This is a genomic window from Cellulosimicrobium sp. I38E (assembly GCF_001647255.1).
In the GTDB taxonomy this organism is placed as follows: Bacteria; Actinomycetota; Actinomycetes; order Actinomycetales; family Cellulomonadaceae; genus Cellulosimicrobium; species Cellulosimicrobium cellulans_E.
The window spans coordinates 1-89,424 of the sequence record NZ_LUAZ01000012.1; the positions used below are offsets into that span (position 1 = coordinate 1).

The window sequence follows — 89,424 nt, forward strand, 5'->3', positions numbered from 1 at the left end:
GCCGCGCACCCCGCCCGGCCCGCATCCGACACCGCCTCGTGAGCGCACCCCTGGCCGCAGGCGGCGTCGCGCTCGCCCTCGTCCTCACCGCGTGCTCCGGCGGCGGCGACGACGTCGCCGGCGAGCCCAGCACGCCGAGCGAGCCCGTCGAGCTGCGCATGACCGTCTGGACGGCCGACGAGACGCAGCTCGCGCAGTTCCAGGAGATCGCCGACGCGTACGTCGCGGAGAACCCCGACCTCGTCTCGGGCGTGACGTTCGAGACGATCCCGTTCGAGGACTACACGACGTCGCTCACCACGCAGCTCGCGGGCGGCAACGCCCCGGACCTCGCGTGGATCCTCGAGAGCTACGCGCCCGAGTTCGTCGCGAGCGGCGCGCTCGTGGACGTCGCCCCCAAGCTCCAGGAGACCGAGGGGTACGAGTACGACGACCTCCTGGACTCCTCGCTCGCGCTGTGGGAGCAGGACGGCGGGCTCTACGCCTACCCGTTCTCCAACTCGCCGTTCGCGATGTTCGTCAACACCGACCAGGTCGCCGCGGCGGGCCAGCCGAACCCGGCCGACCTCGTCGCGTCGGGAGACTGGACCTACGACCAGGCCCGCGACATCTCGGCGGCCGCCGCCGCGACGTCGGGCAAGCAGGGCCTCGTGGTGCGCGACTTCGACTTCAAGGTGTGGGAGAACCTGTCGACCGTCTGGGACGGCTGGGACGCGGCGCCGTGGAACGAGGACGGCACGCAGTGCACGTTCACCGACCCGGAGATGGTCGACGCGCTCACGTGGATCCACGACGCGACGTTCGTGGACAAGGCGATGCCCGGTCCGGGCACGACGGCCGACTTCTTCGCGGGCGACGCCGCGATGACGATCACGCAGATCAGCCGCGCGTCCGCGCTCGACGACTCGTTCGCGTGGGACGTCGTGCCGCTCCCGGCCGGTCCCGCGGGTCAGCAGAACGTCATCGGCCAGGCGGGCATCGGCGTCTTCGCGGCGGGCGAGCACCCGGACGTCGCCGCCGACTTCCTCGCGTGGTTCACCAACCCGGAGAACGCCGAGACGCTCGCCGCGTACTTCCCGCCGCCGCGCGAGTCGCTCCTGAACGCGGAGACGCTCGGCGCGGCGAACCCGAAGCTCAGCGAGACCCAGCTCCAGGCGGTCGTGGTCGACGGCATCCAGGGCGCGGTGACCAAGCCGTCGCACCAGAACTTCGCCAAGCTGCAGGACACGGTACGGGCCCAGCTCGACGCGCTGTGGACCGCGGACGCCGACGTCGAGGGCGTGCTCGTCGACACGTGCGCGGCGATCCAGCCTCTGCTCGGGGACTGAGCGTGGCGTCCTCCGCACTCGCACGACGGGACGCGGCCGTGGGGTACACCATGGTCGCGCCCGCCGTGCTCGGCGCGCTCGCGTTCGTCGTCGCACCGCTGGTCGCCGTGGTCTGGTACTCGCTGCACGAGTGGAACGTCCTCGCGAACACGTTCACGTTCGCGGGTGCCGACAACTACGAGCGCATGCTCTCCGACCCCGGCCTGCGCGACTCGCTGCTGGCGAGCCTGTGGTTCTCGGTCGGGCTCGTGGTCCTCAACATCTCGCTCGCCCTGCTGCTCGCGGTGCTGCTCAACCAGAAGCTCCCGGGCACCACGACGTTCCGGACGTTCTTCTTCTCACCGGTGGTCGTGTCGCTCGTCGCGTGGACGATCGTGTGGAGCTTCCTGCTCCAGGCCGACGGCGGGATCAACGGCTTCCTGTCGCTCCTCGGCGTCGAGGGCCCGAACTGGTTGCGGGGCGAGACGACTGCCATGATCTCGGTGATCGTCGTCCAGGTGTTCAAGAACGTCGGCCTCAACATGATCCTGTTCCTCGCGGCGCTGCAGGGGGTGCCGGAGGAGGTCCAGGAGGCCGCGCGCATCGACGGCGCGGGCGCGTGGCGGCGCTTCCGGTCGATCACGCTCCCGCTCATCAGCCCGACCCTCCTGCTCGTCTCGATCCTCACGATCGTCGGCTCGCTCGAGGTCTTCGCGCAGATCGCCGTGCTCACGGGCGGCGGGCCGGGCAACTCGACCACGGTGCTCGTCTACTACCTGTACCAGCAGGCGTTCCGCTTCAACGACTTCGGCTACGCGAGCGCGATCTCCGTCCTGCTGTTCGTCATCGTCCTCGTCCTGACACTCGTGCAGTGGCAGACGCGCAAGAGGTGGGTCTTCCATGAAGTCTGACGTGATGCCCGGCCCGGCCACGCTCCCGGGTGCGGAGGGCGACGCGGCCCGGCCCGCGGCGTCGGGCAGGGGCGGCGAGGGCCCGGACGGGCCGCGGCCCGCGCCCGCGCGCCGTGACCGCGCCGCGCGCTCGCGGCGCCGGTGGGGACGCTGGGCGCTCGTGGCGCTGCTCGTCGTGCTCAGCGTGCCCTTCGTGTTCCCCACGTGGTGGATGGCGACGTCGAGCCTCAAGCCCATGAGCGAGATCCTGCGGGCCGTGCCGACGCTGTGGCCGCAGGACCCGTCGTTCGCGGCGTACGGGGAGGTGTTCCGGCTGCAGCCGTTCGCGCAGCAGTACTGGAACAGCCTCTACATCGCGGCGCTGGTGACCGTCGGGACGATCCTCGTGTCGTCGATGGCCGGGTACGCGTTCGCGCGCATCCGGTTCCCCGGGGCGAACGCGCTGTTCCTGCTCGTGCTCGTCGGGCTGCTCGTGCCGTCGGAGGTGACGATCGTCCCGCTGTTCCGGATGGTCAACTCGCTCGGTCTCATCGACACGCACTGGCCGCTCGTGGTCATCCCGATCCTCGGGGCGCCGAGCGTGCTCGCGACGTTCATCATGCGCCAGTTCTTCCTCGGCCTCCCGGGCGAGCTCGAGGAGGCGGGGCGCATGGACGGCCTCGGGCGGTGGGGGATCTTCTGGCGGATCGCGTTCCCGCTGTCGCGCTCGGCGATCTCGGCCGTCGCGATCTTCACGTTCCTCAAGTCGTGGAACCTGTACCTCGAGCCGATCGTGTACCTGTCCAGCAAGGACCGGTTCACGCTCCCGCAGGCGCTCACGCAGTACGTCGACGCCTACGGCGGCCCGATGTGGAACGTCCAGCTCGCGGCGACGACGCTCACGGTCCTGCCGGTCCTCGCGGTGTTCCTCGTCGCCCAGAAGCAGTTCGTCCAGGGCCTGGCCCACTCGGGCCTCAAGGGCTGACCGCCCGTCCCGTGAGTGCATGAAATAGTCGCGAGATCCTCCCGGATCGGCGACTATTTCCTGCACTCACGGGGGGCGGCCTAGGCTCGTGCGTGTGGCTCATCTTCTCGGCGCCGACGGCATCTCGCTGACCGTCGGCACCCGCACCCTGCTCGACGACGTCTCTCTCGGCCTCGACGACGGCGACCGCGTCGGCATCGTCGGCCCCAACGGCGCCGGCAAGTCGACGCTCCTGCGTCTCCTGGCGGGCACGCAGCAGCCCGACGGCGGCCGCGTCACCCGGGTGGGCGGGCTGCGGGTGGGGCTGCTCGACCAGCGCGACGACGTCGGCACCGGCGCGACGATCCGCGACCTCGTGCACGGCGACGCCGCGACGCACGCGTGGGCGTCGGACGCGAGCATCCGCACCGTGCACGCCGGCCTGCTGGCCGACCTCGACCTCGACGCCCCCGCGGACACGCTGTCCGGCGGGCAGCGGCGCCGCGTCGCGCTCGCGGCGCTGCTCGTCGCCGACCACGACGTGCTGTTCCTCGACGAGCCGACGAACCACCTCGACGTCGAGGGCGTCGCGTGGCTCGCCGCGCACCTGGGCGACCGGTTCGCGCGCCCGGGCGCGAAGGGTGCGCTCGTCGTGGTGACCCACGACCGCTGGTTCCTCGACGCCGTCTGCTCGCGCATGTGGGAGGTGCGCGGCGACGGCTCCGGCGCGGTCGAGGGGTACGAGGGCGGGTACGCCGCCTACGTGCTCGCGCGTGCCGAGCGCCAGCGCACCGCGGCCGTCGCCGCGGAGAAGCGCGACAACCTGCTGCGCAAGGAGCTCGCGTGGCTGCGCCGCGGGGCGCCCGCGCGCACGTCGAAGCCGAAGTTCCGGCTCGACGCCGCCGCGGCGCTCATCGCCGACGTGCCGCCCCCGCGCGACACGCTCGAGCTCACGCGCACGGCGACCAAGCGGCTCGGCAAGGACGTGCTCGACCTGGAGGACGTGAGCGTCGCGGTCCCGCGGCGCGGCGCGGCCGGCGAGGACGCGGGCGAGCGCGTGCTGCTCGACGACGTCACGTGGCGCCTCGGGCCCGGCGACCGGTACGGAGTCGTCGGGGTCAACGGCGCCGGTAAGACGACGCTGCTCGCCCTGCTCGCCGGGCGGCGCGAGCCCGACGCGGGCCGGGTCAAGCGCGGCAAGACGGTCCACGTCGCCGAGCTGTCCCAGGACGTCGGCGAGCTCGACGACATCGCCGGGTCGCGCGTCATCCAGGTGATCGAGGACGAGAAGCGGTCGGTCGTCGTGGACGGCAAGGAGCTCACCGCGTCCCAGCTCGTCGAGCGCCTCGGGTTCACGCGCGAGCGGTCGCAGACCCTCGTGCGCGACCTCTCGGGCGGCGAGCGGCGCCGCCTCCAGCTGCTGCGCCTCCTCGTCGCCGAGCCCAACGTGCTCCTGCTCGACGAGCCGACGAACGACCTCGACACCGACACGCTCGCCGCGCTCGAGGACCTGCTCGACGGCTGGCCCGGCACGCTCGTCGTCGTGTCGCACGACCGCTACCTGCTGGAGCGCGTCGCGGACCGCCAGGTCGCGCTGCTCGGCGACGGCAAGGTGCGCGACCTGCCGGGCGGCGTCGAGCAGTACCTGGAGCTCCGGCGCGCGGCGCTCGCGGGAGCGGGAGCGTCGTCGAGCGGCTTCGCGCCCGCGGCGGGATCGGGGGCCGACGGCGATGCGGAGGGCGCGTCGGACGCGGTCGCCCCGGCCGGGCCAAGCGCCGCCGAGGTGCGCGCCGCGAAGAAGGAGATCAACCGCATCGAGCGCCGGCTGTCGAAGATCGCCGAGGTCGAGGGTCGCCTGCACGAGAAGATCGCGGCGAACGCGACGGACTTCACCGCGGTCGCGGAGCTCGACGCCGAGCTGCGCACGCTCGCGGCCGAGAAGGACGAGCTGGAGGCGGCCTGGCTCGAGGCGGCCGAGGTCGCCGGGTGACCGCCTCCCCGCAGGGCGTGCGCGTCGGGGTCTCGGCACGCGGTGTCGAGGTCGACGACGGGCAGGGCGGCGTCCTCGCGCCCTGGACCGACGTGCACCGGGTGACCGCCTTCGCGCTCGACGCGGTGGCGAGCACGGTGCGTTACGTGTCGTTCGACCTCGTGAACGGGCACAGCGTCGAGGTGGACGACGCCGCGCCCGAGTGGGACGAGGTGGTCGCCGCGCTCCCGGACGTCGCGGAGCTCGCGGTGCCCGACCTGCCGGCAGCGCTGGGCGCGCTGTTGCCAGGCGGCGACGTGCTCGTCCTCGCGACGCCCGGCCGCCCGCGCTGACGCACGGAGCCGGCGGGTCCCGGAGCGGTGCTGTCCGGGTCAGCGGCGCAGGAAGCCCATGCGGTCGTCGGGGTCGACGCGTTCGAGGATCGCGCCCGCGATCTCGTCGAGCTGGCCGACCTGCTCGGGGCTGAGCGCGTCGATCACGTGGTCCCGGACGGTGGCGACGTGGCCCGGCGCCGTCGCGACGACCTTGGCCCACCCGGCGTCGGTCAGGTGCGCGTTGGTGGCGCGCCGGTCCTCGGGGCACGGGACGCGCTCGACGAGCCCGCGCTTCTCGAGCCGGGCCACGACGTGGGAGAGCCGGGGGAGCGTCGCGTTGGTGGCGCCTGCCAGGTCGGTCATGCGCAGCGTGCGGTCGCGGGCCTCGGAGAGCATGGCGAGCACGTAGTACTCGAAGTGGCTGAGGTCGGCGTCGCGCCGGAGCTGGGTGTCGAGGACGCCCGGCAGCAGCTCCACGACCGCCACGAGCCGCTTCCACGCGTCGAGCTGCTGGTCGTCGAGCCAGCGGGGTTCTGTCGTCATCGGGCCTCCTCCGGTGTGTCCATCGTAATAGTTGACGCTACAAGTTTAGCGTCGTATCGTGATGGTTGTAGCAACAACCAATAGCCGACCGGGCGGCCGGCGCAGGAAGGGAAGCCACCATGAGCAGCATCACCATCATCGGCGCGGGCAACATGGGCACCGCGATCGCCGGGCTCGCGCTCGCCGCGGGCAGCGAGGTGCAGGTCCTCACGCGCGAGGCGACCGACCTCGACCCTCGTGTCTCGGCAGGGACCGTCGGCGACGAGCTCAAGGGCGACGTCGTCGTCCTCGCCCTCCCGTACGGGGCCGTGGCGGAGGTCGTCGACCTCTACGCCGACCGCCTCGACGGCAAGGTCGTCGTCGACATCACCAACCCCCTCGACTTCGCGACCTTCGACTCCCTCGTCGTGCCCGACGGCTCGTCCGCCGCGGCGCAGGTCCAGCAGCGCGTGCCCGGCGCGCGCGTGCTCAAGGCGTTCAACACGAACTTCGCCGCGACCCTCGCCTCCGGGCAGGTCGGCCCGCTCCCGACGACGGTCCTCGTCGCGGGCGACGACGCGGACGCCAAGGCCGCGCTCGCCGGCGCCGTGTCCGGAGTGCGCGTGGTCGACGCGGGCTCGCTGAAGCGCGCGCACGAGCTCGAGGCCCTCGGCTTCCTCCAGCTCACCCTCGCCGCCGGCGAGAAGACGTCCTGGACGACGGGCTTCGCGCTCGCCGAGTGACGCGTCCTTGCTCCGTGCGACGGCGACCGGCCACCCTCGGGGTGACCGGCAGCCGTCGTGCGGCGGGGAGTCAGCCGCGGGCCTTCTCCAACGCCGCCCGCGCCGTCTCGCGCTCCGCCTTCTCCGCCTCGCGCAGCGCCTTCTCGAGCTCGCGCACCTTCTTCTGCGCCTCGCGGACACGGCGCTCGGCGTCGCGCCGCTTGAGCGTCGCCTTCTTCACCTTCGGGTCCTTGACGTGCACGGCCATCTCGACCGGGGCGACGGCGTCGAGCGGGTCGGTCTCCGCGCCGGTGCTGTGAGGGGCGCCCTCGTCGTCGGACCTGCCGTCCGAGGCGGAGGTGTCCCGTCCCGCCCCCGGAGCACCGGCGGCCCGCGCGTCGACGTACACCGCGATCCCGTCGAGGACGCGCTCGAGACCCCAGGCGGTGTCGTCGATCTCGCCCTCCTGCGCGTACGTCCCCGCCTCCACGAGCGGGCGCAGGTAGGGGAAGCGCACCTCGTCGACGAGGTCGCGCAACGCTCCGGCCCAGCCGCCGCCCAGGACGGTCTCGTCGCCGCCGGCCGCGGTGACCGCGCGCGCCAGGTCCGTCTGGAGGCGGGCGGCGTTCCGCGCGTACCCGCTCACGAGCAGGATGACGGACATCTTCTCCTCGTCGTCGAGCGGCGTGGAGCGCAGGGCGCGCAGCCCGCTGTCCGCCCCGCGCAGGTTGTTGGGCGTGAGGGGCGCGCCGGTCACCGGGATGTCGAGGAACCACGGGTGGGACGCGAACACCGCCATGGTGAACTGCGCCCACTCGCGCAGCTCCGCGCGCCAGTCGGCGGGCTCGTGCGCCGGCGGGTACTCGACGTCGAGCGCGGCCTCCTGCATGAGGAGCAGCAGGTCGTCCTTGCTCGTCACGTACCGGTAGAGCGACATCGTCGTGAAGCCGAGGCTCTGCGCGACCTTCGCCATCGAGACCGCCGCGAGCCCGTCGGCGTCGGCGATCTCGATCGCCGCCTCGACGATCCGCTCGATGCTCAGCTCGCGCTTGGGCGCGCGCTCGGGACGTTCGGCGACGCCCCACGCGAGCGCGAGCCGGGGCGGGAGGTCGGGTGCGTCCGTCATGCCCACATCATCCCCGAGGTCGTGCGCCGAGCGCGGTCCCGTGTCCGGCCGAGCGTGCGGCCGTCGCCCGCCCTGGGCTCAGGACGGGCGACGGCCGCACGCTCGTCGACGGGGGTCAGCGGGCGGTCCGCCGGCGGTAGAGCACGGAGCCGGCGGCGCAGCTCACGACGAGGAAGCCCACGAGCCACGCGACGGCCGTGAGGGCCGTCGTCGCGTCGGGCGCCCCGGCGAGGAGCCCGCGGAACGTCTCGATGATCGGCGTGAACGGCTGGTTCTCGGCGAACCCGTGCAGCCACGACGGCATGGTGTCGATCGGGACGAACCCCGAGCTGAGGTAGGGCACGAAGAGGAAGATGAAGTTCACCGACTGGGACGCCTCGACGCTCAGGACCAGCCCGAGCGCGACGCTGACCCACGTGAACGTGAGCACCGCGAGGACGGCGAACGCGACGAGCCCGAGCCAGTCGCCGAGGCCGGCGTCGGGCCGGAAGCCGAGAGCGAGCGCGACGCCCACGACGACGACGGCGGACGCGAGGTTCCGCACCACGCTCGCCACGACGTGGCCCCACAGGGCGGACGGGCCGAAGATCGGGAGCGTCTTGAACCGGTCGATCGTCCCCGACGTCATGTCCTGCGCGACCCCCACCGCGGCCGTGGCCGAGCCGAACCCGAGGCACATGACGAGCACGCCCGGCACGACGTAGTCGATGTAGTCGTCCCCGCCGATCGCGCCGCCGAAGATGACGACGAACACGAGCATGATCATCACGGGCAGCACGAACGCGGTGATGAGCCCGTCGACGCTACGGAGCTGGCGGCGCGTCTCGCGCGCGACCATCGTGCGCACGTCGCGCGCGGCCGTCGCGGGCGTCTGCCGGGCCCGCGCGGCGTCGCGCGGCGGGCGCGCCGGGGAGGTCGTGAGCGTGGGCGTGGTGGCGCTCATCGGGCGCCCTCCTTCCGGGTCAGCGCGAGGAAGACGTCGTCGAGCGTGGGCTTGACGACGCTGACCCCGACGACGGCGAGGTCGTGGGAGTCGGCGGCCGCGAGCACGTCGCGGATCGTGCGGACGGGGTCGTCGCTCGGCGCGGTGAGAGACAGGTCCTTGTCGTCCGTGGTCGTGCGGGCGAGCCCCAGCGTCGGCGCGAGCCCGACGGCGGCCGCGAGGCTCGCGGGGTCGTCGAACGCGACGCGCACGTGGTCGCCCGCGACGAGCGCCTTGAGCTCGGCCGCCGTACCGCGCGCGGCGACGCGGCCGTCGTGCAGGACGGCGATCGTGTCGGCGAGGCGGTCGGCCTCCTCCAGGTACTGGGTCGTCAGCAGGACCGTCGTCCCGTCGGCGGCCAGGCCCCGCACCACGTCCCAGAGCTGGGCGCGCGACGCCGGGTCGAGCCCCGTCGTCGGCTCGTCGAGGACGAGGACCGCGGGGTCGGCGACCAGGCTGATCGCGAGGTCGAGGCGGCGACGCATGCCGCCCGAGAAGGTCCCGACGCGGCGGTCGGCGGCGTCGACGAGGTCGAAGCGGGCGAGGAGCTCGTCCGCGCGTCGACGCACCGTGCGCCGGGGGAGATGGGCGAGCTCGCCCATCATGACGAGGTTCTCGCGGCCCGTCTGGAACTCGTCCACCGACGCGTACTGGCCCGTGAGCGCGATCGTCTCGCGCACCCGCGCCGCGTCGTGCACGACGTCCGCCCCCGCGACGCGGGCCGTGCCGCCGTCGGGCCGCACGAGGGTCGTGAGGATGTTGACGGTCGTGGTCTTGCCGGCGCCGTTGGGTCCGAGCAGCGCGAAGATCTCGCCGCGGCGCACGGTCAGGTCGACGCCGCGCAGCACGGCGTGGTCGCCGTAGGACTTCTCGAGCCCCTGCACGGCGATCATCGGTTCGGTCATCGCCTTCTCCTTCGTCGGTTCCGTGCCGTGTGCGGCGCACACGAGCGTGTATGGCGTAAACAACGTGTACACCATAAACAGCCAGGCGTGGACGGTCAAGGGTCGAGCGCCGCCGAGGTAGAGCCCTGGTCGCGCGAGGTAGAGCCGAGGTCCCGCGAGGTAGAGGCGTGGTTCCGCGAATAGGGCGTGGTCGCGGCCGGGGTCCGCTATCCCGTGCGGTGGCGGGGAGGGCCGGTGAGAGCGAGCCCGATCGCGGTCATCACGACGAGGGCCCCGAGCACGACGGCGACCGGCGTCGTCCACGTGCCCGTCGCCGTCTGGAGCGCGCCGGCGACGGTCGGCGCGACCGCCGCGAGGCAGTACCCCACGGACTGCACGGTCGCCGACGCCTGGCGGCCGCGGCGGACGGTCGGGAAGCGCTGCGCGACGAGCGTGAAGATGACGACGAAGTTCGCCGCCTGCGCCACGCCGGCCGCCGACGCCCAGACCGCCCACAGGTCAGGCGCGACGAGCAGCCCGACGGGCAGCGTGAGCCACAGGACGGCGATGCCCACGAAGCTCTGGCGCATCGAGAACCGCCGCGCCGCCAGCGGCACGGCGAGCCCGCCGACGATCGCGAACCCCTGGAACAGCGACGCCGCCCCGCCCGACGCCGACCGCGGGATCCCGGCCAGGTCCTCCAGGATGAGCGGCAGCCAGGCCGTGAGCGCGTAGAAGCTCGACGACTGGAGCGCGAACATCGCGCACAGCCACCACGTGAACGGCGTCGCCAGGACGTGGCGCTCGCGGGAAGCGGCGGGGTCGGTGCCGGTGACGCCCTCCGCCGCCGCGGCGGCGAGGTCGCCGGGGGCGGGGGAGGCGTCCTCGTCCGAGCCGCCGGCGTCGGCCGGCGCGTGCCCTGCCCCGTCGGCGGCCGCCGTCGTGCCCGACGCCGTCCCGCTCGTCCGGCCCGTCGTCGTCCGTCCCGTCCGGCTCGCCTCGCGCGGGACGGCGCGGAGCCACCACACGAGCGCGACCACCGCGAGGACGGACCAGGAGGCCAGCGCCCAGCGCCACCCGACGGCGTCGGCCAGGGGAGCGGTGAGCGCCGTGGTCGCGACGGTCCCCACGTTGATCGCGGCCGTGTACAGGCCCGTCACCGTCGCGACGTGCCCGGGGAAGTCGCGCTGCGCGATCATCGGGACGGCGAGGTTGGCCGTCGTGATGCCGAGCCCGAGCAGCACCGTCCCGGCGAACGTGCCCGCGGCGCCGAGGGCGGCGAGGTCGGCCGAGCGCAGCAGGGTGCCGGCGAGGATCAGCGCGAGGGCGACGGCGATCGCCGTGCGCAGCGACGACCGCCCCAGCAGCCCCGCGACCGCGGGCGTCGCCACGGCGAAGCAGAGCACGGGGATGCCCGTGAGCAGGCCCGCGGCCGCCGCCGTGAGGTGCAGGTCCGCCGCGACGTCCGCGACGACCGGGGGCAGCGCCGTGAGCGGCGCGCGCAGGTTGACCGCGACGAGCAGCACCGCGACGAGCAGCACGCCGTCGATCCCGCCCCGGAAGGTGCTCGGGCGGGGCGGCCGGGACGGCGGCATCGGGCGGTGACCTCCGGGTGCGGGCGCGTGCGACGCCGCCGGCCGGTCAGCCGGGCCGTCGGTCAGTCGTCGAACTGTCCTACGACTGTACGCAGGAGCGCCGCGAGCGCAGGGCGGCCGCCCGGCTCGAGCGCGTCGAGGATGCGGGCCTCCACCGCGAGCAGGTCGGTCATCGCCGTGTCGACGCGCTCCAGGCCCTCGGCCGTGAGCTCGACGAGCACGCCGCGACGGTCGTCGGGGGAACGGCGGCGTACGACGAGCCCCCGCTCCTCCAGCCGGTCGATGCGGTTCGTCATGGTCCCGCTCGTCACGAGCGTCTGCGTCACGAGGGCGCCGGGGGACAGGCGGTACGGCTCGCCGGCCCGCCGCAGCGCGGACAGGACGTCGAACTCCCAGGTCTCCAGGTGCCCCCGCGCGAACGCCGTGCGGCGCGCACGGTCGAGGTGCCGCGCGAGGCGGTCCACGCGTGAGAAGACGGTGAGCGGCTCGACGTCGAGGTCGGGCCGCTCGCGCTGCCACGCCGCGACGATGCGGTCGACCTCGTCCTCGTGCTGCTGGTCCATGACGCGAGGGTACTCGACGTGTCTCGACATCAAGACTCTTGACGCCCGCCGCACATCCGGCCGAGAGCTCTACCTCGCGCGACCACGGCTACCTCGCGCGACCACGGCTACCTCGCGCGACCCCGGTTCTCTCTCGCGTGGCGCCGGGTCAGGCGGTGCGCAGGGCGTCCTTGAGCTTGACGCGGGCGCCGGTGCGCAGGACCGCGTTGGAGTAGATCTTCGCCGCGAGCCAGACGAGCACCGGGATGACGGCGAGGGAGAGGCCCAGGGCGAGCAGCGCCTCCCAGGTCTCGGCGCTGCCGAGCGCGATGCGCACGGGCATGAGGAGCGGCGAGCACAGCGGGACGTACGACAGCCACACGACGAGCGGGTTGTCCGGGGCCCACGGTGCGACGGAGACACCCACGATGTACGGCACGATCATGAGGAACGTGACGGGGGTCGTGACGGCGCCGACGTCCTCCTGGCGCGAGACGAGCGCGCCGAGGCCGGCCATCAGCAGCGCGTAGCTGACGAACCCGACGACGAACCAGACGAGAGCCCAGACGGCCGCGGCGCCGAGGTCGATCGTCGACGTGTCGACCAGACCGAGGCCGAGCGCGGTCCCGACGCCCGCGAGCACGACGAGCGCGACCTGTCCCAGTCCGACGAGGCCGATGCCGAGCACCTTCCCCGCCATGAGCTGCCACGGGCGGACCGTCGAGAGCAGCAGTTCGACGACCCTGCTCGTCTTCTCCTCCACGACGCCCTGGGCGATGAGCTGGCCGCTGATCATGATGGCCATGAAGAGCAGGATCCCGGTGACGAGCCCGGTGACGTAGCGCGTCGGGTCGAACTCGCTGGGCTCGCCGATCGTGCGGACGGTCGGCTCGGCCGTCGCGATGTCGCCCGCGACCTGCGCGGGGTCGCCGCCGAGGTCCGCGACGGCGTCGGACAGCGCGGTCTGCTGCGCGAGGGTCGTGAAGACGGCGGTCAGGCCGGACGAGAGCTCGGTGTCCACGACGACGGTCGGCGCGTCGGCCGTCCCGGTCACCAGCGCGTCGAGGTCGCCGTCGCGCACCTGGGCCTCGCCCGCAGCGTCGTCCGCGACGTCGACGGTCTCGACCTCGGTCCCGAGCGTGCTGCCCGTGGCCTCGATCGCCTCGGCGAGCGACGCGGTCTGCGGCGTGACGCCGACGCGCTCGGCGGTCGGCCCGGACGAGCTCGCGGCGTTGAGCACGACCCCGCCGAGCACGACCGCGCCGACGAGGATGACGGTCAGCCAGACGAACGACTTCGAGCGGAGCCGTGTCATGATCTCGCGGCCCGCGACGAGGCGGATCGCGCCCCAGGACGTCAACGAGGTCCCCGTGCTCATGCCCCCACCTCCACGGTCTCGGCGGCCTCGGCGGCCGGCTTCTCCTCGGCGCTCACGACGTCGCGGTACAGCTCGGTGAGGGACGGCCGCACGAGCGAGAACTCGTGCACCGGCCCGGCGGCGAGCGCCGCGCGCAGCACGGCCTGCTCGCGACCGCTGGTCCCGTCGACGGCTCCGTCGCCGGCGACCCCGGCGCCTGGGGTGAGCTCCACGACCGTGCGCGACCCCTCGAGGCTGACCGCCCGCGCGTCGGGCACGGCGCCGATCCAGCCCGCCCCGGGTGGCCCGTCCACGACCCATCTCTCCGTCTCGGTCCGGCGGAGCTCGTCGATCGTGCCGACCTCGACCATCGCACCGTCCTTGATGATCCCGACCCGGTCGCACAGGCGCTCCACGAGGTCGAGCTGGTGCGAGGAGAAGACGACGGGGACGCCCGCCTCGGCGCGGTCGCGCAGGACGCCGCTCATGACGTCGACGGCGACGGGGTCGAGCCCGCTGAACGGCTCGTCGAGCACGAGCAGCTCGGGGTCGTGGGTGAGCGCCGCGGCGAGCTGGACGCGTTGCTGGTTGCCGAGCGAGAGCTTCTGGACCTCGTCGCCGCGGCGCGCCTCGACGCCGAGCGTCGTGGTCCACCGCTCCATCGCGGCGGAGGCGTCAGCGGCGGACAGCCCGTGCAGCCGGGCGAGGTAGACGAGCTGCTCGCCCACCTTCATGCGCGGGTAGAGCCCGCGCTCCTCGGGCATGTACCCGATGCGGCGTCGCGCCGCGAGGTCGATCGGACGGCCGTCCCACCGCACCTCGCCGCCGTCGGCGGCGAGCACGCCGAGGACGATGCGCATGGTCGTGGTCTTGCCGGCCCCGTTGGAGCCGACGAAGCCGAAGATCTCCCCGGCGCGCACGTCGAACGACGTCCCGCGCAGGGCGCGCACGTCGCCGTAGGTCTTGGTCAGCGAGTCGATCTCGAGTGTCGCCATGCGCCCCACACAACCATGCGCCGGTGCGCAGGGCACGGGACAGATGTCACGTCCTGCCCGACCCTGGCGGCGGGGAGGATCGTCCTCCGACCGGGGCTCAGCCGCGGTGCTCGTCGCGCACCGGGGGCAGCGGAGAGCGCGCGGCGCGCACCGTGAGGCGGAGCATCGCGGCGGTCGCGTGGTCGACGTCGGCGACGTCGTCGCGCCGGACGGCGTCGAGCGCGACCCAGAGGAGCTCGCGCGCGAGCGCGGCCTCGTGCTCGTCGAGGCGGCCGGAGATCGACTCGACGGCGCTCATCGCGACGAGCACGCGCATGCCCGCCGACGTGGGCGGGGCGACGCGCACGCGCCGGATCTCGACGGCGTCGCGCAGGGCCCGGCGCTCGACGCGCGAGAGCCGGGGGCCGGCCACCCGCAGGAGCGCGTGCGTCAGGAGGGCGGCCGTGACACCGAGGACCGCGGCGACGACGACGAGGGCGACGGGCGCCAGGGCGTGCCCCACGAGCAGCGCGGCGAGCGCCGTCGCCACGCCCGCGACGAGCCCCAGGCGCACGTCGTCGACCGACGCGTGCCACTCGGCGTGGCGCCGCACCCGGTCGAGCTCGCGCGGCGTCAGGCCGGGGACGAGCACGTCGGTGCGCTGGACGATGCGGTCCGGCGCTCCGGCGACGGGGCCCTGGAGGCAGCGCGCCGTCGTCCAGGTCGAGTACCCCCAGACCGTGGGACGGATCTCGTCCCGGCGGTCCTCGTGCGTGCGGTCGGTGGACCGGTCGTGCCCGTGCATGAAGTGCCCCGCTTCGTCGGTCTCGTGCTTCCGCAAGGAGAGACGGGTCCGCCCTGGCCCCATGACGCGGATTCTGGGAAGTTTCCCGGGGCGACCGGTGGACGGACGCGTCAGGACGCCGTCACGACCTGGGCGTCGTGATGAGGTGCGGGCGCTTCTCCATGTCCGCGAGGCCGTTCCACGCGAGGTTGACGAGGTGCGCCGCGACCTCGGTCTTCTTGGGCGAGCGCGCGTCGAGCCAGTACTGCCCGGTGAGGGCGACCATGCCGACGAGCATCTGCGCGTAGATGGGCGCGACCTTGGGGTCGAGCCCGCGCGTGCGGAACTGGTTCGCCAGCAGGTGCTCCACCTGCGTCGCGACGTCGCCGATGAGGCTCGAGAACGTGCCGGTGGCCTGGGCGACGGGGGAGTCGCGCACGAGGATGCGGAACCCGTCCTCGGACGCCTCGATGTAGGACAGGAGTGCGAGCGCGGTGCGCTCGAGGAGGACCTTCGGGTGACCGCCCTCGTCGAGCGCTCCCGACAGCGCCGCGGTGAGCGCCTGCACCTCGCGGTCCACGACGACGGCGTAGATGCCCTCCTTGCCGCCGAAGTGCTCGTACACGACGGGCTTGGACACCTCGGCGCGCGCGGCGATCTCCTCGACGCTCGTGCCCTCGAACCCCTTCTCGGCGAACAGCCGCCGGCTGACCGCGAGCAGCTGCTCGCGCCGCTGGCTCGCGGTCATGCGGGATCGGGGGGTGCGTCTGGGCTCGGCCACGGGGTCCATCATGCCGTGCACCCGCCGCTGTGCCCCGCGTGCGCTCGCGCGCGGGTGTGGCGCAGACAACTGTCGCGGTGGGCGGAGACCAGGGTGCGGACGGGACGAGACGGGCACGACCGGCGTCGGGCACGGGGACCGACCTGGCAGACTGTTCCCGGACCCACCCCGCCCGCCGTGGCCCGGGAGACGTACCGGAGCACGGCGACGGGCAGGTGACGGGCACAGCCGTCGCCGGGTCCGATCCGCCTTGGTGTAATCGGCAGCACAAGGGTTTTTGGTGCCCTTGGTCCAGGTTCGAGTCCTGGGGGCGGAGCTCGTGCCACCGATCCCGAGGGGAACACCCATGGAAGCTCAGCAGGGAACCGACTCGACCGTCGCCCCCGCTGCCGTGATCGTCCTCGCCGCAGGCGAGGGCACGCGGATGAAGTCGTCCACCCCCAAGATGCTGCACACGCTCGCGGGCCGCAGCCTGCTCGGGCACGTGCTCGTCGCGGCGCGCTCGCTCGACCCGGCGCTGCTCGCCGTCGTCGTGCGGCACGAGCGCGACCGCGTCGCCGAGCACGCGGTGTCGGTCGACCCGGACGCCGTCGTCGTGGACCAGGACGAGATCCCCGGGACGGGACGGGCCGTGCAGTGCGCGCTCGCCGCGCTCGACGCGAAGGCCCACGCGCAGGCGCTCCTGCACGGCGTGCCCGACGGCGAGGAGGGGCGCGGTGCCGGCGACGGGCTCGAGGGGCCCGTGGTCGTGACCGCGGGCGACACCCCCCTGCTCGACGGCGGCACGCTGGGCCAGCTCCTCGCCGCGCACGTCGTGGACGGCAACGCGGTGACGATGCTGACGACGGAGCTCGAGGACGCGACGGGCTACGGGCGCGTCGTGCGCGACGGCTCGGGGGACGTGCAGCGCATCGTCGAGCACAAGGACGCGTCGGCCGACGAGCGCGCGATCCGTGAGATCAACGCGTCGATCTACGTGTTCGACGCCGCGGTCCTGCGCCGTGGGCTGGGCACGCTCGGCCGTGACAACGCGCAGGGCGAGGTGTACCTCACGGACGTCGTCGCGGCAGCGCGCGCCGAGGGCGGCACGGTCCGCGCGCTCGTCTCGGCGGACCCGACGATCGTCGAGGGCGTCAACGACCGCGTGCAGCTCGCGACGCTGCGCGCGGAGCTCAACCGCCGGATCCTCGAGGACTGGATGCGCGAGGGCGTGACCGTCGTCGACCCGGCCACCACGTGGGTCGACGTCGACGTCGAGCTCGCGCGTGACGTCACCCTGCTCCCGGGCACGCAGCTCCACGGCGCGACGGTCGTCGCCGAGGGCGCGACGATCGGTCCGGACACGACGCTCACGGACACCGAGGTCGGCGCCGGCGCGACGGTGACCCGCACGCACGGCAGCCTCGCGGTGCTGGGCGCGGGGACGTCCGTCGGGCCGTTCGCCTACCTGCGCCCGGGCACCGTGCTGGGCGCGAAGGGCAAGATCGGCACGTTCGTCGAGACGAAGAACGCGGAGATCGGCGAGGGTTCCAAGATCCCGCACCTGTCCTACGTGGGCGACGCGACGATCGGCGAGCACACGAACATCGGCGCCGCGTCGGTCACCGTCAACTACGACGGCGTCCACAAGCACCGCACGGTGATCGGGTCGCACGCGCGGACGGGCGCGGACAACATGTTCGTCGCCCCCGTGAGCGTCGGCGACGGTGCCTACACCGCGGCCGGCTCCGTCATCCGCCGCGACGTGCCCGCGGGCGCGCTCGGCGTGAGCGGCGGGCAGCAGCGCAACATCGAGGGCTGGGTCGAGCGTCGTCGCCCGGGCACGGCCGCGGCCGACGCCGCGGGCGCCGCGCGCGCGAGCGACCCCGAGGCCCCGCCGCTCGGCGCGCAGGCCCAGGCGCAGCTCGCGGACCAGAGCGCCGCGGCGACCGCCGAGCGCCCGACCCCGCCGCCGCCCGGCCCGGAGCTCGAGCACACGCTCGAGGCGCTGCGTGGCGGTCGCTCCGCGACCACGGCAGACTGACCGCGTCCGGCCGAGACCTCCTCAGACCCACCCCGCACCCGGAAACACCACCGAAGGAACCCACTGGTATGAGCAGCACGATCGCCGGAAACGGGGAGAAGTCCCTCGTCCTCGCCTCGGGGCGCGCGCACCCCGAGCTGGCCAACGACGTCGCGCGGGAGCTGGGCATCGACCTGCTGCCCACGACCGCGTACGACTTCGCGAACGGCGAGATCTACGTCCGGTTCGGCGAGTCGGTGCGCGGCGCCGACGTCTTCATCCTCCAGAGCCACACCGCGCCGATCAACCAGTGGATCATGGAGCAGCTGCTCATGGTCGACGCCGCGAAGCGCGCCTCGGCCCGCACCATCACGGTGGTCCAGCCGTTCTACGGCTACGCCCGCCAGGACAAGAAGCACCGTGGCCGCGAGCCGATCTCGGCCCGCCTCATGTCCGACCTGTTCACCGCCGCGGGCGCCGACCGCCTCATGAGCGTCGACCTGCACGCCGCGCAGACGCAGGGCTTCTTCGACGGCCCCGTCGACCACCTGTGGGCGATGCCGATCCTCACGGACTACGTCCGCACGCGCGTCGACACGTCGAACGTCACGGTCGTCTCGCCCGACGCCGGCCGCATCCGCGTCGCCGAGCAGTGGGCGGCGAAGCTCGGTGGCGGGCCGCTCGCGTTCGTGCACAAGACGCGCGACGTCACGCGCCCGAACCAGGCCGTTGCCAACCGCGTCGTCGGCGACGTCGAGGGCCGCGACTGCGTGCTCGTCGACGACCTCATCGACACCGGCGGCACGATCGCCGAGGCGGTGCGCGTCATCCTCGCCGCGGGTGCGCGGTCGGTCATCGTGGCCGCGACGCACGGCGTGCTGTCCGACCCGGCGGCGCAGCGCCTCTCGGAGTGCGGGGCCAGCGAGGTCGTCATCACGGACACGCTGCCCATCGCCGCGGAGAAGCAGTTCCCGCAGCTCACCGTGCTCTCCATCGCGCCGCTCGTGGCGCGCGCCATCCGCGAGGTGTTCGACGACGGGTCGGTCACCTCGCTCTTCGACGGCAACAGCTGACAGGAGGGGCCGTGGGCGGCTCGGGAGTGACGACCACCGGACAGGGGGCGGTGACCGCGGCGCCGGACGTCGCGGTCGTCGAGCTGGGCGCAGAGTCGAGCGCGCCCGGCGTCCAGGAGGCCCTCGACCGCGCGAACACGGGGCTCGCCGCGGCGCGCGACGCGCTCGTCGCGGCGGGCGTCGACGCCGCGGACGTGCGCACGTCGCAGACGTCGACGTGGACCGAGCAGCGCGACGACGGCCCGCGCACGACCGCGCGGCTCACGCTGCGCGCGACGGTGCGCGACGTCGCGGCGTGCGGGGAGATCGTCCGCGCCGCGCTCGACGCGGCCGGGCCCGTCGCGCGCCTCGACTCGACGAGCCTCGCCGTCGGCGACCCCGGCCCGCTCGCCGTGGCGGCGCGCGACGCCGCGTTCGCCGACGCGCGCTCGCGCGCCGAGCAGTACGCGCGGCTGGCCGGACGCTCGCTCGGCCCGGTCGTGGAGGTCCGCGAGGACGCGGGCGGGCCCGGTCCGATGCCGCGCCTCATGGCGGCCAAGGCGGCGAGCGACGCGCTCGTCGTCGAGCCCGGCACGCAGGAGGTCCGCGCGAGCGTGACGGTGCGCTGGGAGCTCGCGGACTGACGACCCGCTCCGCGCGACCGTGCGCGGCGCACGGCACGCTCGTGACAAAAGGCAGGGGTCCTGGGCCGAGGCGCGCCCTAGCGTGGTGGCCATGCTCATCCTCGAGGACTACCTGCTGCTCACGCTCGACGACGTGACCGGGAAGGCCGTCGTGGACGCCTCGTACCGCGAGCAGGTCGCCGCGGGCGCGCTCCTCGTCGAGCTGGCGCTCCTGGGTCGCGCCGACCTCGCGGGTGACGGCGACGGCGGGCGCGTCGGCCGGATCGTGGTGCGGGACCCGTCCCCGACGGGCAACGCGCTGCTCGACGAGGCTCTCGACGTCGTGCGGTCGCGCGAGGGGTCGACGCCCAAGGCGCTCGTGGCGCCCCTCGCGAAGCTCAAGCCGGCGTCCCGCGCGATCGGGTCGCTCGCCGAGCGCGGCGTCCTGCGCCGCGAGGAGGGGCGCGTGCTCGGGATCTTCCCCACCACGCGCTGGCCTGCCGCCGACACCCGGCACGAGGACGGCGTGCGCGCCGACCTGTGGCGCGTCCTGGTCGACGGCGGCGCGCCGGACCAGCGCACCGCCGCCCTGGTGGCGATCCTCGCCGCGACCGGGCAGGCGGGCCGCGTGCTGGCCGCGGGCGACGGCCGTGGAGCCCCGGCCGTCGCCGACGGCGGAGCCGACCTGTCCGGGTCGCGCCGTCGCGCCGTCGACGCGCGTGCGAAGGAGATCGCGCGGCAGAGCTGGGCGAGCGAGGCGGTGCGCGCCTACGTGGAGGAGGTCACCGCGGTGATCCTCGTCGGCGCCACGGTCGCGGCGACGGCCGCGGCGACGAGCTGACGACGGACGACCTGCGGGTTTCGCCCCACCGTCCCGCCCGGGTACAGTAGTCAGGTTGCCTCGGCGAGGGACGTCTGACGGCCGGCAGCGCTGGACCGGTGAGCACACCGGCGGCGCGGGACCGCGAGTGTCAGCCAGACCTGTTGGATCTCCGTTATCGACTGGGCGGTCGTCCTCCTGCGCGCCCGTCACACGTCCCGCGCCGACGCAGCCGCCCGTCCGGGTGGCCCTCTCAACCGTCCGGACAGCCGACCGCTCCCCACTGGTGGCCGGCCCGCAACGTTCTTCCAGGAGTGATCCACGTGTCTGAGATCAAGCTCGCCGCCGAGGCCCGCACCGAGTTCGGCAAGGGTGCCGCCCGCCGCGTCCGCCGTGCCGGCAAGATTCCCGCGGTCCTCTACGGCCACGGCACCGACCCTCTGCACGTGACCCTGCCGGGTCACGAGACGATGATGGCGCTCAAGCACTCGAACGCGCTGTTCTCGATCGAGCTCGACGGCAAGGCCCAGCTCGCGATCGCCAAGGACGTCCAGCGCGAGCCGGTCCGCAACGTCATCGAGCACGTCGACCTGCTCATCGTGAAGAAGGGCGAGAAGGTCGAGGTCGAGGTGCCGGTGCACGTCGTGGGCGAGTCGGTCCCCGGCACGATCCACCTGCTCGAGCAGCTCACCCTCGTCGTCGAGGCGGACGCGACGCGCCTGCCCGACGCGATCGAGGTCTCCGTCGAGGGTCTCGAGGCCGGCTCGGTCGTGTACGCGGGCGACGTCACGCTGCCGGAGGGCGTCACCCTCGTGACGGACGCCTCGGCCGACGTCCTCATCGTCAGCGAGCCCAAGGTCGAGGCCTCCGAGGACGAGGCCGCCGAGGAGGCCGCCCCCGCCGAGGCCGCGGCGGAGTGATCCTCCCCGTCGTCGGCTGACGCCACGACGACCCGCGTCGGACGCCCGGTACCGTGACGGTGCCGGGCGTCCGTGCGCCCGCACCACGACTGCACCACCACCCGCACCACCACCCGCACGACCTCCCACCGGCGCGCCGCCCGGGGCGGGACCCGGACGAAGGACGAGGGACGACATGACCGACCAGCCGTGGCTCGTCGTCGGGCTCGGCAACCCCGGGCCGACGTACGCGGGCAACCGCCACAACCTGGGCCACATGGTCCTCGACGTCCTCGCGGGGCGGGCCGCGGCCCGGTTCGCGCGCCACCCGCGGGCGCAGGCCGCCGTCGCCGAGGCCCGCATCGGGATGCTGCCCGGCGGGCGGCCCGGTCCGCGCGTCGTCCTGGCCAAGCCCACGACGTACATGAACGTCTCCGGCGGCCCGGTGTCCGGGCTCGCGAAGTACTACGGGATCGACCCGGACCACGTCGTCGTGGTCCACGACGAGGTCGACATCCCGTTCGGCGCGGTGAAGCTGAAGATCGGCGGCGGCGAGGGCGGCCACAACGGCCTGCGCGACATCACGAAGGCCCTCGGCACCAAGGACTACGTGCGGGTGCGGGCGGGGGTCGGACGTCCCCCGGGCCGGCAGGACACCGCCGACTTCGTGCTCAAGGACTTCAAGGGCCCCGAGGCCAAGGAGCTCCCGTTCCTGCTCGACGACGCCGCGGACGCCGTCGAGATGCTGCTCACCGACGGCCTGCTCGCCGCCCAGGGGAAGTACCACACGAAGGCGTAGCGCCGTCAGGCGCGTCAGGACGCCCGTTTTCACCCGGGTGAGGTCCCTTCGTCCCCCACCTCCGGCGGTCCCTCCGACCCTAGGCTGAATGCCTGCGTTCGCGAGGGAGGACCGATGACCCACGGTGTCGCGCTCGCGCACGACTACGCGACCCAGCGTGGCGGCGCGGAGCGGGTCGCGCTGCTGCTCGCCGACGCGTTCCCCGGCTCGCCGATGTACACGACGCTGTACGACCCGGTCGGCACGTTCCCCGAGTTCGGCTCCCTCGACCTGCGCACGTCCGCCCTCGACCGGGCGGGTCTCCTGCGGCGCCACCACCGGGTCGCGCTCCCGTTCCTGGCGCCCGCCGTCGACCGGCAGCGCGTCGAGGCGGACGTCCTGCTCGCGTCCTCCACGGGCTGGGCCCACGGTTACCGCGGGGCGGGACGCACCGTCGTCTACTGCCACGCGCCCGCCCGGTGGCTCTACCAGCGGGACCGGTACCTGGGGCCGGCGGACGGCTCTCTCGCGGACCGCGCCCGACGGCGGGCCGCGGCCACGGCGCTCGGCCTCCTCTCACCGGGCCTGCGCCGCTGGGACGGCGCCGCCGCGCGGCGCGCGAACGTCTACCTCGCCAACTCGACCGTGACGCAGCGCGCGATCCGGGACGCCTACGGCATCGAGGCGGAGGTGCTCGCGCCGCCGCCCGCGATGCTGCCCGACGGAGAGGAGCGCGCGGTCCCCGGCCTGGAGCCCGGCTTCCTCCTGTGCGTGGCGCGCCTGCTGCCCTACAAGAACGTCGACGCCGTCGTCGAGGCCGCGCTCGCGACCGGCCGAGAGCTCGTCGTCGTCGGCGACGGACCGGACCGAGCCCGGCTGGAGGCGCAGGCCGCTCGCGGGGGCGGGAGCGTGCGCCTGCTCGGGCGCGTCGACGACGCCACGCTGCGCTGGGTCTACGGGAACACGTCGGCCCTCGTCGCCGCGTCGTACGAGGACTACGGGCTGTCGCCGCTCGAGGCCGGGGCGTTCGGGCGTCCGAGCGTGGTGCTGCGCGACGGCGGCTACCTCGACACGGTGGCCGACGGCGTGAACGGCGTGTTCTTCGACGCGCCGCGGCCCGACCTCGTGGCCGCGGCCGTCGAGGCCGCAGCGGGACGCGCGTGGGATGATAACGCCGTGAGGCGACACGTCGCGGGCTTCGGTCGGGAGCGGTTCGTCGAGCGGCTGCACGACGTCGTGTCGGGACAGCTCGCCGGGACCTCGGCGCTCGGTGGGGGAGGGCAGGTCCGATGACGATCAGGGAGTTCCTCCGGACGGTCTGGCAGGGGCGGTACTACGTGCTCGTGGCCGTCCTGGTCGTCGTGGCGGGCGCCGCCTTCTACGTCCAGCGGCAGGACACGGTCTACGAGGCCACGGCCTCGGTGCAGGTGGTGGCGGCAGAGTCCGTCCCGGGCGCCAACCAGCAGGCCTCGTCGGTGACGGTGGACACCGACCCGGAGATCGTCCGGCTCCCGGCCGTCATGGAGGTCGCCGCGACGGAGCTCGGCGGGGTCGACCCTCGGTCGCTCGCGGGGGCGGTCCAGGGGTTCTACAACCCCGACACGCTGACCATGTCGGTCGTCGCGCGCGCGGGGACGCCCGAGGAGGCGACCGCACGCGCCAACACCGTGGCGCAGGCCTACATCGCGCACCTGCCGGCCGTGCTCGACGAGCAGGTGGCGGCGCTCGACGAGCGGCGCGAGGCCTTGCGGACCCAGCTCGACGCGATCCAGGGCGAGCTCGCCTCGGACCCGGACGACCCGCTCGCCCTCGCCGAGCGCGACACGATCGTCGAGCAGTACCAGTCGATCTCCGCCCTCCGCAGCACGTTCGAGTCGATCGTGAGCCCCGCGGTGCTCGTCGACCCGGCGACCGCGGCCGTCCCGCTCGGCATGCCCTCGTTGCTCGTGCTCGCACTGGCTGTCCTCACCGGCCTGCTCGCGGGCGTCGGCCTCGCGTTCGCGCGGCGCGGCTTCGACCTGCGGGTCCGGGGACCGGGGGAGGCCACGGCCCTCGCGGAGACCCCGGTGCTCGCCGAGCTGTACGACGTCCGCGGTGCCGACAAGGACTTCCGGAGGACGGGCAACCTGCCCGTCTCGAGCCGCCACGCCTCCCCGTTCACGGAGTCGGTGCGCGAGCTCCGGACCGCGGTGCGCGTCTCGCTCGGGGACGTCCCGCACGCCGTCGTCATGGTCACCGCCGCCGACCCGCACGCCCCGCGGGCGTTCATCACCGCGAACCTCGCGGCCTCGTTCGCGCTGAGCGGGCGTCCCACGATCGTCCTGTGCGGCGACCTCCGGCGCCCGCAGCTGGCGGAGCTGCTCCCGGCGCCGGCGGGGTGGGAGGGATCCTCCGCCGAGCTGCGGCCGACGCGCATCCCCAACCTGCGTCTCATGCCCGTGCAGGACGAGGAGATGGACCCCGCGGACTTCCTCGCCACCGCTCAGGTGCGTCGTCTGGTCGAGAGCCTCCAGGGCGAGGCGGCGATCGTCGTGGTCGACGCGCCGCCCGTCCTCGCGGCGGCCGACGCGACGATCCTCGGCGGGTACGCGAACGGCGTGGTCCTCGTCGCGTCCCTCGAGCGCACCGACCGGGCGGTGCTCCAGGAGGCCGCCGAGCGGCTGCGCATCAACCATGTGCCCCTCGTCGGCATCGCGCTCGCCGGGGTCAAGGGCGACCGGCGCATGCACTACGCCACCTCGTACGGGGCGGACGCCCCGGTCTTCGCCGCCGACGCGGACGCGGCGACCGACGCGCCCGTCGAGGCCGAGCGATCCACGGCCAGGGCCACGCGGGCGACGAGGTCGGAGCCCGACGTCCCCGCCGCCCAGGAGCCCCCCGCGACGGCCGAGCCGAGCGCAGGTCCGGAGGCGACGCCCTCGCCGTCGCCGTCGCCCTCGCCCTCGCCGTCGAGCGCTCCGTCGCCGCGCCGCCTCGAGCCGCGGTGGGCCAAGGTCCCGGCGTCCGAGGAGCCGGTGCCCGAGCAGCCCGAGGCCGTGGACGGCGAGCCCTCGGGGATCCGGCACCGACCCTTCCGATGGTGAGCGGTCGGGACCCGACCCGGCGGCTGCGCGTCCTGGCGCTCGACCACACCGCGGAGGCGGGCGGGGCCGAGCTCGCCCTGCTCCGGTTGTGCGACGCCGTGTCGGCCGACGTCGACGTGCGCGTCCTCCTGTTCGCCGACGGCCCGCTCGTCCCGGCGCTCGCCGCGCGCCGCGTGCCCGTGCGGGTCGCTCCGTTGGACCCCGCGCTGGCCCGCGCGTCGAGGGAGGAGATCGGCTCCGCCGGTCGGGGACACCTGCGTCGCGCGCGGGCGGCCCTGCGGTTCCAGCACGTGCTCTACCGCGAGATCCGGGCGGCCGACCCCGACGTCGTGCACACGAACTCCCTCAAGGCGGACCTCCTCGCCCTCCTGCCGGCCGTGCTCGCGCGGCGCCCGCTGGTCTGGCACGTCCACGACCGGGTCGCGGCCGACTACCTCCCGCGGTCCCTCGTGCTGCTGCTGCGTGCGCTGTCGTGGCTCCCCGCCGCGCTCGTGACGAACTCCGCCGCGACCGCGGCGACGCTCCCGCGCCCGTCGACCGTCGCCCGCCCCGGCCTCGACGCCCGCCAGGTGCGGGTGTCTCCCCGGCCCCGGCCCGACGGGGCGCCCGTCGTCGGCCTCGTCGGCCGGATCAGCCCGACCAAGGGCCAGCGCGAGCTCGTCCGCGCGGCCCCGCGCATCCTGCGGCGCCACCCCGGGGCGACCTTCCGGGTCGTGGGCGCGGCGACCTTCGGGGAGGACGACTACGAGGCCGCCGTGCGGGCAGAGGCCGTGAGCCTCGGTGTGTCGTCGCAGGTCCGGTGGGTCGGCGCGGTGCCGGACCCGACGGTCGAGCTCGACCGGCTGACCGTCCTCGTGCACGCCTCGCCCGTGCCCGAGCCGTTCGGCCAGGTCGTCGTCGAGGCGATGGCCCGTGGCGTGCCCGTGGTCGCCACGGACGCGGGCGGTGTGCCCGAGATCGTGGGCCGCGGGCGGGCCGCGACCGGGGTCCTCGTCCCGCCGGGTGACGTCGAGGCCCTGGCCGACGCCGTCCTGGACGTCGTCGACCGTCCGGACGAGGCCGAGGAGCGCGCGGCGAGAGCGTGGGCGGACGTGCGGGAGCGCTTCTCGGTGCGTGTGACGGCGGACGCGGTCACCGGGGTGTGGCGCCGCGTCGGGCGACGCGCGCGACGACGTCGGCCATGAGTGCGGCCTGGTGCCGCCACGTGGGCACCCCGGGCGGGGCGACCGCGGTCGTCGGGCCCTCGCGCAGCACCGTGCGAACACCCGCCGGGAAGCCGTCGCGGTCCGTCACCCGCACCTGGGGCCCGGCGAGGTCGCGGAACCCGGCCACCGGCGTCGAGACGACGGGACGACCGGCCGCGAGGTACTCGTAGGCCTTGATCGGGTCGAGGCTCTCCGTGAACGCCGACACGACGTGCGGGACGAGGAGCGCGTCCGCGTGCTGGAGGTAGGCGGGCACGGTCTCGTACGGACGGCTGCCCAGCACGACCACCCCCGCGCTTCCGAGGCGGTCGAGCGTCACCCGGTCGACGTCGACGACGGGGCCGACGAGGACCACGCGCGCCTCCCCGGCGAGCTCCCGCGCCGTGCGCTCGAGGAGGTCGAGGTCGAAGCGGTCGGGATGGACCGTCCCGAGGTAGAGCGCGACGGGGCCGGCCGGCAGGTCGACGGGGCGGTGCCGCGGCTCGCGGTAGCGGTCGAGGTCCACCCCGTTGGTGACGAGGACGACGTCGCGCCGGGCGCCCTTGCTCGTCGCCAGGCCGGGGGAGCAGACGACGACCTCGACGCAGCGGTCGAGCAGGAGCTCCTCGTCCGCCACGAGCCGGTCGTGCTCGTCCGGGGTGCGGTCGGCGGCGAGCCAGTCGTCCGTGACGTCGTACAGGGCGGGCCAGTCCGTCTGTACGAGCATGCGCGCGCCGGAGGGGTCGTTCACCCACAGGACGGGTGCGCGCATGCCGAGGCGGCGCACAGCCCGTTCCGTCGCCCGGGCGAGACGTTCGTCGACCCGGTGGTCCAGCCGGCGCGGGAGCGTCTTCGTGGGCTCGAACAGCGACAGCCTGCCCGGCGCCACGCCGTCGAGGGGCGGTCCGGCACGCAGCCCCCGGCCACGGCGCGGGCGGCGCTGCCGGCTCAGCTGGAACAGCGGGTCGGCCGCCGGCTCGACGAACAGCACGCGGAGCGCGGGATCCCCCCGGAGCAGCTCGGTGACGAGGTGCTGGTTGCGCCGCCACACGGTGTCCCAGGTCTCGAGCGAGACCACCACCAGGTCGGTCATGCGTCCAGCACCCGGCGGTAGGCCGCGGTCGTCCCGGCGAGCCAGGCGGCGGTGCTGAACTCCCCGGTCTGGCGCTCGCGCGCAGCGCGCGCGAGCGCGTCCCGTCGCGCCGAGGCGGCGGCGAGCGCGGCGAGCGCGGCACCCGCCGCGCCCGGGTCGAGCGGGTCGTAGAGCGCCGCGGGGTCGAGCCCGTCGAGGAGCTCGACGTGGCCTCCCGCGGACGCGGCCACCACGGGGAGACCGCTCGCCATGGCCTCGAGCACGCTGAGACCGAGCCCCTCGACGGGGCACGGCGCCAGGAGCAGGGACGCCCGGCGCATGAGCGCGTCGACGTCGTCGCGTCGCCCGAGGAACCGCACGTGCGCACCGATGCCCAGCGTCGCGGCGAGCGACTCCAGGCGTGCGCGCTGCGCGCCGTCGCCCGCCAGGTCGAGCCGCCATCCCGCGTCGCCCAGGCGCGCGGCGGCGAAGGCGCGGAGCGCGAGGTCCGTGCGCTTCTCCTCCTCGAGGCGCTGCGCCACCAGCACGACCGGCTCGCGCTCCGCAGCCGCAGGCGACGGGCCGCGGTCCTCCACCCCGGGGTGCACCACGGTGCAGGGGCCGTCGACGGCCTCGGCGACCGACCGGCTGATCGCGAGCTGGGCGACCACGGGACGTCGCGCGACCGCCGCGACGACCGGGCCCAGACGTCCGGTGCCGCGCGGGCGGGCGAAGTGGCGGGTGCTCACGACGGGGCCGACCCGGCGGCGCACGAGCGTCGCGAGGGACGCCGCGGTCTCGGCGGCCGTCATGTGCACGTGCACCACGTCCGCGCCGGGCGCGACGGCGAGGAGGGCGCGCACCACGTGCGCCGTCGTCGCCCCGGGGAGGATCCGGAGCGGGTGGGCAGTGCCCGTCGCCGCGCGCATCCGCGGGGTGTCGCCTCCCACGACGACGACCTCGTCGCCCTGGCCGGCCTGGGCGCGTGCCAAGGTCGCGACGTGGCGCTCGACACCGGCGAAGCCGTCGGACCGGACGGCGTGCACGATCCTCACGCGCGGACCCCCGCGGGTCGCCGGCCGCCACGGGTCCGCGCCGGGCGGGCGGGGAGCGTCTCCAGGATGTCGAGGTAGCGCCGGGCCACGATGGCCCACGAGTGCTCGAGCGCGACCGCCCGGGCGGCCTCCGCGAGCGCCGCCCGGTCGCGCCCGGCGAGGTCGCGCACCGCGGCGGCGACCTGCTCGGCGTCGCCCGCCACGACGTGGCCGGTGACGCCGTCGACCACGACGTCCGGGACGCAGCCGACCGGTGTGGCGACGACCGGGACGCCGGACGCGAGCGCCTCGAGCACCACGAGCCCGAACGACTCGTACGCGCTCGGCAGGACGAGGGCGTCGGCGGCCGCGAGGACCGGGCGCGGGTCCTCGAGCGCCCCGTGGAGGTGGACCCGTTCCCCGAGCCCCCGGCTCGCCACGTCGTCGCGCAGCGCGGCGACCATCGACGCGGTCCCGCCCACGACGGAGAGGTGCACGTCGTCGCCGAGCCGCGCGAGCGCGTCGAGGGCCACCGGCAGGCCCTTGCGCTCGTACTCGTGGCCGAGGAAGAGGAGGTGCGTCGTGGCGTCGGTCAGCCCGAGGCCGCGCCGTGCGTCGGCCCGCGCCTCCGCGGTCGGCGGCCTGTACCGGTCGACGTCCACGCCGTTGCCGATGACGACCGTGGGCGGCCGGAGCCGGGGGTAGGTGCGGCGCAGCGCGGCGTCGTCCGCGGCGACGAGGTCGACCACGAGGCGGTGCGTCCGGCCGGAGTAGCGCACCGTGTCGCGGGCCGCGACGAACACGTGCATGGGGTTGCGGAGCATCCGCAGCGCGAAGGCGCCGCGCGAGCGCATCGCGACCTGCACGATGCCGTGGTTGACGTAGACGTCGCCCGCGAGCGCGTCGTTGTGGCACACCCCGACGACGTCGCCCAGGCGCGCGAGACGCCGTCGGGCCAGGGTGGTGCCGACGGTCGAGAACCAGACGACCCGGGCGGCCAGCACGAGCCGGCCGCGCACGCCGCTCCCCGGCTCGCCGAGCCAGGACCCCATGGCGTCGTCCATCGTGAAGCGGGCGGTCTCGACGCCGAGGCGCCGCCACTCCTGCTCCAGGTGGTGGGCGACCGCGCCGACCCCGGTCCCGGGGCCGATGGTCGGGACGATCTGCACGATCCTCATCGGCGGACGGCCTCCATCTCGCGGACCGACGGCAGGGCCGCGTCGGGGTCGATCGTCGTGAGCCCGGAGCGGAAGGCCTCGCGCGAGCGGGCGTAGGCCTCGGCCCCGACGCACACCCCGACGACCGCGAACGGCAGGGTGACCACGATCGCGGACCAGAAGAGGTCGAACTGGCCCTGGACGAGTCGCGACAGGAGCACGGTGAGCGCGAGCGTGCCGAACCGCGGGTTCATGCGCCAGAGCACGACCATGCTGCCGAGGAACAGCACGACGAAGCCCACGAGCCCGACGACCCCCGCCGACGACAGGACCTCGAGCTCGGCGTTGGGTGGCTGGAAGCCGTACTGGGTGCGTCCGGCCGTCCACCAGCGCAGCCCCACCCCGAACCACGGGCTGCTGCGCCAGACCTCGAGGGCCTGCTGGTACCAGGTGAGGCGCTGGTTGGCCGAGTTGAACGGGTTGGCCTCGGAGAGCTGCTCCTGGACGGCGAGCCACACGAACCAGACGGCGGGTATCGCGGCGAGGAGGATGAGCTTGGAGCGCTTGCGGTCGGGGTCGGTCCGCAGCGTGATGACCATGACGCCGACGGCGAGCCCGACGAGCGCCTGCCGCGCCTGGGACGCGAGGACACCGACCGAGCACAGGACGAAGGACAGGTGGGCGAACCAGCGTGGCCAGCCCACCCACCAGGGCCGGGCGTAGCCGACCAGGGCCGCGATGCCGAGCACGCAGCCGACGAAGTTCTTGTGCATCCCGTACGGCCAGTTCAGGTACACGGGGCCGTCGTAGCCGGCGGCGAGGTTCTGGAGCGCGGCGACGCACGTGAGGACCGCGATGAGCAGGCACGGCACCATGAGCAGCGTGAGCCCCACGCGGGCGCGACCCGCGCGCCCCACGGCCCACCCCACGACGAGCGCGCCGCCCGTCGACAACCACGCGTGGAACCACTCGACCGTGTTGGCGAGGTAGGGGTTGGCGATCACCGTGAAGAGCGTGGAGACCTGGTAGACGGCGGTGAGCCACAGCAGGGAGCGCATCGGCGCCGAGAACGGCCGTGGCGCGAGCACGAGGGCCGCCCAGAAGGCGGCGAACACGGCGAGATCGCTCAGGGTGAGGTCCACGCCACCGCCACCGACGCGCTGGACGACGATCGTCGCGGGCATCGCCAGGACCGGCAGGGCGACCGGCTCGTACGCCGTCAGCCCGACGACGAGCACGACCGCGGCCCCCGCGAGCGCGTAGGGGGTGGAGGCCGGGAGGAGGTACCCGACGAGCGCGAGCCCTGCGGCGACGACGAGCGTCCCCGCGACCCACGCGAGCGGCCGGCGGATCACGTCGTGCTCGGCGTGCGGTAGCGGAGCTCCGCGGCGGCGGGGCCGCGCACGTGGAGCCGGAGCCGTCGCACGGCGCTCTGGCGTGCCTCGCCCCGCAGCAGGAGCGACCGGGCGGCGGAGCCGACCACCGCCCCCGCGCGGGCGACCTGCCAGGCGGCCGTGCCGTAGTGCTTGCGCTGGAAGTGCTCCTGGGACGCGTGGAAGTGGGTGTCGCGCCGGGCGGGGTCCGAGCTGGTGGCGCCGCCCAGGTGGACGGCGACGACGCCCGTGTCGACGACGTGGCGCCACCCGCGCCGGTTCGCGCGGTACGCCCAGTCGGTCTCCTCCGCGTACAGGAAGAAGCGCTCGTCGAACGCGCCGACGTCGGCGAGCGCGTCGGCGGACAGCAGGAGGACGGAGCCCACCACGAAGCCGCGGTCGGGCCGCGCCGCGCGCAGCCGCCCGAGGCCGACCGCGTCGACCCAGGTGGCGAGGGGCGACGGGTAGGGCCAGACGACGCGAGACGGGTTGCCCTCGCCGTCGACCTGGGAGGGCCCGACGCTGGCGGTCCGCGGCGCGGCGTGCAGCGTGCGCACGAGGTGGCGCACGTCGTCGAGCGAGATCTCGGCGTCCGGGTTGAGCAGAAGGACGTCACGCCCGGGCTCCTGCCGATGGGCGAGGGCGTGGTTGACGCCGGCCGCGAAGCCGCCGTTGCGCCCGGGGTCGAGGTAGCGGCCGCCCGCGCGCTCGACGATCTCGCGGATCCGCGGCTGCGACGAGTTGTCCACGACCGTGATCGGCACCGCGCCCGCGAGCGGTGCGAGGGCGCTCTCGACCAGCTCCGGCGCGCCGTACGCCACGAGGACCACCTCGGGGTCGTGGCGCGATGCGGCGCCGGCCCCCGACGACGCGGCCTCTCTGCCCGCGGCGATGGTCGCGTACAGGTCCCGGTAGCGCGTCGCGACGACCTCCCACGTGCACGCGGCGGCTCGGCGCAGGCCCGCCTCGCGCAGCGTGGCGGCGAGCGCGGGGTCGGTGACGACCCGCACGAGGGCGTCGCGCAGCGACCCCGGGTCGTCGGGCGGGACCAGCAGGCCCGCGTCCGCGACGACGTCGGGCAGCGCGCCCGTGCTGGTCGCCACGACCGGGACGCCGCACGCCATCGCCTCGACCGCGACGCGCCCGAACTGCTCGACCCAGCCGGGGGTCGCGCGCGACGGGACGGCCAGCACGTCGAGGCCGCGGTAGAAGTCGGCGAGACCGTCCTCGTCGAGCGACCCGACGAAGCGCACGCGGTCGCCGAGCCGGCGGGCGCGTGCGCGCAGCGCGTCGCGCTCGGGCCCGTCGCCTGCGACGCGCAGCTCCAGGCGGTCGTCCGCCGCCACGGCGTCGAGCAGCACGTCGACGCCCTTGTGCGGGGCGAGACGGCCCGCATACCCGACGACGGCCCGACCGGTGCGCGGCCCGCGTCCGGAGGAGGGACGGAAGATCTCCGGGTCGACGCCCAGCGGGATCGTCTCCACGACGCCCCGCGCACCCTTGCGGCGCACGACGCGACCCGCGTCGTCGTTGCACACCGACACCGCGGCTGCCCCGCGCAGGGTGCGCCGCTCGAACCACCGGAACGGCCAGGGGTACCGCTTGTCGAGGTTCTGCGCCGAGTACAGCACGTACGGCGCGGCGGGCCCCGGCGCGCGGCCGCGGACCTCGTCGACCGCCCGGCGCAGCCACCGCAGGGCCAGCACCTGCGCGGTCGCGAGCGCGAACGGCTCCTCGTGCAGGTCCAGGACGTCCCACCGCTCGCCGAGGAGGCGCCACAACGGGCGGGGGTCGTAGAGGAAGAGGGCCGGGTGCGTCCCGAGCGTCCCTGCGCCCGTGACGACCTCGCCCGGCAGCGGCTCGAGCGGGACGCGCACGCCGCCCTCGTCCCAGGCGCGGGCCGAGACGAGGTGCACGTCGACGCCGTCGCGGCGCAGCGCGCGCTCACGCTCGCGCCACGCCGTCACGACGGCGCTGTGGGAGACGCGCAGCACGCTCAGCGCGGGTCGTCCGTGCCTCTCCGGGCGGGGCAGGGTAGCGCTCACGCCGACGCTGCCGCCGTCAGCCGGCGTCCGGGACGCGCGTCGTCCGACGGCGTCCGAACTCCGTGTTGACGCCGACGGCGTTGGCGACGTCGCGCAGCACGGCACGCCACCGCGGCGCGACCCACGACGTCGTCACCGCCCCCCAGCACCGCGCGGACTCGACGAGCCCGAGCCGGCTGTGGTTCACCCCGGTGTAGAGGCCGATGTTCGTCCGGGTCTGCGCGAAGGACGCGGACGGCCGGGTCCCCGGGGCGAACCAGGTCGTGCTCGACACGCCGTTCACGGACACCTGAGCCTCGTGCCGCCGCTGCTGGAACAGCGGCTGAGGCTCGAGCGCCATGCGGCCGTGGCACAGGAGCTCGGTGACGAGCACCATGTCGTCGCCCAGGACGGAGGTGATGCCTCGCGTGCGGCGCAGGGTGTCCCGGCGGATGACGCCGTACATGACGTGCGAGGCCTGTGCGCGCAGGAAGTTGCGGACCCGCTCCGACGGCGAGGCGGCATCGAGGCCCATGGCGGAGTCCTGGAGCTCCTCCGTGACGTCCCCCTCGGCGTCGATGATCTGGGTGCGCGGGCAGGCGAAGACGTACCCGGGTCCGGCCGCCTCGAGCGTCTCGAGGCACCGTGAGGCGAACCCCGGGAGCTTGACGTCGTCGGCGGCCATCCAGCTGAAGTACTCCGTGGTCCCCAGATCGAGCACGTGCTGGTAGTTCCAGATCCCCCCGCGGTTCTCGTCGTAGCGGTGGTACTCGACGCGGTCGTCCTCGCGCGCGGCGGCGCGGCAGATCTCCTGCGTGCCGTCGGTGGATCCGTTGTCGGAGATGACGATGCGGATGTCCGCGAGATCCTGCTCCTGCAACGACCGCAGCGCGGTGGGAAGGTACTCTTCCCCGTCGTAGACGGGGACCCCGAAGGTCAGTCGTCCGGTCATCACACGATCTCCAGCTCGATCTTGTCCGCGACGAAACCCTCGGCGTAGCGCGTGCGGGCCTCGGCGCCGCGCAACCGCAGGATGCTGCGGAAGAACTCGTCGTCCCACCAGTCTCGTGTCCGTTGGCTCGGAAAGACACGGTCCAGGAGGGTGATCTTTCGGTCGACGACGGCCGGGTCCAGCGGCACGTACACGGTGGGCCGCGCGAGGTCGCCGTCCCACTTGGGGATCTCGTAGTGGAGGATCGTCGGCCCTCGCCACACGGTCGTGACGAGGCGGCCGAGCAGCGCGTGGTCCTGGTGGGCGTCGTCCGGTCGGGGGGCCAGCACGAGGTCGGGCACCGGATGGGCCTCCCGGAACGCGTGGAGCGCGTCCTTGACCGCCGACCAGTGCGCTGGCAGGCGCGCGTCGGGCAGCCCGACGAACGTCGGCCCGGAGCCGACGCCGAACGCCTGCGCGGCCGCCCGCGCCTCGGCCTCCCGGTCGTCCGTCCCGGTGAGGACGAGCGTGGCGATCTCGGCGCGGCCCGTCGCCGCGAGCGTCAGCAGCGTGCCGCCGCACCCGATCTCGATGTCGTCGGGGTGCGCCCCCAGGGCCAGGACGGTCACGCCGTCCGCGGGCGTACGGAACAGCATCAGGCAGCCACCGTCCTTCTCGTCCTGCGTGCCAGGAGCACGTCCTCGACCGCGGGCCACTGCGCGTCGAGCCGCTCGCGGGCGTCCGCCACGCCGCTCGCGATCCGTGCACGGATCTCGTCGTGCCGTCGCGCCTGGTCCTCCACCATCGCGACGACCTCGACGGGGTCGAACGTCTCGACGTCCCGGTGGGTGTCCTCGAGGCCGAGCTGGAGGAGCACCGCGCGGTGCTTCTCGCCGTAGCCGATCGACACGACCGGCGTCCCGGCGAGCAACGACATGATCACCGAGTGGTAGCGCGTGGCGACGGTGACGACCGCACGACCGGTCAGGGCCACGAGCTCCTCCGGCGTCCGGGCCTCCACGACCGCGACGTGCGGGGGCAGACCCTCGAGGGACCGGGCGAACCCGAGGTCCACGTCGTCACCGCCGACGAGCGTCACGTGCCACCCGGCCTCGTCGAGCAGGCGTACGAGGCGCAGCACGCGGGCACGGTACGCCGCCTCCGGGTCCGCGCCCTGGCTGTCGTCGCGGCCGCGGTAGGCCATGACACCGAGCACGAGCGAGCGCTCGGCGGCGGGCGGGGGCGCGGAGCGGAGGTCGAGGCCGAACGCGAGGTCGGTGGCGACGACGTCGTCCGGCGCGGCGGCGCCGATCGCGACCATGCTCGACCGCGAGGACTCGTCGCGGAAGGACCGGTACCGAGCGCTGCGGGCCGCGGACCGGACGAACGCCCGGGCGGTCGCCCGCGGCGACGTCTCGGCGCCGACGTCGAGCACGACGAACGGCCGTCGGCGCAGTCGCGTGGCGAGCGAGAGCGCCCAGATCTCGTACGGGACGCCCCACGCGCCCGAGCCCAGCCGCTCGAAGCACCCCGTCCCCGCGAGGACCACGGCGTCGAGGTCCCGCACCGTGCGGACGGCACCGACGAGCAGCCCGGCCCGGTCGCGCGCCGTCCCGACCAGGCGCCCCCAGCGGCCCGCCCGGGAGCGCTCGACGACGGGACCGAGGGCGACGGCCTCGACACCGTGCCTCGCTCGCGCCTCGTCGGGACGCTCGCACAGCACGACCGGGACGAGGGGGGCCGGGGCGAACCGCTGCAGGAGGGCCGACAGGGTCGCCTCGTTGCCGAAGTTCCCCGTGCCGAAGACGCCCCACAGCCCCACCCGCACGGTCGGTCCGTCGGTGCTCCTGGTCGCGGTCACGCGCGCTGCTTCCACAGTTCCCACGGGGCTTCGCCGGACACGCACAGCTCCTCGAGGTAGGCGCGCTCCTTGAGCGTGTCCATGCACGCCCAGAAGCCGTCGTACCGGTGGGCCGTGAAGCGGCCCTCGGCCGAGGCCTTCACGCAGCCGTCCATGACCAGGTCACCGCCCGGGGGGATGTAGTCGAAGATCTCCTGACGGAGCACGAAGAAGCCGCCGTTGATCCACATGTCCATCCCGGCGACCGCTTCGACGCCGCGCATCGTCTCGTCGGCGTCGATGTTGACGACGTGGAACGAGTCCTGGGGAGGAACCGCCAGCAGCGACCCGACGTGATCGGCGGGGAGCTTCGCGATCTGGTCGTTCATGTCGACGTCGGACACGCCGTCGCCGTAGTTCGCGAGGAAGATCTCGTCACCCTCGAGGTAGGGCCGGACCCGCCGCAGGCGTTCGCCGATCGCGGTCTCGCGACCTGTGTCGACGAACGTGATCGTCCAGTCGGAGATGTCCGAGCCCATGAGCTCGACGTGGTCACCGCCCTTGGACAGCACGAAGTCGTTGTAGGCCGTCTCCCGGTATGCGAGGAAGTAGTCCTTGACGGCCTTGGCCCCGTGCCCGAGGCACAGGATGAAGTCGGTGTGCCCGAAGTGCGCGTAGTAGCGCATGATGTGCCACAGGATCGGGCGGTCGCCGATCGTGGTCATCGGCTTCGGCGCCGAGTCGTTGTCGGCCCGGATGCGCATGCCGAGCCCTCCGCAGAACAGCACGACCTTCATGATGATGCTCCCAGCCGCCGCGGTGCGGCGAGGTCACGGATGGCCGGGGCGACCGGCCGTCCCTCCAGGAGGCCGTCCGTCGTCCCGACGGCGACGGCCTTGGCGTACACGGCGGCGGCCTCGGCGAACGCGGCCGCGGTCGCGTCGACGTCGTCGTCGGTGTGCGCCGCGGAGATGACGAGCGACTGCCCGAGCACCCCGCGGCGCATGAGCTCCTGCAGCAGGAGCGTGCGGTAGGCCTGCGAGGGTCTTCCCTCGGCGTCCTTGGAACCGAAGACGAGCGCGGACGGCCGTCCGAGGACCGGGATGTGGTCCGTCATGCCGGCCGCCGCGACGGCGTCGCGCACGGCGTCGCGCAGCCTCGACCCCTGCGACTCCATGATCCCGACGACGTCCCGCTCGCGGTACGCCTCGGCGACGGCGACGTACGCCGCCAGGCCGGTGGTCTCGGCGCCGTGGGTGGTGGAGAGCAGGAACACGCGCGACCGGTCTGTGCCCAGCCCTCCGAGCTCCATGATCTCGCGCCTGCCGGCGAGAGCCGAGACGCTGAAACCGTTGCCCAGGGCCTTGCCCCAGGTCGACAGGTCCGGCACGACCCCGTACACCGACTGCGCCCCGCCCGCGGCCCAGCGCATGCCCGTGATCATCTCGTCGAAGACGAGGACGAAGCCGTCCTCGTCGGCGAGCGAACGCAGCCCTTCGAGGAACCCGGGAGCCGGCTCCACCGTGCCCGTGGCCTGCTCGAGGACCACGGCCGCGATACGGCCCGGGTGCTCGTCCAGCAGGGCCTGCAGCGAGGAGAGGTCGTTGTACGCGAACGTCACCGTCAGGTCGCGGACCGCCTGCGGGATCCCGTTCGGCATCGCGGTCGTCGCCATGAACCAGTCGTCCACGGAGAAGAACGGCTGGGTGCGGCAGACCGCGACGAGGTCACGCCCGGTGTGGGCGCGCGCGAGCTTGACGGCTGCCGTGGTCACGTCGGAGCCGTTCTTCGCGAACTTCACCATCTCGGCCGTCGGCACCGTCTCGAGGAACGTCTCGGCGGCGCGCAGCTCCCAGACGCTCGGTCTGCTGAAGCCGGGGCCGTCGGCGGCGGCGGCGGACACGGCGCGCACGACCGGCTCGTACCCGTAGCCCAGCGTGACCGCCTTGGCGCCCATCCCGTACTCGACCAGCCAGTTGCCGTCGAGGTCCAGCACGCGCGCGCCCTCGCCACGGACGATCACGGGGGTCATGTACTCCGGGAACTGGTCGGACCCGCGCGCGTTCGTATGGGCACCGCCGGGGATCATGCGGTGCAGCTCCGCCTGCGCCGCGGTGGAGCGGTCAAATGTCCGCCGCGCAGTGGTGAAGAACTCATCGGCCATGCTGGCTCCCGGTGCTCGAGGCGACATTGTCGAATGGGGTCGAATTTCGCACCGCATGCCCTACGGTGTGCGTATGGACGGAGCATACTGGCGCGGAAGAACCGTGTTCGTGACAGGTCACACCGGCTTCAAGGGGGCCTGGTTGTGCGTCCTTCTCGAACATCTCGGGGCGCGGGTGCACGGGTATGCGCTCGAGACTCCTTCCACGTTCCTGTACCACCGTGCCGAGGTCGCCGACCTCATCGAGAGGGACGTGCGAGGGGACATCCGTGATACCGACGCCCTGACGCGTGCGCTGCGGGAGTCGGAGGCGGACGTCGTGCTCCACCTGGCCGCGCAGTCCGTGGTGCGCGACTCCTACAGCAACCCTCGCGAGACGTGGTCGTCGAACGTCGAGGGAACCTTCTCGGTGCTCGAGGCGGCACGCTCCGTCGACGCGGTGTCGCGGTGCGTCGTCGTGACGACCGACAAGGTCTACCGCAACGAGGAGTGGGAGTGGGGCTACCGCGAGACGGACCCGCTCGGAGGCGACGACCCCTACAGCGCGAGCAAGGCGTGCGCCGAGCTGGTGACCCATGCGATGGCCGTCTCCTTCCCGCGCCCGGGCTACGCGGTCGCCACCGCGAGGGCGGGGAACGTCATCGGTGGCGGGGACGCCACTCCGGACGCCCTGGTCCCCGAGCTGGTCGCGTCGTTCGCCGCGGGCCGGCCGGCACAGCTGCGCTATCCCCGTGCCGTCCGCCCGTGGCAGCACGTCCTGGAGCCGCTCAACGGCTACCTCACGCTCGCCGAGCGACTCTCCGCGGACCTCCACGACACCGCGTGGAACTTCGGTCCGCGTCCGGACGACCAGGTCGCGGTCGGCGAGTTCGCGACGCGGATGGCCGCGCGGTGGGACGGGAGCGCGACGTGGGCCGCGACGGGCGACCAGGGGCCTCATGAGGCGGGCCTCCTCGCGCTCGACTCCTCGCGGGCGCAGGCGCGCCTCGGGTGGTCGCCGGTGCTCGACATCGACGAGGCGATCGGCTTCACCACCGGCTGGGAGCGGGCCGTGCGCGGGGGCCTCGAGTCGCCCCGCGAGGCCACCCGACGACAGGTCGAAGAATTCACCCGACGAGCGACGAACCACGACGAAAAGGCGGGACGATGAACATCATCGAGACTTCTGTCGCGGGACTTCTGGTCCTGCAGCCAAACCCTCACCGTGACGAGCGCGGGTATTTCACCCGCACGCTGGACGTCGACATTCTTCGGGACGCCGGGATCGATCCGGCGTCGTTCAAGCAGGAGAACCAGTCGCGGTCGTACCAGGGCGTGGTGCGCGGCCTTCACGGCCGGTCGAACGCCGGTGAGGCCAAGCTGGTCCGCTGCGCCCACGGCGCGGTGCTGGACGTGGCGATCGACGCGCGACCCGGCTCGCCGACGTTCGGCAGGGTCGAGACCTTCCTCCTGGACGACCAGACCCATCGCCAGGTGTACATTCCTCGCGGCTTCCTCCACGGCTACCAGGCCCTCACTTCCGTGACCGACTTCTGCTACCGGATCGACGACTTCTACGGCCCCGACGAGGACGTCACGGTCGCGTTCGACGACCCCGACCTCGCGGTGCGGTGGCCCGCGCCGATCACCGTGGTGAGCGAGCGCGACCGCAGCGGCATGTCGTGGGTCGAGTACCAGCGCTCGCTCGGGGTCGGCTAGCCGGCGAGCGCTCGTCATCCCACGGGATCGACCTCGCGGGGGCTCGGGTCCATCACCACCCACCGCCCACCGTTCTGCTCGACCTCGGGCAGCGCCGCGCGGACCTCCGGCAGCAGGTCCGGGACGAACAGCAGGACCCGGTCCGGACGGGCGAGCGCGAGGTCCTGGGGAGAGGCGATCGGGATGCGGCTGCCGGGCATGCACCGCCCGTGCTTGCCGGTGGCCGCGTCCGCGACGACGACGACGTCCTCGGGCGTCACGTCGGCCGAGCACAGGAGCGCAGCCGTGCGCGACGCCGCGCCGTAGCCCGCCACACGCAGGCCGGCGGCGCGCGCCTCGTCGAGGTACGCCCGGATGCGCGCCGTCGTGGTCTCCAGCGCCTCGCCCAGCGTGGCCACGCGGAGGGGGTCGAGGACCCCCTCGGCCACCTCCTTCTCCACCACGCGCGTCACGTCGTCGCTCTGGCCGCCCCACCGGCTGCCCTGCCGCGCGAACGCGAGCAGCGTCGTCCCGTCCTGGTAGAGCGGGTACTCCCACGCGCCGACCGCCTCCAGCCCGACCTCCTGGGCCATGCGGACCAGGACGGGGGTCGAGTAGTAGGCGAAGTGTCCGTTCTTGGCCGCGTTCCACATGCCCGCCCGGACGATCGACGTGACGTTGTGGATCATCATGAGCAGGACGCCGTCCGGCGCGAGGTGGCCGACGCGCTCGAGCAGCGCGGCCTTCTGGTCCGCGTCGTGCATCATCCCGTGCACGTCCACGACCAGGTCCACCTCGCCGTCGTCGACGACGACCACGCCGCGCTCCGTGAGCTGCGTGGTCCACGAGCCCCCGTGCGGGCTCGGGTACTCCAGCGCCCGAGCACCCGGTGCCACGAACCCCGCGGTCGCCGCGTCGGCGACGCACTGCTCCGCCTGCCGCACGAGGGCGACGGGCTCGACACCGAGGACCTCCTCGGGAGTCGTCGGGTCGTCCTCGAGCTGCACGAGCCCGCTCACCGCGCTCTGCACGAGGCGGAGCCGGAAGACGGGGTCGGGGCGCGGGTCGTCGGGCAGGGGGAAGAGGTCCGACGGCGGCTGCTCGCCGAGGTCGAGGACGACGGTGCCGCCAGGGCGGCCGCTCCAGCGGTCGCGCCAGGTGGGAAGGGGATCGGGGAGGCTCATCACGGTCCTTCGCTCGAGTACGGGTGTGTCGGGTCAGAGGAGGTCGGCTATCGCCTCGTCGAGCTCCGCGCGGGCACGGTGCCAGGTGTGGTCGAGCGCGTGCGTGCGCGCGCTCTCCCGTGCGGTGCGCAGCGCTCGCTCGTCGTCGGCGAGGTGCTCGATCACCTCGGCCAGCGCCCGCTCGTCCCCCGGCGGGACGAGCACGCCGGCGTCGCCGACCTGCTCCGGGATGCCGCCGACGGCCGAGGCCACGAGCGCGGCACCGGAAGCCATGCCCTCGAGCACGGTCAGACCGCTCGGCTCGGCCCAGACCGACGGCACGACGACGACGTCGGCGCCACGGAGCAGACGCGGCAGGGTGTGCCGGTCCTGGAACGGGAGCACGTGCGCGCGCGGGCCGAGGGGGTCGAGCTCGTGCCGCAGCTCGCGCTCGAACGACGTCGGTGCTGCCGAGGGGTCGAAGCCCGCGGACCCGACGAAGGTCACCTCGACGTCCGTGCGACGCAGTCTCCGGACGGCCCGCGCCAGGACGTCGGGCCCCTTCTCCGGGACCGTCCGGCCCACGAACATCACCTGCAGACGATCACCGCGCCGCCACTCCGGGTCCGGGAAGAACACCTCGGTGTCGACGCCGTTGCGGACCACCGCGACACGTCCCAGCCCCGGAGGGAGCCGGTCCCGCAGCCGCTCGGCCAGCGTCGAGCTGACGGCGATCGTCCCGACGGACTTCCCGAGGGTGCGCCGTAGCTCGGCCCTCCCATAGCTGCGGAAGAGCTCGTTGTGCGCGTAGAGCACGACCTGGTGACGCCTCGTGTCGACCTCGGGGACGGCCTGCACCGCGTTGTGCGCGAGCATGACCGCGGACGGGAGGTCGTGCTGTGGTCCGAGCGCAGCACGGTAGGAGGCGCGGGCTCGGCGGCGCGGCAGCCCGACCAGCGCGCTCACGGCGTCGAGGTGCCGGTCGCGGCTGCCGGGCCGCCTCATGGGGTACTCGACGGAGCGGGCGCTCGCGTACCGGTCCGGGTACGTCCCGCGGGCGACGAGGACGACGTCCCCGCCGGCGCCGGCCGCCGAGAGGCCGTCGACCACCGTGGGCACGGCGGAACCCGTCCGGGGTGAGAAGTGGTCACCCGGGGTGATGACGTGGACCAGCTGGTGCGGCACGATGACCCTTCAGACCTCGCGCGGGACGTCCGCGGAGAACGGTCACGATCCTAGAGCCGGACACCGAGCGGAACGAGGGGCCGATGGGGGATTCACCCGGGCTAAAGAACCGGTGGAGACGCCCGTGGGTGATCGCCGCCGCAGCGGCCGTCGTCCTCGTCCTGGCGCTCGGTGCGACCGCGGGGACGGTGTGGTGGCGCCACGTGCACAGCGGGCAGGGCATGCTGATCCCCGAGGGTGCGTACACCGGCCCGGAGGACGTCCCGCCCCCTGGTGCGTCGTCCGAGGGCGCCATCGCTCCGGAGCACCGCTTCGTCGCCGCGGTGGACCCGTCCGGGCGCTTCTTCCTCGACCAGGCGGGCGACCCGATCCTCGTCCAGGGCGACTCCCCGTGGTCGCTCCTCACGGACGTCGCGCCCGACGACGCCGAGACCTACTTCCGCGTCCGCGCGGAGCAGGGCTTCAACGCGGCGATCGTGTCCCTGGTCGGCGCGGAGGCGAACGGTGCGCCCTCGGACGACGGCGCGACCTACGACGGCGTGCTCCCGTTCGGCGACGAGGGCGTCCTCGACTGGAACCCGCCCTACTGGGACCGGGCGCACGACTACCTCCGCATGGCGGCCGAGCGCGGCGTGACGGTGTTCCTCTACCCGATCGACGGCTGGACCGTCGGCCACGCGTTCAGCCCGCGCGACCAGGGGGAGTGCCGGGCGTTCGGCGAGCAGGTGGCGCTGTGGGCCCGCGACCTCCCGAACATCGTGTGGATGACGGGCGGTGACTACTTCCCGGTCACGAACGAGCCCGAGGAGGGGAGCGACGTCGACCGCTGCATGTCCGGGGCGCTCGACGGCATCCGCGCGACCGGCGACGACCGTCCGTTCTCGATCCAGCTCGGCTACCAGAAGTCGATCTCGTCGGACAACCCGTACTGGGCGGACCGGGTGGACTTCGATTTCGTCTACACCTACTACCCCACGTACCGCGCGGTGCGTGAGGCGTACGGCCGGCTCCCGGCCCGTCCTGCGCTCTTCGGCGAGGGGAACTACGACGGGCTGAACCTCCGGCCCGAGACGCCCGACACGACCGACGAGACGTTGCGTCGCCAGTACCTGTGGGCGGTGACCTCCGGTTCGCCGGGCGCGTTCTACGGGACGGCCGACTGGCGGTTCGAGGAGGGCTGGCCCGAGCGGCTGTCCCGACCGGGCACGACGCAGCTGTCCAGGCTGGCCGCGCTCGTCGCGAGCCTGCCGTGGTGGGAGCTCGTGCCCGACGTGGACGGGCGGCTCGTGACGGACGGCGCGGGTACCGAGGTGCAGGACGACACCCCCCTGGACGTGCTGGAGAGCGACTTCGCGACCGCCGCTCTCACGGCGGACGGCTCCACGGCTCTCGTGTACGTCCCGACGGCCCGGACGATCGGGCTCGACGTCGGCGCCGTCGCGCCGCAGGCCTCGGCGTACTGGGTCGACCCGGCGTCCGCGACCGCCGTCCCGACGGAGCTGTCGGCGTCGATGACGACGCCCGGCCGCAACTCGGCCGGCGCAGAGGACTGGCTCCTCGTCGTCACGACGGCGGAGCTCCCCGGCGTCTCCTGAGATCGGCTCGGACGGGCCGGCCCGGCACAGGTCCGGGTGAACTGTGGCCCAGAAGGTAGGTGGGCAGGGTACCCGGCCGAATAATGGGTCGCATGCTTCGCGGAGCCGGCCCCAGCGCGTCCGTCGTGGTCGCGACCTACAACCGTCCCGACCACGTCCGCACGTGCCTCGAGCACCTCGCGCGCCAGTCCGTCGCCCCCGAACGGACGATCGTCGTCGACGCGTCGCCCACCACGGCGACCCGCGACGTCGTGCAGGGCTTCCCGGGCGTGACGTACCTGCGCAACGACCGGGGGCCGGGGACGACGGCGACGTCGCGCGCCGTCGGTCTCGGTGAGGTGACGAGCGACGTCGTGGCGTTCCTCGACGACGACGCGTACGCCGCGGAGGACTGGTTGGAGCAGCTCGTCGCGCGCTACGAGGACCCGGGCGTGGGCGCGGTCGGTGGCCGCGCGCTCAACGGGCAGCCGGGGGAGGAGAGCGAGGGCGCGGACCGGGTGGGACTCCTGCTCGACGACGGCTCGCTGACCGGGTTCTTCGCGGCGGACCCGGGCGGGGACGTCGACGTCGACCACCTCCTGGGCGCGAACATGTCGATGCGCCGGGAGGCGCTCGAGTCGGTGGGCGGGATCGAGGACCACTACCCGGGGACGTGCCTGCGCGAGGAGACCGAGCCGGTGCTCCGGCTGCGCCTCGCCGGCTGGCGCGTCGTCTACACGCCGGACGCGGTCGTCGAGCACGTCGCGGGCCCCTACGCGAAGGGTCGTCGGTTCGACCTGCGCTACACCTACTACGCGCAGCGCAACCATGTGGTGCTGCTCGCGCGGACGGTCGGCGTGCGCGACGCGCGGTTCCGCCGCCACCTGCGCACGAGCGTCCGCCAGGCGGGCGACGAGCTCCGCTACGCGGGTCGCGCGGTGGGGCGGCTCCGGACGCGGGAGGGCTCGGCGGTGCGCGGCGTCGGGAACGGCATCCTGCGGTCCGTGACGACGCTCGCGGGAGCGGCCGGCGGGCTCGGCGCGACGGCGCTGCTGCAGGCGCGCGGCGAGACGGCGACGCCGGACGGCCCGCGATGAGGATCACCGCCTACGTCATGGCCGGGGACCCCGCCTGGGCCACGGAGAGCCTCGCGTCGTACTACGACCTGGTGGACCGCGTCGTGGTCAGCCACGACAGCGACGGCCTCTCGTGGGCGGGCCACCCGATGCCCGTCGAGGAGACGATCGAGCGGCTCCGCCGGGCGGACCCGGAGGGCAAGATCGAGCTCCTGCCGGGGCGATGGTCGGACCCCCGCAGGTTCGCGCTCGACCTCGACACGGAGCAGCGGCAGGCCGCGCTGGACCACGCGGGGAAGGACGCCGACTGGGTGCTCCAGCTCGACTCCGACGAGATCGCCCTCGCGCCCGACCGGCTGAGAGCCCTGGTGGAGACCGCGGACGCCACGGGCGCGGAGGCGCTCGACTACCCGCTGCGCCACGCCTACCAGCGGACGCTCGACGGGCGGCTGCTCGAGCTCGCGCGGCGCGACGGCGGGGTGCGCGCGTCGTACCCCGGGCCGGTCGCCGTGCGCGCGGGGACCGCCCTCGTCCACTGCCGGCAGACCCGGGCACGGACCTACCGCGTGGACCTCGCCCCGACCAACACCGACCCGGACCACCCGCACGACGCCGTCGTGGACGCCGTGGTCCGCGCCGACGAGGCGGTGCTGCACATGTCCTGGGTGCGGACCCGCGACCAGATGGTCCGCAAGTCGCGCCAGTCGGGGCACCACGAGGGCCGGGACTGGGACCGGTTGCTGCGCCAGTGGGAGTGGCGGGCGCGTCATCCGCGCCTCACCGTCCTCTCGCGCCCCCTCCGTCGGGGCAACCTCGACTGGCTCCGCCTCGCCGACTGGCCGGTGGGGGAGGGCTCCGGCGACTGGTACGGCGCCTGACGGACCGCGTCACCGGCCGAGGAGGTCGTGCAGCACGGCGAGCGTCCGCTCGGCGCTGTCCTCCCAGGTGAACCGCCCCGCCCGCGCGAGCGCCGCCGCCCGACGTCGTGCCAGCGCGTCGGGGTCGCTCGCGAGCGTGCAGAGGGCGTCGGCGACGTCGGTCGTCGTCGGCTCGCAGAGCAGTGCGGCGTCGCCGACGACCTCGGCGAGGCCCCCCAGCGGGACGGCCACGACCGCGCAGCCCGACGCCATGCACTCGAGGGCGGCGAGCGAGAAGGGCTCCGGCACCGTCGGCAGGGCGAGGCCGACGTCCGACCCCGCGAGGAGCGCCGGGACCTGGGCCGCGGGGACCGGGCCGAGGCGGCGGGCGCCGGCCGCACGGAGCGCGTCGTCGAGCCGCGCGACGTACGCCTCGACGTCGGGCGGGGACATCCCGAAGGTCTTCACGGCACCCGCGACGCTGAGCTCCACCGCCGCGCCCCGTGACCGGGCGAGCGCGACCGCCTCCGCCGCGAGGACCTGCCCCTTGTTCGGGTCGATCCGGCCGTGGATCACCACGCGCAGGCTCGGTCCCGGCTGCCACCGGTCGGGCGGGCGGAAGACGTCGTGGTCCAGGGCGTTGTGCACCACCGTGGTCCGTCCCTCCGGGACGCGGTGCTCGCGGACGGTCCACGCGCGGACGTGCTCGGACACGCCGACGATCGTGCCTCCGTGCGCCGCGAACGCCCGGACGTCCTCGCCGGACTGCGCCGCCAGGAGGTTGTGCAGCCACAGGACGGTGGGACGCCCGGACACCGCGACGAGGCGCGCGAGGCGGGCGTCGTTGTGCACGATCACGGCGTCTCCGGTGGATCGACGCACGACCTCGCGGCGGTAGGCCGCCCAGGCGTCGTTCTCTCGCGCCAGGGCGCGACGGACCCGCGCCGCGGCGCGCCGGGCCAGCGGTCGGTTCCCGGCCGACCAGAGCTCGCGCACCTCGCCCGCGGGGTGCGTCGGCACCCCGGCGCGCGGGCTCAGCACCTCGACCTGCGCGCCGCGATCCAGCAGGTGCCGGGTCAGGGCGTGCGCGACGGCGGAGACGGCGCCGGAGGCCGACGCGTACGGTTCGTCGGCGGGAAGCACCATGGAGACCCGCAGCGCCCTCACGGGCCGTGCACCCCGAGCCGTTCCCACGTCCGCGACCACGTGAACGTGGCGGCGCGCGCCCGGGCCGCGGCCCCGCGACGGTCCCGCTCGGTGGGGTCTCCGAGGAGCCGGCCGAGCGCGTCCGCCAGGTCGCGCGGCGACTCGCGGGGCACGAGGATCCCTGCCTCCCCGAGGACCTCGGGCGTACCGCCCGTCGCCGTCCCGACCGTCGCCAGCCCGGTCGCCATGCCCTCGAGCGTCGTGAGACCGAAGGGCTCGTCCCAGCGTGAGGGGACGACGTGGACGTCGGCGGCGCGCAGGCGCTGGGGGACGTCGTCCCGGGCGACGTGCCCGGGGTGGGCCACGGGCACGCCGCGCGCACGCAGAGCGTCGAGCAGACCACGGACCTCGCGCCCGAACGGTCCGCCGTCGTCGAAGCCCCAGTTCGTGTCGCCGAGGACCTGCACGCCGAAGGGCGTTCCCCGGGCGTCCAGCTCGAGGAGCGCATGCAGGAGCACGTCGGGACCCTTCTCGACCGCGAGGCGGCCCAGGAAGCCCACCACCGGCGGACCCGAGCGCGGGGTCGGGGCCGGGTGGAACCGGTCGAGGTCGATGCCGTTCCAGGCGGTGCGCACGGTGCGGGGGGTGAGGCCGTACACCTGCTCCACGGCGCGCGCGAGGTAGTCGCTGACGGCGACCGAGCGGACCCCGCTGCGTGCGTAGCCCCGCCGCCAGGGGTCGCGCGCGAGCTCGAGGTTGTGGAACCAGTGCACGACCCGGGCGGTCGGCATCGCGCGCCGCAGGTGCACCGCGACCTCGGGGTCGTTGTTGCACACCACGACCGTCCCCGGAGGAGCTCCGCGCAGCGCCCTCGAGACGGCGTCCGCGTACGCCGCCTGCGTGCGGTGCGCCCACCCGGTCACCCGACGCACGGCACGGTCCGTGCGCTCGCCGCCCGGTCGCCACGGCTCGCGGGTCCGGACGGTCGTGAGACGTGGCCAGTCGTAGGTGGGCGCCGGGGAGGGGCGCGTGACCACGAGCGGCTCGACGCCGGAGTCCCGCGCCGCGCGCGCGACCTCCCACAGGCACGTGGCGATCGCACCGCTGACCGTGGGGGTGAACGTCTCGCGGCTGTTGTTGACGAGCACGACTCGGGCGACGGTGGCCACGGCGTCAGATGAAGTCGGCGAACTGGCGCTCGAACCGCTGGAACCACAGGGCGCCCCCGAGGAACACCAGGACCGCGGCGCCGACGGCGGCCGCGACCTGCCAGCCGTCGGGCGCCGGCAGGCCGAGGAGCGACCAGCGGAAGAGCTCGAGGTACCAGGTGATCGGGTTGGCCTCGAAGAGCCACCGCAGGTTGTCCGGGACGGCCTCGAGCGAGTAGGCGACGGGCGAGGCGTAGAGCAGGATCTGCGTGAGCCACGGCAGGACGTAGGCGACGTCGCGGTACTTCACCATGAGCGCCGACGCGGCGAGGCCGAGCCCCGACGCGAACAGGACCAGCAGGAGCGCCCAGAGCGGGAGCAGGAGGACGGGCCACCCGGGGTTGATGCCGTTCACCACGAGCAGCACGGCGCCGAGGGCGAGCGCGACGACGAAGTCGAGCAGGACCGACAGCGACGTGGACAACGGGACGAGCATGCGGGGAAAGAAGACCTTGGAGACGAGCGCCTGGTTCCCGACCAGCGACGGCGCGGCGCGCGTCAGCACGTTGTTGAACAGGTTCCAGGCCAGCATGCTCATGTAGCTGAACAGGAAGTACGGGACCCCCTGGCTGGGCAGGTCGGCGACCTGCCCGAACACGATCGAGAAGATCCCGGCTGCGGCGAGCGGCTGCAGGACCACCCACAGCACGCCGATCGCGGTCTGGCGGTAGCGCAGCACCACGTCGCGCATCCCGAACCGGTACAGGACCTCGCGCGCCTCCCAGAGCTCGCGGACCGACGGCAGCGCGAAGCGGCCGGGCGGGGTGATCACGATCTGGCTCATGTCACTCCGCCTTGTAGGTGAAGTCGGCGAGCACGAGGCCCTTGGTGAGCGCCTCGTCCCCGGCGAGCTCCGGGTACGGGTTGTGGGGCAGCACCTCGAACGCGGTGGCGCCCTCCCACGCGTCGAGGATGCCGTTCTTGCACACGAAGACGTCGACCGTGTACCGGCCCGGCTTGAGCCACGGGGAGCGCAGGGTCATCGTGACCGTGTTGTCTCGCGCCGGGTCGTACCAGCCGCCCACGACCCGCGAGTCGCACTGTGCGACGACGCTCCCGTCGATGTTGTTCACGTGGCAGGAGACGAAGTACCGGCCGATCGAGCCCGGGCTCGCGCCGATCCGGATGACGACGTCCTTGTCGGCCTGCGGCTCGATCTGGTCCTCGCCCATCTCGACGGTGGTCGCACGGATCTCCCCGGTGCCCGGTCGCCGCTCGGGGTCCTTCTGCTCGAGCGCGAACTTGGCGAAGCTGCGCCGGTACAGCTCGAGGGCGCCCGGCACGTCTCCCTGGTAGGCCAGCCGGCCCCGGTCGAGGTAGAGCGCGGACGTGCACAACGCCGTGACGGTCTGCACCTGGTGGCTGACGAACAGGACGGTGCGGCCGTCCTTCGCCACGTCGCGCATCTTCTGGAGGGACTTGGCCTGGAACTCCGCGTCGCCGACGGCGAGGACCTCGTCGATCGCGAGGATCTCCGTCTCGAGGTGCGCCGCGACGGCGAACGCGAGCCGCACGTACATGCCCGACGAGTAGCGCTTGACCGGGGTGTCGAGGAACGTCTCCACCCCGGAGAAGTCGACGATCTCGTCGAACCGGCGGCGGATCTCGTGACGCGTCATGCCGAGGAGCGCCCCGTTGAGGAAGATGTTCTCGCGCCCGGTGAGCTCCGGGTGGAACCCCGTGCCCACCTCGAGGAGACTGCCGATCCGGCCGCCGAGCTCGATCCGGCCCCGCGTCGGCGCCGTGATGCGCGTGAGGATCTTCAGCAGCGTGGACTTGCCGGCCCCGTTGCGGCCGACGATCCCGACGGCCTCGCCCCACGGGACGTCGAACGACACGTCGTCGAGCGCGTCGAAGCTCGTGAACGTCGCGCGGCGCCGGGGGTGGCGCAGGCGCTGGACGATCGCCTCGGTCGCCCGGTTCGTCCGCTCGCCGGACGTGGCGATGCGATAGGTCTTGCCGAGGCCGGTGACCGTGATCGCAGGGGCGGGCGGGGTGCTCACGCGGCCACCCTAGGCCCCTGCTCCGGGGACCGGTACGTCCACGGGGGGTGAATCGGCAGGTCGGGTCCGAGGTCGGACGGCCCCGCAGGAGCGGTCGGCGTCACCCGGCCAGCACCTCCCGCCAGACGACGGCGTGCGCGGCGGCGGACGCGTCCCAGGTGAACCGCCGCGCCCGGGCCAGCCCGCGCTCGGTCCGCTCCCGGACGTCGCTCCCGCCGCCCAGGGCGTGCACCAGGCCGTCGGCGAGCCCGGCACCGTCGGGCTCGACGAGGATCCCGGCGTCCCCGCACACCTCGGGCAGGGAGGACCGCTCGGCGGCGACGACGGGAACGCCGACGGCCATCGCCTCGAGCGCGGGCAGGCCGAAGCCCTCGTAGAGCGAGGGCACGACGACGGCGCTCGCGCCCGCGACGAGACCCGGGACGAGCGCGTCGGGGACGAGCCCGACCCGTCGTGCGCCCTCCAGCGGCCCGAACAGACGGTCACGGCGCTCGGACGGAGGACCGCTGAGGACGAGCGTCACGTCGGGGTGCGCGGAGCGGACCGCGGGCCAGGCCGCAGCGAGCCCGTCGAGGTTCTTGCGCAGCGACGACCCGCCCGCGTGCAGCACGTAGGGCCCGTCGACGCCGAGCCCGCGGCGCTGCTCGGGCGTGAGCGGGCGCGCGTCGAAGAACCGGTCGTCGACGCCGTTGTGGACCACGTGGACGTGGTCGAGGCCCAGCCGCTCGGCGACGTCGTCGGCCGCGAACCGCGAGACCGAGATCACGGCCCGGGCGCGTCGCGTCTCCTGCGCGGCGAACGGCTCGGGCGGCGACTCGTCGGGGAACCGCCAGGCCACCGTGTCGTGCACCGTGACGATCTCGGGCACGCGCGCGGGGGGCAGCGACAGCCCCATGCGGTGCACGACGTCAGCGCGGGGGTACAGGGCGGCGCCGACGGCCCTGCGGACGCCGGCGGGCGCGTCGCGCAGCACCCAGTAGGGCAGGCGCGCCGTGCCGGGGAGCGGCGAGCGCAGCGAGCGGGTCACGGACCGCCGCACCGTCACGTCCGGGCCCAGCGCGCGCTCGGCGCGGGCCGAGACCTCCCGCTCGTAGACCTGCTGGCCCATGGGCACGCCGACGGCGACCGTCGCCAGGGTCAGTCGCGGCACGTCGTCCTCCGTCCTCGTCCGCGCCTCGCGCGGTCGCCCCATTGTCGGGGTCGGACCCGGCGGGGGACGAGGGGCGATGGACGGGTTCACCCGCTGGCGCCGCGCGCAGCCGCTGATTTCACCCGGGCCGCGCCCGGCGAGCGCCCCGCGAGCGCTTAGGGTTCCAAGCGCCCTGTCGGCACGGGCGTCGCCGTGAGGAAGGAGCCGCCGTGGTCTCGGTCGCGCTCGTGGCGAGCTCGTTCCTCCCCCGGGCAGGTGGGGTCGAGGAGCACGTGCTCCACGTGGCGCGACGGCTGCACGCGGACGGCCACCGCGTGGCCGTCTGGGCCGTGGACCAGGGGGACGAGGGCGTTCCCGCGGCGCTCGACGGGGTCGTGCCGGTCCGCTACCTCCCGACGCCGCTCCCCGCGCGGTCTGCCGCCTCCGTCGCGTCGTTCGCCCGGGCCGCGCCCGCCGCGTGGCGGGCGTGGCGCGCGGCGTACCGCGCCGACCGGCCGGACGTCCTCCACGTGCACTGCTACGGCCCGCAGGGCCCGTGGGCGCACGCGCTGTCGCGGCGGACCGGGACGCCCCTCGTGGTGACCGGGCACGGCGAGACGTTCATGGACGCGCACGACGCGTTCGGGTCCTCGGCACTCCTGCGCGGTGCCCTGAGGCGGTCGCTCGAGCACGCGAGCGCCGTCACCGCGTGCTCGCGCTACGCGCTCACGGACCTCGAGGACCGGTTCGGGCTCGCCCGGGGCCGGGGGGTCGTGGTGCCGAACGGCATCGACCTCGACGAGCCGGGCGGCCCGCGCCCGCCGTGGCTCCCCGACCGGTACGTCCTCGCCGTGGGGCGGGTCGTGCGGACCAAGGGCTTCGACCTGCTCGTGCGCGCGTTCGCCCGCGCCGGCCTCCCGCCCGACGTCCGGCTCGTGGTCGGCGGGGACGGGCCCGAGCTGGCGGAGCTGGGCGAGCTCGCCCGCCGCGAGGGCGTCGCGGACCGCGTCGTGCTGCCGGGTCGGCTGTCGCGACCGCAGGTGGTCGCCGCCGTCGGGAGCGCCCTCGCGCTCGTGGTGCCCAGCCGCGTCGAGGCGTTCGGGATCGTCGTGCTCGAGGGGTGGCGCGCGGGCGTCCCGGTCGTCGTCACGTCACGCGGTGGCACGCCGGAGTTCGTGGACGACGGCCGCACCGGTCTCCTGGTCGACCCCGAGGACACGGCGGCGCTCGGCCGGGCGGTCGAGCGGGTCGTCGACGACCGGAGGCTCGCGCAGGCGCTCGGCGACGCCGGACGGGCGCGCGCGGACGGGTTCTCGTGGGACCGGGTCGCCCGTCGGTACGCGGAGCTCTACCCGGGGCCCGCCGTGCCGCGACCGGCGTCGGGTGAACTTCCGCCGGAAGGTCGTCGCGGGGCCGGTGCGGCGGACTAGCCTGACGCCGTGACGAGCAGAGCCGCACGGGACGACGCCGAGCGCGAGCACGTGCGCCTGTACGGGCTGCACGTCGCGTCCGAGCTGCCGCTGCACCAGGACCGGCCCGCCGACCCCACCGAGCCCGTGGACGTCACTGTGCTGTGGGGCGATCCGGCGCGGGACGTGGACGAGCCGGAGGGCGCGCGCGTCCTGCTCGACTACGCCGACGGCGACAGGGCGTTCTACACGTTCTACGAGCTCCCGGCGGGGGACTACCTCCTGCGCTTCCACCGGACGTGCGACGTGCAGGTCAGCGCCGACCTCGCGACGGTGCGCGTGCACCTGCGCGACGGCGCCGACCCGGGGGTGGCGGCCATCCTCGTGACCGGTGCCGTGCTCTCGTTCCAGCTCTACCTGCGCGGCGTCGCGGTGCTCCACGGCAGCGCCGTCGACGTCGGCGGACGTGCCGTCGCCTTCGTCGGGGCGTCGGGCATGGGCAAGTCGACGATGGCGACGCTGCTGTGCGCGGCCGGCGGCGCGGTCATCACCGACGACGTGCTGCGCGTCGACCTCGACGGCCCGCCGTCGGTGCGCCTCGGGGCCAGCGAGCTCCGGCTGCGCAAGGGGGCGGACGTCCTGGTCGAGCGGTTCGCGGGGGACGACCCGGCCGTGCGGACGAGCGCCGACGCGCGGCAGGTCCTGCGCCTCGGCGGCGGGGCCGACGACGCGCTGCCGCTGGCGGCGATCGTCGTCCCCTGGCCCGACCGCGAGCACACCGAGCTCGAGGTGGAGCGGGTCGAGCCGACCGTGGCCGTGTTCGCGCTCATCACGTACGCACGCCTGCTCGGCTGGCAGGACAAGGCGGTCGTCGACCGCCACTTCGCCCAGGTGGCGCAGATCGCGCGCACCGTGCCCGTCTTCCGCGCGCGCGTGCCGTGGGGGCCGCCGTTCGCGCCGGACCTCGCCGAGGCCCTGCTCGCCGCGGTCGTGGACTGACCCCGGGCGTCGGTCAGCCCGTCGGTCGCTCCGCGTCGAGGTAGGCGCTCGCCTGGAGCGTGAACAGGTCCGCGTACAGCCCGCCGGCGGCCATGAGCTCGTCGTGCGTGCCGTGCTCGGCGACGAGCCCGCTCTCGAGGACGTAGATGTGGTCGGCCGAGCGCACGGTCGAGAACCGGTGGGAGATGAACACCGCCGACCGGCCGGAGAGGACGTCGCGGAGCGACTCGAAGATCTGGTGCTCGGCCCGCGGGTCGAGCGACGCCGTGGGCTCGTCGAGGATGATGAGCGGCGCGTCCCGGTAGAACGCTCGCGCGATCGCCACGCGCTGCCACTGCCCTCCCGAGAGGTCGCGCCCGTCGCGGAACAGGCGCGAGAGCATCGTGTCGTAGCCGTGGGGGAGCGCGGAGAGGAACCCGTCGGCGCCGGCGCGGGCCGCGGCGCTGCGGACGCGGTCGTCGTCGGTGGGGGCGTCGACGTCCCCGACGGTCACGTTGTCGCGCGCCGAGAACGCGTAGCGGACGAAGTCCTGGAAGATCGGCGCGACCCGCTCCCGCAGCGTCGCGCGGTCCAGGTCGCGCGTGTCGGTGCCGTCCCAGCGGACGGCGCCCGAGTCGGCGTCGTACAGACCCGCGAGGATCTTGGCGAGCGTCGTCTTGCCCGACCCGTTCTCGCCCACGAGCGCGACGACCTGCCCGCGGCGCACCGTCACGTCGACGCCGCGCAGCGCCGGCTCGTCGCTGCCGGGGTAGGTGAACGCCACGTCGCGCGCGGAGAGCTCGTCGAAGGCCTCGGGCACGGGACCGCCCGCCTCGAGCGCGTCCGCGGACGGTCCGAGATCCATGAACGCGTCGACGTCGTCGAGGAAGAGGCCCGCCTCGAAGATGGACTGGACCGACCCCAGCAGCGTCTGCACCTGCCCCTGCAGCATGCGGATCGCGACGATCGCCGCACCGGCCTGGGCGACCGTCATCACCCCTTGCGCGATGAGCCAGACGACCAGCAGGAGCGTCACGCCGACGACGACGGCGGACGCCAGGTTGCCCACGACGCTGAGGAGCGTGCGCCGACGCAGGTGCGCCGCGAGGTCCTTCTGGTAGCGCCCGTACAGCGCGTCGAACCGGTCGCGCAGCGCGCGACCCAGGCCGAACGCCCGGATCTCCTTGGCCTCGTTGCGACCCGTGAGGATGATCGAGAGGTATCCGCGCTCCCGGGCGGGGTACGTCTGGCGGACGGAGAAGTCGAACTCGAGGCGGCTCTCCTTCCGGTTCGTCAGGAGCAGGGGCAGGCCGCCGAGGACGAGCAGGACGAGCAGCGCAGGGTGGATGGCGACGAGCGTCGCCCCGACGCTCACGGTGACCGCCGCGCTCCCGAAGGCCCCGAGCAGCGCCTGGGTCACCTGGAGCGGTCGGCTCGCCGCGTTGGCGCTGACGCGCTGCAGCGAGTCGTAGAACGCCGGCGACTCGAACTGGCGCAGGCTCACCCGGGTCGCGACGGCGAGGACCTGCTGCCACGTGCGGCGTGCGACGGAGTCCGCGAGGAAGCGTCGCAGCGTCCCCTGGACGCTCCCGACGAGCGCTGCGCCCCCCATGAGCGCGGCCAGGGCCGCGACCGGCCCGACCAGCCCGCGCATGCTGCCCCCGTCGCCGAGCTCGACGACCGCGTTGAGGAACTGCTCGACGACGAGCACCTGGCCCGCGAGCAGGAGCGCCCCGACGAGCTGGAGCGCGGCGAGGGCCAGGAACAGCGTGCGCCCGGACTGCCACACGAGCGAGGTGCTCCGCGCCACGAGCGCCGCGCCCCGCCGGAACGACCGGCGCTGGTTGCGCTCGCGCACCCGCAGGTCGAGCGGGTCGACGAACGTCTCGCCCTCGCCGGCCATGGCAGTCCTCCTCGCCTCGCACGGTCGTGCCGACCGCCTCGCCAGTGTCTCAGCGCGCCGCGGGCGCGCGGGGCGTCGGGCCGGGTGAAACCTCGCCGTCGGCCCTCGCGGCGGCGTGACCGGCGGTACTCTCGCACACGCCGTCGGACCGCCGTGGTCGGGGCGGCACACGGCGAGGAGGCACGGGGTGACGGTGCGGGAGGACGCGCGGCTACGACCGCTCGCCGGTCTGCTGCTCGACGCCGTCCGTGGTGCCGCGGTGCCCGCGTGCCCGCCCGGGCTCCGCGGCGTCTCGCCGGCCGAGGTCGTCGCGGCGGGCCGCCTGCACCGGGTCACCCCCGCGGTGGAACGGGTCGCGCGCGCGTGGCCGGACGAGCCCGAGGGCTGGCGGCCCGCGCTCGAGCAGGCGAAGCACGACCAGCTCATGCGGCACCTGCGCGCCCTCGCCGACGTGCGCGCGGTGGGCGCGGTGCTGGACGCGGCCTCGGTCCCGTGGGTCGCGGTGAAGGGCCCGGTGCTGGCCGGCGCGATCTGGCCCGCGGTGAACATGCGCGAGTACTACGACGTCGACCTCGTCGTCGCGCCGGAGCGCTTCGAGGACTCGCTCGCCCTGCTCCAGGACCGGGGCGTGCGCCTCCTCGACCGCAACTGGCCCGCCCTGCGTCGCTCGGGCCGCGCGGAGCTCGCGATGGTCACCCCGGCGGGCACGCCGCTCGACCTGCACTGGCACGTGGCCGTCCCGGCCGACCTGCGGCGCGAGCTCCGGATCGACATGGCGGCGATGCTCGAGCGGCGTCGCCTCGTCGGGGTCGGCGGGCAGGACGTCCCGACGCTCGATCCCGTGGACACCGTGCTCCACCTCGCGTTCCACGCGGCCCAGTCGGGTGCCAACCGGCTGATGTGGCTCGCCGACGTGCGCTTCGCGCTCGACCACGGCCAGGTCGACGTCGCGGAGCTCGAGCGCCGGGCCCGCGCGTCCGGGACGTGGCTGGGCGTGCGCGCGGTGCTCGACCGGGCCGACCGGGTCCTCGGTCTCGCGCCGGACCAGGTGCCGCGGGGCGCGACGCCGGCGTGGCTCTGGCTCGCCCGGGCGCGGGACGCGCGCCGACCGTTCCCCGGGCTGCCGGGCGACCCGGCGCTGGGCGGCAACGAGTACTCGGCCGCGCGGCGCGGCGTCCTCGACAGCTCGCGCGTGCTCGTCCACCATCACCTCGCTGCGCGCCGCGAGGGCCGTCGTCATGACGCGGGCCTCGACGAGCGGCGTCCTCTCCAGGCCGACGTGCCCGACGCCCGGGCGCGCGCGTCGTACTTCGACGCGGTCGCGCGCGAGACCGCCGGCCATGCCGTTGAACGGTCGTCCAGGTCGAGTGGGTGAAATCCGGGGGACGTCCGGGTGGAAAACACCCGTGACCCCACTTCTCCTCGCCTGTTCCTCGGTACTTTTGGCGTGCCATGCGCGGCCGCGTGCGGCGTCGGAGTCGCCGTCGGGCGACGGAGAGAAAGGCGGGCGGACCGTGACGTATTCACCGCCCTCGATCACCACCGTGGGTACCGTCCGAGGCCTGACCCTCGGCTACCCGCAGAACTGCAAGTACGGCTACGGCAGCGACAACGCGATGCCCAACCAGGAGCCCGGCCTCGGCCAGGACCTCAGCGGCGACTGGAAGGACGGGTGCGGTCCTGGCGAGCCGCTCTCCTGACATGGCCCTCCCGGGTCGCGAGACCCGCGGGACGCCCTCCCCGGCAGAGCAGCCGGCGACCGTGGGCGTGACCCGTGTCGACGAGCTCGAGCTCGCGGCCGGGTGGGTCTTCGGTCGGACGCCCGCCCCTCCGGTCCCTCGGACCGGGGGGGCTCGCGTCGTGCTGGAGCAGGTCGTGCGCGAGTCCCTCGCGGTCGCGCCGACGTTCGTCGGCTTCTCCGGCGGGCGCGACTCCTCCCTCGTCCTCGCCGTCGCCGCGCACGTCGCCCGCCGCGACGGCCTCCCGCTCCCCGTCCCGCTGACGCTCACGTTCCCCGGTGTCGAGGGAGCCGACGAGAGCGAGTGGCAGGAGCTCGTCCTCGACCACCTCGGCCTGCCCGACCGCGTCGTCGTGCCGGTGCACGACGAGATGCGGCTGCTGGGCGACCTCGCCCGGTCGGGGCTCGAGCGACGGGGCCTGCTCTTCCCTGCCGTGGCCCAGGCCGACGCCGTCCGGCTGGTCCACGCGACCGGCGGGCACCTCCTCACCGGGGAGGGCGGCGACGACGTCCTCAACCGCCGGCGCGGCACGCCGCTGCACCTCCTGCGGCGCCGGCTCGCGACCCCGGCGCTGCCGTCGCGTCGCCTGCTCGCCGAGGCCGGCCGGGCGCTGCGGCCGGTCGCGACCCTCCCGCGCGACCGCTACCTCGGGGTGATGCCCCCCTGGTTGCGCGCCGACGCGGCCCGCGAGGCGGCACGACGGCTCGCCGCGGACGACGCCTCGCCGCTGCGGTGGGACCGCGGCGTGACGCGCCTCCTCGGCTCGCGCGCGACGCAGGTCGTGCTCGGCAACCTCGCGGCGGTCGCGCGCGAGCACGACGTCACCTACGTCCACCCGCTGCTCGACCCGCGGTTCGTCGGTGCGCTCGCCCACGACGGCGGCGCGTGGGGCTACGCCGGGCGCACCGACGTCCTGCGCCGGCTGGCGGGCGACCTCCTGCCGGACCCGGTCCTCGCGCGCACCTCCAAGGCCTGGTTCAACGCGACGCGGTGGGGGCCCGAGGAGCGCGAGGTCGCCCGACGCTGGGACGGCTCGGGCGTCGACCCGGAGCTGGTCGACCACGACGAGCTGCGCGCCGCCTGGGCCTCGCCGGTGCCTCCGGCCGCCGCCGAGCTGCTCCTCCACGCGGCGTGGCTCGGGACGCGGGGCGCGTGAGGTCACCCGGGTGAAATCGTCGGTGCGTCGAACTGGACGACCGTCCTGCGCCGTACGCTCGCCGTGCCGGACGCAACGCCGACGGCGACGTTGACGGCCGTCCGGTCGGTGATCGGGCGACGACGGTAATCCCGAGAGGAGGAAACATGTCATACGAAGCACCCAAGATCTCTCGCGTCGGTTCCGTGCGTGGTCTCACGCTCGGTCTCGACTCCTGGCAGGAGTGGGAGGACGAGGTCTACTTCTGGGGGCAGAAGATCCCGCTTCCTGGCACCGGCGAGGGCAACGACCTGAGCTGAACGCGCGGTGCTGTGCGGCGCGCGCCACGGCGGGTGCGCCGCACAGCACCTCACGACGACGGGGCATCACGTGGACGACATGACCGACACCTTCCTGCGGCTGACGCCGCTCGAGGTCGCGCTCTCGGCACCCGTCGGCGCGGTTGCCGAGGTGGTGCGCCCGCGACCGCTGGGGTCGGCGCGCGCCGCCCTGGAGCGGGCCGTCCTGCCGGCCGTGCGCTCCGGGCGCTGCCACGTCCTGTTCTCCGGTGGTCGCGACTCCTCCCTCGTCCTCGCCGTGGCGACGGCCGTCGCGCGGCGCGAGTCCTTGCCTTTGCCCGTCCCGGTCACGGCGGTCTACCCCGGACTGCCCGAGTCGGACGAGAGCGGCTGGCAGGAGCTCGTCCTCCGCCATCTCGGGCTCGGCCGCGGGATCGTCGTCGAGGTGCGCGACGAGCGCGGCCTTCTCGGCGAGGTCTCCGTCGCCTCGCTCGAGCGGCGTGGCCTCGTGTGGCCGGCGGCGGTGCAGAGCCAGCCGGTGCTCCTGGGGGACCTCCCCGAGGGTGCGCACGTCCTCACCGGCGAGGGCGGGGACGGCGTGGTCGCCGGGAGCAGGGGGACGCCGCTCCACCTGCTCGCCTCGTCGCGCCGCAGGCCGTCGCGCGACCTCGTGCGCGCCGCGCTCGGGGCGATCGAGCCCTCCTGGCTCGCCGTTCGGCGGCTGCGCCGCGGAGGCTCGCTCGACGGCGCCGCACCCTGGCTGACACCGCGCGCCCTGGACGTGCTCGTCCGCGAGACGGTCGCCGCGCGCGGACCTCTCCGCTGGGACGCCGCCAAGCGCGCGCTCCTCGAGCGCCGGAGCACGGTGCTCGCCCTGCACAACACCGCCGCGGGCGCCGCCGAGCGCGGCCTCACGCTCGTCCACCCCCTCGGCGACGCGGGATTCGTCGCGGCGCTCGCAGCCGACGGCGGCGCACGGGGCTTCCGGGGGCGTACCGACACGTTCCGCCGGCTCGCCTCGGACCTCCTGCCCGACGCGGTGCTGGCGCGCACGACCAAGGCGCGGTTCAACACGTCCCGGTGGGGCGACCGCGAGAGGGACTTCGCGCTCTCGTGGGACGGCTCGGGCGTGGACCCGAGCCTCGTCGACGCCGGACGACTGCGTCGCGAGTGGCTCGGCACGCCGCTGCCCGCGGCGCGGTTCCTGGTTCACGTCGCCTGGCTCGCGTCGGCGCCCCGCGCGACGAGGGCGGGAGCGTGAGCGTGCGGTCCGCGGTCGGGGCGTTCTGGCGTGGCGCCCGACGGCTCCCCCCGCGGCAGTGGCCGGGCGTCCTCCGGACCGTGGCCCTGGTGGCGTGCGTCGAGACCGGCTTGCGGACGGCGCGCCTCCCGCGCGTGGCCCGCTGGCTGGGAGTGCCTCTGGCGGAGGCGGGCCCCTGCGCCGGGTCCGGGACGCCGGGAGCGACGGGGAGCGAGCCGATGCCGCTCGAGCTCGCACCGCGCGAGCGCGCCGGGGTGCGTGACGCGCGCCGGGTCCTGTCCGTCCCGGGGGTCGACGGGACGTGTCTGCGTCAGGCGCTCGTCGTGGGGCACGTCCTGCGGCGGCGTGGGCCCCGCCTCGTGCTCGGGGTCGCGAAGCGTGACGGCACCGTGTCCGCCCACGCGTGGGTGGAGGTCCAGGGGTGGGTGGTCGACGACTTCCACCTGCACGCCGGACGACCCGCCGGCTTCGAGCGGCTGCCCGCGACGCCGGCCTGAGCGCGGACCGCGTCAGCGCAGGAGCTGGTGCGCGCCGAGCTCGTCGACGAAGGCCTGCGCGTCGCGGACCGCGTCGGCCCGGTCGATCGCGAACTCGGTCACCAGGGCGTCGGCCAGCTCGTCCAGGCTGTGGTCCTCGACGAGGAGCTTGGTGAGCAGAGCGCCGCTCGCGTTCGTCGTGAGGTAGACGGAGCGCTCGAGGTCGAGCAGCACGAGCTCGCCGTCGATCTCCTGCCACGTGACCCCGTCGGTGCGGATCTGCATGTCGTCCTCCGTCCGCCGGCGCGTCCGGCAAGCGACAGGCTAGCGGTGGGTTCGCGCGGAGGCACGGGTGAAACGAGCGGGCGGGGTGCGTCGCGACGGCACGTCGAACGCTGCCACGACGACGCCGGCGACCGTCGTGACGAGCAGCACCGACGCGACCGTGTCGGCCGGGCGGTGGGCGTGCCCGACGACGGAGACCGCGCACGCGATCACGACGGCGACGACCGCGAACGCCAAGGCGGCAGGTCGTGCCCGCGGCGGGCAGAGCAGCACCGCGGCGGCGGCGAGACCCACCGCCGCACTCACGTGGCCCGAGGGCAAGGTGTTGTACGCGTAGCCCAGGTCGCCGAGGTCGGGGCGCGTGAGGACCACGTCGCGCAGCCAGCCGGAGAGGACCAACGGCACGACGGCGACGAGCACGGCCGCGGCCACGTCTCGGAACCTCCTGCGCAGGAGGGCGTGCAGGCCCAGGCCGAGGCACCCGAGCGCGAGGACCGCCGGGAGTGCGGCGCGCGCCCAGGCCGCAGCCACGGCCAGGGAAAGGCTGTCGACCTGGAGCTCTGCGAGGGCGCGGACGTCAGCCTGCTGCCCGCCCGTCGTCCGCACCGCCACGACGTACACGACGCCGAAGGCGACGGCGGCCGTCGCCGCGCCCAGGGCTCCCACCCGACGCCGGTCGCTCACGAGCACCTCCGCACCGTGTCCGCCCGCGGTCGCGGGGTGCGTCGAGCGTACGGCGGCCGCCGACCCCGGAGAAGGGGCGCGACGGAGCCGACGGCGCGTCACCGGCACGACACCGAGGGCCGACCGTCAGCGGTCCGGCGTAGTCTGTGTGACGGCCTTGGTGCCGACAGCCCGGACGCGTCACCCACGACGTCTCTCCCGGGCCGTTCGTGCTGCCTCGTCGTGCCTGCCGCTCAGTCCTCGACCCGAGCCCCGCGCCTCGTGCGGGGCGCCGACGCTCTCGACCACCGTCTCGGAGGGACCCCCACCGCATGAACCTCACCGGCATCCTGCCCGCGCTGCTCGCCGACCCGGCCGCGACGGCGGCGGTCGAGCACGTGCGTGCCCGCGGCGAGGCGGACGTGGTCGGCCCGGCAGGCGCGCGTCCGCCGCTGCTCGCGGCGATGGCGGGTGCGCGCGCGACGGGTCCCGCGGACGAACCCGCGCCCGGCGGAGCGGCGACGGCGTGGGCGCCGGGCGCGCGCCCGCTCGTGGTCGTGACGGCGACCGGGCGCGACGCGGACGAGCTCGCGGCGAGCGTCCGGGCGTACCTGCCGGACGAGCTGGCCGACGTGGTCGCGGTGCTGCCGAGCTGGGAGACGCTGCCGCACGAGCGGCTGAGCCCGCGCGCTGACACGGTCGCCAAGCGCATCGCCGTGTTCCGCCGCCTCGCGCACCCGGACCCGGAGGTCGGGCCGTCGGGTCCCGTCCGCGTGCTCGTCATGCCGGTGCGCGCGCTCCTCCAGCCGGTCGTGGACGGGCTGGGCGAGCTCGAGCCGGTCGAGCTGCACGCCGGGTCGACGGCGGACCTGACCGACGTCGCGGAGCGGCTCGTCGCGGCCGCGTACACGCGCGTGGACATGGTCGAGCGCCGCGGCGAGTTCGCGGTGCGCGGCGGCATCCTCGACGTGTTCCCGCCCACCGAGGACCACCCGCTGCGCGTGGAGTTCTGGGGCGACGAGGTGTCGGAGATCCGCTGGTTCGCGGTCGCGGACCAGCGCAGCCTCGAGATCGCGGAGCACGGGCTGTGGGCGCCGCCGTGCCGCGAGATCCTGCTCACCGAGTCCGTGCGGGCGCGCGCGGCGGCGCTCGTCGAGCAGCTGCCGGGCGCGGTCGAGATGCTCGACAAGCTCGCCGCGGGTGTCGCGGTCGAGGGCATGGAGTCGCTCGCGCCGGTCCTCGTGGACCGCATGGTCCCGGTGCTCGAGCTCGTCCCCGACGACGCGCTCCTCGTGCTGGACGACGCCGAGCGCGTCCGGCGTCGCGCGCACGACCTCGTCGCGACGACGGAGGAGTTCCTCGCGGCGGCGTGGACGGGCGCGGTGGCGGGCGGGACGTCGCCCCTCGACCTCTCGGCGGCGTCGTTCGAGACCTTCGCGGAGGTGCGCGCGGTCGCCCAGCGCCGTGGCCTGGGCTGGTGGACGCTCTCGTCGTTCGCGCTCGACAACCCGGACCTCGACCTGCCGGCGGACGCGGCCACCGACGCCGGTGCGCGGGACGCAGGCGGCGCGGGCAGGTCGTCGGGCACGACGGCCGCGCACGTGGGCGAGAGCGCGGACGGCGTCCCGACCTTCACGATCGGCGCGCGTGACGTCGAGTCCTACCGCGGCGACGTCTCGCGCGCTCTCGACGACGTGCGCGGGCTCCAGCACGCGGGCTGGCGCCTCGTGCTCACGACCGAGGGCCACGGCCCGGCCAAGCGCATGGTCGAGCAGCTCGGCGCGGTCGACACGCCCGCGCGCCTCGTGCCGCGCCTCGACGACGAGCCCGAGGGCGGCATCGTCCTCGTCACCCCCGCCATGGTCGGCAAGGGCTTCGTCGCGCCGGGGCTGCGCCTCGCCGTCTTCTCCGAGGCCGACCTCACGGGCCGTGCGGGGACGAGCACGCGCGACATGCGCAAGATGCCGAGCCGGCGGCGCAACGTCGTCGACCCGCTCCAGCTCAAGGCAGGCGACTTCGTCGTGCACGAGCAGCACGGCGTGGGCCGGTTCGTCGAGCTCGTGCAGCGCACGCTCGGCACGGGCGGCAACGCCGCGACGCGCGAGTACCTCGTCATCGAGTACGCCAGCAGCAAGCGCGGCCAGCCCGGCGACCGGTTGTTCGTGCCCATGGACCAGCTCGACCAGGTCACCAAGTACACGGGCGGCGAGTCGCCGAGCCTCAACAAGATGGGCGGCGCGGACTGGGCGAAGACCAAGACCCGGGCGCGTAAGCACGTCAAGGAGATCGCGGGCGAGCTCATCCGCCTGTACTCGGCGCGCATGGCGACGCAGGGGCACGCGTTCGGCGCCGACACGCCGTGGCAGCGCGAGCTCGAGGACGCGTTCGCGTACGTCGAGACGCCGGACCAGCTCGCGACGATCGACGAGGTCAAGGCGGACATGGAGAAGACGGTCCCCATGGACCGGCTCGTGTGCGGCGACGTCGGCTACGGCAAGACGGAGATCGCGATCCGCGCGGCGTTCAAGGCCGTCCAGGACGGCAAGCAGGTCGCGGTCCTCGTGCCGACGACGCTCCTCGTCCAGCAGCACCTCGAGACGTTCTCCGAGCGGTACGCGGGCTTCCCCGTCACGGTGAAGGCGCTCTCGCGCTTCCAGACCCCCAAGGAGTCCGAGGAGGTCGTGGACGGGCTGCGCAAGGGCACCGTCGACGTCGTCATCGGCACTCACCGGCTCATCACGGGCAGCGTCCGGTTCAAGGACCTCGGCCTCGTCATCATCGACGAGGAGCAGCGGTTCGGCGTCGAGCACAAGGAGACGCTCAAGCAGCTGCGCACCAACGTGGACGTGCTCGCCATGTCCGCGACCCCGATCCCGCGCACGCTCGAGATGGCGGTCACCGGCATCCGTGAGATGTCGACGCTCGCGACGCCGCCCGAGGAGCGCCACCCCGTCCTCACCTACGTGGGCGCCTACGAGGAGAAGCAGATCGCGGCCGCGCTGCGCCGCGAGCTGCTGCGCGAGGGCCAGGTGTTCTACGTGCACAACAAGGTCGAGACGATCGAGCGCACGGCGACGAAGCTGCGCGAGCTGGTGCCCGAGGCACGCGTGGGCGTGGCCCACGGCAAGATGAACGAGCACCAGCTCGACCAGGTGATCCGGGCGTTCTGGGAGAAGGAGCTCGACGTCCTCGTCTGCACGACGATCATCGAGACCGGCCTGGACATCTCCAACGCGAACACGCTCATCCTCGAGCGCGCGGACATGCTCGGTCTGTCCCAGCTCCACCAGCTCCGGGGCCGCGTGGGCCGTGGCCGGGAGCGCGCGTACGCGTACTTCCTCTACCCGCCGGAGCGGCCCCTCACCGAGACGGCGCACGACCGCCTCGCGACCATCGCCGCGCACACCGACCTCGGCGCCGGCATGCAGGTCGCGATGAAGGACCTCGAGATCCGCGGCGCGGGCAACCTGCTCGGGGGCGAGCAGTCCGGGCACATCGCGGGCGTGGGGTTCGACCTCTACGTGCGGATGGTGGGGGAGGCCGTCGCGAACTACCGGGGCGACGGCCCCGAGGAGCAGCCCGAGGTCTCCATCGAGCTGCCGGTCGACGCGCACCTGCCCGAGTCGTACATCGCGACCGAGCGGCTGCGGCTCGAGGCGTACAAGAAGATCGCCGCCGCCACGGACGCGCCCGAGCTCGCCGAGGTGCGGGCGGAGCTCGTCGACCGGTACGGCGCGCTGCCGGACGTGGCGTCCGCGCTGTTCGACGTCGCGGACTTCCGCAACCACGCGCGCCGCGCGGGCCTCACGGACGTCACGGCGCAGGGCAAGTTCATCCGGTTCGCGCCGGTCGACCTCGCCGAGTCCGCGCAGCTCCGGCTCAAGCGCCTGTACCCGGGCACGCTCCTCAAGCCCGCGATCCGCGCGTTCCTCGTGCCGTACCCGACGACGGCGCGCATCGGCGGACGGCCGCTGCGCGGTGCCGAGGTGCTCACCTGGGCGCGCCAGCTCATCGACGCCGTGATCCTCGGCGAGGTGAGCGCGGCGGCGACCGTCGGGACGTCGGCGGCCGCCCGCTGACGCGTCAGCTCTTGCGACCGTCGAGGAAGTAGGCGATCGGGCCGACCCAGTTGACGAGCAGCGCGAGGCCCCACGCGAGCTTGGTGCCGTTGACCTGCTCGGCCGGGCGGCGCAGCAGGTCGCGGTACGCCGCGGCCGTGAGCGTGACCTGTGCCGCGCCCACGACCCCGACGGCGATCTTCTGACCCTTGGTCAGGTCCTTCCAGCGGCGCTTGGTCCCCATGTCGTCGTCTCCTCTCGTGGTGCGTACCGCTCGACGCTATGCCGTCCAGGCCCACGGTGCACGGCCCGCGGGCCGGCAGTGGTCGGTGGTGCACGAGCGGCGGGCTCGCGGCGAACGAGTGCGTCACGGGTCGTGACAGTGCGCACCGTGCTCTGTAAGGTTGCTGCAACATCCGGAAACTCTCTGCAACGCCGCTGAGTCCCGGACGCGCGCCCGACACCCCGGGGCGCAGGTCAGCACCGCGTGGCCCTCCCGCGCTCGATGCCGAGCGTGCCGTCGGCCGCAGCACCTCGAAGGAGCAGCAATGACGCGCACCACCGACCCCGCCGGTCCGCCGGCACCCACCCCGACGTCCGTCGCCGGTCACGGTCCCCGGCGAACGTCCCGGCGCACGAGCCGCCGGGACGGTCGCCTGCGGCGTCTCTTCGCGGCCGCGACGTCGGCCGCCCTCGCGCTCGGGGCGGCGCTCGCCGCCACGGTGCCGGTCCCCGCGCCCGCCGCGGCGGCACCGCCCGTGCCGACGCCCGTCGTCGACTCCCCGAACGGCCGGGGCGACGTGATCCTCAACCTCTTCCAGTGGACGTGGGACGCCGTGGCCGCCGAGTGCACCAGCACCATCGGCCCCGCCGGGTTCGGCTACGTCCAGGTCTCGCCGCCGCAGGAGCACATCCAGGGCACGGCCTGGTGGACCTCCTACCAGCCCGTCAGCTACAAGCTCGAGTCCAAGCTCGGCACCCGCGCCGAGTTCCAGCACATGGTGAGCACGTGCCGGGCGGCGGGCGTCGGCGTCGTCGTCGACGCGGTCGTCAACCACACCGCGGGCGCCGACACCGGCTCCGGGACCGGCACGGGCGGGACGAGCTACTCGGTGGACAGCTTCCCCGGCGTCCCGTACGGCGCGAACGACTTCAACGACTGCCGGTCGAACATCAGCAACTACGGCGACCGGTACAACGTCCAGAACTGCCGCCTCGTCTCGCTCCAGGACCTGCGGACGGGCTCCGACTACGTGCGCGGCAAGATCGCCGGCTACCTCAACGACCTGCTCTCCCTCGGCGTCGCCGGGTTCCGCATCGACGCCGCGAAGCACATCCCGGCCGCGGACCTCGCGGCGATCAAGGCGCGGCTCACGAACCCGAACGTCTTCTGGGTGCACGAGGTCATCGGCGCGAGCGGCGAGCCGATCCAGCCCTCGGAGTACCTCGGCTCCGGCGACTCGCACGAGTTCTTCTACGCGCGCGAGCTCAAGTCCCGGTTCGACGGCCAGATCAAGGACCTGCGCACCATCGGCGACAACAAGCTCCCCTCGGACCGCGCGGGCGTCTTCGTCGACAACCACGACACCGAGCGCAACGGCGAGACCATGAACTACAAGTGGGGCGCCAAGTACCGGCTCGCCAACGCGTTCATGCTCTCGTGGCCCTACGGCGCGCCCAGCGTCTACTCCGGCTACACGTGGGACAACAAGGACGCCGGCGCCCCCGGCGCGTCCGCGACGTCCGTCCCCGACGCGAGCTGCTCGAGCAGCGCCTGGGTCTGCACGCAGCGCTGGACCGAGATCGCGGGCATGGTCGGCTTCCACAACGCGGTCGCCGGGACCGCGGTGACGAACTGGTGGGACGACGGGAACAACCACGTCGCGTACGGCCGCGGCAGCAAGGGGTACGTGACGATCAACAACTCCGCGAACGCCGTCACGCGCACCTACCAGACGTCGCTCCCTGCGGGCACGTACTGCGACGTCGTCGCGTCGAAGGACTGCGCGAAGACGGTCACCGTCTCCGGCGCCGGCACCTTCACGGCGACGGTCCCGGCGTACGGGGCGCTGGCGCTGCACGTCGGCGCCGTGGACGACGGCGGCACCGGTGGCCCTGGTCCCGTCGACCCGAGCGGCACGACGACCGTCTACTACGCGACCGACAAGGGCTGGAACGCGTACCACGTCCACTACCGCGTCGGCACGGGTGCCTGGACCGCGGTGCCCGGCGTCGCGATGACCGCGGCCTGCACCGGCTGGGTCGCGAAGGAGATCGCCCTGCCGACCGGCGCGACCGGCGCCGCCGCGACCGTCACGGCGGCGTTCACGAACGGCTCGGGCTCCTGGGACAACAACGGCGGCAAGGACTATGCCCTGAGCGGTGCCGCCGTCGCGGTCTCGGACGGGACGGTCACGGCCGGCGACCCGTGCGAGGACGGCGGCGAGGGGCCCGGTCCCGTTGAGGGCCAGGGTGACGCGTCGTTCGCCGTGACGGCGACGACCGCGTGGGGGCAGAGCGTCTTCGTCGTGGGGAGCATCCCCGCGCTGGGGTCCTGGGCGCCCGCGAACGGCGTCGCGCTCTCGGCCGCCGGGTACCCCGTCTGGACCGCGACCCTCGACCTCCCGGCCGGAACGACGTTCCAGTACAAGTACGTCAAGCGCGACGGCGGGGGGAACGTCGTCTGGGAGAGCGGCGGCAACCGCAGCGCGACGGTCGGCCCGGACGGCTCGGTGACGCTGTCGGACACCTGGAGGTCGTGACCTCGCACTCCCGGCCCCGCCCCGGTCTCACTCAGACCGGGGCGGGGCCTTCTGCCGTGGTGGTGATGATCTGCTGCCGGCTCTCGCCCACCGCCGAGGTAGAACCGTGGTCGGCCGAGGTAGAGCCGTGGTCGGCCGGTCGAGATGGAGCTGCGATTCACCAGAGCTCACCTCAGGTGCCGGTCGGCATGGTCGGAGGAATGGCGGGAAATAGTTCAACCATTGTTCGAACCGGGCGGGTGCCCCTAGGGTGTGGCCGGGCGCGCCGGTGCGCCCGGGGGCGCGATGCGCCCCGCGCAGCCGATCGCAAGGGAGCGACGACGATGAGACGCACGTGGAGGACCGCCGTGGCGGGGGTGCTCGCCACCCTCGTGGCGGGAGGGGGAGCGAGCGCGGCAGTAGGGACGGATGTGCAGACGCCTGCCCAAGTCGATAACGATATCGATATCGTTCTGGAGAACGATTTCGAATCGCCGGGGACGGCGCCGTGGACAGCGCGCGGTCCCGTCACCGTCGCCCTGACCGACGCCGAGGCGCACGGCGGGTCGTCGAGCCTCGCGGTGACGGGTCGGACGGCGGACTGGCACGGCGTCGCGACCGACGCGCTCGCGCTGCTCCAGCCCGGCGTCGCGTACGAGGTCGAGGCGTGGGTCAAGCTCCCCGCGGGCACGACGGGTTCCTCCGGGGTCCACTTCACGGTGCAGGAGACGGGCGCGTCGGGGACGGCGTACACGTGGGTCGGCGGGGCCGTCGCGACGACGGCCGACGGCTGGGTGGAGATCGGCGGGACGTACACCCTGCCCGCCGGCCTCACGTCGGCGTCGCTCTACGTCGAGGCCGCGCCGGTCGCCGGCGCGCACCCGTCGTTCCTGCTCGACGACGTCCGCGTGGCGACCGTCGCGACCGACCCCGGCGACGTCGTGCCCGGGGGAGCGGTGAACCCCGTCCCGACGCCCGTGCGTCTCGCGGAGGGGACAGGCGACGTCGCGGCCCTGACGTTCGACGACGGCCCGAACCCCGGCACGACGCCCGCGCTCCTGGACTTCCTCGCCGAGCACGACCTGCACGCGGTGTTCTGCGTCATCGGCCAGAACGTCCAGGCGCCGGGCGGCGCCGAGCTCCTGCGCCGCATCGTCGACGAGGGGCACGTGCTGTGCAACCACTCGACGGGCTACGCCGACATGGGCGCGTGGTCGGCCGACCAGGTGCGCGCCGACCTTGTCGAGAACCTCGGCATCCTGCGCGACGCGCTGGGCGACCCCGAGTACCCGGTCCCGTTCTTCCGCGCGCCGAACGGCTCGTGGGGCGCGACCCCCGAGGTCGCCGTCGCGCTCGGCATGCAGCCGCTCGCCGTCGTCAACACGATCTCCGACTGGGAGACCCAGGACGTCGAGACGCTCACCGCGAACCTGCGCGCCGCGATGAGGCCCGGCGAGGTCGTGCTCGCGCACGACGGCGGCGGCGACCGCGCGGGCACGCTCGCGGCGGTCGAGACGGTCGTCGCCGAGCGGCTCGCGGCAGGCTGGGAGTTCACGTTCCCCGTCGGCACGCCGCCGCGCGGGGGCGAGGTGCTGCTGGAGACCGGCTTCGAGGACGGCCTCGGCGGCTGGGTGCCGCGCGCGGGCGACGCGACGACGCCGTCGCTCGACCTCACGGACGTGGCGCACGGCGGCGCGCAGGCCGCGGTCGTCTCCGGCCGCGACGGTCAGGGCGACGGCATCGGGCACGACGTGACCGGGCTGCTCGCCGTCGGCACGACGTACGAGCTCAGCGCGTGGGTGCGCTTCGCCGAGGGCCAGCCCGCGGACGACGTGTGGCTCAGCATCGCGCGCACGGTCGACGGGGCGACGTCGTACTCGACCCTCGCCCAGCTCGCGGGGATCACGAGCACGGGGTGGACGCAGATCACCGCGACGTTCCCCGGCGCCGCCGCGGACGAGGCGCTGCTCTACCTGGAGACGGACTACAACGGCGACAACACGAGCGACCTGCTCGTCGACGACGTCGTGCTGCGCGTGCCGCCGCCGCCCGCGGTCGAGGACCTCACGGGCATCAAGGAGACCGTCGACGTGCCGGTCGGCGTCGCGATCGACAGCCGGGAGACGTCCGGCGCGGCGTCCGAGCTGCTGCTGCGGCACTTCGACCAGGTCACGGCCGAGAACCACATGAAGCCCGAGGCCTGGTACGACGAGGACCGCACGTTCCGGACGCACCCCGAGGCGACCGCGCTCATGGACTACGCGGCCGCGCACGACCTGCGGGTCTACGGCCACGTGCTCGTGTGGCACTCGCAGACGCCGGCCTGGTTCTTCGAGGGCGCCGACGGCGCGCCCCTGACGACGTCGGAGGCGGACCGTCAGGTCCTGCGCGACCGCCTGCGGACGCACGTCTTCTCCGTCGCGCAGGCGCTCGCGGACGCCTACGGCCCGTTCGGCGGCGACAACCCGCTCACGGCGTTCGACGTGGTGAACGAGGTCGTGTCGGACGGCGCGGAGAACCCCGACGGCCTGCGCCGCTCGGAGTGGTTCCGGATCCTCGGCGAGGAGTACCTCGACCTCGCGTTCGCGTACGCCGACGAGGCGTTCAACGACGTCTACGCCGACCCGGCGGCGACGGAGCGCGGGGAGCGGCCGGTCGCGCTGTTCATCAACGACTACAACACCGAGCAGGGCGGCAAGCAGGACCGGTACCACGCGCTCGTCGAGCGGCTCCTCGCGCGCGGGGTGCCCGTCGACGGCGTGGGGCACCAGTTCCACGTGAGCCTCGCGATGCCGGTCTCCGCGCTCGACGGCGCGATCGAGCGGTTCGCCGACCTGCCCGTGACGCAGGCCGTCACCGAGCTCGACGTCACGACCGGGACCCCGGTCACCCAGGCGTCGCTCGTCGAGCAGGGGTACTACTACCGCGACGCGTTCCGCGTGTTCCGGGCGCACGCCGACGACCTGTACTCCGTCACCGTGTGGGGCCTCACCGACGGCCGGAGCTGGCGCGTCGACAGCGGCGCTCCGCTCGTCTTCGACGACGCGCTCAAGGCCAAGCCCGCGTACCACGGCGTGGTCGACGGCGAGCTCCCGGCCCGCCTGCGCACGGCCGACGTGTTCGCCGGCGACGTCCCGCTCGACGGCGACGCCACGGCGTCCCCCGACTGGCAGCGGCTCCCGCTGCACACGTTCGCCGCGCCGGGTGGGGGCGCCGGGGGAGAGGTCGGGTTCCAGCTCCGCTGGTCGCCCGACCACCTCACGGCGTTCGCGAGCGTTGACGACGCGACCGACGATGCCGCCGACGCCGTGACGTTCGCGCTCGACGGCACGGAGCACGCCGTCGGCCGTGACGGGACGACGAGCGCGGGGGTCTCCGCGGAGGTGACCGAGCGTGCGGGCGGGTACGACGTCGTCGCGCACCTCCCGCTCGACGCCGCCACCGCGGGCGACACGCTCGCGCTCGACGTGCGCGTCACGGACGCGGGGACCGACGGCGGCGCGATCTCCGCGTGGAACACGCCCGGCGCGACGGGCACGCTGCGCCTGCTCGAGGAGCTGTCGTACCTCGAGGTCGCGCACGCGTCGGCCGCGCCCGCGGTCGACGGCGAGGTCGACGCCGTGTGGGCGGAGGCGGGTGCTCCCGTGACGACCGCGAAGGAGGTCCAGGGGAGCGGCGGCGCGGTCGCGACCGTCCGCACCCTGTGGCGCGACCGGACGCTCTACGTGCTCGCCGAGGTCGCCGACCCCGTGGTGGACGTGAGCGGCTCCGACCCGTGGGTGCAGGACTCCGTCGAGGTCTACGTCGACGCGGGCAACGCCAAGAACGGCGCCTACCGGGACCTGGACACCCAGATCCGCGTGAGTGCCGAGAACGCCGTGTCGTTCGGCACGGGCGACGAGGCGGCGCAGCGGGCGCGCGTCACGAGCGCGACGACGCGCACGGCCGACGGGTACGTCGTCGAGCTCGCGGTCGACCTCTCCGACCAGGGCGGCGAGGGGACCTTCCACGGGCTCGACCTCCAGGTCAACGACGCGTCGGACGGCGCCCGCACGGCGATCCGCAACTGGGCGGACCCGTCCGGTGCGGGCTACCAGTCGACGGCCCGCTGGGGCGTCGCACGGCTCGTCGGCGCGGACGCCGCGCCCGAGGTCGCGCTCGACGTCGAGGCGTCGGCGCGCTGCCTCGCGGGCAAGGCCTACGTGGCCGTCCGGGCGACGAACCGCGAGGACGTGCCCGTCGACGTGACGCTCACGACCCCGTACGGGTCGCGGACGTTCACCGCCGTGGCACCGGGCGCGAACGCATACCAGTCGTTCGCGGTCCGCGCGACGTCGGTCCCGGCCGGTACGGCCACGGTCTCGGCCGTGCTCGACGGCGGCCGGGTCACCTCGACGCGCGACGTCGCCGTGGAGGCACGCACCTGCTGACGCGCCGAGCGGGTGGTCGTGGCCCGTCCGGACGTCCGGGCGGGCCACGACCGCAGGGTCGAGCGGGGGGCGACGGACGGGGATCACCGGCTTCGCCGAACCTACGATGAACCGGTGACCGCACCCGAGCCCTCGGCCCCTCATCCCGCGCCCGCGCACGACCCCGCGACCGACCCGCTGAGCGACGTCGTCGGCGTCATGGACCGGCTCTACTCCCCGGGCGGGTGCCCCTGGGACCGCGAGCAGACGCACGAGTCGCTCGTGCGCTACCTGCTTGAGGAGGCGCACGAGCTGGCCGACGCCATCGAGACCGGCGACCGCGCGGGGATGCGCGAGGAGCTCGGCGACCTGCTGCTCCAGGTCCTCTTCCATGCCCGCATCGCGAGCGAGGAGCCGGACCCGTTCACGGTCGACGACGTCGCGGCCGACCTCGCGGCGAAGCTCGTGCGACGCCATCCCCACGTGTTCGCCGACGCCGACGTGACCGACCTGCACCAGCAGTGGGACGCGATCAAGAAGGCCGAGAAGCAGCGCTCGTCCGTGCTCGAGGGGATCTCGCACACCCAGGGCGCGCTCGCCCGCGCGCAGAAGGTCCTCTCCCGGGCCGGTCGCGGCGGCCTCGGGGACGTCGTCGGGGAGGCGCTCGCGACGCCGTCGGGCGGCGCCCCGGGCGAGGTCGTCGGGGACGGCGAGGGCGCGTCGGCGGACGAGCGGCTGGGGCGCGAGCTCCTCGCCCTCGTGGCGCGCGCCGAGGCGGACGGGCTGGACGCCGAGGCGGCGCTGCGCGGCGAGCTGCGGCGCGTCGAGGCGCGGATCGTCGCGGCGGAGGCGCGGCCCGCGGGGGAGCCGGCCTGACCGGGACGTTCGTCCCGATCGTCGACGCGCAGGTCCCCGGCCCGTGGCCCACGGAGCGGACGCAGCGGCGCAGGTCACATCCGGGCACTAGGCTGTGGTCGTAAACCCACCACCGTCGCGGGCGCGCACGCGGCGTCCCGGGTTTCCCTGCCCGGGTCGGCCACACCCCATTCGATGCGCCCGCAGCCCTGCCCCGAAGGAGCACCTGTGGCCAGCATCGAAGCCGTTGGAGCGCGCGAGATCCTCGACTCCCGCGGAAACCCGACCGTCGAGGTCGAGGTCGTCCTGGACGACGGGACGTTCGCCCGCGCCGGAGTGCCGTCGGGCGCGTCGACCGGTGCGTTCGAGGCCGTCGAGCGTCGTGACGGCGACAAGTCCCGCTACCTGGGCAAGGGCGTCGAGGGCGCGGTCAACGCCGTGATCGACGACATCGCCCCGGAGCTCATCGGCTTCGAGGCCGAGGACCAGCGCCTCATCGACGCCGCCCTCATCGACCTGGACGGCACCCCGAACAAGGGCAAGCTCGGCGCGAACGCGATCCTCGGCGTCTCGCTCGCCGTCGCGAAGGCCGCCGCGAAGAGCGCGGGCCTCGACCTGTACCGCTACGTCGGCGGCCCGAACGCGCACGTCCTGCCCGTGCCGATGATGAACATCCTCAACGGCGGGTCGCACGCGGACTCGAACGTCGACATCCAGGAGTTCATGGTCGCCCCGATCGGCGCGTCCTCGTTCCGCGAGGCGCTGCGCACCGGCGCCGAGGTCTACCACTCCCTGAAGTCCGTGCTCAAGGGCAAGGGCCTCGCGACGGGCCTCGGCGACGAGGGCGGCTTCGCGCCGAACCTGCCGAGCAACCGCGACGCGCTCGACCTGATCCTCGTCGCGATCGAGCAGGCCGGGTTCGTCCCCGGCAAGGACGTGGGCCTGGCGCTCGACGTCGCCGCGACCGAGTTCTTCAAGGACGGCGCCTACCAGTTCGAGGGCAAGGCGACGAGCTCGGACGACATCATCGCGTACTACGAGCAGCTCGTGCGCGACTACCCGCTGGTCTCCATCGAGGACCCGCTGTCCGAGGACGAGTGGGGCGCCTGGTCGCAGCTCGTGGCCGAGGTGGGCGACAAGGTGCAGATCGTCGGCGACGACCTGTTCGTCACCAACCCGGAGCGCCTCGCCAAGGGCATCGAGCTCAAGGCGGCGAACTCGCTCCTGGTCAAGCTCAACCAGATCGGCACGCTCACCGAGACGCTCGACGCCGTCGAGCTCGCGCAGCGCAACGGCTTCACCGCGATGGTGTCGCACCGCTCGGGCGAGACCGAGGACACGACGATCGCCGACCTGTCCGTCGCGACGAACGCCGGCCAGATCAAGACCGGTGCGCCCGCCCGCGGCGAGCGCATCAACAAGTACAACCAGCTCCTGCGCATCGAGGAGGCGCTGGACGACGCCGCGCGCTACGCCGGCCGCGGCGCGTTCCCGCGCTGGACGGTGCAGGGCTGACCTGCGGCTGACCGTCCGGTCACGCAGCAACTCCGCCGGGACGTCCCGGCACCCGGAGCCCGGTGGGCCGCTCGTCGGCCCGCCGGGCTCCGGCGCGTCCGGGACCGGTGCACGACGCGCGCACGACGCCGTCGCAGGTCACGGTCGCGGGTGAAGATGTCGTGTCGATCGGCTCACGTTCGCGGGCGCCCCGCGCGTGCTCCCCGGGCCAGGCCGGTCCCGGCAGCACAATCGGGGCATGCCGTCCTCGCGCCGCCCTCCGCGCCCCGGTGCCCCCGCGCGCCCGGGGACCGGGCCTGCGCGCGGGTCGTCCGGATCGAAGCCGGCCCGGTCGGGCTCGACGGCGTCCGGAGCGTCGTCCCGCTCGTCGACGTCCAAGCCCGCCGCGTCCCCGGGCGCGTCGCGCCCGCGGCCGACGACCGGGAAGAGCTCCACGACGGGCGCGAAGGCCACCGCGTCGTCGGGCGCACGCCGGCCGGCCACGCGCGCGCAGCGCCCGGCTCCGTCGCGCCGCGCCGCGGGCCCCGCGCCGGAGGACCGGCGCCGGAGCCGGTACGGCTTCCTGCTGCCCGAGGTGGTGACGGTCCGCACCCTGGTGCTGTCCGTCGTCGTGCTGCTCGCCGTGGTGCTGCTGCTGCCCACCCTGCGGGCGTACGTGAACCAGACGGGGGAGCTGCGCGAGCTGCGCAACGACCTCGCGCAGGCGGAGACCCGGCGCGACGACCTCCAGTCCGAGCTGGACCGCTGGGACGACCAGGCGTACGTCGAGCGCGAGGCGCGGGACCGCCTCAACTTCGTCATGCCGGGCGAGCGGCCGTGGCGCGTGCTCGACCCGGAGACGGTGGTCGACGACATCGACCCGCAGACCGGCCGGACGATCACCGACGGCCCCGTCCAGGGCTACGAGGACGGCACGCCCTGGTACGAGGCGATCTGGGCGTCGGTGCAGGTCGCGGGCGAGCAGCCGGTGTCGTCGGGCACGGGCCAGGGGTCCGGGGCGGCCGACGACGGGGCCGGCGGGGACGCCCCGCCCGCGGGTGAGGAACCGACCGGCGACGGCTCGGCGCCGTCGAGCGGGGAGAATGGGTGACGCGTCGTCCCGACGCGCCCGACCGACCCGAAGGAAGACCCGTGCCCGACGCCCGCCTGGCCATCCCCGCCGACGACCCGGACGCCGTCGTCACCGAGCGCGACCTCGAGACCCTCGCGGAGCAGCTCGGTCGCACCCCGCGCGGGGTCGTCGGCATCGCCGCCCGCTGCGCGTGCGGGCGCCCGCTCGTGGTCCGCACCGCGCCGCGGCTCGAGAACGGCACGCCGTTCCCCACGACCTTCTACCTCACGCACCCCGGCGCGGTGGCGGCCGCGTCGACGCTCGAGGCGAACGGCGTCATGAAGGAGATGTCCGAGCGCCTCACCGAGGACGAGGAGCTCGCCGCCGCCTACCGGCGTGCGCACGAGCACTACCTCGCGCAGCGCGAGGCGCTCGGCCACGTGGAGGAGATCGACGGGATCTCGGCCGGGGGCATGCCGACGCGCGTCAAGTGCCTGCACGTCCTCGTCGGGCACGCCCTGGCCGCCGGTCCCGGCGTGAACCCGCTGGGGGACGAGGCGCTCGAGCGCGTGCGCGACGTCTGGCGTCCGGACCGCTGCGCCTGCTGAGCGCGTGGCACGCTTGGTCGCATGACCTCAGGCTCCACCTCTCCCCTCACCCGTGACCCGGGCGCGCTCGCCGCGACGGCACCCTCGCCCGCCCCGGTCCCGCCCGGCGCCGCGCGCGTTGCGGCGATCGACTGCGGGACCAACTCGATCCGCCTGCTCGTCGCCGACGTCGACCCGGTCGCGGGCACGCTCGTCGACCTCGACCGCCGCATGGAGGTCGTCCGGCTCGGCCAGGGCGTCGACCGCACGGGCCGCCTCGCGCCGGAGGCGCTCGCGCGCACGCTCGACGCCGCGCGCCGGTACGCCGACGTGATCGCAGAGCTCGGCGCGTCGCGCACGCGGTTCGTCGCGACCTCGGCCACGCGGGACGCGGAGAACCGCGCCGAGTTCGTCGAGGGCGTCCTGGCGGCGCTGGGCGTGGAGCCCGAGGTCGTCTCGGGCGAGGAGGAGGCGGCGCTGTCGTTCCGCGGCGCGACGTCGACGGTCGCCGCGCTGCGTCCGGGCCCGTACGTGGTCGTGGACCTCGGCGGCGGCTCGACCGAGCTCGTGCTCGGCACGGCGACCCCCGACGCCGCGTTCTCCATGGACGTCGGGTGCGTGCGCCTCACCGAGCGGCACCTGCGCTCCGACCCCCCGACCGCCGACGAGGAGGCCGCGGCCCGCGCGGACGTGCGCGCCGCGCTCGACGAGGCGGCCGCCGTCGTCCCGCTGGGGGAGGCCGCGACGCTCGTGGGTCTTGCGGGGTCGGTCACGACGGTGACGGCCCACGCGCTGGGCCTCGCGCGGTACGACCGGGAGCGGATCGACGGCGCGGTGCTGCCGGTCGACGCGGTCCTGGCGGCGTGCGACGACCTGCTCCACCGCTCGCGCGCGGAGCGTACCGCTCTCGGCTTCATGCACCCGGGCCGCGTGGACGTCATCGGTGCGGGCGCGCTCGTGTGGTCGGAGGTCGTGCGCCGCGTGCGCGACGACGTCGCCGCCGCGGGCGGGTCGCTCACCGAGGTCGTCACGAGCGAGCACGACATCCTCGACGGGATCGCCTGGTCGATCGCCTGACCCGTCCTCCGAACCCGGGGTCGTTCCCCACCCACGCTCGCGGGTGGGGAACGACCCCGGGTTCGGCGTCTCCGGGGACGCGATGCGGCGTGTCGCCGTGCGTAGTACCGCGCATCGCGCGGTAGTGTGCATCGCGTGAGCCCGTCGCGTCCGGCGGGCCGAGTGCCGGGACGGACCAGGGCCACGCCCGACGGAGGGTCGGATGGACACCACGCAGCTGCTCAAGGGGGTGCTCGACGCCGCGGTCCTCGCAGCGGTCGAGGCCGAGGACGGGTACGGGTACGACGTCGTGCGACGCCTGCGCGCCGCAGGGCTCGACGACGTGGGGGACGCGTCGGTCTACGGGACGCTGCGGCGCCTGTACGCGAGCGGGGCGCTGACGACGTACGTCGTGCCGTCCGACGCCGGGCCGCACCGCAAGTACTACGGGATCAACGCGCAGGGCCGGGCGATGCTCGACCTGCACCGCAAGGAGTGGCAGACGTTCGCGGGCACCGTGTCCGCGCTGCTGCGGACCGGAGAGGTGGCCGCCTGATGAGCACGACGACGTCCGCGCAGCAGCCCGCCGGGGCACCCGTGGGCATGGCCTTCTACGGGCACGTCCACGCGTACGCGCAGCAGGTGCGCGCGCACCTCGCCGACCTGCGCCCGGAGCAGGTCGAGGAGCTCACCGACGGGCTCGAGGCCGACCTCGCCGAGGCGGTCGTCGACGCGCCGGGCGCGCTGCCGCGGCGCGGAGCCCCGGCAGGCGCGACCGGCGAGGGTACCGCCGCCGCGGGCGCCGACCCGGGCGCGCCCCTCGCCGCGGGCCCCGACGACACCGGCCTCGACCTCGTCGCGCTCTTCGGCCCGCCCGCGGAGTACGCCGCCGAGCTGCGCGCCGCCGCAGGGCTCCCGCCCGCCGCCGCGCCGGGCGGTGCGCGCCGCCCCCGCATCGGGCTGCGCGGGCGGCTGCTCGTGCTCGGCGGGATCCTCTCGTCGGGGTGGCGCTCCCTGTGGCGGCCCGTGACGTCGACGCCCCAGTGGGCCTCCGTCATGGAGTTCCTGCGGACGCTGACGCCCGCGTGGTGGATCCTGCGCGGCTGGGTCGCCGCGACGCTGCTGCTCTGGATGTTCGGCGGGTACCAGATCGCGATGCTGCCCCCGGACCTGTCGGCGCGGGTCGTCGTGCTCGCGGCCGTCGTGGTGAGCGTGCAGTGGGGGAGGGGCCGGTGGCTGCCCACGACGTGGCTGCCGAAGGTCGTGCGCCCGCTGTCCGTCGCGGCGGCGGTCGTCGCGGCACCCCTCGTCCTGCACGCCGCGGCGGCCGGGGCGTCCTCCTCCGTCTCGGGCTGGGAGAGCGGCTACCAGCAGGGCGTGGCCGACGGTCGCGTCGGGGTGAACCAGGTCGCGTACGACGGCGGGGGGCCCGGCGGCGACGGCGTGTGGGTCGACGGGATGCAGGTGTCCAACCTGTTCGTGTACGACGCGGCGGGCGACCCGGTGCGGGACGTCCAGGTCTTCGACGACCGCGGTCGACCGGTGCGCACGGTGACGGAAGAAGGCGCCTACGGAGTCTGGGCCGTCCCTGACGTCGAGGGGTCGTGGTACTTCCAGCCGACGCTCTCGACGGACGGCCGCGAGCGCTGGAACGTCTACCCGCTGCGCGCGGTCGCCGAGGAGGACGTCGAGTACGCCGACGGCGACGGGCGGCCCGTCCCGGCGACGGGGACGCGCACGCACGAGATGCCGTGGCCGTTCCTCAAGGCGCCCACCGCGGTGCCGTCGAGCGCGGGCTCGGGCGAGGCGGCGTCGGGCACCGGGGAGCCGAGCACCGGCGACGCCGGCGACCCGGACGGCCCCGCGCCGTCGGGCGACGCGCCGGACCCCGCGGACGGCACCGCGCCCGAGCTCGGGTCCACCCCGCCGGCGGGCGGCTCGCAGCCGCGGCCGACCGGCCCGACACCCGTCGTCGGCGCGATCGGCTGACCGGGGGCCCTCGAACCCGGGATCGCTCCCCAGCGGGGGGTCGTCGTGAGGAGCGATCCCGGGTTCGGCGACCGCGGTGTCGCGTGGAATGTCGCGTCTGCCCCCTGGGCGGGGCGAGCGTGGGGCGCGTCACGCCCGTCTGGCGGACGCTCCGGCTCGCCTGTGCCGCAACCGGTAATACTCTGGAACCATGCCTCAGAATGACCTGACCTCGGTCAGCCGTGCCCAGACCGCTTCGCCGCGGCCCCGCAAGGTGCCCCGCGTCGTCGTCCTCGGCGGCGGCTCCGTGGGTCTGTACGCCGCGCGCCGACTGCGCAAGAAGCTCGGTCGCCGCGAGGCGGCGATCGTCGTCGTCGACCCGCGCCCGTACATGACGTACGCGCCCTTCCTCCCCGAGGCGGCCGCGGGCTCGATCGACGGTCGCGACGTCGTCGCGCCGCACCGCCGTGCGCTCAAGGGCGTCGACGTGCTCCAGGGCAAGGTCGTCGCGATCGACCACGGCGCGCGCCGCGTGACGATCCACCCGGAGGAGGGCGACGACTACTCGGTCACGTACGACCACCTGATCGTCGGCCTCGGCTCGGTGTCGCGCACGCTCCCCATCCCCGGGCTCGCGGAGAACGCGATCGGCTTCAAGAACGTGGAGGAGGCCATCGCGGTCCGCAACCACGTGCTCAACCGCATGGACGTCGCCTCGTCCACCTGGGACGAGCAGCTGCGCCGTCGCATGCTGACGTTCACGTTCGTCGGCGGCGGGTTCGCGGGCGTCGAGGCGATCGCCGAGATCGAGGACATGGCGCGCTACGCGACCCGCAACTACGCGACGATCGAGGAGAAGGACCTCCGCTTCGTCATGATCGAGGGCGCCGGGCGCATCCTGCCCGAGCTCAGCGAGCCCATGGCGGGCTACGCGCTCGAGGAACTGAAGAAGCGCGGCATCGAGTTCCACCTCAACACGTTCCTGTCGTCGTGCGTGGACGGTCACGTCGTCACGTCGACGGGCGTGGAGTTCGACTCCGACACGATCGTGTGGACCGCGGGCGTCAAGGCGAACCCGGTCATCAAGGAGGCCTCGGACCTCCCCGTGGACAAGATGGGCCGCGTCACGGTGCTCCCGACGCTCCAGGTCGCGGACGCCGACGGCAACGTCGTCCCGAACGCCTGGGCCGCGGGCGACTGCGCCGCCGTCCCGGACGTGCTCAACCCGGGCAAGTTCTGCCCGCCGAACGCGCAGCACGCGATCCGCGAGGCGACGCGCCTGGCCGACAACCTCGCGCTCGAGCTGCACAGCGAGAAGCCGGTCGAGTACCGCCACAAGAGCGTCGGTACGGTCGCGTCCCTCGGCCTGTACAAGGGCGTCGCGGAGCTGTTCGGCGTGTTCAAGCTGCGCGGCGTGCTCGCGTGGCTCATGCACCGCAGCTACCACGTCATGGCGATGCCCACGGGCAACCGCAAGATCCGCATCTTCATCGGCTGGATCGGGCAGTTCCTCCTGGGCCGCGAGCTCGTGTCGCTGGGCTCCCTGCATGACCCGCGCGCGGAGTTCCGCGCCGCGTCGGTGCCGCCCAAGAAGGACGGCGAGCCGGTCAAGCAGACCGCGCAGGGCTCGGCGGCCGCGGCGGAGTCCGGCACGGGCACCGTCGACGCCGACGACCGGACGCCGGCGGCCAAGGCGTCCTGACGCCCGTCCGCACCCGCCGGGATCCCCGGCACCTGCCCGACGACGAGGGGCGAGCCGCGCGAACGGCTCGCCCCTCGCGGCGTCCTGGTCGGGTCGAGCGCCGACGGCCCGGGGAGAGCCGCGCTCGCGGTAGATTCGGCCCGCGCCCCCATGGCCCAACTGGCAGAGGCGGCCGGCTTAAACCCGGCGTGTTCCGGGTTCGAGTCCCGGTGGGGGCACCGAGCCTACGAGAGGCCTGTCGGGCCGTCGGGCTCCGGCGGCGGCGCGGCCTCCTGGCCGAGGACCACGACGGTGCCGTCCGGGTCCTGCACGCGCGCGACGCGCTCGCCCCACGGCTGGTCCGTGGGTGGTTCGAGCACCGGCACGCCGGCGGCGGCGAGGTGCTCGACGGCGCGGTCGCAGTCGTCGACGTACACCCACAGCACGATCCGCGTGTCCGCGGGAGGCGGCTCGCCCTGGCCCAGGCCGAGCGGCGAGCCGCCCACGCGCAGGCTCACGTAGACCGGCGGCCCGTCGTCGGGGAACGCGTACTCGACGGTCCCGCGCAGCAGGTCGCGGTAGAAGCCGAGCGACCGCTCGAGGTCGGCCACGGTGAGGATCGGGAAGAGGCTGCGGAACATCGGCGTCGCTCCTCGGTGCGCACGGCGGGTGTGCTCCCATCGTGCGCGCCCGACGCCCGGCCCGCGCCCCGTGCCGCCCGCCCGGTGGGGCGTGACCCGGGGTGTCAGGTCGCCGCTCGCCCCACGACGTCGTCGAGGAACGCCCGGACGTCGGCGAGCTCGCGCGCGTCGGTGCCGTGCGCGAGACCGGGGTAGACGCGCTCGACGAGCGTCGAGCGGTCCGGCAGCCACGCGGCGGTGCGGTCGACCGCGTGCGGCGCGATGACCCGGTCGTCGGCGCCGCGGCCCCAGAAGACGGGCGGGCGCGACGCGGCGAGCGCGGCGTCGGCGGGCTGCTCGGCCGCCTGGACGAACCCGCCGAGGACGACGGTCGCCGCCACGCGCTCGGGGCGCGTGCGCAGGAGCTGCGTGGCCATGAGCCCACCCTGGGAGAACCCGACGGGGACGACCGGTCGGTCGGTACCGAGCTCGGCGTCGACCCAGTCCCAGACGGCCTCGGTCGCGCGCGCGACGGGCTCGGGGTCGGGGTCGCCGGGCGTGACGATCGGGAACCACGCGAACCCGCCGTGGGGGGAGGGCGAGCGGGGCGCGCAGCGAGACCCAGGGCGCACCGAGGTGCGGGCCGAGGCCGGCGAGGTCGTGCTCGTGCGAGCCGAACCCGTGGAGCAGCACGACGACGGCGCCCCCCGCGGGCGGGCTCGTCGGGTCCGCGTCGGACCGGACCGCGACGAGGGGAGCCGGAGCGCTCATCGCGCGAGCAGCTCGTCGGTCGTCGTGCCGGGCACGGCCAGCGTGACGCGCGTGCCCCACGGGTCGTGCACGACGACGGAGCGGCCGTCGTCGGCGTGCTGCAGGCCACGGGCGCGCAGGCGGGCGACGAGCGCGTCGAGGTCGTCGCGGCCGGGCACGGTGATCGCCACGTCCCCGAGGCCGAGGCTCGCGGCGCGCGGCCCGGCGCCGGCGCTGTTCCAGACGTTCATCGCGACGTGGTGGTGGTAGCCGCCGGCGGACGCGAACAGGGCGCCGCTGTACTCGGTGACCGTGGCCTCGAACCCGACGGCGTCGACGTAGAAGTCGTGGGCGGTCGCGATGTCACCGACCTGGAGATGGACGTGCCCCACGCGCCCGGCGAGCGAGGGCCCGGCGTCGAACGTCTCCTGGTCGAGGTGCGTGCGCAGGTACGCGTTCGGGTCCAGGAACTCGGTGGCCATGCGGATCTGCCCCCGCTCGCGCACCCACGTCTCGCGCGGCCGGTCGGTGTACAGCTCGACGCCGTTGCCCTCGGGGTCGGTGAAGTAGAACGCCTCGCTGACGAGGTGGTCGCTCGACCCGACGAACGACCCCCGGCGGTCCTGCGCGGCGCGGTAGACGGTCGCGGCGAGGCTTGCGGCGTCGTCGAACAGGAACGCGGTGTGGAACAGGCCGGCCTGGCGCCGGTCGACGGCGGGCAGGCCGGGCGTGTGCACGAGGCGCAGCATGGGCGTCGTGCCGCGGCCGAGGACACGGTGCACCTCGGTGCCGCGGGAACGCTCCTCGAGGGGAGCGAGCGCGAACGCGCCCGTGTAGTAGGACGTCATCTGCTCGAGGTCGCCGACGCGCAGCGTGACGGCGTCCATGCTCGTGGACGGGGACAGGAGGCGGTCGGTCGCCGCGCCCGGGGTGCTCGTGGTCATGTCTGCTCCAACTTGTTGTCGCTACAACTATATTCCCACACGTCCCCGGATGCTCCCGACGCGGGCGGTGCTTCCTTGCTAGGGTCGCGGCGAACCACGCGGGGCGTCCCGCCCGGGCAGCCGGGCCGAGGGACTGAGACGAGCGGTACGGCCGCCCGGACCCGTCGAACCTGATCTCGCTAGCACGAGCGGAGGAACGTGGGCATGACGACGCCTGCTGCCATCACCCTGAACCCTGTTTTCGCGGACGACCCGACCGCGCTCGTCCGGCAGGAGGAGGCCGGCTTCACCGCCGACCTCGCCCGCCGGTACGCGCACCTCTTCGACGAGTTCTACGACCACCCGTTCCTCGTCGGCCTGCGCGACGGCTCCGTCGAGCCGGCCGCGGTGCGGCACTACGTCGGCCAGGACCACCAGTACCTCACGGCGTACCTGCGCTGCTACGGCCTGGGCATGGCCCTCGCGCCCGACCGGGAGTGGGCCGCGTACTTCCACGAGAAGGCCGGGTTCCTGCTCGACGACGAGTCGCACGCCCACCACGCGATGTGCGACTTCCTCGGCGTGACGTACGAGGAGGCGCAGACCCACCGCCTCGCCCCGAGCGCGCAGGCCTACGTCGACCACATGCTCGCCGCGGGCCGCGACTCGCTCGGCGTGCTGCTCGCCGCGCTCCTGCCGTGCCCGTGGACCTACATCTGGTCGGCGCGGCGGTTCTGGCTCGCCGAGCGGGAGACGACGCCCGGTGTGATCGAGGACGACCACCCGCTCGCGGGCTGGTGGGAGTTCTACGCCGCCGAGCGCACCGAGGGCGTCCTGGCCGACCTCCGAGCACGCCTCGACGCGCTCGCCGCCGACGCGGGCGAGGCGGAGCGCGCCCGCATGGAGCGCGCGTTCGAGCTGAGCTGCCGGCACGAGATCCGGTTCTGGCAGATGGCGTGGTCGCTCGAGCGCTGGTGACGCTCACCGGCGCTCGAGGCCCGACGGCGGGCCGTTACGCCAGCAGCAGATCCTCGCCCGGGTGCCTCGGCACCCGGGCGGGGCGCGGGTAGCGTGACCGCATGGACGTGACGAGCGCGGTGCCGAGCGGAGCGCCGAGCGGAGCGCCGAGCGGAGCGCCGGCGAGCCCCCGGCCCCGGGCGGGTGGGCGGCCGGAGCCGCTCCTGCGCCACGTCATCGGGGGGATCCTCCGGCGGGCACGGCTCGCGCAGGGTCGCACGCTCGTCGACGTCGCGGCCTCCGCGCGCGTCTCCACCGCCTACCTGTCCGAGGTGGAGCGCGGCCGCAAGGAGGCGTCCTCCGAGGTGCTGGCAGCGGTCTGCGGCGCGCTCGGCCTGCGCCTCGTGGACCTGGTGGCGCGTACGGGAGAGGAACTGCGCCCCGTCGCCCCGGTGCGCGTGCTCTCCTCCGTCCGGGAGCGCGGCGCGCTCTCCGCGCCGCGGCACCCCGCCCCGGCGGGCGAGCCCGTGCGCGACCTCCCGGTCGCGCGGACCACGATCGCGACCCCGACCCTCGCGTCGCGCCCGACCGCGCGCACCGCCGACGTCCTGCTCCTCGCGGCCTGAGCCCCGCGGACCCGGGGGTCGAGACGCACCTGACGGGTACCTGGTCGGCACCGCGTGTCGTGCCCCGGTGCGGGGGGAGGCGCGCGGCTACCGTCGAGGGATGACGGAGCCGCAGACCGCGCACGGCACGGCAGAGCAGACCGCCCCGGCCCTCCAGGAGCTCGTCGACGACGCCGCGTTCCTCTCGCACGAGCACCAGCTCCAGCTCGCCGACGACCACGGTGACGACGCGTGGGGCGCCGAGATGGCGGAGGGCACGTTCACCTTCACCGCCGCGTCCGGTGAGACGACGACGTGCCGGCTCCAGTTCCTCGGCACGGCCGCGCCCGGCCCCGGGAGCTGGATGTGGGCGTGGAACAACGTCAACGGCTTCCCCGACGACGTGCTGCGCGCCGCCGAGAAGACCCGCGAGACCGGCCTACGCGAGGCGACCGAGGCGGAGCTGCCGCTCGCCGACGACCTCCCGTACCGCCTCGCGCTCGCGGCCAAGGCCGTCACCGGGTCCTGGACCCACTACAGCGCCCCCGTCGGCGGCGGGACGCGCGCGTGGTTCCTCCTCGACGCCGCCAGCCTCGCGCTGCCCGCGCCGAGCGTCCCGCGCGTCGTGCGGGTACTGAGCGAGGGACTGCTGTCCGTCACGGTCGTCGACCACCGCCGTGCGGTCGCGTCCTACGCGGCCGCGCGCGGCCTCGAGACGACGGACGACGGCGGCGCGCTGGCGCTCACCCTGCCCGACGGGAGCGTGACCGTCCGGTTCGACGAGCACGGGCGGATCGCCGGCATCGAGGCGACCGCGCGGCGTGCGGCGGAGCCCGTGCACGAGCCCGACCCGGACGCGTCGGGACCTGACGCCGACGCCGCGAGGGTGGACGCCGTCGTCGACCCGGCTCCGGCCGTCGAGGAAGCTGCCCCGGACGAGCCGGGACCGGGCACTCCGCCGCCGGAGGAGGCAAGGTCGCCGGGCGAGCAGCCCGACGAGCCGACGGCGACGTCGGACGAGCGGGCGACGGAGCCACGGCGCCGATCGTGGTTCCGGCGGCGCGGGTAGACCCGAACGCACGGCGGCACGCGGCGAGCGATGCGTCTGCGGCCGAGAGCTGCGTCTCGGGACGCATCGGTCGACCACGGACGCAGCGCTCGACCGCGGGTCAGGCGGCCGCGGCGAGCTTGCGCGAGGTGACGACAGCGTCCGCGACGCCGTACTCGACGGCCTGGCGCGCCGTGAGCACGAGGTCGCGGTCGGTGTCCGCGCGCAGGCGCTCGACGGTCTGACCCGTGTGGCGGGACAGCACCTCCTCCGTCTCGGACCGGATCCGCAGGATCTCCTCGGCCTGGATCGACAGGTCGGAGATGGTGCCCTCGCCGCCGCCCGAGGGCTGGTGCAGCAGCACGCGCGAGTGCTCGAGCACGAACCGCTTGCCCGGCGTCCCCGCCGCGAGCAGCACGGCCGCGGCCGACGCCGCCTGGCCCATGCAGATGGTCGACACGTCGCAGCGGACGAACTGCATCGTGTCGTAGATCGCCATGAGCGCGGTCGCGGAGCCGCCGGGGGAGTTGATGTACAGGCCGATCTCCTGGTCCGGGGCGTCGGACTCCAGGTGGAGGAGCTGCGCCATGACGACGTTCGCGACGCCGTCGTCGATCTCCGTGCCGAGGAAGACGATGCGCTCCGACAGCAGGCGGGAGAAGACGTCGAACGCGCGCTCCCCGAGCGGGGTCCTCTCGACGACGGTCGGGATCGTGTAGCTCGCCATCACAGGCCCACCTTCCGGGCCGCGCGGGCGGGACGGACGTCGTCGACGGACTCGACGATCCGGTCGACCATGCCGTACTCGAGCGCCTGCTGCGCCGTGAACCAGCGGTCCCGGTCGGAGTCGTCGGCGATGGTCTCGACGCTCTGGCCGGTGCTCTCGGCGGTCAGCCGGTGCATGAGGCCCTTGGTGTAGACGAGGTTCTCGGCCTGGATCGCGATGTCGACGGCGGTGCCGCCGATCCCCGCCGAGGGCTGGTGCATCATGATCCGCGCGTGCGGCAGCGCGAACCGCTTGCCCGGCGTCCCCGCGCACAGGAGGAACTGCCCCATGCTCGCGGCGAAGCCCATCGCGACCGTCGAGACGTCGTTGGGGATGAGCCGCATCGTGTCGTAGATGGCCAGCCCGGCGCTCACCGAGCCGCCGGGGGAGTTGACGTACAGCGCGACGTCCGCGCGCGGGTCCTCGGCCGAGAGCAGGAGGAGCTGCGCGCACAGACGGTTCGCGACGGCGTCGTCCACGGCCGAGCCGAGGACGACGATGCGCTGGTGGAGCAGGCGCGTCGTGAGCTGGTCGTCGAAGGACGACGCCGCCGGGGCGACGGCCTCCGCGTGCGGTGGGCGTGACGTGTGCGTGGTCATGGCACCACCGTGGCCCCGGGACGACCCGGACGGGCGGTCGATCTGCCGTCGGCACATTCGCCGACGGCAGATCAGCCGCTACGGCCCTCCGCTACTTGTTGGGCCAGGTGTTCCTCTGGACGTCCACCCCGGCGGGCGCCGGGCTCACGGTGATCCAGTTCTGCGGGGCGGGGTAGTAGTTGCCCATGATGCACGGCAGGTCGAACGAGGCGTTCGGCCCGAAGCTCCGCGAGTAGCCGCCCGTGATGGCGTGGTCGTAGCCGCCCGCGTTCGTCATGCACTGCACGGTGTACGTCCCGCTCGGGAACGTCGCGTTCGTGTTGAGGCGGTACCGGGTGCAGATGTTGATGTTGTTGCAGTCGCCCAGCGATCCCGTGGTCGCCGGGGCACCGCGCGACGCCCAGATCCGGGGCGGGTCGGGCCGGGGGTCGGTGGTGAACGTGGCCTGATTGCTCCACGCCCCGCACCCGGCCGCGTTGCACGCCCGCGCGATCAGCCGGAACGTCTGCTCGTAGTCGGAGCCGACGTTGACCGTCTGCCCCGTGCCGGACGTGTTCTGGCTGCCGGAGAGCTGCCACTCGTAGCGCGAGATCCCGTTGCCGCCGTTCGACGAGGGCGCCGAGATGGAGAACTGGCCACGGTTCACGCCCGTCCGGGACACCGAGACGCCCGGGGTCCCCGGCTTGTCGTAGGCGTTGATCGACGCCGACGCGGGGCTCGACGTCGACGTACCGCCGAGGTTGGTCGCGGTCACGGTGAACGTGTACGAGCCGGGGTTGAGGCCCGTGAAGTCCACCGACGTCCCGGACACCTGCCTGGACGTCCCGCCCGGCGAGGCCGTCACGGTGTAGGCGGTGATCGGGCTGCCGTTGGCGTCGGCGGCGCCCCACGAGACGCGCGGGATGCCGCTGTCCTGGGACGACGACCCGACGTTCTGCACGCTCGGCCGGGGCGGGGCCTCCGGACGGCCGTAGGGCACGACCGCCGCGGACGCCGAGCTCTGCGCGGTCACGCCCGCCTTGTTCTCGGCGGTCACGGTGAACGTGTAGGACGACTCGTTGTCGAGCCCGGTCGCCTTGTGGCTGAGCCCCGTGAGGGTCAGCGCCGCCCCGTCGGGCGAGCCGTTGCGGTACCGCTGGAGGTGGTACGCCTTGATGGCGTCACCGTTCTCGAACGGCTGCTCCCACGACACGTCGATCGACCCGCCGTTGAGCGGCGAGTCCGCGGCGCGGCTCGCGCTCGGCGTCTTCGGGACGTCCGGCAGCCCGGCGGGGATCTCCTCGGCGGAGTAGTCGCCCCACTCGGACGGGTCGGGCGCGAGGTTCACGGCCTGGACGCGGACGCGGTAGGCCGTGCCGTTCTCGAGCCCCGTCCACACGACCTGGTTGCCGGAGAGCGCCTGCATCTGGATCGCCCCGCTCGGCGGCGCCGGGGAGATCTCGAGATTGACGGTCTCGATGGGCGACCGGTCGGTGTAGGTCTTGTTGGTCCAGGTGACGGTGAGCGACTTGTCGCCGAACTCGAGGGTGGGTGCGGCGGGCGGGTCGGGCTTCTCGTCGGGGCGCGCCTCGGCCGAGGGCGGGGAGGCGGGGCCGTCGCCGACAGCGTTGGTCGCGAAGACGGTGAAGGTGTACTTCACGTTGTTGGTCAGGCCGTCGAGGGTGCAGGTGGTGGTGCCGCAGGCCTTCTCGTAGCCGTTCTGGGAGCGCACGGTGTAGCCGGTGATCTCGGCGCCGTTGTTGTTCGGCGGGTCCCAGGACAGCACGACGGTCTTGGAGCGGACCTCGTCGACCTGCGGGGTGGCTGGTGCCTCGGGCTTGCCGAGCACCTTGAGCTGGACGCGCCCCTCCACGAGGCGGTCCTGGTCCTTGGTGGCGTCCTGCACGCGGTAGACCACGACCATCACGCCGACGAAGTTCTCGTCCGGGGTCACGGTCACGCTGTCACCCGTGAAGGCGACGTCTCCCGAGCCGGTCTCGACCACCGCGCCCGTCACGACGAGCGGGGTGTCGGGGAAGGGGTTGGAGTCGTTGGCGAGCACGGGGACCGTGGTCGGCTTGCCCTGGTGGGCGTCGTCGACGGTGTCCTGGTTGGCGCGCGCGAGGGGTCGGGTGGAGGCCACGACGGTCAGGGTCGCGGTGCCCTCGACCGGGGGGTGCTCGCCGTCGGTGACGGTGATCGGGACCTGCACGACCGAGCCCTTGGGGACCTCGGGGGTGGCCTGGGCGTGCAGGGTGGTGCCCTCGACGGTGACGGTCAGGCCCTGGGCCTGGCCGGTGGCCTTGAAGGTCAGGGGGTC

Annotated in this window: 79 protein-coding genes, 2 tRNA genes and 1 riboswitch; of the genes, 44 read left to right on the forward strand and 37 right to left on the reverse strand. The window is 74.3% G+C overall.

The features are described 5' to 3' along the window. Positions 1-38 precede the first annotated feature (38 nt). The 5 genes from A0J59_RS03275 (at position 39) to A0J59_RS03295 (ending at position 5,483) form a co-directional block, all read left to right on the forward strand. Positions 39-1,328, forward strand: a complete 1,290-nt coding sequence (locus A0J59_RS03275; RefSeq protein ID WP_172820002.1) for a sugar ABC transporter substrate-binding protein — start codon at positions 39-41, stop codon at positions 1,326-1,328. Positions 1,329-1,330: 2 nt separating this feature from the next. Further along, positions 1,331-2,218: a carbohydrate ABC transporter permease gene (locus tag A0J59_RS03280; RefSeq protein ID WP_255364942.1), complete on the forward strand. Its 888-nt coding sequence runs from the start codon at positions 1,331-1,333 to the stop codon at positions 2,216-2,218. Next, entirely contained in the window at positions 2,208-3,182 is a 975-nt protein-coding gene (locus A0J59_RS03285) for a carbohydrate ABC transporter permease (protein ID WP_255364943.1), read from the forward strand. Before A0J59_RS03280 ends, A0J59_RS03285 begins: the two co-directional genes overlap by 11 nt. Before the next feature lie 94 nt (positions 3,183-3,276). Continuing rightward, positions 3,277-5,151 (forward strand): ABC-F family ATP-binding cassette domain-containing protein, encoded by a 1,875-nt coding sequence (locus tag A0J59_RS03290; RefSeq protein ID WP_064315220.1) that lies wholly within the window; start codon positions 3,277-3,279, stop codon positions 5,149-5,151. After that, positions 5,148-5,483, forward strand: a complete 336-nt coding sequence (locus A0J59_RS03295) for a hypothetical protein (RefSeq protein WP_064315221.1) — start codon at positions 5,148-5,150, stop codon at positions 5,481-5,483. The genes A0J59_RS03290 and A0J59_RS03295 overlap by 4 nt, the downstream gene beginning before the upstream one ends. Before the next feature lie 39 nt (positions 5,484-5,522). Here the strand turns inward: A0J59_RS03295 and A0J59_RS03300 are convergent, their stop codons facing one another. Then, positions 5,523-6,008: a MarR family winged helix-turn-helix transcriptional regulator gene (locus A0J59_RS03300; RefSeq protein ID WP_047234385.1), complete on the reverse strand. Its 486-nt coding sequence runs from the start codon at positions 6,006-6,008 to the stop codon at positions 5,523-5,525. A gap of 119 nt (positions 6,009-6,127) precedes the next feature. Between A0J59_RS03300 and A0J59_RS03305 the strand changes: the two genes are divergently transcribed. Further along, entirely contained in the window at positions 6,128-6,730 is a 603-nt protein-coding gene (locus A0J59_RS03305) for an NADPH-dependent F420 reductase (protein WP_047234384.1), read from the forward strand. Positions 6,731-6,800: 70 nt separating this feature from the next. Here the strand turns inward: A0J59_RS03305 and A0J59_RS03310 are convergent, their stop codons facing one another. From A0J59_RS03310 to A0J59_RS03350, 9 genes are all read right to left on the reverse strand, one after another. Next, positions 6,801-7,835, reverse strand: coding sequence for a TetR/AcrR family transcriptional regulator (locus A0J59_RS03310; protein ID WP_064315222.1), 1,035 nt, complete (start codon positions 7,833-7,835; stop codon positions 6,801-6,803). A gap of 115 nt (positions 7,836-7,950) precedes the next feature. Continuing rightward, on the reverse strand, positions 7,951-8,778 hold the full coding sequence (locus tag A0J59_RS03315) for an ABC transporter permease (RefSeq protein WP_144425509.1): 828 nt from the start codon (positions 8,776-8,778) through the stop codon (positions 7,951-7,953). Beyond that, a complete protein-coding gene (locus A0J59_RS03320; RefSeq protein WP_047234382.1) occupies positions 8,775-9,722 on the reverse strand; it encodes an ATP-binding cassette domain-containing protein in 948 nt (315 codons plus the stop codon). Before A0J59_RS03320 ends, A0J59_RS03315 begins: the two co-directional genes overlap by 4 nt. A 206-nt stretch (positions 9,723-9,928) precedes the next feature. Beyond that, positions 9,929-11,296 carry a CynX/NimT family MFS transporter gene (locus tag A0J59_RS03325; RefSeq protein WP_064315223.1) on the reverse strand — a complete coding sequence of 456 codons (1,368 nt, stop codon included), beginning with the start codon at positions 11,294-11,296 and terminating at the stop codon, positions 9,929-9,931. A gap of 62 nt (positions 11,297-11,358) precedes the next feature. Next, entirely contained in the window at positions 11,359-11,859 is a 501-nt protein-coding gene (locus A0J59_RS03330; protein WP_170227314.1) for a MarR family winged helix-turn-helix transcriptional regulator, read from the reverse strand. 148 nt (positions 11,860-12,007) lie between these two features. Continuing rightward, entirely contained in the window at positions 12,008-13,216 is a 1,209-nt protein-coding gene (locus A0J59_RS03335; protein WP_064315225.1) for an ABC transporter permease, read from the reverse strand. Beyond that, a complete protein-coding gene (locus tag A0J59_RS03340; protein WP_064315226.1) occupies positions 13,213-14,190 on the reverse strand; it encodes an ABC transporter ATP-binding protein in 978 nt (325 codons plus the stop codon). The genes A0J59_RS03335 and A0J59_RS03340 overlap by 4 nt, the downstream gene beginning before the upstream one ends. Positions 14,191-14,287: 97 nt before the next feature. Next, on the reverse strand, positions 14,288-14,974 hold the full coding sequence (locus A0J59_RS03345; RefSeq protein WP_064315227.1) for a hypothetical protein: 687 nt from the start codon (positions 14,972-14,974) through the stop codon (positions 14,288-14,290). Between the two features lie 121 nt (positions 14,975-15,095). Then, positions 15,096-15,701 carry a TetR/AcrR family transcriptional regulator gene (locus A0J59_RS03350; protein ID WP_047234376.1) on the reverse strand — a complete coding sequence of 202 codons (606 nt, stop codon included), beginning with the start codon at positions 15,699-15,701 and terminating at the stop codon, positions 15,096-15,098. Positions 15,702-15,978: 277 nt separating this feature from the next. Between A0J59_RS03350 and A0J59_RS03355 the strand changes: the two genes are divergently transcribed. The 10 genes from A0J59_RS03355 (at position 15,979) to A0J59_RS03400 (ending at position 26,175) form a co-directional block, all read left to right on the forward strand. Beyond that, positions 15,979-16,050 (forward strand) — tRNA-Gln (locus A0J59_RS03355). A 30-nt stretch (positions 16,051-16,080) separates the two neighbouring features. Beyond that, the gene (gene glmU, locus A0J59_RS03360) at positions 16,081-17,757 is read left to right on the forward strand and encodes a bifunctional UDP-N-acetylglucosamine diphosphorylase/glucosamine-1-phosphate N-acetyltransferase GlmU (RefSeq protein WP_047234375.1); all 1,677 of its coding nucleotides are present in this window, start codon (positions 16,081-16,083) and stop codon (positions 17,755-17,757) included. A gap of 68 nt (positions 17,758-17,825) precedes the next feature. Further along, positions 17,826-18,809 (forward strand): ribose-phosphate diphosphokinase, encoded by a 984-nt coding sequence (locus tag A0J59_RS03365; protein ID WP_047234374.1) that lies wholly within the window; start codon positions 17,826-17,828, stop codon positions 18,807-18,809. An 11-nt stretch (positions 18,810-18,820) separates the two neighbouring features. After that, complete coding sequence (locus A0J59_RS03370; RefSeq protein WP_255364946.1) at positions 18,821-19,432, forward strand: SIMPL domain-containing protein; 612 nt, start codon at positions 18,821-18,823, stop codon at positions 19,430-19,432. 91 nt (positions 19,433-19,523) lie between these two features. Further along, positions 19,524-20,252, forward strand: a complete 729-nt coding sequence (locus tag A0J59_RS03375; protein WP_064315253.1) for a GPP34 family phosphoprotein — start codon at positions 19,524-19,526, stop codon at positions 20,250-20,252. Between the two features lie 302 nt (positions 20,253-20,554). After that, complete coding sequence (locus A0J59_RS03380; RefSeq protein WP_053370295.1) at positions 20,555-21,151, forward strand: 50S ribosomal protein L25/general stress protein Ctc; 597 nt, start codon at positions 20,555-20,557, stop codon at positions 21,149-21,151. 175 nt (positions 21,152-21,326) lie between these two features. After that, the gene (gene pth, locus A0J59_RS03385; protein ID WP_047234594.1) at positions 21,327-21,929 is read left to right on the forward strand and encodes an aminoacyl-tRNA hydrolase; all 603 of its coding nucleotides are present in this window, start codon (positions 21,327-21,329) and stop codon (positions 21,927-21,929) included. A gap of 114 nt (positions 21,930-22,043) precedes the next feature. After that, the gene (locus A0J59_RS03390) at positions 22,044-23,201 is read left to right on the forward strand and encodes a glycosyltransferase (RefSeq protein ID WP_064315228.1); all 1,158 of its coding nucleotides are present in this window, start codon (positions 22,044-22,046) and stop codon (positions 23,199-23,201) included. After that, the gene (locus A0J59_RS03395; protein WP_064315229.1) at positions 23,198-24,991 is read left to right on the forward strand and encodes a tyrosine-protein kinase family protein; all 1,794 of its coding nucleotides are present in this window, start codon (positions 23,198-23,200) and stop codon (positions 24,989-24,991) included. The genes A0J59_RS03390 and A0J59_RS03395 overlap by 4 nt, the downstream gene beginning before the upstream one ends. After that, positions 24,988-26,175 (forward strand): glycosyltransferase family 4 protein, encoded by a 1,188-nt coding sequence (locus A0J59_RS03400; protein WP_172820003.1) that lies wholly within the window; start codon positions 24,988-24,990, stop codon positions 26,173-26,175. The genes A0J59_RS03395 and A0J59_RS03400 overlap by 4 nt, the downstream gene beginning before the upstream one ends. On the opposite strand, the gene A0J59_RS03405 is transcribed toward A0J59_RS03400, so the two are convergent. The 10 genes from A0J59_RS03405 to A0J59_RS03450 are packed head-to-tail and all read right to left on the reverse strand — an operon-like array spanning position 26,123 to position 37,770. Then, positions 26,123-27,268: a glycosyltransferase gene (locus A0J59_RS03405; protein WP_053370146.1), complete on the reverse strand. Its 1,146-nt coding sequence runs from the start codon at positions 27,266-27,268 to the stop codon at positions 26,123-26,125. The two genes, A0J59_RS03400 and A0J59_RS03405, sit on opposite strands and share 53 nt — an antisense overlap. After that, entirely contained in the window at positions 27,265-28,302 is a 1,038-nt protein-coding gene (locus tag A0J59_RS03410) for a glycosyltransferase (RefSeq protein WP_064315231.1), read from the reverse strand. Before A0J59_RS03410 ends, A0J59_RS03405 begins: the two co-directional genes overlap by 4 nt. Further along, positions 28,299-29,459 carry a glycosyltransferase family 4 protein gene (locus tag A0J59_RS03415; protein ID WP_064315232.1) on the reverse strand — a complete coding sequence of 387 codons (1,161 nt, stop codon included), beginning with the start codon at positions 29,457-29,459 and terminating at the stop codon, positions 28,299-28,301. The genes A0J59_RS03410 and A0J59_RS03415 overlap by 4 nt, the downstream gene beginning before the upstream one ends. Further along, positions 29,456-30,793, reverse strand: coding sequence for an O-antigen ligase (locus A0J59_RS03420; RefSeq protein WP_053370143.1), 1,338 nt, complete (start codon positions 30,791-30,793; stop codon positions 29,456-29,458). The genes A0J59_RS03415 and A0J59_RS03420 overlap by 4 nt, the downstream gene beginning before the upstream one ends. After that, complete coding sequence (locus A0J59_RS03425) at positions 30,790-32,856, reverse strand: glycosyltransferase (RefSeq protein ID WP_255364951.1); 2,067 nt, start codon at positions 32,854-32,856, stop codon at positions 30,790-30,792. Before A0J59_RS03425 ends, A0J59_RS03420 begins: the two co-directional genes overlap by 4 nt. Before the next feature lie 16 nt (positions 32,857-32,872). Further along, positions 32,873-33,787 (reverse strand): glycosyltransferase family A protein, encoded by a 915-nt coding sequence (locus A0J59_RS03430; protein ID WP_053370142.1) that lies wholly within the window; start codon positions 33,785-33,787, stop codon positions 32,873-32,875. Then, positions 33,787-34,422: a PIG-L deacetylase family protein gene (locus A0J59_RS03435; protein ID WP_064315233.1), complete on the reverse strand. Its 636-nt coding sequence runs from the start codon at positions 34,420-34,422 to the stop codon at positions 33,787-33,789. The genes A0J59_RS03430 and A0J59_RS03435 overlap by 1 nt, the downstream gene beginning before the upstream one ends. Beyond that, complete coding sequence (locus tag A0J59_RS03440; protein WP_064315234.1) at positions 34,422-35,627, reverse strand: polysaccharide pyruvyl transferase family protein; 1,206 nt, start codon at positions 35,625-35,627, stop codon at positions 34,422-34,424. The genes A0J59_RS03435 and A0J59_RS03440 overlap by 1 nt, the downstream gene beginning before the upstream one ends. Then, complete coding sequence (locus A0J59_RS03445) at positions 35,624-36,403, reverse strand: glucose-1-phosphate cytidylyltransferase (RefSeq protein WP_053370139.1); 780 nt, start codon at positions 36,401-36,403, stop codon at positions 35,624-35,626. Before A0J59_RS03445 ends, A0J59_RS03440 begins: the two co-directional genes overlap by 4 nt. Next, positions 36,400-37,770 (reverse strand): glutamate-1-semialdehyde 2,1-aminomutase, encoded by a 1,371-nt coding sequence (locus tag A0J59_RS03450; protein WP_064315235.1) that lies wholly within the window; start codon positions 37,768-37,770, stop codon positions 36,400-36,402. Before A0J59_RS03450 ends, A0J59_RS03445 begins: the two co-directional genes overlap by 4 nt. A 73-nt stretch (positions 37,771-37,843) precedes the next feature. Between A0J59_RS03450 and rfbG the strand changes: the two genes are divergently transcribed. Beyond that, positions 37,844-38,920: a CDP-glucose 4,6-dehydratase gene (gene rfbG / locus A0J59_RS03455; RefSeq protein ID WP_064315236.1), complete on the forward strand. Its 1,077-nt coding sequence runs from the start codon at positions 37,844-37,846 to the stop codon at positions 38,918-38,920. Then, complete coding sequence (gene rfbC / locus A0J59_RS03460; protein ID WP_053370136.1) at positions 38,917-39,468, forward strand: dTDP-4-dehydrorhamnose 3,5-epimerase; 552 nt, start codon at positions 38,917-38,919, stop codon at positions 39,466-39,468. The genes rfbG and rfbC overlap by 4 nt, the downstream gene beginning before the upstream one ends. Positions 39,469-39,482: 14 nt before the next feature. On the opposite strand, the gene A0J59_RS03465 is transcribed toward rfbC, so the two are convergent. Both A0J59_RS03465 and A0J59_RS03470 read right to left on the reverse strand, forming a co-directional pair. Beyond that, positions 39,483-40,631, reverse strand: coding sequence for a hypothetical protein (locus A0J59_RS03465; protein ID WP_053370135.1), 1,149 nt, complete (start codon positions 40,629-40,631; stop codon positions 39,483-39,485). A gap of 33 nt (positions 40,632-40,664) precedes the next feature. After that, the gene (locus A0J59_RS03470; protein WP_064315237.1) at positions 40,665-41,795 is read right to left on the reverse strand and encodes a glycosyltransferase family 4 protein; all 1,131 of its coding nucleotides are present in this window, start codon (positions 41,793-41,795) and stop codon (positions 40,665-40,667) included. A 128-nt stretch (positions 41,796-41,923) separates the two neighbouring features. On the opposite strand from A0J59_RS03470, the gene A0J59_RS03475 reads away from it, so the two are divergent. From A0J59_RS03475 to A0J59_RS03485, 3 genes are all read left to right on the forward strand, one after another. Next, positions 41,924-43,390 carry a DUF4038 domain-containing protein gene (locus A0J59_RS03475; RefSeq protein WP_064315238.1) on the forward strand — a complete coding sequence of 489 codons (1,467 nt, stop codon included), beginning with the start codon at positions 41,924-41,926 and terminating at the stop codon, positions 43,388-43,390. Between the two features lie 92 nt (positions 43,391-43,482). Continuing rightward, positions 43,483-44,466: a glycosyltransferase family 2 protein gene (locus A0J59_RS03480; RefSeq protein WP_064315239.1), complete on the forward strand. Its 984-nt coding sequence runs from the start codon at positions 43,483-43,485 to the stop codon at positions 44,464-44,466. Beyond that, complete coding sequence (locus A0J59_RS03485) at positions 44,463-45,323, forward strand: hypothetical protein (protein ID WP_053370131.1); 861 nt, start codon at positions 44,463-44,465, stop codon at positions 45,321-45,323. Before A0J59_RS03480 ends, A0J59_RS03485 begins: the two co-directional genes overlap by 4 nt. Positions 45,324-45,332: 9 nt before the next feature. Here A0J59_RS03485 and A0J59_RS03490 read toward each other — a convergent pair whose 3' ends face one another. The 5 genes from A0J59_RS03490 to A0J59_RS03510 all read right to left on the reverse strand — a co-directional run bounded on the left by A0J59_RS03490 (position 45,333) and on the right by A0J59_RS03510 (position 50,809). Next, positions 45,333-46,469, reverse strand: coding sequence for a glycosyltransferase family 4 protein (locus A0J59_RS03490; RefSeq protein ID WP_220084430.1), 1,137 nt, complete (start codon positions 46,467-46,469; stop codon positions 45,333-45,335). Continuing rightward, a complete protein-coding gene (locus A0J59_RS03495; RefSeq protein ID WP_064315241.1) occupies positions 46,466-47,617 on the reverse strand; it encodes a glycosyltransferase family 4 protein in 1,152 nt (383 codons plus the stop codon). Before A0J59_RS03495 ends, A0J59_RS03490 begins: the two co-directional genes overlap by 4 nt. 4 nt (positions 47,618-47,621) lie before the next feature. Next, positions 47,622-48,440 (reverse strand): ABC transporter permease, encoded by an 819-nt coding sequence (locus A0J59_RS03500; protein ID WP_064315242.1) that lies wholly within the window; start codon positions 48,438-48,440, stop codon positions 47,622-47,624. A gap of 1 nt (position 48,441) precedes the next feature. Next, on the reverse strand, positions 48,442-49,659 hold the full coding sequence (locus A0J59_RS03505) for a polysaccharide ABC transporter ATP-binding protein (RefSeq protein WP_053370127.1): 1,218 nt from the start codon (positions 49,657-49,659) through the stop codon (positions 48,442-48,444). A 100-nt stretch (positions 49,660-49,759) separates the two neighbouring features. Continuing rightward, positions 49,760-50,809: a glycosyltransferase family 1 protein gene (locus A0J59_RS03510; RefSeq protein ID WP_064315255.1), complete on the reverse strand. Its 1,050-nt coding sequence runs from the start codon at positions 50,807-50,809 to the stop codon at positions 49,760-49,762. A 209-nt stretch (positions 50,810-51,018) separates the two neighbouring features. On the opposite strand from A0J59_RS03510, the gene A0J59_RS03515 reads away from it, so the two are divergent. Both A0J59_RS03515 and A0J59_RS03520 read left to right on the forward strand, forming a co-directional pair. After that, the gene (locus A0J59_RS03515) at positions 51,019-52,218 is read left to right on the forward strand and encodes a glycosyltransferase family 4 protein (RefSeq protein ID WP_064315243.1); all 1,200 of its coding nucleotides are present in this window, start codon (positions 51,019-51,021) and stop codon (positions 52,216-52,218) included. A 9-nt stretch (positions 52,219-52,227) separates the two neighbouring features. Next, a complete protein-coding gene (locus tag A0J59_RS03520) occupies positions 52,228-53,196 on the forward strand; it encodes a hypothetical protein (protein WP_082918707.1) in 969 nt (322 codons plus the stop codon). A gap of 13 nt (positions 53,197-53,209) precedes the next feature. Here A0J59_RS03520 and A0J59_RS03525 read toward each other — a convergent pair whose 3' ends face one another. Further along, the gene (locus A0J59_RS03525) at positions 53,210-55,078 is read right to left on the reverse strand and encodes an ABC transporter ATP-binding protein (RefSeq protein ID WP_064315244.1); all 1,869 of its coding nucleotides are present in this window, start codon (positions 55,076-55,078) and stop codon (positions 53,210-53,212) included. Between the two features lie 187 nt (positions 55,079-55,265). On the opposite strand from A0J59_RS03525, the gene A0J59_RS03530 reads away from it, so the two are divergent. The 6 genes from A0J59_RS03530 to A0J59_RS03545 all read left to right on the forward strand — a co-directional run bounded on the left by A0J59_RS03530 (position 55,266) and on the right by A0J59_RS03545 (position 60,009). Beyond that, the gene (locus tag A0J59_RS03530; RefSeq protein WP_064315245.1) at positions 55,266-56,453 is read left to right on the forward strand and encodes a nucleotidyltransferase family protein; all 1,188 of its coding nucleotides are present in this window, start codon (positions 55,266-55,268) and stop codon (positions 56,451-56,453) included. 169 nt (positions 56,454-56,622) lie between these two features. Next, positions 56,623-56,778: a hypothetical protein gene (locus A0J59_RS21455; protein ID WP_156532775.1), complete on the forward strand. Its 156-nt coding sequence runs from the start codon at positions 56,623-56,625 to the stop codon at positions 56,776-56,778. Positions 56,779-56,845: 67 nt separating this feature from the next. Continuing rightward, positions 56,846-57,973 (forward strand): asparagine synthase-related protein, encoded by a 1,128-nt coding sequence (locus A0J59_RS03535; RefSeq protein WP_220084431.1) that lies wholly within the window; start codon positions 56,846-56,848, stop codon positions 57,971-57,973. 146 nt (positions 57,974-58,119) lie between these two features. Then, entirely contained in the window at positions 58,120-58,272 is a 153-nt protein-coding gene (locus A0J59_RS21460; RefSeq protein ID WP_144425507.1) for a lasso RiPP family leader peptide-containing protein, read from the forward strand. A 79-nt stretch (positions 58,273-58,351) separates the two neighbouring features. After that, on the forward strand, positions 58,352-59,512 hold the full coding sequence (locus tag A0J59_RS03540) for an asparagine synthase-related protein (RefSeq protein WP_156532777.1): 1,161 nt from the start codon (positions 58,352-58,354) through the stop codon (positions 59,510-59,512). A gap of 80 nt (positions 59,513-59,592) precedes the next feature. Continuing rightward, positions 59,593-60,009, forward strand: a complete 417-nt coding sequence (locus A0J59_RS03545) for a lasso peptide biosynthesis B2 protein (RefSeq protein WP_255364959.1) — start codon at positions 59,593-59,595, stop codon at positions 60,007-60,009. A 12-nt stretch (positions 60,010-60,021) separates the two neighbouring features. Here the strand turns inward: A0J59_RS03545 and A0J59_RS03550 are convergent, their stop codons facing one another. Continuing rightward, entirely contained in the window at positions 60,022-60,273 is a 252-nt protein-coding gene (locus tag A0J59_RS03550) for a PqqD family protein (protein ID WP_053370119.1), read from the reverse strand. A gap of 39 nt (positions 60,274-60,312) precedes the next feature. Further along, positions 60,313-60,957: a phosphatase PAP2 family protein gene (locus A0J59_RS03555; RefSeq protein ID WP_172820004.1), complete on the reverse strand. Its 645-nt coding sequence runs from the start codon at positions 60,955-60,957 to the stop codon at positions 60,313-60,315. A gap of 311 nt (positions 60,958-61,268) precedes the next feature. Between A0J59_RS03555 and mfd the strand changes: the two genes are divergently transcribed. Next, positions 61,269-65,015: a transcription-repair coupling factor gene (mfd, locus tag A0J59_RS03560; protein ID WP_064315248.1), complete on the forward strand. Its 3,747-nt coding sequence runs from the start codon at positions 61,269-61,271 to the stop codon at positions 65,013-65,015. Between the two features lie 4 nt (positions 65,016-65,019). Here the strand turns inward: mfd and A0J59_RS03565 are convergent, their stop codons facing one another. Continuing rightward, positions 65,020-65,238 carry a PLD nuclease N-terminal domain-containing protein gene (locus A0J59_RS03565; protein ID WP_047234128.1) on the reverse strand — a complete coding sequence of 73 codons (219 nt, stop codon included), beginning with the start codon at positions 65,236-65,238 and terminating at the stop codon, positions 65,020-65,022. Positions 65,239-65,542: 304 nt separating this feature from the next. On the opposite strand from A0J59_RS03565, the gene A0J59_RS03570 reads away from it, so the two are divergent. From A0J59_RS03570 to A0J59_RS03620, 11 genes are all read left to right on the forward strand, one after another. Then, positions 65,543-67,756, forward strand: coding sequence for a carbohydrate-binding module family 20 domain-containing protein (locus A0J59_RS03570; RefSeq protein ID WP_082918711.1), 2,214 nt, complete (start codon positions 65,543-65,545; stop codon positions 67,754-67,756). Positions 67,757-68,079: 323 nt separating this feature from the next. Then, positions 68,080-72,165 (forward strand): endo-1,4-beta-xylanase, encoded by a 4,086-nt coding sequence (locus tag A0J59_RS03575; protein ID WP_082141446.1) that lies wholly within the window; start codon positions 68,080-68,082, stop codon positions 72,163-72,165. Positions 72,166-72,279: 114 nt separating this feature from the next. Continuing rightward, a complete protein-coding gene (locus A0J59_RS03580; protein ID WP_231581914.1) occupies positions 72,280-73,020 on the forward strand; it encodes a MazG family protein in 741 nt (246 codons plus the stop codon). Between the two features lie 207 nt (positions 73,021-73,227). Next, positions 73,228-74,514 (forward strand): phosphopyruvate hydratase, encoded by a 1,287-nt coding sequence (gene eno / locus A0J59_RS03585; RefSeq protein WP_047234129.1) that lies wholly within the window; start codon positions 73,228-73,230, stop codon positions 74,512-74,514. Between the two features lie 238 nt (positions 74,515-74,752). Continuing rightward, the gene (locus A0J59_RS22240) at positions 74,753-75,604 is read left to right on the forward strand and encodes a septum formation initiator family protein (protein ID WP_064315249.1); all 852 of its coding nucleotides are present in this window, start codon (positions 74,753-74,755) and stop codon (positions 75,602-75,604) included. Positions 75,605-75,645: 41 nt separating this feature from the next. Next, a complete protein-coding gene (locus A0J59_RS03595) occupies positions 75,646-76,173 on the forward strand; it encodes a DUF501 domain-containing protein (protein ID WP_255364958.1) in 528 nt (175 codons plus the stop codon). 21 nt (positions 76,174-76,194) lie between these two features. Then, entirely contained in the window at positions 76,195-77,229 is a 1,035-nt protein-coding gene (locus tag A0J59_RS03600; protein ID WP_082141447.1) for a Ppx/GppA phosphatase family protein, read from the forward strand. A gap of 202 nt (positions 77,230-77,431) precedes the next feature. Continuing rightward, positions 77,432-77,764, forward strand: a complete 333-nt coding sequence (locus A0J59_RS03605) for a PadR family transcriptional regulator (RefSeq protein ID WP_047234130.1) — start codon at positions 77,432-77,434, stop codon at positions 77,762-77,764. Next, positions 77,764-79,197: a hypothetical protein gene (locus A0J59_RS03610; RefSeq protein WP_064315250.1), complete on the forward strand. Its 1,434-nt coding sequence runs from the start codon at positions 77,764-77,766 to the stop codon at positions 79,195-79,197. Before A0J59_RS03605 ends, A0J59_RS03610 begins: the two co-directional genes overlap by 1 nt. 190 nt (positions 79,198-79,387) lie before the next feature. Further along, a complete protein-coding gene (locus A0J59_RS03615; protein WP_047234132.1) occupies positions 79,388-80,878 on the forward strand; it encodes an NAD(P)/FAD-dependent oxidoreductase in 1,491 nt (496 codons plus the stop codon). 144 nt (positions 80,879-81,022) lie between these two features. Continuing rightward, a tRNA-Leu gene (locus A0J59_RS03620) sits at positions 81,023-81,096 on the forward strand. 6 nt (positions 81,097-81,102) lie between these two features. Here the strand turns inward: A0J59_RS03620 and A0J59_RS03625 are convergent. From A0J59_RS03625 to A0J59_RS03635, 3 genes are all read right to left on the reverse strand, one after another. Further along, positions 81,103-81,498, reverse strand: a complete 396-nt coding sequence (locus A0J59_RS03625) for a glyoxalase/bleomycin resistance/extradiol dioxygenase family protein (RefSeq protein ID WP_047234133.1) — start codon at positions 81,496-81,498, stop codon at positions 81,103-81,105. 104 nt (positions 81,499-81,602) lie between these two features. Beyond that, the gene (locus tag A0J59_RS03630) at positions 81,603-82,109 is read right to left on the reverse strand and encodes an alpha/beta hydrolase (RefSeq protein WP_064315251.1); all 507 of its coding nucleotides are present in this window, start codon (positions 82,107-82,109) and stop codon (positions 81,603-81,605) included. A 135-nt stretch (positions 82,110-82,244) separates the two neighbouring features. Further along, positions 82,245-83,171 (reverse strand): VOC family protein, encoded by a 927-nt coding sequence (locus A0J59_RS03635; protein ID WP_047234135.1) that lies wholly within the window; start codon positions 83,169-83,171, stop codon positions 82,245-82,247. 89 nt (positions 83,172-83,260) lie between these two features. Further along, positions 83,261-83,385: riboswitch (TPP riboswitch) on the forward strand. Here A0J59_RS03635 and A0J59_RS03640 point away from each other — a divergent pair. The 3 genes from A0J59_RS03640 to A0J59_RS03650 all read left to right on the forward strand — a co-directional run bounded on the left by A0J59_RS03640 (position 83,376) and on the right by A0J59_RS03650 (position 85,781). Beyond that, a complete protein-coding gene (locus A0J59_RS03640) occupies positions 83,376-84,128 on the forward strand; it encodes a TenA family protein (protein WP_082918712.1) in 753 nt (250 codons plus the stop codon). It overlaps the preceding riboswitch by 10 nt. A gap of 101 nt (positions 84,129-84,229) precedes the next feature. Beyond that, positions 84,230-84,733, forward strand: a complete 504-nt coding sequence (locus A0J59_RS22600; protein ID WP_082918713.1) for a helix-turn-helix transcriptional regulator — start codon at positions 84,230-84,232, stop codon at positions 84,731-84,733. Positions 84,734-84,833: 100 nt separating this feature from the next. Beyond that, complete coding sequence (locus tag A0J59_RS03650; protein ID WP_064315252.1) at positions 84,834-85,781, forward strand: DUF6882 domain-containing protein; 948 nt, start codon at positions 84,834-84,836, stop codon at positions 85,779-85,781. A 100-nt stretch (positions 85,782-85,881) separates the two neighbouring features. Here the strand turns inward: A0J59_RS03650 and A0J59_RS03655 are convergent, their stop codons facing one another. From A0J59_RS03655 to A0J59_RS03665, 3 genes are all read right to left on the reverse strand, one after another. Beyond that, positions 85,882-86,487 (reverse strand): ClpP family protease, encoded by a 606-nt coding sequence (locus A0J59_RS03655; RefSeq protein ID WP_064315262.1) that lies wholly within the window; start codon positions 86,485-86,487, stop codon positions 85,882-85,884. Further along, a complete protein-coding gene (locus tag A0J59_RS03660; RefSeq protein WP_047234137.1) occupies positions 86,487-87,125 on the reverse strand; it encodes a ClpP family protease in 639 nt (212 codons plus the stop codon). The genes A0J59_RS03655 and A0J59_RS03660 overlap by 1 nt, the downstream gene beginning before the upstream one ends. A 91-nt stretch (positions 87,126-87,216) precedes the next feature. Then, positions 87,217-89,424: fibronectin type III domain-containing protein (locus A0J59_RS03665; RefSeq protein ID WP_172820006.1), on the reverse strand; the 2,208-nt coding region annotated here is incomplete at its 5' end.

What these genes read in the sequence shown, in the direction of transcription:
- A0J59_RS03465 (WP_053370135.1), bottom strand. Translation starts at nt 40,631, where the DNA reads ATGAGCCTCCCCGATCCCCTTCCCACCTGGCGCGACCGCTGGAGCGGC.
- A0J59_RS03625 (WP_047234133.1), bottom strand. Translation starts at nt 81,498, where the DNA reads ATGTTCCGCAGCCTCTTCCCGATCCTCACCGTGGCCGACCTCGAGCGG.
- A0J59_RS03315 (WP_144425509.1), bottom strand. Translation starts at nt 8,778, where the DNA reads ATGAGCGCCACCACGCCCACGCTCACGACCTCCCCGGCGCGCCCGCCG.
- A0J59_RS03330 (WP_170227314.1), bottom strand. Translation starts at nt 11,859, where the DNA reads ATGGACCAGCAGCACGAGGACGAGGTCGACCGCATCGTCGCGGCGTGG.
- A0J59_RS03540 (WP_156532777.1), top strand. Translation starts at nt 58,352, where the DNA reads ATGACCGACACCTTCCTGCGGCTGACGCCGCTCGAGGTCGCGCTCTCG.
- A0J59_RS03405 (WP_053370146.1), bottom strand. Translation starts at nt 27,268, where the DNA reads ATGACCGACCTGGTGGTGGTCTCGCTCGAGACCTGGGACACCGTGTGG.
- A0J59_RS03635 (WP_047234135.1), bottom strand. Translation starts at nt 83,171, where the DNA reads ATGACCACGAGCACCCCGGGCGCGGCGACCGACCGCCTCCTGTCCCCG.
- A0J59_RS03600 (WP_082141447.1), top strand. Translation starts at nt 76,195, where the DNA reads ATGACCTCAGGCTCCACCTCTCCCCTCACCCGTGACCCGGGCGCGCTC.
- A0J59_RS03570 (WP_082918711.1), top strand. Translation starts at nt 65,543, where the DNA reads ATGACGCGCACCACCGACCCCGCCGGTCCGCCGGCACCCACCCCGACG.
- A0J59_RS03575 (WP_082141446.1), top strand. Translation starts at nt 68,080, where the DNA reads ATGAGACGCACGTGGAGGACCGCCGTGGCGGGGGTGCTCGCCACCCTC.
- A0J59_RS03450 (WP_064315235.1), bottom strand. Translation starts at nt 37,770, where the DNA reads ATGGCCGATGAGTTCTTCACCACTGCGCGGCGGACATTTGACCGCTCC.
- A0J59_RS22600 (WP_082918713.1), top strand. Translation starts at nt 84,230, where the DNA reads ATGGACGTGACGAGCGCGGTGCCGAGCGGAGCGCCGAGCGGAGCGCCG.
- A0J59_RS03300 (WP_047234385.1), bottom strand. Translation starts at nt 6,008, where the DNA reads ATGACGACAGAACCCCGCTGGCTCGACGACCAGCAGCTCGACGCGTGG.
- A0J59_RS03390 (WP_064315228.1), top strand. Translation starts at nt 22,044, where the DNA reads ATGACCCACGGTGTCGCGCTCGCGCACGACTACGCGACCCAGCGTGGC.
- mfd (WP_064315248.1), top strand. Translation starts at nt 61,269, where the DNA reads ATGAACCTCACCGGCATCCTGCCCGCGCTGCTCGCCGACCCGGCCGCG.
- A0J59_RS03445 (WP_053370139.1), bottom strand. Translation starts at nt 36,403, where the DNA reads ATGAAGGTCGTGCTGTTCTGCGGAGGGCTCGGCATGCGCATCCGGGCC.
- A0J59_RS03640 (WP_082918712.1), top strand. Translation starts at nt 83,376, where the DNA reads ATGACGACGCCTGCTGCCATCACCCTGAACCCTGTTTTCGCGGACGAC.
- A0J59_RS03610 (WP_064315250.1), top strand. Translation starts at nt 77,764, where the DNA reads ATGAGCACGACGACGTCCGCGCAGCAGCCCGCCGGGGCACCCGTGGGC.
- A0J59_RS03480 (WP_064315239.1), top strand. Translation starts at nt 43,483, where the DNA reads ATGCTTCGCGGAGCCGGCCCCAGCGCGTCCGTCGTGGTCGCGACCTAC.
- A0J59_RS03345 (WP_064315227.1), bottom strand. Translation starts at nt 14,974, where the DNA reads ATGCACGGGCACGACCGGTCCACCGACCGCACGCACGAGGACCGCCGG.
- A0J59_RS03375 (WP_064315253.1), top strand. Translation starts at nt 19,524, where the DNA reads ATGCTCATCCTCGAGGACTACCTGCTGCTCACGCTCGACGACGTGACC.
- A0J59_RS03365 (WP_047234374.1), top strand. Translation starts at nt 17,826, where the DNA reads ATGAGCAGCACGATCGCCGGAAACGGGGAGAAGTCCCTCGTCCTCGCC.
- A0J59_RS03660 (WP_047234137.1), bottom strand. Translation starts at nt 87,125, where the DNA reads ATGACCACGCACACGTCACGCCCACCGCACGCGGAGGCCGTCGCCCCG.
- A0J59_RS03335 (WP_064315225.1), bottom strand. Translation starts at nt 13,216, where the DNA reads ATGAGCACGGGGACCTCGTTGACGTCCTGGGGCGCGATCCGCCTCGTC.
- A0J59_RS03615 (WP_047234132.1), top strand. Translation starts at nt 79,388, where the DNA reads ATGCCTCAGAATGACCTGACCTCGGTCAGCCGTGCCCAGACCGCTTCG.
- A0J59_RS03650 (WP_064315252.1), top strand. Translation starts at nt 84,834, where the DNA reads ATGACGGAGCCGCAGACCGCGCACGGCACGGCAGAGCAGACCGCCCCG.
- A0J59_RS03485 (WP_053370131.1), top strand. Translation starts at nt 44,463, where the DNA reads ATGAGGATCACCGCCTACGTCATGGCCGGGGACCCCGCCTGGGCCACG.
- A0J59_RS03415 (WP_064315232.1), bottom strand. Translation starts at nt 29,459, where the DNA reads ATGAGGATCGTGCAGATCGTCCCGACCATCGGCCCCGGGACCGGGGTC.
- A0J59_RS21460 (WP_144425507.1), top strand. Translation starts at nt 58,120, where the DNA reads ATGTCATACGAAGCACCCAAGATCTCTCGCGTCGGTTCCGTGCGTGGT.
- A0J59_RS03500 (WP_064315242.1), bottom strand. Translation starts at nt 48,440, where the DNA reads ATGAGCCAGATCGTGATCACCCCGCCCGGCCGCTTCGCGCTGCCGTCG.
- A0J59_RS03655 (WP_064315262.1), bottom strand. Translation starts at nt 86,487, where the DNA reads ATGGCGAGCTACACGATCCCGACCGTCGTCGAGAGGACCCCGCTCGGG.
- A0J59_RS03320 (WP_047234382.1), bottom strand. Translation starts at nt 9,722, where the DNA reads ATGACCGAACCGATGATCGCCGTGCAGGGGCTCGAGAAGTCCTACGGC.
- A0J59_RS03350 (WP_047234376.1), bottom strand. Translation starts at nt 15,701, where the DNA reads ATGACCGCGAGCCAGCGGCGCGAGCAGCTGCTCGCGGTCAGCCGGCGG.
- A0J59_RS03430 (WP_053370142.1), bottom strand. Translation starts at nt 33,787, where the DNA reads ATGACCGGACGACTGACCTTCGGGGTCCCCGTCTACGACGGGGAAGAG.
- A0J59_RS03325 (WP_064315223.1), bottom strand. Translation starts at nt 11,296, where the DNA reads ATGCCGCCGTCCCGGCCGCCCCGCCCGAGCACCTTCCGGGGCGGGATC.
- A0J59_RS03340 (WP_064315226.1), bottom strand. Translation starts at nt 14,190, where the DNA reads ATGGCGACACTCGAGATCGACTCGCTGACCAAGACCTACGGCGACGTG.
- A0J59_RS03565 (WP_047234128.1), bottom strand. Translation starts at nt 65,238, where the DNA reads ATGGGGACCAAGCGCCGCTGGAAGGACCTGACCAAGGGTCAGAAGATC.
- A0J59_RS03305 (WP_047234384.1), top strand. Translation starts at nt 6,128, where the DNA reads ATGAGCAGCATCACCATCATCGGCGCGGGCAACATGGGCACCGCGATC.
- A0J59_RS03525 (WP_064315244.1), bottom strand. Translation starts at nt 55,078, where the DNA reads ATGGCCGGCGAGGGCGAGACGTTCGTCGACCCGCTCGACCTGCGGGTG.
- A0J59_RS03550 (WP_053370119.1), bottom strand. Translation starts at nt 60,273, where the DNA reads ATGCAGATCCGCACCGACGGGGTCACGTGGCAGGAGATCGACGGCGAG.
- glmU (WP_047234375.1), top strand. Translation starts at nt 16,081, where the DNA reads ATGGAAGCTCAGCAGGGAACCGACTCGACCGTCGCCCCCGCTGCCGTG.
- rfbG (WP_064315236.1), top strand. Translation starts at nt 37,844, where the DNA reads ATGGACGGAGCATACTGGCGCGGAAGAACCGTGTTCGTGACAGGTCAC.
- A0J59_RS22240 (WP_064315249.1), top strand. Translation starts at nt 74,753, where the DNA reads ATGCCGTCCTCGCGCCGCCCTCCGCGCCCCGGTGCCCCCGCGCGCCCG.
- A0J59_RS03285 (WP_255364943.1), top strand. Translation starts at nt 2,208, where the DNA reads ATGAAGTCTGACGTGATGCCCGGCCCGGCCACGCTCCCGGGTGCGGAG.
- pth (WP_047234594.1), top strand. Translation starts at nt 21,327, where the DNA reads ATGACCGACCAGCCGTGGCTCGTCGTCGGGCTCGGCAACCCCGGGCCG.
- A0J59_RS03605 (WP_047234130.1), top strand. Translation starts at nt 77,432, where the DNA reads ATGGACACCACGCAGCTGCTCAAGGGGGTGCTCGACGCCGCGGTCCTC.
- A0J59_RS03435 (WP_064315233.1), bottom strand. Translation starts at nt 34,422, where the DNA reads ATGCTGTTCCGTACGCCCGCGGACGGCGTGACCGTCCTGGCCCTGGGG.
- rfbC (WP_053370136.1), top strand. Translation starts at nt 38,917, where the DNA reads ATGAACATCATCGAGACTTCTGTCGCGGGACTTCTGGTCCTGCAGCCA.
- A0J59_RS03310 (WP_064315222.1), bottom strand. Translation starts at nt 7,835, where the DNA reads ATGACGGACGCACCCGACCTCCCGCCCCGGCTCGCGCTCGCGTGGGGC.
- A0J59_RS03395 (WP_064315229.1), top strand. Translation starts at nt 23,198, where the DNA reads ATGACGATCAGGGAGTTCCTCCGGACGGTCTGGCAGGGGCGGTACTAC.